Below are 114393 nucleotides of genomic sequence, written 5' to 3'. Positions count from 1 at the left end.
AAGTCCGGCGAGCGCAGGTGGTTGTCGCGCTGCTCGACGCCCGTGTGGATGCTCGCCGCTTCGATGGAGACGGAGACGGAGGACGCCGCCGGGTTCGCGTCGTCCAGGGTGAGGGTGCCGCTGAACTTCGTGAAGTTGCCGCGCACCTTCGCCACCACCATGTGGCGGACGCTGAAGTGGATGCCCGTGTGCGTGGTGTCGATGTTCCAGAGGGTGGTGGCCATGGTCGTCGTCCTTGTCGTGAGCGCCGCGTTGGCGGCGGTGTGTTTCAACGAGGCGTAAGGTAGCGGCCCCCCACGTTCCGGATTAGACGGGACGGACAGGAAGCACTGTTCCACCGCTGGGACAGTGCCCTTCGCCTGGGGCACGGCCATGGACCTCAACGAACTCCTCGTCTTCGCTCGCGTGGTCCAGGCTGGCAGCTTCACGTCGGCGGCGAAGGCGCTGCGGATGCCCAAGTCCACCGTCAGCCGGAAGGTGTCCGAGCTGGAGGAGCGCGTGGGCGCCCAGTTGCTCCAGCGCACCACGCGCACGCTGCACCTGACGGAGGTGGGCCGCGCGTACTACGCGCACTGCGAGCGCATCGTCGCGGAGGCGGAGGCGGCGGAGCTGGCGGTGACCCGCATGCAGGCGGGCCCGCAGGGGCTCCTGCGCGTGACGACGCCCCTGTCCGTCCATTTCCTCGCGCCCATGGTGGCGCGCTTCATGGAGCTGTACCCGGACGTGCAGGTGGAGATGCTCTGCACGGACCGCGCGGTGGACCTGATGGAGGAGGGCTTCGACCTGGCGGTGCGGGCCGGGCGGCTGCCGGACTCGTCGCTGATGGCGCGGCGGCTGGGGGACATCGAGTGGCTCGTCGTGGCCTCACCGGACTACCTCCAGGCCAAGGGCGCGCCGCGAACGCCTTCGGACCTGGCGAAGCACGAGTGCCTCTTCTTCGGCTCGGCGATGCAGGGGAACGTCTGGACGCTGCATGCGGGCGGACGGTCGGTCGAGGTGAAGGTCTCCGGGCGGCTGGTGATCAACGAGCCGGACATGCTGCGCGCGGTGACGGTGCTGGGCACCGGGGTGGCGCTCATCCCCGGCCAGCAGTGTGTCGAGGACCTGGAGTCCGGCCGGCTCCAGCGCGTGTTGCCGGAGTGGAGCTCCGCGGGCGCGCCAGTGCACGCCGTCTATCCGCCCACGCGCCACCACGTGCCCAAGGTGATGGCCTTCGTGGAGGTGCTGCGCGAGCACTGGCCCCAGTTGCAGGGAGCGCTCAAGCGCGCGAAACGCTGAGACAGTCGCGGCGTTTCGTTCCGCGGATGGAACGATGTGTCCCGAGGTTCACGTCTGGCCAGGTGGCCTTCCGGAGCGCATGTTGTGTCTCGAAAGGAAGCACACACCATGATGAACCTTCGGCCCTCTGAAGCGCGCGGACATGCCAACCACGGCTGGCTGGACTCGCATCACACCTTCTCGTTCGCGAGCTACTTCGACCCCGACAACATGGGCTTCCGCGCCCTGCGCGTCATCAACGAGGACCGCGTGCAGTCCGGCGAGGGCTTCGACACGCACCCGCACCGCGACATGGAGATCATCACCTACCCGCTCAGCGGTGCCATTGCGCACCGGGACAGCACGGGAGGCCAGGGGCTCCTGCGCGCCGGTGAGGTCCAGCGCATGACGGCCGGCACGGGCGTCATGCACAGCGAGATGAACGGCTCCAACGAGGACGTCCACTTCCTGCAGATCTGGATCATCCCGGACAGGAAGGGCCTGAAGCCCGAGTATGAGCAGAAGTTCTTCCCGGAGAAGGACCGGCAGGGACGCTGGCGCGTGGTGGCCAGCCCCGACGCGCGCGACGGCAGCCTCACCGTGCACCAGGACGTGCTCCTCCACAGCACGCTGCTGGGCCCGGGCGAGAAGGCGGAGTACACGCTGTCCAAGGGGCGTCACGCCTGGGTGCAGATTGCCCGCGGCACGGGCACGCTCAACGGCGTGACCGTGAAGGCCGGTGACGGCGTGGCCGTCTCCGACGAGTCGAGCCTCGTGCTCACCGCCTCCGAGCCGCTGGAGGCCCTGCTGTTCGACCTGGCCTGATGCGCCGGTCACGAAGAAGGCCCCCGGATCCCTCAAGTGGACCCGGGGGCCTTGTCGTTTCCAGGGTTCTCTACGGCGTGAACGACGTCGGGTTGGGCACGGGAGGGATTACGACGGCCTGGCCGTACACCAGCGTGTTGCCCGTCACGGTGCCGGTGGCGTTGAGCCTCGTCGCATCCAGCAGCGTGCCCCGGAGTCCTTCCGCGTTGAACGTGCACGGGGAGGAAGAATCACAGTCATAGGCCACGAGCTTCGCGGCGTTGCTGGAGTACACGGCGACGTCCCTGGCCGTGGTGGTGCCGGAGTGCATGAAGAAGTGGCCGTCGCGAGGCTGGTAGCTGCTGACGCTCTCGACGCGTGGGCCCGGCGTGACGGACTGCCACAGGCGGAAGTTGCGCTTGCACTCGGCGGCGACGGTGGTGCGGATGAGCATGTTGCGCACCTTGGTGTCGACGCAGCCGTCCTCGTTGCCGCGGAAGTAGCTGTCCTCCAGGACGACGTCGCTCGCGGAGCTCTCCCCGTCGATGCCGTCGCCTTGCGTGTAGCCCGTCTGCATGCCGGTGACGTTCATCACCGTGGCCCGGCGCAGGGTGACGCGGTTCGTGGTGTCGTAGAGGGCGATGCCCACGGGGTAGTCACTCCCCTGCCCTCCAATCTGGTCCGGCTCCATGTCGATGTAGACGTCCTCGACGAGCGACTGGTTGGTGCCGGACGCGAGGAAGATGCCGCCGCGCGTGAACTGGAGGATCATCGCGTCGCGGATGGTCAGGTCTGTGAACGCCGTGGTGCTGGAGCGCTCCACGTCCACGCACGTGGCCACGTTCTCCGCGCGGAACCGGCTGAGCGTCACGTGTGCCACGGGCGACACGGCCTTGAAGCTGAAGCACGTGCCCACGTGGCGGAACTCCAGGTTGTGGAACACGAGGTTGCTCGCCTTCACGGTGAAGGCCACGGGCCCCGTCTTGGCGCGAGTGGAGGCCTCGAAGGTGGACTGGAAGACGGGCCGCCCCTCCACGCCCTTGATGGTCACGGGAGAGCCCACCGCGCCGCCATGGGACACGGTGGTGCCGGTGCCGTAGGTGCCGCCATGGATGCACACCAGGCCGCCAGGGCCCACGGCCTGGATGAACGCGTTGAGGTTCGCCAGGGTGCCCGCGCTCTGCGCCGTCAGGCCGTCCTTCGCACCCGCGCCGGTGACGGTGATGTGGCGGACGGAGGAGCCGGAGCACTCGTCCGCGGTGGGCGTGGCGTACAGGCTGTTCGAGTACGTGGAAGTCGTCTCGGACGTGGAGCCCTTGATGCGCACGACGAACTCGTACTTCGTGCCGTTGGAGAGGCCGGTGACCGCCAGGGTCGTCGTCTGGGCCCCCGCGCTCCGGTAGCTCCATGCGTTGGAGCCCACGCGGAAGCGGACCTGGTAGCCCTGGGTGCCCGCGGGGCCCGCGGTCCACTTGAGGGTCACCTGCCCGTCGCCGGGTACGGCTTCGAGCAACGTCGGGGCAGCCAGGGCCGCCTGGGAGACCGCGCCGGTCTCATCCAGGTCCGGGGCCAGTTCCTCCTGGGGACCACAGGACAGCGACAACACGAGGGCGCCGGTGAAACACAGCACACGATGACGAGGGAGGCGGAATTTCATGAACTCCCTGTTTATCAGGGAGTCCACCGGATGCGGTAGGAGCAGGCATGACCGTCGAAGTCGAACGGCTCCACGCTGAGGTTCCGAGCACCGGCCTTGGTGAGACCGGCCTCGATGATGCCGCGCAGGTAGCCCGGGTTGCCGTTGCACTCGCTGACCCGGAGCACGTGGTGCGCGGGCCCCTGGGTGACGAGCTCCGTCTTCAGGTAGTTGTTCACCGTCGCGAAGCTCTCCTGGATGCGGATGACGACGCGCTCCGGCCCGAAGATGGGCCACATCGCGACGAGCGCCCTGCCCAGCAGCGTCTGCTCGACGCCCTGGATGAGCCCCACGCCCAGCCGCCGGAAGCCCTCGTCCGTATCGACGTCGGGATGGAGGTGCTGCGCGGTGATGCGCAGCGCTTCCGCGAAGACGAGCCGCGGCGTGCTGCGGGGAATGGGAGCGCCCAGGTCCAGGCCGGCCTGTTTCAGCTTGTCCTTCAGCTGTGGAGTGAGCCGGCTGCCGATGGAGCGAAACAGCCCTTCAATCGTGTGGCGATAGACGACCTGCTCGGCCATGGATCCGTCCGGGGGTTCGGATGTGCTTGCGCAATGCCATCACGAATCCACGAAGGCTCACCAGCCCCCTGGGTAACTCCAATCAAATCCGTCTGTCTTTCCCGGACACCGGAACTGCGCGGGTCTTCGGGGTTTGCCCGGCTCAGCCGCCCCAGCGGACGCGGTAGGAGCAGGCGTGGCCGTCGAAGTCGAAGGGCTCCACGCGCAGGTTCTTCGCGCCGGCCCTGGCGAGTCCCGCTTCGATGAGGCCCCGCAGGTAGCCCGGGTTTCCGTTGCACTCGTTGACGCGGATGATGTGGTGGCCGGGCCCCTGGGTGAGCAACTCCGACTTCATGTAGTTGTTCACGGTGGAGAAGCTCTCCTGGATGCGCACCACGACGCGCTCGGGGCCGAAGATGGGCCACATGGACACGAGCGACTTGCCGAGCACGGTCTGCTCCATGCCCTGGATGATGCAGACGCCCAGGCGCCGGTAGCCTTCATTGGCGTCCAGCTCCGGGTACAGGTGCGCCACGGTGACCCGCAGGGCTTCCGCGAAGAGGGTCCGGGAGGTGTTGCGCGGAGACTGCGCGTCCAGATCCAGCCCCACGGCCACCAGCTTCGAGCGGAGCTCCGGAGTGAGCCGATCACCAATGGCGCGGAACACGCCCTCTACGGTGTGGCGATAGACGATCTCTTCTTCCACGAATCACCCCGGCAACGGCACGGCGGTCCCATTCCGCCGTGTCGCATGAAGTGTACCCCATCCTCCCCGTGAACCCGAAGACCCCTGCACTAATACCCGGGTCTGAGACGCGCCCATGTTTCACGGCTGGCTGTGATGACTTCTTGATCCTGTATTGCGTGACCTCGATGACTCAGCGGGTCCGGGGGACCTCCGAGATCCCCTTCGAGGAGACGTGGAACACGGCGAAGGACTCGGGCCCCTGGCGCACACTGGCGAGGCAGGCCACGTCCGACACCTGGCCGGACGGATGCCGGATGGCGGAACGATACGCCCGGTGCATGTGGCCACAGAGGACCCACCTGGGCCGGAGCGCCTGCACGAGCATGCGGGCGTATTCGTTCCCCACGGTGTCATGGCTCACGCTGCGCCGCTGGTGCTCGAACGCCTCCGCGTCCTCGGCCGGGCTCAGCCCGGAAGGCCAGTCGTGCAGCAGGAGGACGTCGACATTCCGCAGGGCCATCGCGCGGTCCACGTCCTCCTCGTTGAAATACGCGAAGGCCTTGTGCGCCGAGGCACGGGAGTCCGAAACGGACGGGCGAGCGGCCTGGAAGGCATCCTCTCGATGGATGCCAGACAGTCCGGCGACGCGAAGGCCTCGCAGTTCAACCTGACCGACACGTCCCAGGTAATGACAACCGGGGGTGAGCTCGAAGCCATGAGGGGCATTGGCATCCAGGAAGCCGTACGGTTCATGGTTTCCGCCAATGAAATACACCGGCCAGGGGAAGCGCATCTGGCGGCGGTGGTAGACGGGAAAGTCGCCCAGCTGTTTGTATTTTGCGGGCGCCGCCATGGTGGCCAGGTCCGCGTCGTCACGGTGGGGCTCGAAGTCCCCCACCTGGAGCACGAACGCCAGGAGCTTGCCCGTGCGTGAGGACCAGCCCTCAAGAAGCCGCACCATGGCGTGCATGTGGCCGTGCACGTCGCCCACGGCCGCGAAATACCACCCGTCTTCACTTGCACCCATTGCCGCCTCCTGGCGCGCCGTCGACGGCTTGATGCGGAAGCTCCTGACAGCGGGCTACATGGTGGCGAAGCTCCTCACTCCACTACGGCGCTCCTGCTCCTCCTATACGTCCGCGACTCAGCCCAGGCCAGACGCGAGCGGTACAGCCGCGCGAGGAAGTCGTACAGTACGAGTTCGTAAGCCCGCACGTCGTCGGGCAGCATGCGGTTGACGTGCAGGTGCATCCGAATCGTGGCCAGCGCGTCCGCAGGGATGGTGAGTCGCCGTCGCACTCGGCGGGTTAGAACTCACGGCTCGGAGTGAACCACTCGCTGCGCTACTGGAGCACCATGCCTCCGGCGCCACACGGGCCCTCGGTGCCGGGCGCGCGTCCAGAAGCGCCTCCAGCGTCCGGCGCTTGGTGAGTAAGCGCGCGCTCAGCTGCGTCTCCAATACCTTGCCCGCCTTGAACTCAGACGCGAAGCCATCTCGTGCCTGCTCCTCCACCCGGGTCTCCGCAGCCAGCGGCAGCAGCGGATCCTCGTAGGCGATGTTGCGGCGGATGTCCCCGCGGAATAGCGACGGGTTCTGCAGCACCACGCCCATCTGCCGGCGCACCTCCTTCAGGTCCCTCTCCGCGAGCGGCACCCCGTCGAAGCGGATGGATCCGGACGAGGGCAGGTACAGCCCCAGCAGCAGGTGCGCCAGGCTGGACTTGCCGGCACCGGAGGCGCCGACGATGGCCACGAACTGGCCCTGCTCGATGGTGACAGACACGTCCTGCACCACCAGCGGCGAGTACGCCCCATAGCGGAACGACACGTCCTCCGCCTGGATCCGCTTCTGGAGCGAGTGGGGGCGGTGGCGCGTCCCGGGCGGCTGCTCGGGGGGCGCCTGCAGCACGTCATCCACGCGGGTCAGGTAGCTGCGCACCAGCTGGAGCTGGAAGGCCGCGTCACCAGGTTGGAGATGGGCAGCAGGAAGCCCGCCGCCAGGGCGCTGAGTGCCAGCTTCTCCCACATCGTGAGCTGGCCTTGTAGCTGCGTAGGGGCGCACCCGTCATGGCTCGACGGGCCTCATATTCGGCGGAGGCTGCTGGACCTGCCGGCCAGGCTCGCCCAGTAACCCACGGCCACGTTCCACTACGGCATCGCCGTCTCCGGGCCGCCTTTCTCGCTGGGCGGGGGGGCAGGACCGGGCGAATCTTCCGGGCTGCGAGTTCCCGGACTCGCGAGCCAGCACATCGAATCAGCCAGCGTGATGGAGACCTTGACAGCGCTCCGCAGTAGATTGGTGAGCGCCGATGTAACCATCCTCTGATAGGCAGGCCTTTATCAACCAACTTAAACTTCTATACCGGCGTACTAGTCCTACAGCTGTAGTTCGGAAGACTCCGCAGTCCCCCTGCTGTTGAGGAAACAAGAGGGGGAGGATCGAGACTTCCCATGCAGCAGCCATCGGACACAGAAGCGCAGGCACCGGAAGTCCGGTTGGTTGGCCGCCTCGTGACGGAACTGGAGTCAGTCGGCGCCTGGCTGCAGCCGCACTTCCGCAGGCGCGAGGCGCATACCACTGCGGTTGAGTACGTGAAAGCCCTGCTAGGGCGGGCACAGCGCAAGAATATGTGGGGCCTTTCGGAGGATGCAGGGCATCGAGCGCCCTATGCCTTCCAGCACCTGCTGCTGCGTGCGAAGTGGGACGCGGATGCGGTGCGCGACGACGTGCTGGAGTACGCACGCCGGGCGCTGGGCGAAGGCGGCATTCTCGCGGTGGACGAGACGGGCTTCCTGAAAAGGGAGAGAAGTCCGTGGGCGTCGCGCGCCAGTACACGGGCACGGCGGGCAAGGTGGAGAACGCACAGGTGGGCGTCTTCCTCTCGTACGTGACGCCTCGGGGGCATGCGCTGGTGGACCGGGAGCTGTACCTACCGGAGTTGTGGACGGAGGACGCGGCCCGCCGCGAAGCAGGAGGGATTCCGGACGAGGTGGGCTTCGAATCCAAACCGGCCCTGGCGCAAGGCATGCTGCAACGGGCGCTGGGGGCGGGACTGAAGCCCGCGTGGGTGGTGGGGGACGAAGTCTATGGACGCGACAGCACGCTACGCCGCTTCCTCGAAGACTTGCACCAGCCCTACGTGCTGGCGGTGGCCTCCAACACGCACGTCTGGCGCGGCTTCTACCAGGTGAAGCCGGGCGACATGGTGCACGAAGTCCCGCCGGACGCGTGGGTGCGTCTGTCCGCGGGCGCGGGCACCAAGGGCCCACGCCTCTACGATTGGGCACGGATGCGACTCAACCGGCACCTGGGGCTGTCGCGATGGCTGCTGTTTCGCAGAGGCCTCGCGGACGGCAAGGTGGCCTTCTACATCGCCCATGCCCGACGCAATGCCTCGCTGGCGTCGCTGGTGCAGGCGGCGGGCAGTCGGTGGGCCGTGGAGGAGGACTTCGAGTCCGCCAAGGGTGAAGTGGGCCTGGCCGACTACGAAGTGCGTACCTGGACGGCCTGGCACCGGCACATGACGTTGTGCCTGGTGGCCCACGTCTTCCTTGCTTCAGCTCGTGCCATGGCCAATCTGCCATCCGAGGAGAAGCTGCCCCCAAAAGCCCTCGGCCTGCCGGTGCGAAGAAATCCCATGCGCGCATTCCTCGCCCGGCGCGGCCTTCACTGATGGCCCTCGTCCGCTACTCCATCCAGGAAGTGCGCGGACTCCTGCTTTCACTCCTGCGGCGGACTGTGGCCCCTGTCGCGCACGTCCTGGCCTGGAGTCGCTGGCGACGCCACCACCAAGCCGTGGCCATGCAGTGTCACTACCGAGCCCGAGGGGCGCGACTCAAACTGCAGCTGTAGGACTAGGGGCTGTCTCTGATTAGCGCAGACAGAGAACCATGAAGGTGACATACAGGACAGCGGGGTAGCTGGTCGCCGTATTGTCGTAACGAGTGGCAACAGCCCGGAAGCGTTTGAGGTCGTCGAAGACGCACTCCACTCGGTAGCGCATCCGATTGAGGTTGCGGTCGAGAGGCTGCGGACACGTGCGGCTGGGGCTCGGATGGATGACGGGTCTCATTCCAAGATTCAAGACCTTGGCTCGGATGCGGTCGGCGTCATAGCCCGTATCCACAATGAAGGCGTCGCCTTCGGCGTGCACTAGCAAGCTCCTCGGCCATCCTGGATTCATGCTGCTAGCCGGACGTTTGGTGCAGCGCTTCCGAGACTTCCGCTCCGACATAGAGGGCGAAGGCCTCGGAGACGGGCCGGCCGCGCGCCACACCCACGCTCACCACTGTCTCAAGCGGAAGTCCGTCCACGTACCTATTAGGGGACGAGGCCCAAAAGCCGCCATCCTCCAGGCTATGCACCGGCGGCAACAGGTCCGGCAATCTTCCCTCGGTCGAAATGAGCAGTTGTCCTACAGTTACGCCCGGCTGGCGGGTACTCCCGTCTGCTCCACTCATTCAGACAGCGTGAAAAATCTCTCACCTCACCTCACCTCACCAAGCCATGACATCAAAAAACGAACGGAAAACGGAAGCTCTAGTTCGAGACGCGCTGCGAGAGCTTGGATATGGCGAGCCCGACAACGGGATCTCAGTTGAAGAACAGAAGTCCGAAATTGCCAAGGTCAAGTCCTTGCTGTCCAAGGCAAGCAAGAACGCCAAGGGAAACGCGGGATACCCGGAGTTTTTGGTTTCCAGCCAGAAGGACGCAGCCTTTTTGATCGTTTTTGAGTGCAAACCGGACGTAAAGAAGCATGAGAGCCCGGCAAGGAACAAGCCTATCGAGTACGCAGTAGACGGCGTACTGCACTACGCACAGCATCTGGCTAAACACTACACTGTCGTCGCTGTTGCCGTAAGTGGTTCAACAGCAAGCTCCATGAGAGTCTCTACCTTCCTTGTGCCAGCAGGGAGCAGTGAGTACAAGGATCTAACGAACGAGTCTGGGGAGCCAGTAAGGGACATCATCCCCTTTGACGACTACTACAGACTCGCGTCCTTTGACCCTGACGTGGCCAAGAAGAGGCATTCTGATCTTCTGGCTTTCTCAAAGGAACTTCATGAACTCATTTGGACGAAGGCGAAGATCTCGGAGGAAGACAAGCCGCTTCTAGTGAGCGGTTCTCTCATCGCATTCATGAACAACTCGTTCATGAAGACATTCAGCAGTTTGGCAGCAGAAGACATTCAAGAGGCGTGGCTTGGTGCCATCAAAAAGGAACTGAGCAATGCGGACATACCCCAGGCCAAAAAGGACACCATGCTGCAACCGTACTCCACGATTGCGGTTCATCCGAATCTTGGCAAGCCGGACAGCAAGACAGCCAAAGAGTATCCGGATGGCGTGTTCAAGGAAATTCTTTCGCGCATATGCGAGAACGTTTGGCCCTACATAAACGTCTACCACGACTTTGACGTTGTGGGCCAATTCTACGGCGAGTTTCTCAAGTACACTGCCGGAGACAAGAAGGCGCTAGGCATTGTGCTTACTCCGCGACATGTTGCGGAACTATTCTCACTCATCGCAAACGTCTCGCCTGAATCCAAGGTTCTAGATATTTGCGCGGGCACGGGAGGCTTCTTGATCTCGGCCATGCAGCATATGCTAAAGAAGGCAGTGACCGACGAACAGCGCCAAGACATCAAGAGGAATCGCTTAATCGGGATTGAAAACAATCCCAAAATGTTCGCACTGGCTGCGTCGAACATGATTCTACGGGGCGACGGCAAGGCAAACTTGCACCAAGCAAGCTGCTTTGATGACGCGATCATCAAAGCGGTCAGGAAGATGAAACCTAACACGGGCATGCTGAACCCGCCCTACTCGCAATCGAAGAGCGACGCAGAACTGCACGAGCTTTACTTCGTAAAGCAAATGTTGGATTGCTTGGAACCAGGTGGCACTGGAATTGCAATCGTTCCAATGTCCTGCGCAATCTCACCACATCCCGTTCGCGAAGAACTTATGAAACACCACACCTTGGATGCCGTTATGTCCATGCCGCAGGAGCTTTTCTATCCGGTGGGGATAGTGACTTGCATCATGGTATGGATTGCTGGCAGGCCGCACGCAAAGTCCGCCAAGAAAACTTGGTTTGGATATTGGCGTGAGGATGGGTTTGTGAAAACTAAGCACAAGGGTCGCATTGACCTTTACGGCAAGTGGCCTGCCATCCGCGATCACTGGGTGGAGCAATACCGGAATCGCGAGGTGCATCCGGGAGAGAGCGTAATGCAACCCGTGACGACTGCCGATGAGTGGTGCGTGGAAGCCTATATGGAAACCGACTATAGCACCCTTACCCAGGAGCACTTTGAACATGTAGTGAAGAGCTATGCAATGTTCCGTCTTTTCGGTCGCGAAAACGAACAGGAGCAGGAGGCTGCGGATGCCGAAGATTAGTGAAATATTCGTCCTCCAGTACGGCCACAGCCTAGAACTGAACCGCCTTGAGCAATCCGACGGGCCTGATTCCGTCAACTTTGTCGGTCGAGCAGCAAGGAACAACGGCGTCACTGCCAAAGTCAAGCGAATCGCAGCCGAGAAGCCTGCACCTGCTGGGACCATCACTGTTGCACTTGGAGGGCAGGGCGGTGCCGGAGTGGCCTTTTTGCAGCCCTTTCCGTACTACTGCGGTCGCGATGTGATGATCCTCAAGGCACGAAAGCCAATGAGCGACCAAGAGAAGCTTTGGTGGGCAACGTGCATCACGGCAAACCGATTTCGGTTTGGATTCGGACGACAGGCGAACCGGACGCTCAAGGATTTGATGCTCCCTGACGCAATGAAGGTTCCTGCTTGGGTAAATTCTGCGAACCTTGATCGCTACCAAGGCGCCAAGCTACCTGCCCACACAAAGCCGGTCCTACTGACTGCTCCGAAATCCTGGAAGCCCTTAGCTCTCCAAGACCTCTTTACGATCAAAAAGGGCCAGCGGCTAACGAAGGCAGACATGCTTCCCGGCAATACGCCTTACGTCGGAGCTTCCGATACCGGGAACGGGATAACGGCCAGAATTGGACAGGATCCAATACACGAAGCCAGGACAATCAGCGTAAGTTACAACGGTTCGGTAGCCGAGGCATTTTTTCAGCCCGAAGCTTACTGGGCAACCGATGATGTCAACGTACTATACCCGAAGGGATTTCAGCTCTCTGCTGCCACAGGTCTATTTTTGTGCACACTGATTCGCCTTGAGAAGTACCGCTTCAACTACGGGCGCAAATGGCACCTTGAACGCATGCGGGAGTCAATCATCCGTCTACCTATGACAACACACCAGAAGCCCGATTGGGACTACATGGAGCAGTTTGTAAAGGCACTTCCTTACAGCTCTCAAATTTAACTATTCACGCCGGCTTGGGGCTTCCATCCCACCTAATTCACGGTTCGGATGAATAGGTCGGTATTCGCGGTTAAACTTGCATGAACCGGCTAGAGCTGAATGAGCGCCAGAGGAGCGAGATGGAAGCGTGCTTCCGAACAACGGAGGACCGCCGATTGCGCGAAAGATGCCAAGCGGTGCTGATGACCGCCCGGAACCGGCCTCAGCAGCAGATTGCCGAGAGCCCGGGTACCGGTGAGCGTCAAAGTGGTTGTCGCGCGAGAAGGTTCAGCCGATGCGCTTCATCTCCAGCACTACCGAGGTGAAGTTTGGAGCTGGGCCGAGACGGACAGGGCCCATCGGCGTCCAGTTGCGCGTGCCGCGGCTCCAGCGCTCTGGGTGGCAGTCGCGAGCGCGGTGGTACACCTCGCGACGTCGGACAAGCAGCGCGCCCTCACGACCGAAGTGCCTGTCATCGGGCGTGACGAAGCGGATGGCGGAGTGGCGGTGCAAGTCCACCAAGCGCGTCACCCACAAGCACGCACACCGGCGGACGCGAAGGGCCGCTGCGGAAAGCACGGGGTATTGGCGTCCTGTGCCCACGGACTTCTTGCCCTTATTCAGGAAGCGTCCACCGCAGAATGCCACCTTCGCCCAACGCCCTACGTGCGTATGCCAACACATCGGCACGCGCGCATCCGCGTCCCACTCCGAAAGCAGCAACAGGTGGTGGACGGCATAGTGCGCTCGATGCCCCGCATCATCCGAAAGGCCCACATACTCTTGCGCTGCGCTCGTTCCAGCAGCGCCTTCACGTATTCCTCTGCCATTGCATGCACCTCGCGTCTGCAGAAGCGCGGCTGCAGCCAAGCGCATCCAGTTCCGTTGAGAGACGACCGACCAGCCTTGCTTCCGGCGCCTGCTTTTCTGTGGCCGATGGCTACAGCATGAAAGCCTGGGTCCTCCCCTCTCCTGTTTCTTCAATAAGAGGGCGACTGCGGCTTTTTCCAGACTACAGCTGCAGGAGTTGGCGCTGAGCCTGTTCACAAGTCCGGCAAACGAAGCCGCCAGAAAAGGACCTGATCGCCCACCTTGTAAAAGCACTTCAAAGGACCGTCTTCAGAAGCAATGAACGCAACGGCGCCAGGGTACTGATCCGCGAAAGCGGCGGCGGCATGGTGGCGAGCACCATGGGCTTGAAGGTCGTACTCTCTGCGTATCACTCCCGCCGGATCAGTTGCTTCGTATACCTTTAGTCTTTGCGACGAGGAGACGTGGTAGCCGGCCCCAATAACTTGAAGGTCGCGCGCCAGCAGAAGGGCATTGTCGATAGCCGTCATCTGCCCCACGTCCTCGACAAGAGCATCGAGTTCACGTTTCGCATTATCGAATGAGGTCCGAGCTCTATCACGCTCACGTCGCCTCTCAAGCGTCTCGGGAGAGGCAAAAGCAGCCGTCCACCATTTCCCTCCAGCAACAAAATACTCACGCACCGCCTGCGCCAGAATTTCGGGATTTCTCATGACGAGCTTCACCGAAGCACTCTGCGCTTCCGAAGGCGCCTCCCGTTGAACGGCGACAATGCCCCCATGCCTTGTCTGACTCATCTTGCGGACGAGCCCAAGGACCACACGTTCGGCTTGAACCGCCAACCATGACGGCCGGGCAGCCGCGCGCAGCGATACGCTCGAAGCATGAAGCGCATCGCGGATCACGCTCCCCTTGTCCCCGAACAAGTCAGCCGGGGGCTCAGTTATGCGGCCTTGTGCATACCGCACGAGTTCCCTGGCCGCCCAGGACAGAACAAGTGATCCGGGCCGGTCGGCAGTGATGACAAGTACGCGTCCACCATCGGTGGTCGGGTTTCGGCTAGCGATTCCAGTGATCTCCAGCTCTTCCGCACCAGGTGACACCACCAGAGCACTCCGCCCGCCTCCTGCCGCGACGGCCAGCTTCGCAATCGAACTGGCCGTGAACGGCTGGGGGTTACTTAGGGCAATGACACGCCAAGCATACGGTGGACCCCAATCTTCGCCCGTATCGGCTCCGAGCGAGCTGTCGAGCACCTTCCTGAGGCCATCAGGTCCCTTCGGAGCGACCACAATCTGGGGGCGAACGGCTTCGCCCTCTTCAGTCGCGAGACTCGCGAAGAAGAGTTCGTCGCAAAGCTCCAGGATTCCTTCCACGATTTCGCGTGCATCCTCGGACGACGGCTCCTTCATGAAGTTCGTCAGGAGCCATGGACGTAGGAGTTCGCTCGGGTATCTCGGCTGGCTTGGCATGCATCCCCCTCGGCGCGAGCCCTTCAAGGCTCAACACTAGAAACGACAAGAGCCCCCGAGTCTTTCGACTCGGAGGCTCTTGTTCGGAGTGCCCAGGGCGGGATTCGAACCCGCACACCTTTCGGCGCCACCCCCTCAAGATGGTGTGTCTACCAGTTCCACCACCTGGGCGTTTCGGCGGGGTCCATGTACCGGACCCCGTGGATTCACGCAACAACCAATTCAACCGTCGCGTGAATCCGATGCTTCCTGACGACTACTGCGCGGGCGTCGTCGGCGCGGGAGCCGGCTGGCCCTCCGCCGGCGGCGTCGCGGAACGCTCCTGCTCCACCGCTCCCGGGGCCGCCGGAGGAGGCGTCGTGGCGCCCGGGGTCGCCGGGGCCGTCTTCGCCGGCGGCGCGGCCACGGAACCGCCCGCGGCCACCGACCCGCGCAGGCCCACGAAGGACAGGCCCAGCGAGGTCAGGAAGAACAAGCCGGCGCAGATGCCCGTCAGCTTGCTCAGGAAGGTCACCGCGCCGCGGCCACCGAAGGCGCTCGTCGCGGCGCCGCCACCGAGGGCGGAACCCATGCCGGCGTCCTTCCCCGGCTGCAGCAAGATGACGAAGATCATGAACACGCAGAGCAGGACGTGCACGATCGTGAAGAAGGTCAGCATGGGTGTTCCCAACGCTCCGTGAAAAGAGGGCGCAACCTACACAAAGTGCTCAAGGGGTGACAACTTCTAACGGGCCCGGCCGCTTCAGCCAGCCGCCTTGACGATGGCCACGAAGTCCGCCGCCTTGAGGCTCGCTCCCCCGACAAGCGCCCCGTCCACGTCCGGCTGACCCAGCAATTCCGCGGCGTTGTCCGGCTTCACGCTCCCGCCGTACTGGATGCGCACCCGCTCGGCCGTCCCCTCGTCGTACATCCGGGTCAGCAGCCCCCGGATCGCCGCGTGGACCTCCTGCGCCTGCGCCGTCGTCGCCGTACGGCCCGTCCCAATGGCCCACACCGGCTCGTACGCCAGCACGAACGTCGCCACGTCCGCCCCGGAGAAGCCCTCCAGCGCACCACGCACCTGGCGCTCCACCACCGTCAGCGTCTGGTTCGACTCGCGCTCGGCCAGCGTCTCACCCACGCAGACGATGGGCGTCATCCCGGCGGCCTTCACCGCCTTGGCGCGCTTGTTCACCGTGGCGTCCGTCTCCCCGAAAAACTGTCGGCGCTCCGAGTGCCCCACGATGACGTAGGCGCACCCCAGTTCCGCCAGCATCGGCGCGCTCACTTCGCCCGTGAAGGCGCCCGAGGACTCCCAGTGGCAGTTCTGCGCCGCCAGTTGGAGGGGCGCCCCCTCCAGCGCGACGTGCAAGGGCTGCAACGCCACGAACGGAGGCGCGATGGCCACCTCCACCTTGTCGCCCAGCGCCGCCACCGCGCCGCGAAGCTCCCGCACCAGCGCGAGCGCTTCCGGCACCGTCTTGTTCATCTTCCAGTTGCCAGCGACGATCTTCCGACGAGCCATCGTGGTGTCTCCCCCGGTGCGTACCGCGTGGGTGCCCTACTTCGTCTCCAGCGCCTTGATGCCCGGCAGCGGCTGGCCTTCCAGGAACTCCAGCGACGCGCCACCGCCCGTGGACACGTGGCTCATCTTGTCCGCGTAGCCCATCTGCTCCACCGCCGCCGCGCTGTCGCCGCCGCCAATCACCGTCACGGCGTCCTTGTTGATGGACATGGCCGCGGCCACCGACCGCGTGCCCTCGGCGAACTTCGCCACCTCGAAGCGGCCCATGGGCCCGTTCCACACCACCGTCTTCGCGTCGCGGATGCGCTGCGTGTACATCGCGCGCGTCTTCGGACCGATGTCCAGGCCCATCATGTCCGCGGGGACGACCTGATCCGGCGTCTCCTTCACCGGACCGTTGCCATCCGGATCCGCGCACACGATGTGGTCGATGGGGAGCACCAGCGGCGTCTTCAGGCGCTTCGCCGTGTCCAGCAGCTTCGCCGCCAGCGCCAGCTTGTCGCCCTCCTCCACCCGGCTCTTGCCCACTTCGATGCCCTGCGCCTTCAGGAAGGTGTACGCCATGGCGCCACCCACGAGCAGCGCGTCCACCTTGGGCAGCAGGCTCTCGATGACCTTGATCTTGTCGCTCACCTTGGAGCCGCCCAGGATGGCCACGAAGGGCTTCGCCGGATTGCGCAGGACCTTGTCGCCCAGGTACTCGATCTCCTTGCGCATCAGGAAGCCGGCGGCCTTCTCCTTCACGAAGGGCACCATGCCGGCCGTGGACGCGTGCGCACGGTGCGCCGTGCCGAACGCGTCGTTGACGTAGACGTCCGCCAGCGCCGCCAGCTCGCGCGAGAAGGCCTCGTCGTTCGCCTCCTCCTCCTTGTGGAAGCGCAGGTTCTCCAAGAGGAGCACCTGCCCCGCCTTCAGGTCGTTCACCTGCTTCTTCACGTTGTCGCCCACGCAGTCGTCCGCGTGGATGACCTCGTGCTTGCCGCCCAGCAGCTCCGCCAGCTTCTCCGCGACGAGCACCGTGGACAGCTTGGGGTCCGGCCCCTTGGGCCGACCGAGGTGGGACGCCAGGATGACCTTGCCGCCCATCTCCAGCGCGCGCCGGATGGTGGGAAGCGCTTCACGGATGCGGGTGTCGTCGGTGATGCGACGCCCCTCCAGCGGGACGTTGAAGTCCACGCGGATGAAGACGCGCTTGCCGGTCAACTGCAGGTCATCGATGTAGCGGATCATCTTGGGTGTCCCTTGTGCCTGTCTCGGTCAGCCTGGGGTGCCGGATGCGGTGCGGCTTTAAGCCACGCCCTTGGACACGAGGAACTTCGCCGTGTCGACCATGCGGTTGGAGAAGCCCCACTCGTTGTCGTACCAGGCCATGACCTTGAGCAGGTTGTCGCCCATCACGTAGCAGTTGGTGGCGTCGAAGATGGCCGAGTGCGGGTTGCCGTTGTAGTCCACGGACACCGTCTGCGCGTCGCTGAACTCGAGCACGCCCTTGAGCGCGCCGTTGGCGGCGGCCTTCATCGCGGCGATGACCTCCTCCGCGGTGACCTTCTTGGAGGTGTTCACCGTCAGGTCCACCAGGGACACGTTCGGGGTGGGGACGCGGACGGACAGGCCGTGCATCTTGCCCTTGAGCGCCGGAAGCACCTCACCGATGGCCTTCGCGGCGCCGGTGCTGGTGGGGATCATGGACAGCGCGGCGGCGCGGGCGCGGCGCATGTCGTCGTGGGTGAGGTCCAGGATGCGCTGGTCGTTGGTGTAGCTGTGCACCGTCGTCATCAGGCCCTTCTCGATGCCGAAGTTGTCCACCAGCACCTTGGCGATGGGCGCCAGGCAGTTGGTGGTGCACGAGGCGTTGGACACGATGTGGTGCTTGGCCGGGTCGTACTCGTGGTGGTTGATGCCGTACGCGATGGTCATGTCCGGGCCCTTGGCCGGCGCGGAGATGATGACCTTCTTGGCGCCCGCGGCCAGGTGCTTGGCGGCGGCGTCGCGCGCGGTGAAGCGGCCGGTGCACTCCATCACCACGTCCACGTTCATGTTCTTCCAGGGCAGCGCGGAGGGGTCCTTCTCCGCGGTGACGGCGATCTCCTTGCCGTTCACGACGATGCCCTTGTCCGTGTGGCTCACTTCGCCCGGCCACGTGCGGTGCACGGAGTCGTACTTGAACAGGTGGGCCAGCGCCGCCGGCTTGTCGAGGTCGTTGATGGCGACGATCTCGAGGTCTTCCTTGCGGCTGAGCGCGGCGCGCAGGATGCAGCGACCGATACGACCGAAGCCGTTGATGGCGAGCTTGATGGCCATGGTGTTTTCCGTCTCCTAAGAAGGGGTGGGCCTTCGCGGCCCACCGTCATGAGTCTCGTAAAGAAGGCGGGCGACCGTAGGCAGGCGCCCCCGCCGAGTCAACGCTTCGCGTGGGCCGCTTTCGAGCGCGCACGCCGGAGCTGAACAATCACCCCGACCAACACCCAGAGCCCGGAGGCCGTTCCCGACCCGGCCCCGCATCCGCAGCCGCTGTCCCCCTTGGGGGAATAGTCACTCGGGAGCGCCGGAACGACCGTCGGTTCCGGCGGCGGCGGAGGTGGAGGCGGCTGCACCACCGGATGCGGATCCACCTCGCGCACCGCCACGCAGGACGACAGTGGCCGGGGGCTCACCGCGGGCGTCACGTCCGCCGTGGGCAGTGCCGGTGCCTGGGCCAGGAGTCCCGAGCGCACCAGGAACTCGCCCACCAGCCGCGACCGTTCGCGATTGGACGCAAGGCCCTCGAACGGGAAGCCCAGCACCAGCACCTGGCCCGCGGGCGCGGTGCCGGACAGGACCGCCGCGCCCAGACCCGCGTTCACGTAGCGGAGCACGTCCGTCCCCGGCGTCGTGGGCAGCAGGACGTCCGTCACCCCCACGGGGTAGGCCTCGAGCGTCCCGTCGTCCAGCGGCGTGGCCGGCAGGTCGCGGAGGATGCCGCCCGTGAAGCCCTCCACCCGGCCCAGGACCGAGCCGACGCCGAAGGACGCCCGGAGGATGTCCGCGAGGAACGCCTTGTCCTCCGCGCTGCCCTGCGACAGCGCGAACACCGTGCGGCTGCCCGACAGCAGGAGGTTTCCGCCGCCGGTGACGAACGCGCGCAGGGTGTCCTGCTCCGTGCGCGTCAGGCCCGCGCCCCCCACCCCGCCGCGCCCGGTGGACCAGTCCACCAGCCGGTAGCCCGTGGGCGACACCAGCCCCGCCGCCACCGCGTTGCCCGTTGCGCTGTCGAAGGCCACCGCCGCCTGCGCGAACGCCGCGCCGTGCTGGCGCAGGTAGCTGCCGTCGTTCATCGCCTCCAGGTAGACGCGCAGCGGCGCCTCCAGGTCGTACGGCGTCTCCAGCTCCTCGCCGCACGCGACCGTCGCGTCCAGCCGCTCGTACGCGTTCACCAGCAGCACCGGCGGCGTGTCTCCCACGCGCACGCCCACCGTGGCGGACGGGAAGGACTCACCGCCCGCGTTCACCGCGGCGACGCGGAAGTAGCGCAGCGTACCGGCCGCCAGGCTGACGGTGGCCGACGTGCCCTGGACTTCCGTGCCCTCGTCCCAGCCGAAGCCGTCCGCGCTCTGGTAGAGCCGGTAGCCCGTGGGCGCGTCGCGGCCCTCCTCCAGGGCGACCTGCGGGGGCGCCGTCCACTTCACCTCCACCGCGCCCGTCGTCGCGTTGCGCGCGGCCACCGCACCCGGCGTCTCCGGCGGCAGGTGCACCGCCGCGCCGTCCCGGGTCGCGAAGTACTTGATCAACCCCTGCACGATGGCGCGCGCGGCCACGTGGCGGAAGCGGGCCTCCTTGAGGTTCCCCGCGTCCGTCGTGTTGTCGTGATACGCCATCTCCAGGAGCACGGCGGGCGTCTCCGGGTTGTGCGTGGGGTTCACCTCGCCCAGGTTCCCCGAGCGCAGGCCGCGCACGCGCCAGGCCGGATCCACCTCGCGCTTGAGGTCCGTGTCAATCTGCGCCAGGAGCGCCCGGCCCAGCACGTCGCTGCCCGCCACGCCCGTGAAGTTGAGCGTGCCGTCCACCGGGTGCGGCCCGTAGACGTAGGCCTCCGTGCCCCGCACCGTGCCGGTCGTGCCCGCGTTGGTGTGCCACGCGACGTAGACGGCGTCCTCGCCCTCCTCGTGCAGCCACGCGGCGAAGCGCGGCCGGGACGTCACGTCCGCGTTGCGCTCGTTGGACAGGGCGTTGCCCCCCGACGGCGCGTACACGCTGAAGGGCGCCCCGCTGTACTGCACGTGGTAGCGCCCGCTCTCCTCGAAGCGCGGACGCAAGAGCGGTCCCTGCGCCGCGTCACCCAGCAGGCCGCGTCCACCGCCCAGCCGCACCGCGTCCACGGACAGCGTCGCGCCCGTGCCCTGCGCCGAATCGTTCTCCAGCACCACCGCACCCGACTCCGGATGCTTGCCCGCCTTGAAGTAGAAGCGTCCCAGCAGCACCCACGTGCCGCCGTGGCGCTGCTGGTTCACGCGGAAGTGGCTCTCGCCGCCCGTGTGCTTCACCACGTAGTGCGCGTCCGTCGCACGCGTGGGGTCGGAGCCGTAGGAGACGTAGACGTTGTAGGCCGCGTCCGCGGGCACGTCCGGGGTCCACGTCGCCCTCGCGCTGGAGGTGGCCGCCGTGTCCAGCGTGCGCGTGGTGCCCAGGGTGAAGGGCTCCACGTTGTTGCCCATGGGCACGGGCGGCGGGGCCCAGCCCTTCTGCGCGGAGGCGTGGAAGCGCGCGCTGTCCCCGCCCTCCACGTAGCCCGTGCCGCCGTTGTCCACCGTGGCAAGCAGCGGGTTCAGGTCCGACTCGCGCACCGTCACCACCGTGGCGCCCGCCGCCATCAACTGGGGCTGCAACTCCTGCGACACCACCTCCGCGGAGATGAAGTCCTCCACCACGCCCCAGGTGTTGGGCCGCTGCGTCGCCCAGCGCTTCAGCTTGTCGTCGCGATAGAAGCCGTGGCCCGGGCTCAGGTAGATGACCTTGCCGGACAGCGCACCGTCACCCCGTCGCGTCTGCGGCACGCCCGCTGACTTCACGTTGGACTTCCCGGCGCGGACCTCACGGCGCACCACCGCGGGCGCGTCCGGCGACAGGCGGCGCTGCTCGTGGGCCCGGGGGGCCGGAGCTGGCAGGTATTGAACACCCGGAGGCTCCAGCCCCAGGTCGTCTCCCTCGAAGGCTTCAGGGGTGTCCTGCGCTTGAGCGAGGACGGAGGTGAACAGCAGGGTCAGCGCCAGCGTGCGCGACCAGGACGGAAGGAACGTTCGCATCACGCGGCCGACCTTACCCGTTCACTCCCCCGCTTCAATCGGACCTGTGGGTGCTAGCCTGCCCACCCCTTCACCTTCCGATGACCGTTCCTGCACCCTCCCGTCCCCAGTTTCCCTCCCGCCGCAGCAACGGGCTGTTCGCCTCGTTCGGACATGCGTGGGCGGGCCTCATCCACACCGTGGCCTGGCAGCGCAACATGCGCATCCACCTCATCTCCGGCGTGCTGGTGGGGCTGGTGGGCAGCGGCATCCCGCTGGGGCTCGCGGAGAAGGTGACGCTCATCTTCTGCGTGCTGCTCATCTTCTTCGCCGAAATCCTCAACAGCGCGCTGGAGCAGCTGGTGGACCTGGCCGTGCAGCAGTTCGATGAGAAGGCCCGGCTCACCAAGGACGCAGCGGCCGCGGGCGTGCTCGTGCTCGCGGGCGGCACCGTCGTCATCTTCGCCGCCATCCTGATCAACTACTGGGAGACGGTGCGCACCAGCACCGACGCCATCTTCCGGCAGGTCGCGCTGGGCCTGCCGCTGGCCGGCTGCGCCACGGTGCTGGTGCTGCCCCAGCCCCGGCCCGCCGCCGTGGACGTGCTCGCGTTCCTGCTGGCCATGGGGCTGCTCGCGCTGACGGCGCCCACCTCCGCGAGCCTCGTCTTCACCGCGCTCACCGCCGCGCTGCTCGTCATCGCCGCCGCGGCCGCCCGCGAGCGCAGGCGACATCCGCAGCCCTGAAGGGCCGGAGCTCGACGCCACTTTGTAGGGTTTGCCCCCGCCACCTCGCGGGTGGGGCGCCCGGAGCCAGTCCGGAGCCCGCACACCCGCGGAGGGTTGATGCCGTGGATTCTAAAGGGCTACGCGCGCTGCTGAAAGCCCGCCCCGGCGTCCGAGGCCGGGGTCGTCTGGGCGACGGCGGCGGCCGCCTTGTCGCCTTCCTTCAGGTCGGTCGTCACGAGCTCCAGCAACTCCGTGGCGATGCCGATGACCTGGTGCGGCGTGTAACCGCTTGCGCGCAGCTGGTTGAAAAACGTGCGCGCGAGGATGCGGGTGCCCTTCTGGTCGGTGCTCACGGGAATTGCCTCCGGATTCGGCGCCGCGTGCTGGGCGCCACGTCTGCTTGGGAGTCCGGTCTTCAACCTCCGTGCCAGTCGTTCTCTTCCAAACGGATTCTTCAGCGTTCCTCAGGGGTTAAAGCCCGGAACTTGACGGCACGGAACGTGGAAGGTGCGAAGGGGCTTACGCACCCGGATGTCCTACCCGCCCGGAGGCCGGCGCCGGGTGCATCAGCGGGTACGCACCCACCCCAGGCCCCGCCAAAGGCGGTCCCGTCTTTTCAAGTGCTTGCATTCCCTCCGGGGGGTGGAGCACATACGCGCCCCCATCGAGGAGTCAGAACACAATGGCGTACCGGGTGAACAACATCGGGCTGTGGCTGGACGAGCCGGAGGAGCTGCTCGGCCAGCGCGCCGCGGAGAAGCTGGGCGTCACCCGGAGTGACCTCGCCTCCGTGCGGGTGGTGCGCTCGGTGCTGGATGCGCGCAAGAAGGGCAGCCCGCGTTACATCTACACGCTGGAGGTGGAGCTGGCCCCGGGCCGCAAGGCGCCCCGGCTGCCCCCGGACGTGAGCGAGGCCCCGCCCGCGCCGGAGCTGCCGCCGCGCGTGAAGGAGCCGGAGAAGCTGCCGCTCATCATCGGCACCGGACCCGCGGGGTTGTTCTGCGCGCTGGGCCTGCTGGAGCGCGGCGTGCGCAGCATCCTGCTGGAGCGCGGCAAGGAGGTCGTCACGCGCCGCAAGGACGTGGCGAAGCTCATGCGCGACGGGTCGCTGGACCGCGAGAGCAACATGAACTTCGGCGAGGGCGGCGCCGGCGCGTACACGGACGGCAAGCTGTCCACGCGCATCAACCACCCCATGGTGCGCAAGGTGATTGAAGCCTTCGCGAAGTATGGCGCGCCGGATCACATCCTCATCGAGGGCAAGCCGCACATCGGCTCGGACCTGCTGCCGGGCGCCGTGGCGAAGCTGCGCGAGGAGCTCATCGCGGGCGGCTGCCAGGTGTACTTCGAGCAGCGCGTGGAGGACCTGCTCTACCGCGACGGCCGCATCGCGGGCGTGAAGATGGCGGACGGACGCACGCTGGAGAGCGACCGCGTCATCCTGGCGCCGGGCAACTCCGCGCGTGAGCTGTACGAGCGCTTCGCCGCCGACGGCCGCGTGAGCGTCGAGGCCAAGCCCTTCGCGCTGGGCTTCCGCGCGGAGCACCCGCAGGCGCTCATCAACGGCATCCAGTACGGCTCCGCGGCGAAGCACTCGAAGCTGCCGCCCGCGGACTACAAGCTGGCGGAGAACCTGGACGTGGACGGCGAGGTGCGCGGCGTCTACTCGTTCTGCATGTGCCCCGGCGGCATCGTGGTGCCCACGCCCACGGAAGAGGGGCTGCAGTGCACCAACGGCATGAGCAACTCGCGGCGCAACGCGAAGTACGCCAACGCGGGCATCGTCGTGTCGGTGTCCGTCGCGGACTTCGCGCGCGAGGGCTTCCACGGGCCGCTGGCGGGCCTGGAGTTCCAGCGGCACTGGGAGTCGGAGGCGTACAAGCTGGGCGGTGGCCGCTTCTATGCGCCCGCGCAGACCATCCCGGACTACCTGGCCGGCCGCGTGAAGAAGGACCCGGGCGACACCAGCTACCGCCCGGGCCTGGCGCACACGGACCTGAACAAGCTCTTCCCGGAGCGGCTGACCCAGTCCATCAAGGCGGCGCTGCGCACCTTCGACCGGAAGATGAAGGGCTTCATCAGCGACGAGGGGAAGCTCATCGGCATCGAGAGCCGGACGTCCTCGCCGGTGCGCATCACCCGGGGTGACGACCTGCAGTCCGTGTCCATGCGCGGCCTGTACCCGGTGGGCGAGGGCTGCGGCTACGCGGGGGGGATCGTGTCCTCCGCCATTGATGGACTGCGCGCCGCTGAGCAGATTGCCACCGAGCTGGCTTGAGGTCCCCTCCCCTTCCGGGCGAGGGTGACCTGGGAGGGATGGACCCATGGCGTATCGCGTGCGCACCCCGGATGGTGAGCTGATGTTCCCCTCGCTGGGCGACATCGAGCGCGCCTACGTGCAGGGGCTGGTGGACCCGGACGACGAGGTGCGCGAGGACGGCGCGGAGAAGTGGCGCAAGGCGTCCTCGCTGCCGGTGCTCGCCCGGGCGAAGCCCCAGGCCGGGGGCACGACCAGGCGTGCCCAGACGCTCACGGTGGTGGGCGCGGTGGCGGTGGGCCTGCTCGCGCTGGTGCTGCTGTTCACCGGCACGAGCTGGAACGTCCGGATCATGGGCATCGCGCTGGCCCTGGTGGTCAGCGGACTGCTCACGCGGGTGACCTTCAAGGCCTACAAGCGGCCACCGCCGGTCATGTAGCGACGCTCCCTCCCCTGCCCTCCAGGGCAGCGGCACGGCCCTCGCCGCCAGCAGGCCCCACACGGCCCATGTTTGGTGGGAGGCACCCCGCGACGGGTGCCGTCCATCGCGCTGGAGGAGGACCGCACCTTGCTCAGCACCTACCTGTCCCGAGAAGCCGCTCGCAAGCTTCGCCATGGCGCGCCCTGGCTGCGCCGCGAGGACATCGTCTCCATCGAGGGTGAGCCGCAGCCGGGCACGCCCATGCAGCTCAAGGACGAGGACGGGCAGCTGTTGGGCCTGGGGGACGTGGACCTCCAGGCCTCCTACGCCGTGCGCCGCCTGGGCCTGCCGGACGAGTCCGTCGAAGGGCTCATCCCCCGCCACGTGCGCCACGCCTTCGAGCGGCGCGGCCGGCTGGTGGACGACCCGCGCTTCTGCCGCATCGTCAACGACGACGGGGACGGGCTGCCGGGCCTCATCGTGGACCGGTATGATCAGCACTTCGTCGTCCAGACGCTGACCCGCTCCATGGACGCGCGGCAGGAGGAGATCACCCGCACGCTGGGAGAGGTGACCGGGGCGGCCTCCGTGCTGCTGCGCAACGACACGCTCCGGCGCAAGGCCCTGGGCCTGCCCGCGCAGCGCCCGCACGTGATGTACGGCACGCCGCCGCGCTGGTGCCGCCTGCTGGAGATGGGCGCGCGCTTCACCGTGGACCTCACCTACGGCAAGGGCACGGGCTACGGGTACGACCACCGCGAGCTGCGCCGCTTCCTGGGGCGCACCGGCAACGGGGACCGCGTGCTGGACGTGGCGTGCAACGTGGGCGGCCTCTTCGTCCACGCGGGGCGCCACGGGGCGAAGCAGATATTGGCCTTCGACGGCAACGCGGACGCGGCGGACCTGGCGCGCGAGAACGCGGAGGCCAACGGTCTGCTCGGCCGGGTGACGGTGGAACAGGGCGAGCCGCTGGCCGTGCTCCGGGCCCTCAAGGACACCTTCGACCTGGTGCTGCTGGACACGGTGGGCGTGGCCTCCGAGGAGGACTTCATCGAACAGGTGCGCCTGGGCCTGAGGCGCACCCGCCATGGGGGGCGGCTCCTGGTGGTCGGTTATCACCCACCGCTGGGGCTGGGTTCGTTCACGGAGTGCGTGGCCACGGCCTGCGAGCAGGAGGCGCGCATCGCATTCCGGCTGGTACGGATGGGATTGCCTCCGGACCACCCGGCGCCGGTCGGCTCCCCGGGGGCCGAGTACCTGGAGGCGGTGGCGCTGGAGGTGAGCTGAGCGCGTGTTGTTTCGCCCTCGACGGGCCTCCTCGGTGTTAGTGTCCGCGCCGCGATGACAACCGAAAACGAGTCCCAGGCCGCGACCACTTCCACCCCGGAGGCTTCCGTCGAGACCGTCCGCAAGGTGTACGCGGCGGACCTGCGCGAGAAGGACCGCGTCAACACCGTCTTCCGCGTCACCAAGAAGGAGAAGGTGAACGCGCGCAGCGGCAAGGTGTTCCTGTCGCTGTCCCTGGCCGACAAGAGCGGCACGGTGGACGCGCGCGTGTTCGACAAGGTGGACGCGCTCGAACCCGTCTTCCAGAACGGTGACTACGTCCTCGTGCAGGGCAGCGTCATCGTCTTCCACGGCCGCACCCAGGTCGTCGTGGAGGCCGTGGAGCGGCTGGATCCGGAACCGCTCGACCCCAAGGAGTTCGAGCCGCCCCCCGCCCCGCCCGCCGAGGCGAAGGCCAACGAGTCCAAGTCCGGCGACGGCAAGCCCGCGGCCGAGGCGAAGTCCAACGAGTCCAAGGCTGGCGAAGCGAAGTCCGGCGACGCGAAGTCCGGCGACGGCAAGCCCGAGCGCAACGAGGGCGGCGGTGGACCGCGCGCGGTGGGGCAGATCCGCGAGCTCATCACCGAGCGCGTCAACGACCCGTTCGTGAAGCAGCTGTTGCTCGCCTTCCTGGACGACGCGCAGGTGTCCACGGCGCTGCCGGTGGCCCCCGCGGCCAAGGGCGTGCACCACGCGTGGCGCGGCGGTCTGGCCGAGCACGTCCTGTCGGTGATGCGCCTGACGCTGCGCGTGTCGGACCACTACCCCATGGCGGACCGTGACCTGCTGCTGGCCGGCGCGTTCCTGCACGACGTGATGAAGGGCGGCGACGGCGCGTCCGACAAGGGCTTCGACACCTCCGACGAGGGCCGGCTGGTGGGCCACGCGGTGCTGGCGGCGCAGAAGATCCGCGAGAAGACCCTGGGCATCCCGGGCTTCCCGCCGCTCCTGGAGCAGCACCTGACGCACCTGGCGATCTCCCAGCAGGGCGCGTCCGGCGCTCCCGGCGCGAAGGTGCCGGTGACGCTGGAGGCGCAGATCGTCGACACGCTCAGCTCGCTCGACGCGCGCATCTCCGCGTGGGTGGAGGCCATGCAGCGCGATCCGAACGAGCGCTGGACGGATCACCTGCGCGCGTACGACCGCTCGCTCTGGAAGGGCTTCGTGCCCACCGGCCGCGGCCGGGCCCCGGTGGAGGGCGGCCGTCGCAAGCACCGCGAGGAGAAGCGCAAGGCGCGCGCCGACAAGGGCCCGCCCGCGCAGTCCGGCGAGGGCTCTTCCGCCCCCGCCACCCAGGAGGCCCGTCCGGAGCGTCCGCCGCGGCCCCCGCGCGAGCCCCGCGCCGAGCGTCCGCCGCGCGAGGACCGTCCGCCCCGCGAGGACCGCGGCCCCCGCGAGGAGCGCCCGCCGCGTCCGCCGCGCGAGGACCGTCCGCCGCGCGACCCCAAGAGCCTGCCCGGCGAGCTGACCTTCAAGCCGTTCAGCGCGCTGGCGCCGTCCGCGCCCGCGAAGTCCGGTGGTGAGGGTGGTGGCTCCTCGGAGGGCTGAAGTCCATGGCGAAGCGGCTGGGAGAGCGGTTGATTGAGGCCGGCCTCGTGACCCCCGGGGCCGTGGAGCAGGGTCTGGAGCACCAGAAGATCACCGGCCACAAGCTGGGGGACTGTCTGGTGGAGCTGGGCCTGCTCCAGGAGGCCGCGCTGCTGCGGCTCCTGGCCAACGAGTTCCAGACCCGCTTCGTCACCGCGGACAAGCTGGCCAAGGCGCGCATCGACACGAAGGTGCTGGACAAGCTGCCGGTGCGGCTGGCGGAAGCGCAGAACGTGCTCCCGCTGGCCATCGATCCGGAGCGCAAGCTGCTGTCGGTGGTGGCCGCCGAGCCGCAGAACAAGTCACTGCTCGACGAGATTGCCCTCGTCACCGGCATGTCGGAGGTCTACGCGTACATCGGCCTGCGCAGCGCCATCTCCGCGGCCATCCGCAAGCACTACTACGGCGACCCCACGGCGTTCACCACGCTGCTGGAGGGCCCCAGCGCTGGCAACGGCCCCCGCCGTCCGGACATGCCCTCCCACACGCACGTGGGCACGGAGCCGGGGCGCAGCGCCACCTCCGTGGGCAGGAGCCCCACCAGCCGGAGCATGCGGCTGGAGACGGACGCGCGGATGCGGCTGCGCGCCGGCAGCGGCACCAACGTGGCGCGCGTCTCCACGCAGCGGCGCGAACCCGGCGGCCCGCGCGGGCTCATCAGCGACACGGACTACGTGGAGACGCTGAGCCTGATGGTGGGCCTGCTGGAACAGGACCGGCCCCGGCATCGGGGACACTCCGCGCAGCTGGCGCGGCAGGCGGGCATCGTCGGCCAGCGCATGGGCATGCCCCACAAGGAGCTGGCGGCGCTGTCCATCGCCGCGTACCTGCACGACCTGGGCAAGCCGCCGGAGCGGCACTACTCGCTGGCGAGCAACGCGGCCAACGCCGAATGGAAGGCCCAGGCGAAGGCGTGCTGCCGCGCGCCCACGAAGCTCTTCGAAACGGTGCACCTGCCCGCGCAGGTGAACACCATCCTCGCGCAGCTGTACGAGGCCTGGGACGGCTCCGGCACGCCCCAGGGCGCCAAGGGCGAGGACATCACCCTGGGCGCGCGCATCCTGGCGGCGGTGGACAGCTTCCTGGAGCTGACCAAGAACCCGGGCAACGCGCACGGCCGCGTCTTCACGAAGCAGCAGGCGCTGGAGCACCTCAAGCAGCACGCGGGCGTGCTCTACGACCCGGTGGTGGCGGACATCGTCGGTCAGCTCCAGAGCGGGGCGCTGCTGGTGCACCGGCTGGCCAGCGAGGGCCGGCAGGTGCTCATCGCGGAGCCGGACGAGGCCACGCGCGGCGAGCTGCTGGAGGCGGTGCTCAAGCAGGAGCTGGTGGCGCACGCGCTGTCCACGCTGGACGGCGCGCTGGACGGCCTGGCGCGGCAGGACTGCGACGTGCTGGTGGTGAGTCTGCGGCTGGGCCAGCAGGAGGTGATGGACCTGCTGGAGGCCGTGCGCGCCACGCCGGAGAGCGCGGGCCTGCCCATCGCCGTCGTCGGCGAGCCGGATGCCCAGGCGCGCGAGCGGCTGCTCATGGCGGGCGCGACGGCGGTGCTGTCCCCCAGCGACAAGGCGGAGGTGGCCCGCTCGGTGCTGTCCCTCTTCCAGGACCGCGTGCAGCACAACGGCCCGGGCCGGGTGGTGCGCGGCAGCTTCGACGAGCTGCCCCCGAAGGAGCTGTTGCGCACGCTGGGTGGCGGCAAGAAGAGCGGGAAGCTCCAGCTGCGGCACCACACGCTGGAGGGCTCGCTGTACCTGGAGCGCGGGCGCGTGGTGCACGCGGCGTTCGGCGGCCACGCGGGAGAGCCCGCGCTGCAGGCCCTGCTGAAGATGAAGCAGGCGGACTTCGTCTACGACCCGGACGCGCTGCTCCTGGACATGCCGCAGCTGGACCAGGACCTGGAGGCCCTGGCCAACGCGCTCACGCCAGGGTGAGGTTGAAGAGGCGGGCCGCGTTCGCGGTGGTGACGCGGGCCACCTCTTCCAGCGACACGCCCTTCAGCTCCGCCACCTTCTTCGCCGTCTCCAGCACGTGCGCGGGCTCGTTCTTGCGGCCGCGGTGGGGCACGGGCGCGAGGAAGGGGCTGTCCGTCTCCACCATCAGGCGCTCCAGCGGCGCGAAGCGCACCGCTTCCTGGAGGGCCTCCGTCTTCTTGTACGTCACCACGCCCGACAGCGAGATGTAGAAGCCCCGGTCCAGGTACCTGCGGGCCGCGGCCGTGTCGCCGGTGAAGCAGTGGATGACGCCGTTCGTGACCTCCTCCGCCGCCAGGGCCGCCTCGCAGTCGTCATGCGCGTCGCGCACGTGCACCACCAGCGGCTTGGCCAGGCGCTTCGCGAGCGCGCACTGCCGCCGGAAGACGGTGGCCTGCACCTCGCGCGGCGAGTGGTCGTAGTAGTAGTCCAGCCCGGCCTCGCCCACGGCGCGCAGCTCAGGGCGCGCGCAGGTGCGCTCCAGCATCTCGAAGTCGGCTTCGGTGGCGCGGGCGGCCTCGTGCGGGTGGATGCCCAGCGTGGGCGACAGGAAGTCCGGGTGCCGGGCGGCGACCTCCAGCGCGTGGCCCCAGTCTCCGGGGCCGTGGAACTGCCCCACCAGCACCGCGTGCACCAGCCCCGCCGCGCGGGCGCGCTCCAGCACCGGCGCCACGTCCGCGTAGTCCTTCGGCTCCAGGTGGCAGTGCGCATCAACCAGTTTCATGGGCTCTCCCGAAACAGCTCTTCCAATTCCGTGCGTGCCTCTTCCGAGGCGAAGGTGGGCACGGCGGCGCGCAGGCGCTCCACCCCCTCCGCCACGCCCAGCCGCCAGACGCCGTCCGCCGCGTCCAGCCGGTCGTCCTCCGGCGCGCTCCGGTCCTCCAGCACGGCGAGCAGCCAGGGCAGCGCCCGGGCATCCCCCAACCGCCCCAGCCCGCGCGCGGCGGCGCCCCGGCACGGGTCCTTCGCGTCCGCGAGGATGTCCTTCAGCCGCTCCAGCGCGCCGGGGACCTTCAGCTCGCCGCACAGCTCCACCGCGAGCGCCCGGTCCGCGCTCCACTTCTTGCGCGTGCGCTGCATCAGCCAGTCCGCGCCCTCCGGGTCTCCCAGCTTCAGCAGCACGCCCGCGGCCTGCGTCTTGTCGAACGCGGGGAGCAGCCACTTGCCGAAGAGGCGCTTCACCGCCGGCAGCGCGCGCGCGTCCTCCAGCTCCGCCAGCGCCCCCAGCGCCCGGAAGCGCAGCGTGTCCACGTCCAGCGCGGCCACGAGGATGTCCAGGCCCGCCGGGTGCTTGAGGGAGGCGATGCCTCGCGCGGCCTCGAAGCGGACCTCGGGGGTCGGGTCCTCCAGCATCCCGGCCAGGGCCCCGCGCGCGTGCGGCAGCGCCAGGTCCGCCAGCCGCCCGGTGGCCTCCAGGCGCACGCGGGTGTCCTCGTCGCGCAGCCGGGGCAGGAGCATGTCCGGCAGCTGCTCCGGCGGCAGGATGACGGACGCGAGGCTCACGCCCGAGCGGCGCACCTCCGGCTGCGCGTCCCCGAGCAGGCGCACCAGCACGTCCGCGAACTCCTCGGCGTGCGCGGACTCCTCGGAGGCCAGCTGGAACAGCAGGTCCGCCGCCTCCGCCCGGCTCGCCGGACGCTTCTCACGCTCCAGGGTCAACAGGGCGCGGTCCCGCTCGGCTCGCCAGTCCGCCACGTCTCGTCACCTCGCTCGCCGGGTGGCGGCAGTGCCACCCGGCGTGTCCTTGATGCCACCGCCAGACATTGAGTCTGGCGCTACTTCACGTCGGCGCCGGGCGGCACGTCGCCCGGCTCCAGCAGGGACAGGTCCTTGCCACCCGAGCCCGCCGTCAGGAGCATGCCGCGCGACTCGATGCCCTTGAGCTTGCGCGGCTTGAGGTTCGCCACCACCACCACGCGCCGGCCCGCCAGCGCCTCCGGAGCCGGGTACGCCTCCGCGATGCCGGACACGATGGTGCGCGGCGTGCCCTCGCCCAGGTCCACGTCCAGCTTGAGCAGCTTGTCCGCGTTCTTCACCTTCTCCGCGGCCACGATGCGCCCCGCCTTCAGCACCACCTTGGCGAAGTCCGCGTACTCGATGTCGGCCGCGGGCGCGCCTTCCGCCGCCCCCGCGCCAGGGGAGGCCTGCGTCGTGGGTGCCGCTTCGGGAGTCTTCGCTTCCACGGGCTTCTTCTCCGTCTTCTTGTCCTTGCCACCGGCCTTCGCGGGCTCGGCGGCCGGCGTCCCCGCGGGGACCTTGATGATGGCGTTGACGCGCTCCTCCTCCAGCCGGGGCAGCAGCGGCTCCGGCGTGCCCAGCGGACGGGTGCGGTCCAGCAGCGGGTACTTCGCGGTGGCCAGCGCCTGGAACGTCAGCGGCTCCGCCCCCAGCTGCGCGAACAGCTTCTCCGACACGCGCGGCGTCACCGGCGCCAGCAGCGCGCCCACCAGGTAGGCCACGTCCGCCGCGTCCGACAGGTCCGCGCGCGCGGCCTCCACGTCCTTCTTCACCAGCGCCCACGGCGCGGCCGTCTGCAGGAACGCGTTCGCGGTGGAGGCGATCTCCGTGATGACCTTGATGGCGTTGCGGTACTCCAGCTTCTCGAACGCCTCGCGCACCTCCGGCACGCGCGCCAGCGCGTCCTCCACCAGCTTGCGCCCCGCCCCTTCCGCGCGGCCCGGCGCGAGCTTCTTCTCCAGCGGCCCGGCCAGGAGCGACAGCGCGCGGTTGGCCAGGTTGCCCACGTTGTTGACGAGCTCGCCGTTCACCCGCAGGCGGAAGTCCTTGAGGTTGAGGTCCAGGTCCTCCACGCCCGCGCCCAGGTTGGCCGCGTAGAAGTAGCGCAGGTAGCTGGGGTCCAGGAGGTCCAGGTAGTCACGCGCGGCCACCATGGTGCCGCGGCTCTTGCTCATCTTCTCCCCGTTCACCGTCAGGTGCCCGTGGACCTTGATCTCGCTGGGGATGTGGAACCCCGCGACGTTCAGCACCGCGGGCCAGAACAGCGCGTGGAAGTAGACGATGTCCTTGCCGATGAAGTGGACGATGCGCGTGGGCGCGTCCTTGCCCCAGTACGCGAGCGCGTCCGGGAAGCGGCCGGACTCCTTGGCCCACTTCTCTGTCGTGGCGATGTACCCGATGGGCGCGTCCAGCCAGACGTAGAAGAACTTGTCCGTCTCACCCGGAATGGCGAAGCCGAAGTACGGGCCGTCACGGCTGATGTCCCAGTCCGCCAGGCCCTTCTCGAAGAAGCCCTGGAGCTGGGCGGCGAGGCCGGGGTGGATGAAGCCGGGGCGCTTGAGCACTTCCTGGAGGAAGTCCGCGTGGCGCGACAGCTTGAAGAACAGGTGCACGGAGTTGCGGCGCACCGGCGGAGTGCCGCACAGCGCGCACTTCGGCTCGATGAGGTCCGTGGGGTTGTACGTCTTGCCGCACTTCTCACACGCGTCGCCGTACTGATCCGCCGACTTGCAGTTGGGACAGGTGCCGCGGATGAAGCGGTCCGGCAGGAAGCGCTTGTCCTTCTCGCAGTAGGTCTGCTCGATGTCGCGGCGGTCGATGTCGCCCGCGTCCTTCAAGCGCCCGTAGATGAGCTCCGCGTAGTGGCGGTTCTCCGGCGAGTTGGTGGAGTGGAAGTAGTCGAAGCGGACGTCCAGGTCGCGGAAGTCGCGCTGGTGCTCGTCGTGGAAGCGCGCGACGAACTGCTCCGGCGGGATGCCCTGCTTCGCGGCGTTGATTTCAATGGGCGTGCCGTGGGTGTCGTCCGCGCAGAAGTAGACGACGTCCTGGCCGCACGAGCGCAGGAAGCGGACGTAGATGTCCGTCTGGATGTACTCGACGGCGTGGCCGAGGTGGACGGCGCCGTTCGCGTACGGAAGGGCGCTGGTGACGAGGATTCTCTCCGCCATGGGACTCTCCTGAGGGCGGCGGACCATAACCGCTCGGGGGAACGAGGTCATCGCGAACATGCACCCAGGCAGGTGCATGGCACGAAGGTGGATGTTATCGACCAGACGCCATGTGCACCGTGCTCATCCTCCGGAATGTCCATCCCGAGTGGCCGCTGGTCCTCGCCGCCAACCGGGATGAGCTGTACGCGCGCCCGGCCCACGGGCCGAAGGTCCTCTCCGAGTCCCCACGCGTGGTGGGCGGCCAGGACGTGGAGCGCGGCGGCACGTGGATGGGGGTCACCCACGAGGGAGTCGTCGTGGCCCTGACGAACCAGCGCGGCGCCCGGAGCCTGGGCCTGGCCCCCCGCTCCCGGGGCGAGGTGGTGCTCCGGGCCCTGCAGGCGGGCTCGGTGGAGGCCATCGAGCGCTACCTCGGCACCCTGCCCGCCCCGGAGTTCCTGCCCTTCAACCTGCTCTACGGGGACGCCCGAACCCTGCGGGTGGCCTACGCGCGGCCCGGCCACGCCCACCTGCTGCACGAGGACGTCCCGCCCGGCGTCCACGTGCTCCCCAACGACAGCCTGGACAACCTGGCGCTGCCCAAGGTGCGGCGGGCGCACGCGCTGGCCGAAGGCGCGGCGAAGCGCCCGTGGCCGGAGCTGGTGACGGGGCTCCAGGCCGCCCTGGCGGACCATGCCCTGCCGCCCCGGGAGGCCGCGACGGGGGTGCTCGCGGAGAACGACCTGCCCGCGGACTTCCTCCAGCAGCTCCAGGCCCTGTGCATCCACACGGAGGGCTACGGGACGCGCTCGTCCGCCATCGTCGCGCTCGGGCCCGGCCGCGTGGGGCACTACCTGGCCACGGACATCGCCCCCTGTCAGGGCGGCTGGCGGGACGTCACCGGCCTGCTCACGGCGCCCTGAAGAGGCCTGATCCGTCAGTCCAGCCGCGCCCGCATCACCGCGTCGTGGCCCGCGTCGTAGGTGGCCTCGAAGGCGGGGCCCCTCCCGGTGAAGGCCTCTGGCGGGGGCATGGCCACGTCCACGCGGACCTCCCGCACGTCGCAGCCCAGGTCGGAGCGGTAAAAGGCCGGCTCGCCCGTGACGTTGATGGCGATGAGCCTTGCGCCCGGGAACAGCTGACACGCGTCATGGACGGGCGTGGCGGACACGCGGTCCGCGCCCGGATCGATGCGCTCCAGCGATGCGTCCTCGAACAGGAGCGGGTTGGCGGCGCTCGCGGCGACGGCCTCCGACAGCGGGCCGCGCGTCACGGTCACCAGCCGGATGCCGCCGTCCAGGGGCGCCTGGTGGAAGGTGACGAAGGGCACGGGCAGGTCCTCCACCCGCGCGCCCCCGTAGAAGCGCTCCAGCACGTGGGTGAAGCGCTCGTGGCTCAAGCTCGGCACGGACGCCGCGCCGCTCGCCGCGCCCAGCGCTCCCGCCGCCACGGCCGGCCCCAGCGCGCCGCCCGAGAGCAGCACCGCCAGCAGGCCCACGGCCGCGCCCACCGCGCCGCGCGCCGCGGTCGTCTTGCGCGTCTCGTCTTCATAGGCCGCGAAGAAGGCCCGGTAGCGCTGGCGCAGGTTGTCCCCGGGCGCGGACGCATAGAGGCCGCCCACCACCGCGCCCATGCTGTTGCCCACCACGCAGTCGATGGGGACGCCCCGGGCCACCAGCGCATCCAGCGCGCCCAGGTGCGCGAGCCCCTTGGTGCCGCCCACCGACAACACCACGCAGGTGCGTGAAGCCCGCGTGCTCCGGTGGCACGACAGCGCCCCTGAAGCCACCAGCACCAGCAACACCCACCCCAGCCGCCGCCCCATGCGTCCTCCCGTGCGCGAAGTCGGAGGCACCCTACCCCGTTCCCGTGCGGCCGGTCCCCTCGGCCCGCCCGGCCGCCTGGCTCCCGAGGCACGCCCACAAAACACGACCGCCCCCGGGACAGGAGCCCCGGAGGCGGAAGGTGACCTTCACGAGGCCCGGCGTGGACTCACGCCGGACCCGCGCGAGGGACTAGTACGTGGCCTTGAGGGACACGCCGCTGTACGAGGAGTAGCCGCGCAGCATGATGTACATCTTGCCCGACGCGGTCTTCGCCGCCGCGCTGCACGACTCGTTGTTGCCGGACAGGTACGGACGGCAGTCGTAGGACGAGGTCGTCGGGGCGGAACCGAACTTGATGTACATGTCCGCGTCGCCCGTGCCGCCGCTCATGACGTAGCTGGACGCCTTCGCGGCCGGCAGGTCGATGCAGTACATCGTGTTGGAGCTGGTCGCGCCGGACAGGCCCGTCTTCGCGACGCCGTTGGTCAGCGCGATGCAGGTGGTCGGCTGGGTCGTGCCACCCACGCCCACCGCTTCCCAGGCGGCCGTCACGGCAGCTTGCGTGGCGGCGTCATAGCCCAGCGCCGCGGCGGCCTGGACGGTCCAGGTCTTCGCCTGCGCGAACGTGGTGCTCGCCGTGAAGAGGTTGGTGTTGGCGTAGTACCAGATGCGGGCGGCCTTCTCGACGCCGATGGCCGGCACGTTGATGGTGCTGCGGCCGCGCGGGTGCACGCCACCCTTGGAGAGCAGCGCGAACGCCAGGTTCGGCACGCCGGAGCTGTAGTGCACGTCCGTGCTGGACGTGACGTTGGCCGCCCAGTCCTTGGACACGCCGTCCTTCGCCGGGTCGTCCATGTAGCGCAGGGCGTCGTTCGCCGTGCCCGGCGTCCAGACGTCCTCGCCCACCATCCAGATGGCCGCCGCGGTGCTCCAGCTGTTGACGCGGCTCTCGCAGATGGCGCCGAAGGTGTCGGACATCGCCTCGTTGAGGCCGCCGGACTGACCGGAGTACGTGAGGTTGGACTCGTTCTCCGTCACCGCGTGGGTCAGCTCGTGGACGGTGACGTCCGCGTCCTTGCCCAGCTCGATGGAGTTCACGCCGTCGCCGTCGCCGTACACCATCTGGGTGCCGTCCCAGTAGGCGTTCACGTAGTTGGTGCTGTAGTGCACCGTGCTGATGAGCGCCGTGCCCGCGTTGTTCAGCGAGTCGCGGTTGAACAGCACCTTGTAACAGTCGTAGGTGTAGCCCAGCATGTTGTAGTTGGTGTCGACGTGCGAGTCACCGGTGGCCGCGCCGCCCTCGCTGCGCTTGAGCGTGCCCGGGGTGCTGGTGCCGTTGTTCGCGCTGTAGACCTTGCGGTTGAGCGCCGTGTGGATCTCCGGCACGCGCAGCAGCGTGGCGCCGGTGTTCGCGTCCACATAGACGCGGTCGCGCAGCGGCATGAGCGAGCTCTCGCCCGTGACCTTCACCTCGTAGGCCAGGTGCAGGCGCCCGTCCTGCTCGGACTTCACGTACACCAGGCGCGCGCCGTCCGCGGCCAGGCGCGTGCCCTGCGTGTCGCGCAGCGCCGCCGTCTTGGCCGCCTCCGCGGCGACCACCGGACGCGCGGACAGGGAGCCACCGGAGCGGGCGGAGCCGTTCGCGCCATAGATGGCGCCGGAGCGGTCCACGTGCACCACCAGTTCCTCGCCCACCACCGGCAGACCGTTCAGCGTCTGCGCGTAGCGGATGTGCGACGTGCCCTGCTCGTCCACGGAGATGCGGCGGACCTGGAGGTCCGAGGCGCTCAGGCGGAACAGCGAGGCGATGGAGGGCAGCGACCCGGCGATGGCCGTGTGCACGTCCGCGGCGGCGAAGCCCGTCAGGGGACGATCCGCCTGGCCCAGGCGGCCCTGGATGGTGTGCGGCGTCCCATCCTCGTTGCTGCCGACAATCTGGGCGCCCGGAATCACGCTCAGGGCGTTCTGCACTTCGGCGACTTCATCCGGCTTCTGCTGACCGTCCTGCGTGTTGGAGTCCATCTCACCGACGCCGCAAGCGACGAGGGGGAAGGCCAGCAGGGCTGAAACGAAACGGGTGCGAACCAAGGTACTGCCTCCTGCCCGGCGCAAAGGGGGTGGTCGCCGGGGCAGCGCTCCTTTCAGCATTCTTCAGGCCAACTCATTAAGCCCGCGAAATACCTTGTAGTAATGGAACCCGCAGAAAAGCGGCTGGCACATCAGCGCCCAGTTCATCTTCTGTAATGTGGAAGCTGTCGTTACACGTCTGGCACAAGCACCCGTTCTGACTGGGGATTCCGTCGCTCGCGGGCCCCTGTCCTGAACGGTGACAGTTTACGCCGGGTGTGTCCTCTATTCAGGCAATCCCAGGTTGGCGGCTTTTTCTTGGTGAGCAAAACAAGACCGCGAATTCGCGCGGCGTGCGTCAGCGCCACACGCCGAGCAGCACCCGCGCGCGGCCGTCCATGGGGAGCTCGGCTTCCTCCACCGTGGTGAAGCCGGCGTCGCGGGCCACGTCGGCCAGGTGCCGCATCCACGGTTTGTAGGGCATCCCATTGTCGGAGCAGCAAGGGACGACGGCGAAGCCCAGCCCGTGGCGCGCGGCGTACTCGATGATGATCCGCGTGGCGCCGTCCGGGTGCATGCCCACGACGAGCTCCGCCTCGCACGGCTCCTCCAGCGTGAAGGGCCGCTGGGCGTAGCGCACGGGCAGGTGCTTGTGGCGCAGGTCGAAGGTGGTGACGGTGCGCCCGCGCTGGGTGAGGGACTCGTTCAGCTTCCCCATCCCGCCAGCGACGTCATAGACGCGTTGGGCCTGGGGAAAGCGCGTGACGAGCAGGTCCGCGAAGAGGTCGAAGCGTCGCTTGTCCGCCATGGCGGCTCCTTCAGCCCGGGCCTCTTCAGGCGCGGGTGCACACCGTCCACAACAGCCGTTCGATGACGAGCTTCCCGCTGGCGGAGGACTTCAGGGCCAGGTCCGCGTCCGCGCACGCCACCAGGGCGTTGAGCAGCTCGCGGCGCTCGTAGCGCGCGGCGGCCTGCATGCCGAACGCGAGCGCCCATGCGTTGGGCAGCTTGCGCTTGGTGCCCTTCAGCTCCAGCTCCAGCTTCGGGAGGATGCGCGCCTCCACGTCACGGCCGGTGCGCGGGGGCTGGCCTCCGGCGTACTTCTCCAGCCAGGCGTGGTTCTCCAGCAGCGAGCGGACGATGGACGCCACCGCGCCCAGCAACTGCAGCGCGTGCGTGCCCTGCCCCATCGCGTCCTCGGCGTAGGAGAGCGCGTCTCGCAGCTCGCGCTTCTGGAGCGCCTCCGTCAGCTCGAAGAACTCCTCCTCGCGCGCGTGGTGCACCAGCAGCGCCACGTGCTGGGCCTCGATGGTGGGCCCCTCCGAGTACACGGCCAGCTTCTCCAGCTCCGACTGGAGCAGCCGGATGTTGCCGCCGATGCGCTCCTTCAGTCCCTCCAGCGCGCCCGGCCCCAGCTTCTTCTTGAAGGGGACGAGGAACTCCTTGGCGATCTCGCTGAGGTCCAGGTCCTTGTGGCGCGCGGCCACCTTGCGCTCGAAGAGGCGGCCCTTGTCCTGCGCGAACTTGAGCAGCGGGCTGCGCGAGTCCACGTCCGTGGCCGCCAGCACCAGCGCGTGTCCCGGCGGCACGCCCTTCTGGAGCAGCTCCAGCAGCGCGGACGCGTCCCCTTCCGGCGCGCTGATGCGCTCGTCCCGGCAGAAGGCCGCCGCCTCCTGGAGGAAGGCCAGGTCGGCCTCCGCCAGGTCCACGTTCAGCTCGTCCTTCCACTGCTCCACCGTGGGTGCGCCGGGCGTGCGGGGGTCCAGCTGATCCACGCCCCAGCCCGCGCGGCCCGCCAGCGCCAGCAGCCGCCGGGCGCCCTCCTTGCGCTTGCCCGCCTTCCACGCGTCGCGCGCCTTGGCCAGCGCGTCGCCCTTGCCCTTCTTGGGCGCGAGGAACTCCGGGTCGCGCACCAGCACCACCTTGCGCCCGGGGAACAGCGGCATCGTGGCCAGCTCCTGCGCCACCTCGCGCGGGGAGGCCGCGTCCAGCACCACGAGGTTGAGCCCCATGGCCGCGTCCGGCACCAGCGTCTTCACCAGCTCGTCGGCGCCCTTGCGGACCAGGAACTCCTCGCCCCACAGGAGGTACAGCGGCCACACCTTGCCGCCCTTCACCTCCGCCAGCACCTCGTCCATGTCCGCGCTCATCGGCCCTCCACGCACAGTTCGATGAGCAGCCGCTCCAGTTGAAGCCGGGGCGCGCCGTTGCGCGAGCCGATGGCCGTGCGCGCGGACTCCAGCAGCGTGTGCCGCCGGTGCAGCTGCGCCTCCGACGTGCGCTTCGCCGCGGCTTCCGCCAGGGCCTTCAGGTCCCGGTTCGCCATCGCGTCCCCGGCCCCCGCCTTCGCGAGCGACACGTCCCGCGTCCACAGGATGAGCAGCTCCAGCGCCGTGTCCGCGTCCTCGCGCGAGCCGCCGTGGGCCTCCGCGAAGCGCAGCAGGGCCGGGATGTCGTCGCCGTTCAGGGCTTCGAAGGCGGTGAGGACGTCCTTGCGCTCCTTCAGCGCGTCCACGTCCAGCGCGAGCGCGCGGCCCAGGCTGCCCCCGGACATCACCGCGGCCAGGGCGGCGGTGTCCGCGTCCAGCTTGCGCTCCTGTTGCACGTGCCGTGCGACCAGGTCCACCGGCAGCGGACCGAAGTACACCTTGCTGCACCGGCTGCGGATGGTGGGCAGCAGCCGGTCCATGGCGCTCGCCACCAGGATGAGGGTGGTCTCCGCGGGCGGCTCCTCCAGCGTCTTGAGGAACGCGTTCTGCGCCTGGACGTTCATCTGCTCCGCGCTGACCAGGATGGCCACCTTGCGCTTGGATTCAAGGCCGCGCAGCGCCAGGCGCTCCTGGAGCTGCCGGATCTGCTCCACGCGAAGTTCACGGCTGGGCGTGCCGGTGAAGTCGGAGCGGCCGGCGAGTCCGCGCGACACGCGCTCGTCGTCCGGCATCACCCAGGTGACGTCCGGGTGCAGGCCCTTGGTGATGCGCACGCAGCTGGTGCACTTGCCGCAGCCCACCTCCGGGGCCTCCGGGCACGTGAGGGCCTGGGCCAGCCCCACCGCGGCCAGCTCCTTGCCCACCCCCTCCGGCCCGGCGAACAGGTAGGCGTGATGCACCGAGCCAGACCGCAGGGCGGACTGGAGCGCATCCATCGCGCGGGGCTGTCCCTGCACCGAGGCAAGCGTCATGGGGGGCGTGTATCTCCGCTCGGAGGGCACCCGTCAACCGCCACCTTGACCCGTGCGCGCGCGGCCGGTCTGATTCGTCGGACGTGTTGAACTTCCTCGAAGGCCACCTCCCCCTGCTGGCGGGCTCCGTCCTGACGGTGCTCCTGCTGAGCATCCAGCGCACCACGCGGGACCCGGACCTGCGCGACGACCTGCGCGGCGCGGTCCGGATGCTGCTCGCCTTCCTGGTGCTGCGGCTGGCGGCGCGCTTCCTGCCGGAGGCCACCACGCCGCCGGGCCTGCTCAAGTTCGTGAACGTGGGCTGGATGCTCACGTTCGCCTACGGCGTCATCCGGGCCGGGGTGGCGTTCGCGCTGAAGCTGGTGCGGCTGCGCTCGCCGGTGACGACGCCCAAAATCCTCCGCGACGTCATCGACTTCACGCTGTACGCGCTCGCCACCGTCCCCATCCTCCAGAGCCAGCTCAACCTGGACCTGGCGGGGCTGGTGGCCACGTCCGCGGTGCTGACGGTGGTCATCGGTCTGGCGCTCCAGGAGACGCTGGGCAACCTCTTCGCGGGCCTGTCGCTGCAATTGGACCGGCCCTTCGAGGTGGGCGACTTCATCCGCATTGGCGAGCACACCGGACGGGTGGTGCACATCGGGTGGCGCTCCATCCGCATCGCCAACTTCCGGCGCGAGGTCATCACCCTGCCCAACAGCATGGTGGGCAAGGAGCACGTGAAGAACTTCACCCAGCACCGCGAGCCCGTGGGCATCGAGATGCAGATTGGCGTGTCGCTGGACGCGCCGCCCAACCAGGTGAAGCAGGCGCTGCTGGACGTGGCGCGGGAGATTCCCCAGGTGCTGGTGCAGCCGCCGCCGCTCGCGCGCACGGTGGCCTTCACCGACTCCAACGCGCAGTACATGATCCGCGTCTTCCTCAACGACTTCGCGCTGTCGGACTCCGTGCGCGAGGAGCTGCACACGCGGCTGTGGTACCGGCTGCGCCGCGAAGGCCTGGAGCTGCCCCACGCCCAGCGCACCGTCACCCTGCGCCGCGACTCGGCCCACCGCCGCCGGGAGCTGGCCGACGAGACGGTGCGCGACCTGCTGCGCCAGGTGGACCTCTTCGCGCCGCTGGGCGCGGAGGAGCTGGAGCGCCTGCGGTGCGAGGTGGTGGTGCGCCGCTTCGGCCGCAACGAGCGCATCATCCAGGAGGGCGACGAGGGCGGGACCTTCTACGTCGTGGCCTCCGGCGAGGTCAGCGTGCGCGCCGGCACGCTCCAGTCGGAAATCACCCGGCTGGGGCCGGGCCACTACATCGGGGAGATGTCGCTGCTCACCGGCGAGCGCCGCGCCGCCACCGTCGTGGCGCTGGAGGACTCCGTGCTGCTGGAGCTGGACCGGCCCACCTTCGCGCGCCTGTTCTCCGACTATCCGGGACTTGCCCGGCAACTCTCCGCGCTCCTCGCCCAGCGCCGCACCCAGCTGCGCGCCGTGGCCCAGGCCGCGGGCGGCGGACCGGACCACTCGCCCGAGGCGGGCCGCATCCTTGGAAGGCTGCGGGCCCTCTTCGGCCTGACGCACGAGTAGCGGTTTTCCCCGAGTCAGCGCCGGGGCCGCCGCGACCCTCTGTCCTGAAGTCCGAGGCGGCCTGGGAGGCATGCATCCAGCCACCCCGCCAGGGGCTTTGACGCTCGGAGCCTGAAAGGTCTAAAGGTTCACATATGCAAGTCATTCGTGGCTTTCCCGCGCGATTAGGCGCCCTGCTCCTCCCAGGCGCGCTGCTGATGGCCCTGCCCCAGAGCGCGGCGGCCACGGAACAGGCAAAGCCAGACGCCGCGCTCCCGGTCCTGGACCGGCTGTCCCAGCACCGCATCTTCTTTGGCCACCAGTCGGTGGGCGGCAACATCCTGGACGGCGTGCGCGGCCTGGGGCGTTCGCCGCTGCCCACCATCGTGGAGGTGAAGGACGCGAGCGCGACGATTCCCCAGGGCACGCTGGCGCACGCGTTCGTGGGCCAGAACGAGCAGCCGGAGACGAAGCTCGCGCACTTCGAGCGGCTCTTGGACGGCGGCATCGCGAAGCAGGTGGACGTGGCGCTGATGAAGTTCTGCTACATCGACTTCACCTCCAGCACCGACGCGAAGGCCCTCTTCGAGAAGTACCGCACCACGCTCGCGGGGCTGAAGTCGCGCCACCCGGGCGTCACCTTCGTGCACGTCACCGCGCCGCTGACCACGGTGCAGCGCGGGGCGAAGGCATGGTTCAACGAGCTGCGCGGGCGCCCCGTCTTCGGCGTCGGGGAGAACGTGTCGCGCGAGGCCTTCAACGCGCTGATGCGGCAGACCTATGGCGGCAAGGAGCCGCTGTTCGACCTGGCGGCGCTGGAGTCGACCCAGGAGGACGGCACCCGCGAGACGTACGAGGTCAACGGCCGCGCGTATCCCGCGATGGCGCCGGCGTACTCGGATGACGGCGGCCACCTGAACGCGCAGGGCCAGGCGCGCGTGGCCTCCGCGCTCCTCGCCTTCCTGGCCGCCATGCCGGAGGCGCCCGCTTCCGCGAAGGCCGGTCCCTGAGCCATGCGCGTCCCGCTGATGATGATGCTCGGCCTGGGGCCGACGGTCGCGCGTTTGAAGTTGCGGCGCTGTGAGGCCGTGGGTGCCACCCCCACCGTCTGGGGCCGTGTCTGGATTCACGGCGGGGGGGAGATCCAGATCGGCGACCGCGTGCTGTTCGACGCGCGGATGGCGCCCATCGAGCTGCACGCGCAGCGGGGGGGACGCATCGTGATTGAAGACGACGTGACCATCGAGGGAGGCAGCTCCATCGAAGCGCAGTCGCTGGTGACGCTGGGCGCGCGCAGCCGCCTGGGCATGTGGTGCAAGCTGATGGACAACATGTATCACCCGGTCCGCGGCAACCGGCACGAGCGGCCGCGGTCGGTGCCGCTGGTGGTGGAGGAAGGCGTCACGGTGGGCAGCCGCTCCATCCTGCTGCCGGGCGCGCACCTGCAGAAGGGCGCGAACGTGGCCTCCGGCACGGTCATCTCCCGCCGCATTCCGCCGGGCGTGACGGTGGGCGGCTCTCCGGCCCGCGTGCTGCGCCGCGAGGTGGCGCGATGAAGCCCGCCCTTCCCTCCCGCGAGGAGGCGCTCCAGTTGGCGCGCGCGGGCGTACAGATGGTGCGCACGGAGGTGTTCCCCCGCGCCGAGCGCATGATGGCCGTCGCTCGGGCGCGCTGGCTGTTCCGCGCCTTCCGCACCGGCCGGGACGTGGCGGCGTATGGCCCGGTGGCCGCGCGCAACGACGGCCACGCGGAGTTCGGCGACAAGCTGACGTTCCTGGGCGGCATGCTGCCCACGTCGGTGGTCTGCTACGAGCACGCGCGGCTGCTGGTGGGCGACGAGACCCAGTTCAACTACGGCGCGTCCGTGGAGGCCTGGGAGTCGGTGCAGATTGGCGCCCGGTGCATGTTCGCGTCCTTCGTGCGCGTGAGCGACCGGGACGGCCAGCGCATCGCCCCCATCATCATCGAGGACGACGTCTGGGTGGCGCACGGCGCCATCCTCCTGCCGGGCGTGCGCATCGGCGCGCGGTCGGTGGTGTCCGCGGGCAGCATCGTTTCACAGGACGTGCCCCCGGACTCGCTCGCCATGGGCAACCCGGCGCGCAGCATGAGCCTGGACCTGGTGTCCCGCGACGCCACGGGCACCTGACACGCTCGCGCTTCTTTTCGCCCGGCGCTCAGCAAAAAGCGCCGGGCGCGTTTTTTCCGCATCGCCCCTTCCACACCCCGCTTCGAAAGACAGGACCTTTCCATGAGCACGCGTGACACGCTTCGCACCTTCATCGTCGACACCTTCTTCGTGGACGACTTCGCGGACGACGACTCGTTCCTGCGCAAGGGCCTCATCGACTCCACGGGCATGATGGAGCTGGTGGCGTTCATCGAGACGGAGTTCGGCATCAAGCTCGACGACAAGGAGCTGGTGCCGGAGAACCTGGACTCGCTGTCGCGCGTGGTGGCGTTCGTGGACCGTAAGCAGTCGCTGGCGAAGGCGAGCTGAGACGCCCATGTGCGGCATCGCGGGGTTCACCTTCCCGGCGGGTGACGCCGCGGGTCCGGCGCTTCACGCGGACCGGCTGCGCCGCATGACCGCCAGCATCAAGCACCGGGGCCCGGACGCGCAGCGGGCCCTGCTGCTGGACGGCGCCGCGCTGGGGCACGCGCGCCTGTCCATCGTCGACCTGGCCTCCGGCCACCAGCCGATGCGCGACGAGGCCACCGGCCTCACCGTCGTGTTCAACGGCGAGATCTTCAACCACGTGGAGCTGCGCGAGCAGCTGTCGGGGGCGTATGCCTTCCGCACGCGCTCCGACACGGAGGTCATCCTCGCGGCGTTCCTCACGTGGGGCATCGACTGCGTGCGCCGCTTCGAGGGCCAGTGGGCGTTCGCGCTGTGGGATCCGCGCGACCGCACGCTGTGGATGTCGCGCGACCGCGTGGGCATCTGCCCGCTGTTCTACGCGCACCTGCCGGGAGGCCACCTGGCGTTCGCGTCGGAGGCCAAGGCGCTCTTCGCCGGGGGGCTGGTGACGCCCGCGCTGGACGCGCGGGGGCTCAAGCAGACGTTCCAGCTCTGGGCGCCGGTGGCGCCGCGCACGTCCTTCGAGGGCGTGTCGCTCTTGCCGCCCGCGCACGTGGCGAAGTGGCGCGACGGGGTGATGACGCTCCAGCGCTACTGGGACCTGGACTTCGGGGTGACGCCGGACGCGGCGGACGCGCCCCGGCTGCTGGAGGAGCTGGGCGCGGTGCTGGACCGGGCGGTGCGGCTGCGGCTGCGCGCGGACGTGCCGGTGGCGGCGTATCTGTCGGGCGGACTGGACTCCAGCCTCCTGTGCGCGCTGGCGCAGGAGCAACTGGGCGGGACGCTGCGGACGTTCTCCGTGGGCTTCGCGCACGCGCGGTTCGACGAGCGCACGCACCAGGCGACGGTGGCGGAGCAACTGCGCACCGAGCACCGCGTGGTGGAGATGCGCGACGGGGACATTGGCGCGCTGGTGCCGGGCGTCATCTTCCACGCGGAGCAGGCGATGATGCGCTCCGCGCCCGCGCCGTTCCTGCGGCTCTCCGGGTGGGTGCGCGACCAGGGCATCAAGGTGGTGCTGACGGGTGAAGGGTCGGACGAGATGTTCCTCGGCTACGACCTCTTCAAGGAGACGCAGGTGCGCCAGTTCTGGGCGCGTCAGCCGGCGTCGAAGTACCGGCCGCTGCTCCTGCGCCGGCTGTACCCGACGCTGTCGGTGAGCCAGCAGAGCGTGGAGCTGCTGCGCGAGTTCTTCGGCACGGGGCTGGAGACGCCGGACGCGCTGGGGTTCTCGCACCTGGTGCGGTGGGGCAACAGCGGCCGCATCCTGCGCTTCCTCGCGCCGGAGTTCGCCGCGAAGGTGGCGGACGAGGACCCGGTGGCGTCGGTGCTCGCGACGGTGCCGGACGCGGTGGCGAAGTGGAGGCCGCTGGCGCGCGCGCAGTACCTGGAGGCGCGCACGCTGCTGTCCGGCTACCTGTTGTCCGCGCAGGGCGACCGCATGCTCCTGGGCAATGCCGTCGAGGGGCGTTTCCCGTTCCTGGACACGGGCGTGATGGAGTTCGCCGCGAGGGTGCCGGAGCGGCTGCGCCTGCGCGGGCTGGATGAGAAGCACCTGCTGAAGCACTTCTCCAAGGGCCGCGTGCCGGCGTCCATCCTGGAGCGCAGCAAGTTCCCCTATCGCGCGCCCATCGCCGGAGCGCTGGTGGGACCGGATGCACCGGCCTGGGCGCGCGAGTTGTTGGCGCCGGAGGCGGTCTCCGCGACGGGCGTCTTCGACGCGCGCAAGGTGGAGCGGCTGGTCGCGAAGCTGCGAGCGCCGAACTCCGCGGAGAGCGAAGCGGACACCATGGCCCTGTTCGCCGTGGCGTCCACGCAGTTGTTGGCGCACCACTTCCTGAAGCCGAAGCCCGTACCACAGGCGGACGTGGACGCGGTCCAACTGGAGGCCGCGTGAGCGCGGACACCGCGCCTTCGTGGGTTCGCGCTCACGCGGCTGCGACGCCGGAGGCTCCTGCGGTGGACTCTCCCTGGGCACGGCTCACCTATGCCCAGCTTGAAGCGCGGATGCGGGCACTCGCGGGACAGCTTCGGGCTTCAGGTGTGGAGCCCGGGGATCGCGTTCTCATCGCCCTGCCCCTGGGTTGTGCGGCCGCCGTCGCGGGGCTCGCGGTGCAGGCTCTTGGAGCCTGTGCCGTGGAGCTGGACCGCGAGACGGGTGCGGACTCACTGGCCAGCATCCTCGCGCAGACGGGCGCCCGCCATGCGGTCATCTTCGGTCAGGACGCGCGTCGCTGGACGGGCCGCTCTCAGCTCACCCACTTCTTCGTCGTGCATGGCTCCCGTCCTCCGGAGCGCATGCTCGGGCTGCTGAAGCCGGCTTCGTGCTCGTGGCTCCAGGAGGACGGCTCCGTGGATCCGGACGCTGCTTCCGAGCCGCTGGCCGCCCTGCCCTCCCTGCCTCCGGAGGCTCCCGCGTCCATCGTCTACACATCCGGCAGCACGGGCACGCCCCGTGGCGTCGTGCAGACGTTCGCCAACATCGCGGCGAACACGCGCTCCATCGTGGAGTACCTGGGCCTCACGCCGCGCGACCGCGCCATGCTCATCCTTCCCCTGCACTACTGCTACGGGAAGAGCGTGCTCCAGACGCACCTGCTCGCGGGCGGATCCGTGTTCCTGGATCCGCGCTTCATGTACCCGCAGGTCGTGCTGGAGGCCATGGCCACCGAGACGTGCACCGGCTTCGCGGGCGTGCCCCTCACCTTCGAGCTGCTGCGCCGCCAGGCCGCCCCGGACTCCCTCGCGAAGCTGAAGCTGCGCTACCTCACCCAGGCCGGCGGCGGCATGTCTCCGGACACCGTGCGCTGGACGCGCGAGGCCTTCCACCCCGCGGAGCTGTTCGTCATGTATGGCCAGACAGAGGCCACCGCGCGGCTCTCCTACCTGCCGCCCTCGCGCGCCAATGACAAAGCCGGCTCCATCGGCCAGGGCATCCCCGGCGTCACGCTGGCCGTGGTCGCGGACGACGGCACTCCGCTGCCTGACGGTGAAGTGGGCCAGCTCGTGGCGAAGGGCGCCAACGTCACCCCCGGCTACCTCAACGCTCCCGACGACACCTCCGCCATCCTCCACGACGGCTGGCTTTGGACCGGCGACCTCGCGTGGCGCGACGCGGACGGCTTCTTCTTCCTCGTCGGCCGAGCGAAGGAGATCCTCAAGGTGGGCGGCCACCGCGTGAGCCCCGCGGAGATGGAGCACGTGCTCGCGCGGCACCCGGCCGTGCTGGAGGTCGCCGTGGTGGGCGTGCCGGACGACCTGGGCGGCGAGGCCGCGTGCGCCGCCGTGGTCCTCCAGCCCGGCGCCACCGCGCAGGAGGACGACCTGCGCCGCTTCTGCCGCGAAGCGCTGCCGGCCCACAAGGTGCCGCGCCACGTCCTGTTCACCGAAGCGCTCCCCCGCGGGCCCACCGGCAAGGTGCTCAAGGCCGACCTGCGCACGCGCGTGCTGTCTTCACTCTCTTCCCCTGAATCGAGGTCGCCGTGACGATGAAGTTCTCCAAGCAGGTGCTGGAACTGGACTGGGAGGCCAAGGCCGCGTCGCTGTCCGACGGGCTCAAGGAGGCCGTCCTCAAGAAGCTGCGCAAGCGCGGCCTGGTGGTCGCCGTCTCCGGCGGCATCGACTCCGCGTGCGTCGCCGCGCTGGCGGTGCGGGCGCTGGGTCCGGACCGCGTCTTCGGCCTGCTCTTGCCGGAGCGCGACTCCAGCGGCCTGTCCTCCAAGCTGGGCCGCGAGCTCTGCGAGAAGCTGGGCATCCAGTACACGCTGCACGACATCGCGCCCGTGCTGGAGGCCGCCGGGTGCTATTCGCAGCGCGACGCGGCCGTGCGCTCCGTGTTCCCCGCGTTCCAGCCGGACATGAAGTGGAAGATCGTCATGCACGGCGACCGGCTCAACACGGACGCCCTCAACGTCTTCTACGTGGTGGTGCAGGTGGACGGACAGGAGCAGCGCTTCCGCCTCACGCCCCAGGCCTACGTGCAGATCGTCGCCGCCACCAACTTCAAGCAGCGCGTGCGCAAGATGATGGAGTACTTCCACGCGGACCGGCTGAACTTCGCCGCGTCCGGCACGCCCAACCGCCTGGAGTATGACCAGGGCTTCTTCGTGAAGCTGGGCGACGGCTCCGCGGACGTGAAGCCCATCGCCAGCCTCTACAAGACGCAGACGTACAAGCTCGCGCGGCACCTGGGCGTCATCGACGGCATCCTCAACCGCGAGCCCACCACGGACACGTTCAGCCTGGAGCAGTCGCAGGAGGACTTCTACTTCTCCGTGCACTACTCGCAGCTGGACCTCATCCTCTGGGCGAAGAACCACGGCATCACACCCGAGGAGGTCTCCCCGGAGATGGGCCTCACGCCGCAGCAGATCCAGCGCGTCTACGACGACATCGACCAGAAGCGCCGCACTACGGCATACCTCCACGCGCAGCCGCTGCTGCTCGAAGAGGTCAGCGAGCTGAGGCCCTTCAAGATCTCCTGAAGTGGCCTCACCCGCCTCCGGATCCGGAGGCCGCGTCGATGGCGTCCGCGGCCTCCACCCGGAGGCGCTCCTCCGGGGTGAACGAGTCGAACAAGAGCCGCTGCACCGCGGCCTGACGCCGGGCCGGATCCGGCTCGCCGCGGGCCAGCGCCTCGCGCTTCGCGCGGAAGTCCGCCAGCCGCTGCTTCCACTGCGCGCGCTCCGCGTCCAGCGCCTCCAGCCGCTCGGTGGCTTCCGGCCCCACGGTGGACAGCCGGTGCTGGTGCAGGTCCTCCGCCGTCGCCCCCGCCGCCAGCAGCTCCTGCTCCACCGCCCGCTGCCGCAGCGGACGCACGGCCTCTTCACGGCTGGCGCGCACGTCCGGAGGAAGCCGCTCCTCCAGCTCGGCCATGCGCCGCTCGCGCTCCTCCTTCGTCAGCGACGCGTCCTGCTGCAGCTTCAGCCGCTCCACGGCGACGGCATCCACCGCCTCCTCCTTCCCGAAGAGACCGTCGGCCGCGCCCGGGCCCAGGTGCTCGCGGCGCAGCTTGCGCAGGGCCTCCAGGCGCTCGGCGGTGTCCGTGGGAACGGAGCCCTTCGACGCCAGCCCCCGGGCGGCCTCCAGATAGGACAGGTAGTCGTCCAGCACCTGCACCGCTTCATCCATGGCGGCCGGGGGCAGCTTCTTCGCCCGCAGCGCCGTGAGGATGCGCTCGCGGATGAGCGACGCGGGCTCCTCGCCGGTGGCGGACAGGTAGTAGTCGAAGAAGCGGCGCAGGTCCGCGCTCGGCACCAGGTGCCCGGACGCGTCCACGAGCACGGCGCCGTCCTCCTCCGTGTCCCGGAGCGAGCCCGGCATCGGCGGCAGCGGCGCATCGGGGGCCGGAGTCGCCGTCACGGCGGCACCGGGAACGACGGGGGTCGCCGCGCGCGGCACGGCGCCTCGCGCGACGGGGACTGCGGACGGCGGTCCAGCGGGTCCGGGCGCGTCCTCCGCCCGGACCTTCCACCACGAGAAGACGCCGGCACCCAGGAGGGCGCACAGCGCGACCACGAGAATGACGGCGCGGCTCTTCATGGCGGGGCGCTCCAACGGGATTACAGGCCCGCGGTCTTCAGGCGGTTCGCCTGGGTGCGGAACACGGACACCGGGTTGGTGAAGAACGCGGTGAGGCCCAGCACCTGGTTCACCTCGTCCAGGTGGTTCATGTCGTAGTCGTCGCGGATGACCGTGCCGAAGCGCGAGCTGCAGCGGCCCACGAGGCCGTCGTTGGACCCGCTGTAGAAGAAGGACGACAGCTTCATCGCGTAGTCAGACGCATCCAGGATGTTGGTGAAGGGATCCGTGCCGGACCAGGAGTAGTAGCGCTGGCCCTGGGCGCCCGTCGCCGCGCCGCTGCCGCAGGACGTGGTGGGGACACCCGCGGGGAACTTCGCGGTGAACGCGGAGGTGCCCGTCTTGGAGAGCGCCGCCAGCGCGCCAATGGCGTCCTGCGGCTGCGTGTGGCCGGACAGCAGGCCCAGCACGGTGCCCAGGCTGTTGGCGAAGTACGCCAGCACGCCCTCCGTGAACGAGCCGCCCTTCAGGTTGTTGCGCAGGTAGTCCGCCAGGTCCGCACCCTTGTGCGGCGAGCCCACCGTCGTCACGGACGCCACCAGGTCCGGCCGCACCGCCGCCACGTAGCGCACGTCCAGGCCGCCGTGGCTGTGGCCAATCAGGTTCACCTTCGTCGCGCCCGAGCGCGCGAGCACGTCCTGCACCTGCGCCAGCAGCGCCTCGCCGCGCGCCTCCGTCGAATTGAACTGCGGAACGTGCGTGATGTAGACCTTCGCGCCGCCCGACTTCAGCGACGACTCGATGCCGTAGAAGTAGTCGAGCACCCCGAACAACGAATCAAAACCCGCCATGCCGTGCGCCAGCACGATGGGGTACTTCGTCTGCGTGTACGTATCCGCGCGGGCAGGCTGCGCCCAGATGGCAAGAACCGCGACAGTCAGAACGAGGGTCCGGACGGCGTTTCGCATACAGGCTCCTGATGGGGGAGTGCGGATCATCGAAGGGATTGACCCGCGAATCAGCCCATATGGCGAGCCCCTGATAAAAAGCAAGCCAACCTCAGGATTCACTGAAAAGCATGTCAGCTCCGGGTCACGTCAGACTTTAACGCCCTGCGTTGAAATGACAGCATGCGGGCCCTTTCCAGAGGAGAACGCCCTTGGACACCGCCGCCTATCAGGCCTTCACCACGGAGTTGACGCGCAGGGCGGACGCGGACGGCCGTGTCCGGGGGCTCGTGGCGCTGGGCTCGATGGCCGCGCGCGACTACCCGCCGGATGACTTCAGCGACCATGACTTCTTCGTCGTCGCATGGCCGGGACACGCTGAAACATTGAGACAGGAGCGCGGCTGGCTGCCTCGCGCGGAGGACGTGGCGCTGGTGTTCCGCGAGACGGCGCACGGCCTCAAGGTCGTGTACCGGGACGGGCACCTGCTGGAGTTCGCGGTGTTCGATTTGGAGGAGCTGTCGTTCGCGCGCGTCAACCGCTACCGCGTGGTGCTGGACAAGGGCGGCGTGACGGAGCGCATGGACGAGCGCGCACGCGACACCACCCTGGAGCTCCAGCGCACGGCGCCGGACGACGCGTGGTTGTTCGGGCAATGGCTCACGCAGGTGCTGGTGGGCATGGGCCGTCACGCGCGCGGCGAGGGGCTCAGTGGCCGCGCGCGGCTGGACGAAGCGGTGCGCCTGTTCTGCCTGCTGCTCGCGCGCCACGTCCCCGCCCCGCGGGCGTCGCTGCTGGACGGGTTGGATCCGGTGCGGCGCGTGGAGCGCGTGTATCCGGAGACTGGCGGCGAGCTATCGCGAGCCCAGCAAGGCGACTCACCATCCCTGGCGCGCACGCTCCTGTGGCTCGCCGAGCGCGAGCTGTCCCACGTGCCCGCCTTCCCGCGCGACGGAGTGGCCGCCGTGCGGGCGCGGCTCGAAGCGCTGCACCGGTAGGCGTGCGGTGCTTCAGGCGGCGCGGGCGGGAGCCGGTTCCCGCGCGTTGTGCGCGATGACGAGCACCCGCTCCGGATGCGGCTGCGCGCGGGCCCACCCCAGCAGCGCGGTGAAGGGGTCCGGCGCGGGCGCGGCCGTGGCCAGGGGGATGCGCGGCTGATGTTCGAAGAACAGGTCCTCCGCCCCCAGGTTCTGGGCCTCCCACGTGCGCCATCCGGGCAGCGGATTGTCGAGCGCGGGCTGAAGGCCCGTGACGGTGAAGCCGCCGGCCGTGAAGACGCGCATCAGGCCCACCAACGTCGCGCCCGTGCCGAAGCCGCACACCACGTGCCGCACCGACGGGAAGCGCTCCCGCACCTGCGCGCGCAGGCCCGCCGCCCAGGACTCCACGCACGACACCAGCGCGCGGTTGGTGAGCTGCCGAGGCCAGCACCAGCCGTCGCGCTCCAGCGACATGGCCTGGTGGAACATGTCCGCCATCGAGCCCGCCTGGCACACCTGCCCCTTGAAGCCGTGGGCACGCAGGTATGTCTCGCCCGCCGCGTCCGTCACGGCCACCGTGGGCAGGCCGCGCTCGCGGCCCAGGACGTCCAGCGCCAGCGCGCTCGAGGCTCCGGACAGCTCCACCAGCCCGCGCGAGCCTGGCGGCATCGCGGCCAGGTAGCGCGCGAAGGTGAGGTACTTGAGGCTGCCTGACGGCTGCGCCCCACCCCACAGCACCACCGGTCCGCCCGCACGCGGACGGGACAGGGAAAACACTCCAAGCATGGTCGCCCCCTGGCGCGAACGTCCTTCCGCGCCCGACACGCCGGGAGTCTTCCGGTGGGTTGGCCCGGATGCCATCACCCCCGGGATCGGGCAGGTGTCCCCCGGTGGACGGCGCAAGGCACTGCAAGGACGTGGCGGGCGGTTATGCTCCGCGCCATGTCTCAAGCCCCGCGCGTCCGCATCCTCCTGTCGGAGACCTACAACCCCTGGTTCAACCTCGCGACCGAGGACTGGATCTTCCGCGAGCTGGACCCGAGCACCCAGACGCTCTTCCTCTGGCGCAACGACAACACCGTCGTCATCGGGCGCAACCAGAACCCGTGGTCCGAGTGCAACCTCACGCGCATGGAGGAGGACAAGGTCTTCCTCGCGCGGCGCACCAGCGGCGGCGGCGCGGTGTTCCATGACCTGGGCAACACCTGCTTCACGTTCCTGTCCGCGAAGGAGGGCTACAACAAGACGGCGAACGTCACCATCCTGCTGGACGCGCTGTCGCGGCTGGGCGTGACGGCGCAGGCGTCCGGGCGCAACGACCTGGTGATTCCGCTGGAGGACGGCCCCCGGAAGATTTCCGGCAGCGCATACCGCGAGACGAAGGACCGCGCCTTCCACCACGGCACGTTCCTCATCCACGCCAACCTGTCGCGGCTGGCCAACTACCTCACGCCGCACCCGAAGAAGCTGGAGTCCAAGGGCAGCGCGTCGGTGCGCTCGCGGGTGATGAACATCCGCGACCTCCAGCCGGACGTCTCCCATGAGTCGCTGGTGAAGGCGATGATTGGCGCCTTCTGCGACTTCCACGGCGGCACCGCGGAGCCGGAGCTGCTGGAGCCCTCGTTCCTGGAGAGCCAGCCCTCGCTCAAGCGTACCTTCGATCACTACGCGTCGTGGGACTGGCGCTTCGGCAACGCGCCCCGCTTCAGCCACCAGATGGTGGAGTACCTGTCGTGGGGCTTCTTCGAGGTCCACCTCGACGCGGAGAACGGACACGTCACCCGCGCGCAGGTCTTCTCGGATGCGCTCTACCCGGACCTCGTGCAGGACCTGCAGACGGCGCTCACCGGCAAGCCCCACAGCCGCGACGGGATGCAGCAGGCCGTGGCCGAGGTCCGCGCCCGTCACCCCTCGCAGGAGCGCGAGCTGGGAGAGCTGGAGACGTGGCTGATGGGCCAGGTCGAGGTCTGACCCGGCCCATCCGCCGTCACTTCATTCAGCGGTGGCCACCACCGTGGCCGCCGCCCCAGCCGCCATTGCCGCCGCCGCTGTTCCCGCCACCCCGGCTGGAGCCGTGGGACGAGCCGCCGCCGCGACCGGAGCCGCCGCCCCAGCCGCCACCACCGCCGCTGCCGCTGCCGCCCCGGCTGGAGCCGCCGCTGGTCTGATGGACGCCGCCGGAGCTGCCGCCACCCCAACCGCCGCTGCTGGACGAGGACCGCCCGCCGCCACCCGACGACGGACGCCCGCCGCCGGAACCGCCGCCCCAGCCTCCGCTGGACTCATGGGAGCCACCGCTGGACCCGCCGCGCCCGCCCGGAGGCGAACCCCGGGTGCCGCCCCAGCCGCCGCTGTTGCCACCGTTGCCGTTGTTCGACGAGTGGACCCCGCCGCCGCCCTGCGGACGGTAGGGACCGGGACGGCTGGAGTTGCCCCGGCCGCCGTAGGACGATCCGTTGTAGCGCCCGGGCGACGCGTCATGCATGCGCGGGCCGTACCGGTACGGGCCCGGACGCGAGGAGTAGTGGTAGCCCGGGCGGTAGCGGCTGTGCCCGTAGCCGTAGTAGCGCCACGACACGCCCGGGTAGCGGTACCACGAGCGCAGGAAGTAGTTCGGGCGGCCGTAGGAGAACGAGATGTGCGCGTGGCGGTACACCGGGATGGTGACGCGCACCGAGCCGTTCCAGCCCCAGCCGCCGCCCACGAACACCCACGACGGGCCGCGGCGCACCCAGTGCGGCGACACGAACACTAGGCCCGGACGCGGCGGCTCCATCCACGTGCCGGAGACCCACTCGTAGCCGTTGGAGGTCCAGTACCAGTAGCCCGGTGCCCACGTGTAGCCCACGGCCGGCGCGGGGGGCGGCGTCTCCACGCGCAGGGCCGGGGGCGCCCGCGTCGCCGTCACGTCCTCGCTGGCGACCTCGATGGGGATCTCCACCTCGGTGGAGCCCTCCTGCGCCCAGCCGCCGGACACCCAGCGCCAGACGTCACCGTCCTGGGCCCAGTAGCCGTTGATGTACTGGTAGCCGGGCATGCGCTCCACCCAGCCGCCGGACTTGAACTGCCAGTTGTCGCCGTCCCAGTACCAGTGCCCGGACGTCCACACCGCGCCGGCATAGGGCCGGGGGGTCGGTGACTCGGCGGGCAGGTCGGGAGGCGGAGAGGGCGCGATGGGCCCGGAGTCATCCGCGTTGGAATCCTGGACGTAGGCGTCATCGCCCCAGTCATCCGCGGCCACCGGCGAGGTCTGCGCGAACGCCCCCTGGGTCGCCAGGCCGACAATCAAACCCATCCACCATCGAGAACCCATGACTCCGTCTCCGATCTCCAGACCCCCGAGGGGACGTGGGCCACCCCCACTTTATTCACCCTGGAGGCCGCAGGCCCGCAATCCTGTCGACACTGCTACAGTCCAGCGGGACGCGAATGCTGCGCCGACTCCTCCCCACATTGCTCGCCCTCGGCTGTGGACTGCTGGCCCTTGGATGGGGGCTGGTGAGCCTCCAGCGCATCTTCACGCAGGAGCGTGAGGACGCCCGGGCCCAGGTGCGCTCGCGGCGGGTCGCGCTGGAGCAGTTGGCGGCGGAGTCGCTGCGCACCGCGCTCGCGCAGCGGATGAAGACGCACCTGCCCAAGCTCAACTCGGCCGTGGGGGACCCGCTGCTGCCCGCGGAGGGCTACTACCTGCTCTTCCGCGGCCACCAGTTCCTGCCGCGCGTGGACTGGCCCCGCGAGGGCACGGACGCCCCCGCCCAGGCCACCTACACGCTCTTGTCGCACGCGCTGGAGGACGGCCCGGTGCCGGCGCCCTTCCAGGAGCGGCTGGCGCGGCTGCGCGCGGCGGAGGCCGCCCTGGTCTCCGGCAACGAGGCGCGCACGGAGGCCGCGGTGGAGGCGCTCCTGCGCTATCACGCGGCGCACCCGCTGCCGCCGGATCAGGAGCTGCCCTTCACGCTGATCATGGTGGAGTACCTGCAGCGCGGCGGGGACACGCCGCCCCTCATCCGGGCGCTGGTGCGCGAGGGCCTTCCGGAGGAGCTGGGCGGCATGGCGCGGGACGCGGGCCTCCAGCGCAACCTGCTGCGCGCCCGGCCCCAGCTCACGCAGCCGGACTTCGACTTCCTCCAGGCGCGCATCGTGGCGCTCAGCCAGGCGCTGGTGGAGCCCCACGACGCCTTCGTGGCCCGCGTGCAGGAGGCCGGCGCGGGCGCGCTGGTGCTGCCGGAGCCGCTGGACGGCCCCACGCTGCTGGCCGAGCAGTGGTACGTGGAGCCCGCGGCCGAGCAGGTGCACGGCCTGGCCGTGGACATGGCCGGGCTGCTCGCGGAGCTGACCCAGGAGCTGCAGGGGCGCAACCTCATCCCGAAGGACGGTCAGGTGCGGCTGGGCCCCGGCGGCGTGGCGCGGCCCCTGAAGCACCCGGGCCTGGAGGTGGCCACACCCGGTTGGGCCGCGGCGGAGGCGGACATCGAGGCCCGCTACGGCCTGAAGACGCTGCTCGTCGCGGCGTGCGGCGCGCTCGCGTCGGCCATCGCGGCGCTGGCGGTGGTGGCCCAACAGCGCAAGTACCGCTTCGTGGAGCTCAAGAGCGACTTCGTCTCCACCGTGTCGCACGAGCTGCGCACGCCGCTCGCGTCCATCCGCCTCTTGGGGGAGACGCTGGAGCGGCGGCTGGGCCAGATTCCGGAGGCCGGGGACTACCCCACCCGCATCGTGCGAGCGGCGGAGGGCCTGCACTTCCTGGTGGAGAACATCCTGTCCTTCAACCGCATCGACAAGGGGCGCTGGGCGCTGCGGCCCGCGCACGTGCGGCTGGAGGAGGCGGTGGGCACGCTGCGCGAGGACCTGCAGGACGCCGTCACCGTGCCGGTGGAGATCCGCTCACAGGTGGACGACGTGGAGCTGGACGCGGACGCGTCGCTCGTCCGCATGCTCTTCGCCAACCTGGGCCGCAACGCCTGCCTCTACAACCAGCGAAGCCCCGTGGTGTTGACCATCCGCGCCTATCCCCAGCCGGGCTTTGGCGCCACGGTGCTCTTCAGCGACAACGGGGTGGGCATCCCCCCGGAGGAATGGGAGCGCGTGTTCCAGGACTTCTACCGGCTGACAACTCCAGGGCCGGAGGTGCATGGAAGTGGCCTGGGGCTGGCGCTGTGCCGCAGAATCATGGGCCTGCACCAGGGCAGCATCCAGGTGGCCTCCTCCGGCCCTGAAGGCACGACCTTCGCCCTGACCTTTCCCGAGACGCGCCGATGACGACGCAGACGCCGCCCCCCTCCACCCGCCCCACCATCCTCATCGTCGAGGACGACGCGAACCTGCGCATGGGCCTGCGCGACAACCTGCGCGACGAGGGCTACGACGTGACGGACGCCCCGTCCGCGAAGGACGCCGCGCCGCACCTGCAATCGCGGGTGTTCGACCTGCTCATCCTGGACGTGATGCTGCCGGGAGAGGACGGCTACAGCTTCTGCCGCCGCCTGCGCGCCGAAGGGGTGAAGAGCATGGTGCTGATGCTCACCGCGCGCTCGCTGGAGGACGACCTGGTGCGCGGCTTCGAGGCCGGCGCGCAGGACTACCTCACCAAGCCCTACCGCCTGCGGGAGCTGCTCGCGCGCGTGCAGGCGCTGGTGCGCCGGGCGGGCACGGCGCCGCCGCGGGTGATGACCTTTGGCACCTTCACGCTGGACCTGGGCCGCCGCGCGGTGCTGCGGGCGGACGGCAGCGAGGTGGACCTGACGCGCACGGAGTTCGACCTGCTGGCGTTCCTCCTGCGCCACCGCGACCGGGCGCTGCCGCGCGGCGAAATCCTGGACGCGGTGTGGGGCCGCGACGTCGTGGTGGATCCGCGCACGGTGGACAACTTCGTGTCGAACCTGAAGAAGAAGCTCGGGTGGACGAGCACGTCGGGCTTCACCATCCACACGCTGCGCGGCGTGGGCTACCGCATGGAGGTCCTGAGCGGCGGCCCGTCATGACGAAATCATGACCGACACATGGAGTGCTGTCTGCCTTTCGGCTGACGGGACTTCGTACCTTGCATCTTGTGGGGACGGGACGCCTGGAGCGTCCGACCCAACCAGGAGGCGGGTCAGATGTTTGAGTCGGTCATCGAACGGCGGGGAGTGCGCTCGGGACGGTTCGGCACGGGCGCGTGGGTGTCCATGACGGTGCACGCGGGACTCCTGGGTCTGGTGTTCTTCATCTCGGGCCGCGTGCCCGACAGCATCGAGCCGCCTGATCCGACCATCGTCTTCCGCCAGCCCGCCATCCGGAAGGGCGTGAAGCAGACCGCGCAGCCGAAGCCGGCCACGCCCGCTCCGGCACCGAAGCCCAAGCCGCGCACGGACCGCATCCCGTTGCACCCGAAGCCGCTGCCCACGGACCTGCCGGAGGCGAAGCCGGATCCGGAGCCGACGACGATCGCGGATGCGGCGGCCACCACGGACGCGACGGGCACGGGCGAGTCCGGACCGGTGGGCGACCCGGACGGAAATCCGGACAGCGACAGCCCCATCGGCGCGGTGGGCGTGCCGGTGATCAACACCGCGCCCACGGGCACGGAGGTGCTGCCCTTCCAGGGCGGGATGACGCCGCCCCGGATGCTGAGCGGCGCCCATCTGGACTACACGCTGGAAGCGCGGCGCGCGGGGGTGGAGGGGACCATCGTCGCGAAGTGCGTCATCACCACGGAAGGCCGGGTGCGCGACTGCCGCATCCTCAAGGGCCTGCCGTTCATGGATGACGCGGTGCTGGACGCGCTCCATTCGCGTGAGTACCAGCCGCTGACCTTTCAGGGCCGCCCGGTGAACGTGTCGTACACGTTCAACATCAAGCTGAAGATGCCGTAGTCGCGAGGCCGGGTGTCCGCCAGTGGAAGCGCACGGACGCCCGGCCCCTTCGGGAAGGGAAAAGAATCGCGGCGGGAGTGCGGGCCCGTTAGGAAAGTCCCGTCGCGCCAGGCCATGTGCGCGATACCGGCACCGGAAGGAGCGGGCCTCCCCCGGCCCGCTTCCGGTGCCGGTCCCTTTTCAAGCGCGATGGCGGACACCTGGTACGACGCGGTGGTGGTGGGTGCGGGCTTCGGAGGCCTGGGCACGGCATTGGAGCTGTGCCGGCGGGGCGCTCGGGTGGCGCTGTGCGAAGGGCTCAACTACCCGGGGGGTTGCGCGAGCACCTTCCGCCGGGGCGGCTACGGCTTCGAGTCCGGCGCCACGCTGTTCTCCGGCTTCGGTGAGCACCAGCTCTTCACCCGGTGGATCCGCGAGCACACGCTGGACGTGACGGTGGACTGGCTGGATCCCCTGGTGGAGCTGCGGACCCCGGGGATGCGGCTGCCGGTGCACCGCGACCGTGAGCGGCTCATCGCCGAGTTCTGCGCGCTGCCTGGAGCGCCCGTGCAGGGCGTGCGGCGCTTCTTCGCGTTGCAGGCCCAGGTGGCCAGTGCGCTGTGGCCGCTGTTCGATGACCCGGACCTGTTGCCGCCGCTGAGCCTGAAGACGCTGCTGCGGCACGCGGGGCGCGTGGGGTCCTACGCGCCGCTGATGCGGTGGCTGGGCCGGCCCCTGGGCGCGGTGCTCGCGCATCACGGGCTGGAGGGTTTCACGCCGCTGCGCACGTACCTGGATGCGCTCTGTCAGATCACCGTGCAGTGCTCCGCCGCGGAGGCGGAAACCCCGTTCGCGTTCGCGGCGATGGACTACTACTGGCGCGGCACGGGCCATGTCCGGGGCGGCATCGGCAAGTTGGCGACGGCGCTGACGAAGGCCATCACGGACCGGGGCGGCGACGTGCTCCTGGCGAATCGGGTGCGCGCGGTGACGCCCGTGGACGGAGGCTGGAAGGTGACGGCGCGCCGGGGTGAGCTGCTCGCCCGGCACGTGGTGGCCAACGTGTTGCCTCACGGACTGCGCACGCTGCTGGATGCGCGCGTGGGACAACTGCCCAGGCTGGATGCGCTGGCGGAGCGCGTGGACGGCGGCTGGGGCGCGGCGATGCTTTACCTGGTGGTGCGTCCGCCAGAGGACGACTCCGGCGCCGCGCATCACTTCGACATGGTGCGCGATGAGCAGGCGCCGTTCATCGAGGGAAACCACCTCTTCGCCTCCGTGAGTGGAGCAGCGGATGAAGGGCGTGCACGGCCGGGCCAGCGCACGGTGACGGTGTCCACGCACGTGCCCTTGAAGAAGCTCGCGGGCATGACGCCGGAGGAACAGGCTGCGTACTTCACCGGGCTCCATGCGCGGATGCGCGAGAACCTGGACGCGCTGCTTCCGGAGTGGACGGCCAACGTCGTGCACGCCATGACGGGCTCGCCCCGCACGTTCCAGCGCTTCACGTTGCGCGAGGCGGGCGCGGTGGGCGGCGTGCCCCGGCGCGCGGGGCTGGACAACTACCGCATCCTGGGACCTTTCCAGGCTCAGCGCGGGCTGTGGCTCGTGGGGGACTCCGTGTTCCCGGGCCAGAGCACCCTGGCCACCGCGGTGGGCGGCGTGCGCACCGCCGCGAGCATCACCGCGACGCGCTGAATCATCGCGTTACAACTCAACCCGTTATCCACCGTTCCACTGGGAATCGTGGAAGGCGTATCGTCGGTGTCCCCCTCAAGGAGGACACATGCGGTCATTCATTCTCGGTGGCGTGCTGGCGCTGGCGGTCGGCTGTGGCGGTCCCATGGAGCAGGAGGAGGCGGCGGACCTGGCCTCGCAGGAGTCGGCGCTCCCGGACTGTATGAACACTGACAACATGATCACGTACTTCAACGACGCATCCCACTCGATCATCGTCGGTCAGCGTGGGTGCTACTGCGGCAGCTGGGTAAACTGGGGCCAGGTGTCCACGAGCTACTGGGAGAACACCTCCTGCTAGGCCACCCCCGACACCAGGGGCGCGGTTGAAGTCCGCGTCTCCGCGAGGATGCGCGCCGACTCCACGGCGGCGTCCTCCGGCCTGACGCTGGTGTCGGAGATACCGGCGATGAGCCGGGTGCGGTCGTGGTCCACCGCTCCTGGCTTCGCCCAGGTGTCCGCGTCCGGCGAGGTCAGGTACGCGGAGAACGCGTGGTGCCCGGAGCCGGGGCGCTCGCCAATCACATGCACCAGGGCGCGCGAGCCCGTGTCCCCTTCCGCGCCGAACAGCAGGTGGCCCACCTGGTAGCCCGCGCGCACGCGGCCGTGCTTCACCACCAGCACCTCCGGCGCCACCCTCCAGCCCGTCGCCTCCAGCTCCGCGCGCAGCCGCGTCAGGAACGGCGCCAGGTGGCCCTCGTCCATCAGCGAGCGCGGATCCAGGCCGTCCGAGATGACGATCTGCGCGTCCCACCGTCCGCCGTGCCGGTCACGCAGCGCGCGCACCGTGGCCTCCGACGCCGCGTCCAGTGACTCGCCCGAAGGCGGGTGCAGGATGTAGTCGCGACGGTCCAGGGAGCGCGTCTTGAGCCGCACCGCGCCCGGGATGGACTCCACCGTCGCATCGGACAGCTCCGACCACAGCCCCACCTTGCCGTCGTCGTAGAGGCCGCGCACCTCCCGCTCCAGCGCGGGCTCCAGCGTCCAGGGCTCCTCGCCGTGCCCCACCGCCAGCGGCACGCTCCGGGCTCGCACCTGGGCCATCTGAGCCTGGGCCTCCGCGCGCAGCACCGCCTCCGGACGCGTGTCGCCCTTGGCGCGGCGGTAGTGCACGTAGACGTGCGCCGGGTCTCCGAAGTGCTTCGTGGGCCGGCCGTCAGCGTCGATGACGCCCAGGCGCTGGAAGAACGCCCACATCCGGTCATCCACCTTCAGGCCATACCGCTCGCGCAGCCGCACGTGGTCCTGGAAGGACGTCGTGAGGTAGCTGAGCATCGGATCATTCCGCGTGGGCAGCGCCATCAGGTACGCAGGCCCGGCTTCCGCGAGCTGCTCCTGGCACCAGCCCAGGTCATCCAGCGTCACGTCCATGTGCAGCGTGGAGCACACGTCCAGGCCCAGCGTGAGCCCGTGCAGCTTACCCATCACGATGTCTTCCAGGCAGCAGCGCACCAGTTGCTCGCGCGTGCGGAACACCTCCGGCCCGATGAAGCCCGCCACGTCGTTGACGTGCACCCACGGCGCCGCCTCGCGCCCCGCGCCCGCCTGCGCGATGGCCACGCGGCGCTTCAGGGCTCGCGCGAAGCCGTACTTGCGCGACTCGTGGATGAGCATGTCCGTGCCGAAGTGATGCCCGTTCGTCGCGTCCGCGCCCTGCCCCGTCTCGAAGTACAGGCCCCACTTGCCGGTGCGCGCCGCCGCGTGCGCCACCATCTTCTCCAGCGTCACGTCGAAGGTGCGGTTGGCCGCCTCGTTCCCGCCGAGGCTCTGGAACCAGATGCCCGTGGTGCCCGGCCTCAGGGCCTCCACCTGCGCCTGCACGTCGATGTGCGCGAGCACGCAGTGGGGCATCACGTCCTCCAGCCCGAACGTCACCAGCACGTCGTGCAGCGCGGACTCCACCGCGGCCACCGACGCGACGTCCGACGACACCGGGTTGGTGCCCAGCACCACGTCGCCCACCGCGAAGGACCACCCGTTGAAGACCTGCCAGCGGATGTCGTCCGGATGATCCGTGGGCGAGTTGGGCTGCAACCGCGCGCCCAGGTAGCCCTTCGCGCCCACGCGGCTGCCCGGCAGCGGATGGAAGATGCGCCCCCCCACGGACTTCAACTCCACGTCGGTCATCAGCTTCACGACGCACGCGATGACGTCGCTGGGGAGCCCGTCGATGATGGCGTGGACCTCCGCCACGGGAGCGGTGAGCAGGAAGTCCTTGAGCCGGCCCAGCGTCCAGTCCGCCACGCGCCTCCAGCGCGCGGAGTCCCACGCCTCCAGGTTGAAGATGTGCAGCCGGTCCTCGAACGGAGGATGCGCGTGCACGTCGTCCAGCTGCGTGCGTGACAGCAGCGTCCGCGCGTTGCGCCGCGAGTCTTCATCCGCCGCCGCGACACCGATGGCCGCGTCGCCTTCCTTGAACGCGTTCGCCGCGCCCAGGACCTGCTGATACAGGCGCGCGTCGAAGCCGCCCGTCAGGCGTTGCACGTAGTCGAAGACATCTTCGTGGGGGAGGACGTCGGGGAGACAGACGCTCATGGGCCGATAGGTTTAACCGGCGGCGCCGTCGCGCCACCATCCCCCGAGGGCGCTGTCACCTGTGTAACGCCCGTACGCTTGCTCATCACGATGCTTGGAGTTGCAATCGTTAGCAGGCGAAGACTCACCCGCCGTCACGGCCCGGCACGCAGCCCGCTGGAGGCTTCCAGGTGAGCAAAGCGTCCACCCGCGCGTCCTGCACCCGCGACACACCCTCCGGTGCATCGAGCGTGTTGACGCCGGGCTCGCGCGTGAAGTCGAGCTCCCGGACGGGGACAGGCACCGCCGGGCATCCCTCCTGGAACGTCGCTTCCGCCTCGTTCATGAGCACGTTGGCGTGGTCCTCGCCGGGAGCCCACGAATAGGGAAACGTGAACCGGCCCGACACCAGCTCCGCGCCTCCGGGAGGAAACCAGTTCCAGCTCAGGACCGTCTGCGCCGTGGAGCCTCCGAAGACACCACCCGCGACTCCACCCAGGACGCTGTCATCGGTCGCGGGCCACTCGACGCGGAGGCCCTTCGGCACCGGGATGCGCACGGCCTCCACCTGGACTCCGTCCTTCACTTCAGGCTCCAGCAGCAGCATCCACGCCAGCTCGCGGATCCGCTCCTGTGACACGCGCCCCACCCTCACGCCGGACCGGCGCGCGGCGTCGGTGCCCGCCACATCCACCTTGCCGTCCTGCTTCAACGCGAGGTTGGAGCAACTGCCCGACCGGTACACGGTCCCCGTCGCCAGGTGGTACGCGTCCAACTGATCACAGAACTCGTAGTGTCCCCGGCGGCCGCGGATCACCAGCCAGCCGTCCGTCGGCACGCGGATGCGTCCCAGCGGCAGCACCGACTGGACGTTCCGCGCCTTCGGGTGGGTCGCGAGGCATCCCCGCCACGCCTTGTAGCGAAGGCGCGACGGCTGCTTCCGGGCTTCCTTCATGCAGTCCGGCGGAGGCGGAGGATCCTCATCGAACGTACCGGGGCGACGATTCTCCAGCCGGAAGGCCTTCTCCGCCCGCGCGCGCCAGGCCTCGGTCTCCGCGCCGCACGCACCGGCCTTCACGGGGCACAACAGGGGCGACAGCCGATGCTTCGGTGAAGCCTCACGCGCCAGCACATCGCGAAGGTCCGGAGAAATCACGACGGTCTGCGCCCCGGCCCGGCCCAGCTCCAGTTGTGACGCGAAGAACGCCTTGCCTCCATCGCGCCACCACGTCTTCAACGCGAGCGCGGGCACGACGTGCTCCTCGTCCCAGCTCAGCGGCGCCCGGCCCTCCTCCTGACGAGCGATGCCAAAGCAGCGGTGGCTCAGCAGGAGCATGAGGCCCGTGCGCGCCTCCTCCACTTCGCCGTCCTCCGGGAGCGCGTCCATCCGCGCGTCGAACGCGGCCAGTTCCTCCTTCGCGGAGGTCCAATCGGCGGTGTCCGGCTTGCACGGGACGATGGAAGGCGCGGCCGACAGCAGCCAACCCAGACCGAGTGACACGGCGAAAGACACGGACATGCCCGCCATGGCACCCGCTCACGGCCTCGCACGTCAAGTCGCGCGGTGGCGAACGACTCGCCAAGGAGGACCGACTCGAAACGGAGCAGCGTCAGCGCCTCCGTCGCGCTGGACCGCAGGCCACCTCCGCGTGCGGGCTACTCGCCGAGGAGGGCCGACCAGAAGCGCACCAGCTTCAGCGCTTCCATCGCGCTGGACTGCCGGTCCATCTCCGCGTGGGTGATCAATGGCGTGGGCCTCAGGTGCACGTGCGTGTGCGGTTCCAGCGCACGGGCCAGGAGCGTGGACTCGATGGCCGGGATGACAGAGTCGTCCGTCCCATGCAGCAGGTACACCGGCGCCTTGGGCGCGGGAGAGCGCTCCGGCGACAGCGACGGGTCTCCGGCGAAGCCCTTCACGAAGGGCAGCAACCGGGGCCCCAGCGCGGACACGTCGCGCGTGTTCACCTGATGCAGCAGCGTGGCCGAGGGCTCGGGCAAGGTGGCCTCCATCGCGCGCGCCTCCGCGAACGCGGCCTCCGCCTGCTTGCTGTCCACGAGCGTCAGGTGCGACGCGTGCATGAACTTCAGGACGCCCTTGCGCAGCGCCTCCACCTGCTCCGGCGGCACCAGCCGGTCCGCGACGTTCAGCAGGATGACCACCACGCCGTAGTCATGCGGCCTGCGGTGCACGCCGTCCGCCTGCACACCCGTGCACAGGAAGGACAGCACGCGCGACAGCTCCCCATGCCCTCCGAAGGACAGCACCGCGGCCACCCTGTCGCGCAGCGCGGGGCGGCCCGCCGCGACGACGGACAGACCGCCGGAGAAGCTGATGCCGAAGAGGTCCAGCTTCCCTTCGGGTGCCAGCGCTCCCGGGCCCAGCGCCCACAGGGCCGTGTCCTCGATGACGTCCGGCAGGCGCGGCGTGATTTCGTAGCGCAGCAGGTCCGGCGGCTCCGGCGTGAGCACCGGCTGTCCGCCCATGGCCAGGTCCTCCGCCAGCTTCACCAGCCGGGGCTCGTCGATGCCCGCCGCGTGCACGCCGGACGTGAGGACGATGAGCCGGCCCTTGCGTTGATCCGGCTGGTAGAGCCGCCCGCGCACCGGCCCGTGGCGAGTGGGCACGCGCAGGTCCGTGACGGTGAAGGCCCCGGTGCCGTGGCGGGCCAGGGAGTCCGTCACCCCGCCGTGCAGGCCCGCCGCGCGCAGCACGAAGGACAGCCCTCGCAGCTCGGGCGGCACCAGGACGACGGCCGCGAGCAGCAGGGCCGCCAGCATGGCCCCCAGCGTCCAGCGCGTCCGGCGCTTCATTGCATCAGGGTTTCGACGAAGGTGCACAACTGGTCGCGCTCGAAGGGCTTCTCCAGCAGCTCCCGCGCGCGGCGGCCCACGAACTCACGGGCCTGCGGGTTCACCCCGCCCGTCATCAGGCCGGTGCGCGGCGCCAGCTCCGGCGCCAGCCGCTCCAGCTCCACCAGGAAGTCCATGCCGCTCATGCCCGGCATCATCAGGTCGCAGAGGATGGCGTCGAACTTCTCGCCGTGCGACAGGCGCTTCAAGGCTTCACGCGCGTCCTGGATGACGTGCACCTCGTAGAGGTTGCGCAACAGCCGGCTCACCGCGCTGCCCACCGCCGGCTCGTCGTCGATGAGCAGCAACCTGCGCAGGTTGCGCGTCGCGCGCACCGCCTGCGTGGGCCCCTCCGCCGAAGGCACGACGGCCTGCGGGGGCCGCAGGGCTTCGGGCGGCAGGCTGAGCGCCGGCAGCTCCACGCGGAAGAGGCTGCCCTGGCCCTGCTCGCTGGCGACCTCGATGTGGCCACCCATCGCGTGCACCAGCGTGAGGCAGATGGACAGGCCCAGGCCCGTGCCGCCCTTGGGCGAGCGCGTGGTGAAGAACGGATCGAAGATGCGCTGGCGCACCTCCGTGGGCATCCCGGTCCCGTTGTCCTCCACCTCGATGAGCACGTGGCCTTCGCGTCCCGGGCGCAGCCGCAGCCGCACCTGGTTCTCCTCCGCGGGCCGCTCGCCAAAGGATTGGAGCGCGTTCATCAGCAGGTGCGTGACGACCTGGGCCAGCCGGCCCTCGTTGCCGTGCACCGCCGCCACCGGCTCCAGCTCGCACGTCAGGCGCGCGCGGTGCTGGAGCTCGTCGCGCATCAGCTTGACCGCGCCCTCCACCGCGCGCCGCACGTCCACCGGCCCGTGCTGCTCCTCCTCCGTGCGCGAGAACGTCCGCAGGTCGCGCACGATGGAGCGCACGCGCCCCGCGCCTTCCAGCGCCTCGGCCACCACCTGCCGCAGCTCCTCCAGCTGCTCGGCCGGCACCGGCAGCACGGGCTGGGCCACGCGCTCCCAGAGGTAGGCCAGGTTGGAGGTCACGTAGGAGAGCGGGTTGTTGATCTCATGCGCGACGCCCGCGGCCAGCGTGCCCACGGACGTCATCCGCTCCGCCAGCCGCCGCTGCGCCTCCAGGCGGGTGCGCTCGGTGACGTCGCGCACGAGCCCCACGAGGAAGCGCTCGCCGTTGGGCAGCGCGTACGCGGCCCGCTGCGTGAGCACCTCGCGCGAGCGGCCCTTGGAGTCCGTGAAGGCGCCCTCGTCCTCCACCGTCTGCCCGGTGGTGAAGGCGCGCTCGTCCTGTCGCCATGACGCCTCCGCCTCATGCGGCGGCACCTGCGGCGAGGTGATGGTGCCGCGCAGCGCCTCCGCGGGCTGATCCAGCAGGCGGCAGTAGGCGCCGTTCATCGCCACCAGGCGGTGCTCGCGGTCCTTGATGAACAGCGGCTCCGGCACCGCGTCCAGCGCGCCCTGGAACATGTCGCGGGCCCGCCGCAGCGCCTGCGCGTCCCCGTCCGAGGACCGGCGCTTGAGCGCCACCAGCCTCGCGCCCCACCGCGTGCCGGGCGGAGCGACGCACTCGTCAGCGCCCGCGCTGATCAGCGCCTCCGCCTCCTCGCCGTCGCGAGCCGTCAGCACCACCAGCCACGTGCGCGTCTGCAACCGCCGCGCGTGCGCCCACTGGCAGCGCGCCTTCACGGCCTCCAGCGGACCGCCGTGGTCCCACAGGACGAGGAGCCCCTCGGGCAGCGGCTCTGGAGGGACCTCGACGCGGATCACGCGGCACGCACGCCCTTCGGCCGTGGCGCACAAGTCGCGCTCCACGTCCTGGGCCACCGTGGCTGGGACCGCCACCAGCATTGCGTGCACCGCGTCGCTCCTCGCGCCCCACGGGATCATTCCGCCCGTGTTGCCCGTCCGCATTGCAGCCCTGACGACACCAACCCGTCAACGCGGGGTCTCGCGGACTGCCCGTAGCCCATTTCCGGGTCCAGTGGGACTCAGATTTGCACGGAACTTCGCGCCACCGCGCGGGGTCCTACCTTGCAGGAAGGTAGGAGCGCACACCGCGCGCAATGCTGGGGCACCGTCTTCGCCGGGCACGCACCGCTCATTCCGTAGTGGCACAAAGCAAAGTCGTAGCGGACGGGGTCTTCCGGATCCAACGCCCGTAACGACGCCGTCACCTCCTCCGCCGTGCGCCAGGTGAGGTCCGTGCGCTTCGTGAGCCCCAGGTGCAGCGCCATCCGTCCGATGTGCGTGTCCAGTGGGACCAGCAGTGCTGAAGCCGGCACCTGCTTCCAGATGCCGAAGTCCACCGCGTCCGGTCCGCGCACCATCCAGCGCAGGTAGAGGTTGAGGCGCTTCGCCGCGCCCGGCCCCAGCGGCGAGGGCAGCAGGTGGTGCAGCCCGCGCTCCGGTCCCAGCGCCTTGCGGAGCGCGTCCATGGGCACGTCCCGCAGCGAGGCGGTGAAGGCCGCGAGCGCCCCGTGGAGCGTGCCGCTCGCCTTCCAACCCTGGACGAACAGGGCCTCCAGGCTGCCGTGCTCGCGCAGCGCGCGGCCCATCCCCAGGAGCAGCACCGCGAGGTCGGTGCCCACGTTGAAGCGGTAGACGAAGCCCGTGAGGAGCGCCTTCGCGCCCGGCACGTCCAGCGCGCGCACGAAGGCCGCGGGTGACGGGCCCATCTGCTTCAGCAGCGCGTCCACCTTCGGGCGGAAGAGGTCCGCGCGCCCGTACGCCAGCGCCGCCGCGAGCAGCGCGCTGACCTCCACGTCGCGAGGATCCGTGTAGCGGTGGGGGAACTCCACCGGGTCGAACCCGATGCGCGCCTTCGCATCGGTGGTGGCCAGGAAGGCATCCAGGCGGGGGCGCAGGCGCTCGGCGGCCTGGATGCTCAACCCTGTGTGCGCGACACGGCGCTTCTTCATCTCGCGGACTCCCACGTCGTCGGTAGGAACCTGTCCTAACGCGTGAGTTCGCGCACCGCGTGGCCGAGTTCCGGGAGGATGAGCGCGTCCAGCGCCAGCTTCACGGCCTGCGGCGAGCCTGGCAGCGCGAAGAGGATCATCCCCTGGTACGTGCCGGCCGTGGCGCGCGACATCATCGCGGGGCTGCCGATGCGCTGGTACGACAGCATCCGGAACAGCTCGCCGAAGCCGGGCAGCTCCTTCTCGAAGAGCGCACGCAGCGTCTCCACCGTGCAGTCGCGCCGGCCGATGCCGGTGCCTCCGGTGAAGAGCACCGCGCGGGCCCCCGCCGCCTGCGCCTGCGCGAGCGCGCCCCGGATGGCCTCCGGATCATCCTTCACCACCGTGTGCCCGGCGACGGTGTGCCCCGCGGCGGCCAGGCCGTCGCGCAGGTCCTTCCCGCTGCCGTCGTGCGCCTCGTCCCGGCTGTCCGAGCACGTCACCACGAAAGCGCTGACATGCACCGGCGCGCGCGACTTGTGCTCCGCCGCCACCGCCGAGCCCTCGTGCGAGTGCCCGTGCCCGTGGTCATGCGAGTGGTCGTGCGAGTGCCCGTGGTCATGGTCATGCGAGTGGCCGTGACCGTGGTCGTGGGAATGCCCGTGGTGGTGATGGCCGTGGCCATGACCGTGGTCATGGTCGTGATCGTGTCCGTCGTGTCCCATGGTGGACGCTCCTGAAAGCGGAAGGTGGCGGTGCGAAGGTCAGGCGTCGGGCAGGTCGACGACGAGGGTGCCGTCCTCGACCGTGAGCTGCACCGTCGGCTGGTCATCACAGACGCCGGGAGAGGTGGCGTTGGCGCCCGTGTCCATGTCGAAGCCGACCTCGTGGCACGGGCACACGACCATGTTGTCCTCGATGCGCCCGCCCGACAGCAGGCACCCGGCGTGGTTGCACCAGTCATCGAGGCCCTTGTAGCGGCCGTGGATCTTCGCGATGCAGACGTTGCGCTTGCCCACTTCGTAGCCCCGCATCTCCCTCTCGGCGAAGTCCGCGGGTCCCAGCTTGATCTTCGTCATTGCGTTCCTTTTCCCACAACGCGTCCGGGCCTGCACCCCCGTTCCCCCGGCATTAATTTCCCGACCGTGACTCCCGACGTGACACCCTCCACCGCCGTGCTCACCGACAAGGCGACCGTCGCCCAGGTCCTCCGGGACATGTCCCTCCTGCTCCAGCTCCAGGGGCAGAGCGGCTTCCGCGTCCGCGCCTACGACATCGCCGCGGACCGCATCGCGAACCTGCCGCAGGAGCTGGGCGCCGTCGTCACCCAGGGCCGCCTGCAGGAGCTCCAGGGCATCGGACCGGGGCTCGCCGACAAGCTCACCGAGCTGGTGACGACCGGCCGCATGACGGCCTTCGAGGAGCTGAAGGCCCAGTTCCCCGCCGGCCTGCTGGAGCTGATGAAGCTGCCGGACGTGGGCCCGAAGAAGGTGGCGGCCCTGTGGAGCGAGCTGCAGGTTGGCAGCGTCGAGGACCTGGAGCGCGCCTGCAAGGACGGCCGCGTGCGGGAGCTCAAGGGCTTTGGCCCGAAGAGCGAGGCGAAGCTCCTGGACGGCATCGCGGTGTACCGGCGCGCACGCGGAGAGCGGAAGCTCCTGGGGGACGCGCTGCCCATCGCGGAAGGACTGCTGGAGCGGATCCGCCAGGCCCCCGGCGTGGTGCGCGCGAGCCTGGGTGGCAGCGTGCGCCGGCGCGCGGAGACGGTGTCCGACGTGGACCTCATCGCCTCCGCGCCGGACGCGGGGCCGGTGCTGGACGCGCTCGCGAACGCGCCGGGCGTGGCCACGGTGCTGGGCAAGGGCGACAGCAAGTGCTCCGTGCGCATGGTGCAGGGCGACCTCCAGGTGGACCTGCGCGTGCTGCCGGACGAGGACTTCGCCACCGCGCTGCACCACTTCACCGGCTCCAAGGCGCACCACATCCGGCTGCGCAACCTGGGCCACGAGAAGGGCCTCAAGATTTCCGAGTGGGGCGTGCACCGCGAGGACGGCACCAAGGTCCCCGTCCCCGACGAGGCGACGCTGTACCGGCTGCTGGACATGCAGGAGGTGCCGCCGGAGCTGCGCGAGGACAACGGCGAGGTGGAGGCCGCGAGGGCCGGCAAGCTGCCGAAGGACCTGGTGACGCTGGAGGACGTGCAGGGCGCGGTGCACGCGCACAGCACCTGGTCCGACGGCCGCAACTCGCTGGAGGAGATGGCGCGCGCGGCGCAGGCGCTGGGACTCAAGTACCTCACCATCACCGAGCACAGCGAGGCGGCCATCCACGCGGGCGGCCTGAAGGTGGATGACCTCAAGCGGCAGTGGGAGGAGATCGACCGCGTGAACGCGGCGGTGCCCGGCGTGCGGCTGCTCAAGGGCATCGAGGTGGACATCCTGGAGTCAGGGGCGCTGGACTACGCGGACAGCGTGCTGGAGCAACTGGAGGTCGTCATCGCGTCCATCCATGTCCGCCACTCCATGGACGAGGACCAGATGACGCGCCGGGTGCTGGCGGCGCTGGACAACCCGCACCTGCACATCCTGGGACACCCCACCGGGCGCCTCATCCAGAGCCGCGAGCCGTACGCGCTGCGCATGGAGGAGGTGCTGGAGCGCGCCCGCGAGCGCGGCGTCGCGGTGGAGATCAACGGCAAGCCGGCGCGCCTGGACCTCAAGGCCGAGTACGTCCGTCAGGCCGTGGGACTCGGGGTGAAGCTGGTGGTGAGCTGCGACGCGCACCGGCAGGAGGACCTGAAGAACCTGGCCTACGCGGTGGCCACCGCGCGCCGGGGCTGGGCGAGGAAACAGGACATCCTCAACACCCGGTCCGCCGAGAGCTTCCTCGCCGCCCTGCGGGAGCGCTGATAGGCTCGCGGGCGCGAAGATGTTCCGCCCGCTCGTCCTCATCCCTGCCCTCCTCGGTCTCCTCCTGGCCCTGCCCACGCGGGCCGGCGCGGAGGCCCGTCCGTCCCGCGCCGACCTCCAGCGCGTGCTGGAGCTGCACGCCCGCTCGTCGGTGCGCGTGCGCGGCCCGCAGCAGGCGGGGCCCGGCATCATCGTGGGCGCGGACGGCCAGGTGCTCACCGCCGCGTCGCTCGTGGGCCCCCAGTCCGCCCAGGTGGAGCACGCGGGCAATGCGCTGACGGCGCGCGTGGTCCTCTCCAGCACCACGCTCCAGGTCGCGGTGGTGGCGGGCCCCCAGGGCGCGTGGCCCGCGGCGCCGGTGCGGCTGGTGCCGGAGGGGCTCGCGGGCCGCTGGGTGGTGGGCGTCATGCCCGCGCGAAAGAAGGGCCAGCGGGACACGCCCAGGGCCACGCTGGCGAAGGCCGCGCCCGCGCCGTTCTTCGACGTGGACCTCACGCTCGCGCCGGGCAGCCCGCTGTATGACGGGGACGGACGGCTCGTCGGCGTCGTCGTCGAGCGCCGGGGCCGTGGCGCGCGCGCCCTGCCCCTGTCCGCGGTGAAGGCGGAGCTCGCCTCGGCGGACGCGCCATGAGCCGTCCTTCGGGGCCGCCCTTCCGGTTGAGCGCGGTGCAGGAGGCGGTGGGCCTCTGGGCGCTGGGCTTCCTGGGCATCGTCGTGGCCTTCCTCATCGCCGGGGGCACGAGCGTGCCCAAGCTGGTGGCCACGGTGGGCTTCCTCTACCTGCCGCTCATCCCCATGCGCTGGCGCGACGAGGACTACCGCGACTACGGCCTCAGCTTGCGCGCGTGGAAGGAGGATGTGCGGCTGTTCCTGATCCTGTCCGCCATCGTGGGCCCGCTGTTCTTCGCGGGCTTCGCCGGCTTCGTGCAGGTGGTGCCGCACCTGCCGCCCGGACTCGCGCAGCACCTGACGCCCATCATCGGCGAGGGCCACTTCCAGCCGCGCCTGCCCCCGCGCTTCGGCGAGTGGGTGATTGATCAGCTCTTCGTCGTCGCCCTGCCAGAGGAGTTCTTCTACCGGGGCTATCTCCAGGCCCGCCTGCGCGACGCATGGCCGCAGGGGCGCGTGGTGCTGGGCGCGCGGCTGGGACGCGCTTTCTGGGTGACGGCCGTGCTCTTCGCGCTGGGCCACCTGGCCATCTTCCAGACGTGGCGGCTGGCGGTGTTCTTCCCCGCCCTCCTCTTCGGCTGGATGCGCGAGCGCACCGGCACCCTCGTCGGCTGCTCCCTCTTCCACGCCGCCTGCAACCTCTACGTGCGCTTCTTGGAAGTGTCGTTCTTCGGCGGCCCGTAGCGGGCCCTCAGGCGGGCAGGTGCTGGACCTGGAGGTCCGCGCCCACCACCAGCGTGGTGCCCTGCGGCAGCTCCACCCAGCCCTGCGTGCGCGTGACGTGGCTGGCCACCACCACCGTGCGGCGGCGGCGGTGCGCGCCCACCTCCGGATGCGTCTCCGGCGTGTCCGGCGTCACGCCGCAGTGCGCGCACTCCGCGCTGCCCTCCAGGCGCGTGTAGTACAGCGGGGCCTCGCCGCACCGGGTGGCGAGCAGCACCGCGCCATTGGTGGCCACCAGGTTCAACGGCGGCGTGCGCACCTGCCCGGCCCGGACGAGCGCGGCCTCCACCTCGCGCACCGTGGCGCGCAGCACGCGGCCAGCGACAGCGGGCTCCAGGCGCGGATCATCCGTGCGCCCCAGCTCGCGCAGGTGCGTGAGGAACAGGGCGAAGAGGATCTCACTGTCGGTGGGGCCCCGCACCTGCCGCAGGAGGTGTTCCGGCACGCGCGACAGCAGCGGGGCGCGCAGGGGCTCGAAGTCCGGCAGCGGCCCCTGGTGGGCGAACAACCAGTGGCGGGCCCGGAAGGGCTGGGTGTTCTCCTCGGGCGACAGGCCGAGCGGCAGGCGCCCCGCGTGGAAGAGCACCGCTTCCGATTCGTGGGGCGGCCCCAGGTCATCCAGGGTGAGCTCCCGGTCCGGCGCCAGGCGGCGCAGGAGCACCTCCTCCTGGGCATAGGAACCCACGCCCAGGGCGTTGGCCCGGGCGTCCGGGCGGAGGACGACCTGACGGGTCAGCCGGTGCAGCTCACACCGGAGGAGGTTGGGATCCGACGACAGCGCGGCGAGGATGGCGGACATGGCGATTCCCCCCTTCACCTCAAGGGATAAGGTCCAGGGACCCTGCGTTCAGCGCCGCCCACCCGCTCCCCTGCTCTGGCGCTAAGCCCTTGAAATGGCTGGCGTTTGATCAGTCATTGAATTGACACCTCACAGCGTGGCGCCTAACCTCCGGGCGCTTCCCGAATGCCCTTCCCCCAGAGGGACCGGGGTGCAGGTCTTCACCGGAGACGGAATGGCGGACGACATCGCAATCGGCATCGACCTGGGCACGTCCTATTCGTGCGTGTCCGTCGTCCACGAGGGTCAGCCCACGGTCATCCCCAACGAGTGGGGCGAGACGACCCATGCCTCGTGCGTGTCCTTCCTGGAGGAAGGGTCCGTGCTGGTGGGCAACGCGGCGAAGAAGAACATCATCACCAGCCCCGAGAACACGGTGTACTCGGCCAAGCGGCTCATCGGCCGGTACTACTTCTCCGACGAGGTGAAGAAGGCGCAGGCGGTGATGCCGTACCGCATCGTCGAGGGCGACAACAACTCGGTGCGCATCGGTGTGCGGGACCGCAGCTATTCGCTGCCGGAGATCTCCGCGCTGGTGCTCAAGGAGATGAAGGCCGTCGCGGAGACGTACCTGGGCCGTGAGGTGCACAAGGCGGTCATCACCGTCCCGGCGTACTTCAACGACAACCAGCGCCAGGCGACGAAGGACGCGGGCCGCATCGCGGGGCTGGAGGTGCTTCGCATCCTCAACGAGCCCACGGCGGCGGCGCTCGCGTACGGCTTCGGCCGGGACGTGAACCAGCGCGTCGTCGTCTACGACCTGGGCGGCGGCACGTTCGACGTGTCCATCCTGGAGATCGGCAAGGACGTCTTTGAAGTGCTCGCGACGGCGGGCGACACGTACCTGGGCGGCGACGACTTCGACGACCGCATCATGACGTGGATGGCGGAGGACTTCCTCAACCGCACGCGGCTGGACCTGCGGCAGAACAAGTACTGCCTGCAGATGCTGAAGGACGCGGCGGAGAAGGCGAAGATCGACGTGGGCCAGACCGGCACCGCGGAGATCCTCTGCCAGGGCATCTGCCAGGACGCCAACGGCAACGTGATGGACCTGCGCAACACGCTCAACCAGGACCAGTTCAACCGGATGGTGATGGACCTGGTGCAGCGCACGTTCAAGGTCTGCGACGAGGCCCTGCAGAGCGCGCGGCTGACGGCGGCGGACATCGACGCGGTCATCCTGGTGGGCGGGCCCACGCGGCTGCCCATCATCCGCAACTCGGTGAAGCACTACTTCCAGAAGGATCCGCTGGAGGGCATCAACCCGGATCAGGTCGTGGCCATGGGCGCGGCGCTGCAGTCGCACGCGCTCTTGGACAGCAAGACGGAGACGTTCCTGGTGGACGTCACGCCGCTGACGCTGCGGATCGGCACCGTGGGTGGGTACACGGAGAAGATCATCGACAAGAACACGCCGGTGCCCATCGACCGCTCGAAGACCTTCACCACCAGCCGCGACGGGCAGGAGAAGGTGAAGATCCGCGTGTACCAGGGTGAGTCCAACCGCGCCGAGGAGTGCGAGATGCTGGGCGAGTTCGAGTTCTCGGGCTTCCGCATCGGGTATCGCGGCGAGGTGAAGATCGAAGTGACGTTCGAGATCAACACGGACGGTCTGGTGAACGTGTCCGCGTGCGACGTGGAGACGGGCCAGAAGACGTCCACGGCCATCACGCTGTCGTCCGGCATGACGGAGACGGACATCCAGCAGTCGATCCAGGCGAACCGCAACACGCGGCTCGCGGGCCACAACGCCAGCGACCTTCCCGCCGTGGCCAACTAGGCACCGCCGATGTCCGAGCCTTCCGATCCGAACGCTGGCGCACCGCCAGGGCCGCCCGCCGCGCCCCAGGCCCCGGCGCGTCCGGCGACGCCCGCCCTGCCCCGGGTAACGGCCTCCGTGCCCCCGTCCGTCGCGCCCACGGCGCCCCGGCCTCCCGCAGCGGCCACGCCGCCCCCGGGAACGGCTCCGGCCGCCAGGGCCACGCCGCCCCCCGTGACGCCCCCGCTGGCTCCGGCCACGGCAAGGCCCGCGTCCGGTCAGGTGCCGTCGGTGGCTCCGGCAGCAAGGCCCGCGTCGGGTCAGGTGCCGTCGGTGGCTCCGGCTGCGCAAGCTCCTTCGGCGGGAGGCGTTCCGGCAGCGGCACGGCCTGCTTCGGGCCAGGTTCCGACAGTGACGGCTCCGGCGGCGCGGCCTGCTTCGGGCCAGGTGGCTCCGGCGGGTGGAGCTCCGCCCGTGGCGCCGGCTCAAGCGCCTACGACTGGCGGCGTTCCGTCCGTAGCTCCGGCGACGGCACAGCCCGCGTCGTCCAGCGGTGTCCCTCCCGTCGCGCCCGCGAGTGGAGCGCCCCCGCGTCCAACGCCCGCGAGCCTCGCGCCCGTGGGAGCCGCGCCTCGTGGACCCCCTCCGGGCATCGCACCGGTGGGTACTCCCGCTGCATCACGGCCTACGGTGTCTGGGGTTCCGTCCATCGGCGTTGCATCCGCGCCGCCCGCGACGACCGCGCAGACCCGTCCCACCGTCGCCGCGATTCCGGCCGTCGGCGCGGTGACTCCGCCCCAGGCGCCCGCGAGTGCTCGCCCTCCGGGCACGACGGCTCCAGCGGTCGGATCAGTTGCTCCGCCTCAAGCGCCGGCTGTGACCGCTGAAGGCGCTCGGCCCACCGCCACGGGAGTTCCGGCCGTCGGCGCGGTGGTGCCGGCAATACCCGCTGCAGCGCGCCCCACTGTCTCCGCGACTCCGGCCGTCGGCGCGGTGGCTCCGCCGCAGGCACCGGCAACACCCGCCGCTGCGCGCCCCACCGCCACGGGAGTTCCGGCTGTCGGCACGGTGACTCCGGCAACGCCTCCCGGTGCTCGGCCCACGGTCGCTGGGATTCCTGCGGTGGGTGCGGTGACTCCGGCCGTACCCGCCGCGGCTCGCCCCACCACCGCGACTCCAGCAGTCCCCGCCAGCGCTCGGCCGACCACCGCGACACCTGCCGTGGCCCCCGCGTCGATGCCTCGCATCGCGCCGGTCGTTCCTCCCAACGCGAGCGCTTCGCCCGCCATGCCGCCGGCGATGCCTCCCGCGGTGCCCGGCGTCGCGGCCATGCCGACGCCGCCCGTGGCCCGTGCGCCCTCGGCCGTGCCGACCATGCAGCCGCTGAGCCCCGGGATTCCGCCCGTGGCTCCCGCGGCCCGTCCGCCCTCGGTTCCCACCATCGCTCCCGCGGGCGCCCGGCCTCCCGGCGCGACTCCCGCTCCGGTGCCTCCCGCCGCGCGCCCCATCCCCACCGTGGGTCCGGTGACGCCGCCGCCCGTCGCGCCCCGGATCAGCCCTCCCACCGTCGCCCCCGCCGGGACGCCGCCGCCGGTGCTCGCCGCCGGGCAGGTCGTCCCGCCCGTGGCTCCCGCGGCCCCCGCGCCGCCGCGTCCCGGCAACCGGCCCACCACGTCACTGCCCGCCCTGGCTCCCGCAGGCTCCGCCCGTCCGCTGACGCCGCCGCCGGTGGCTCCGCCCCGCCCTCCCGCCGCCGCCAGCGTGCCCCCGCCGCCTCCGTCCTCCGAGGGCCCCGCCCTCAGCCCGGAACAGCTCGTGGACCTGGAGTCCCGCTGCGCGAAGCTCGACCAGATGGACTACTTCGAGCTGCTCAGCCTGGAGCGCACCGCCGCCCCCAGCGACATCAAGAAGGCGTTCTACCGGGAGAGCCGCGTCTACCACCCGGACCGCTTCTTCCATCTCGAGTCCAAGGCCCTCAAGGACCAGGTGAACGAGCTCTACAAGCGCGTCACCGAGGCCTATTACGTCCTGCGCGACGACACCAAGCGCAAGAAGTACCTCACGGACATCGCCGGCCCGGACCGCGCGCAGAAGCTGCGCTTCACCGACGCCTCCGAGTCCGAGACCAAGGCCGCCGCGAAGAAGGAACAGGAAGAGCAGATCGGCACCCACCCCAAGGGCCGTCAGTTCTACGCGCAGGCCCAGAAGGACCTGGAGTCCGGCAACCCGTCCGCCGCGGAGCGCAACCTCAAGATGGCGCTCACCTACGAGCCCTCCAACGCCCGCTACAAGGAAGCCCTCGCGGAAGCCCAGAAGCAGACCGCGGACAAGTCCAAGGGCGACTCCTCGTTCAAGATCCGCTAGCGGCCCCCAGGAGCCCCCGACATGGTCATCGACCTCATCCTCCTGGGCATGGTGCTGTTCTTCGGCACCCTCGGCGCCCTCTCCGGCGCCGCCCGGCAGGTGGCCAACTCCGTGGGGCTCGCGGCGGGCTACTTCGTCTCGCGCAAGCTCGCGCCCCTTGCCGGTCCCAAGCTCGCGGTCGCGCTGGGCTCGCCGTTGCTCGTGGGCACGCTCTTCGGCACGGTGCTCCTCTTCGTCGTGACGTGGCTCACCGTGCGCTACGCCCTGGGCGCGCTGCTGCTGCGCTTCCTCTCCGGCAAGGATCCGGAGGAGCGCGGCATGGACCGCACGCTGGGCTTCATCCTCGGCGGCGGGAAGATGGCGGCCCTCTTCTGGGTGTGCCTGAGCGCGCTGACCTTCATGGAGCAGCACGTCGTCGTCGCCGGCAAGCGCGTGGGCGTGGCCCCGAAGGACTCCATGGCCTTCGACCTGTCCCGCCGCTTCAACCTCTTCGAGCTGACCCAGTTCGCCCCGCTGGAGGACCTGGTCCGCGTGGCCCAGGCCACCCACGACCCCGCCAAGGCGAAGAAGCTCCAGGACGACCCGGCCTTCAAGGCCCTGCGCAAGGACCCGCGCTTCCAGGTCGCCCTCACGCACCAGGACCTGCAGGCCGCGCTGGAGCGCGGCGACACGCGGGCCCTCTTGCGCAACGACGTGGTGCTCCAGCTCATCCAGGATCCACAGGCGGCGGCACGGCTGGGCGCCGCCGCCCGGGCCTCCGAGAAGCCAGCGCCCGCCGCTAAGCGTTGAGCTCCACGTCGTCCAGCGCCGCGAGCCGCGCCTTCACGAACGCCGCGTCCACCGTCACCTGGCGGTGCTTGCGCTCCGGCGCCTCGAACATGATGTCCGACATCACGTGCTCCAGGATGGAGCGCAGGCCGCGAGCCCCCAGCCCGCGCGCGATGGAGTAGCGCACCACCTCCCGCAGGCCGCTCTCCGGGAACTCCAGCTCGATCTCATCCAGCGACAGGAGCTCCTTGAACTCGCGGGTGATGGCATCCGGCGGCTCGGTGAGCACGCGCAGGAGGTCGGGCTCGCCCAGCCGCTCCAGCTGCACCATCACCGGCATGCGGCCCAGGAACTCCGCCATCATCCCGAAGTCCACCAGTTGCTTCGTGGAGATGCGCTTCTCCTTGCGCTTCGCCGTGAGCGCGTCCGAGCCGAAGCCCATGGCCCGGCCGCCCTCGTCGCCGTAGTCGTGCAGGTCGCTGAACGTGCCCGCGCAGATGAAGAGGATGTCGCGCGTGTCCACCTGCACGAAGTCGCTCTTGTTCCACGCCTGCGTCACGTTCATGGGCACGTGCACCTCGCGCCCTTCCAGGAGCTTCAGGAGCGACTGCTGCACGCCCTCACCGCCGATGTCGCGGCTGCCCGCGCCGTTGCGCGCGCCCTGCGTGCGGCGGGCGATCTTGTCGACCTCGTCGATGAAGATGATGCCCCGCTGGGTGTCCTCCACGGAGTGGTTCGCCTTGAAGAGCAGGTCGGACACCATCACCTCCACGTCCTTCCCGTAGTAGCCCGCCTCCGTGTACTCGGTGGCGTCCACGGTGGTGAACGGGACGTGGAGGATCTCCGCCAGGTTGCGCGCGATGTGCGTCTTGCCGCTGCCCGTGGGGCCAATGAGCAGGATGTTGGACTTCTTGATGAGGGACTGCCGCCGCATCCGGCGCGCCTGGATGCGCTTGAGGTGGTTGTGCGCGGCGATGGCCACCGCCCGCTTCGCTGCTTCCTGTCCGATGACGTAGCGATCCAGCCGTTCGAAGATCTCCCGCGGGGTCAGTGGCGCTGCCTCTTCCCTGCGTGCGGACGACTCCATGTACCCTCCCCTTCTCTCCACTCGGCCTCCCTGCGCTGCCCAGGAGGAAGGGTAGGAATTGGATGCTGACCGGCCCACCAGGGCCAGCACCGCGAATGGGGCCCTTGCCCGCCTGCCTGCTCCTCGAACAGGCGGCTATTGAATGCCCGGGACGTTTCCGATAGTCCGGCCCCCCTCCCGTGTTCATGGGAGTTTCCACCCCCCGCCGCGCGCTCCACCGGAGGCACGAAACAACGATGGCCGCTCCCTCCCCTCAGCACCGCTGGACCCTGGCCGATGCTCACGAGCTGTACGGCATCCGCAACTGGGGCTCGCCCTACTTCGGCATCAACGACAAGGGCCACGTGTGCGTCCACCCGGACGGGCCCGCCGCTCCGAGCATGGACCTCAAGGAGCTGGTGGACGAGGTCCGCCGCCGGGGCATCGGCCTGCCGCTGCTCCTGCGCTTCACGGACGTGCTGCGCCACCGCGTGGTGCACCTGAACAACGCGTTCAAGAAGGCCATCGCGGATCAGGGCTACAAGGGCCTGTACCGGGGCGTGTACCCCATCAAGGTGAACCAGCACCGCTACGTGGTGGAGACCATCATCGAGGCGGGCAAGGAGCACACCTACGGCCTGGAGGCCGGCAGCAAGCCGGAGCTGCTCGCGGTGATGGCGCTCCTGGACAGCGAGGACGCGCTCGTCATCTGCAACGGCTACAAGGACGAGGAGTACATCGAGACGGCCCTCTTCTATTCGCGCCTGGGCCGCAACGTCATCCTGGTGGTGGAGAAGCCCAGCGAGCTGCCCCTCATCGCGGAGGTGGCGCGCCGCACCGGCATCACCCCGCGGCTGGGCATGCGCGTGAAGCTGTCCACGCGCGGCGCCGGCAAGTGGGAGGCGTCCGGCGGTGACCGGTCCAAGTTCGGCCTGTCCTCGTCGGAGCTGATGAACTGCATCAGCTTCATGAAGGACGCGGGCCTGCTCGCCTCCTTCGAGCTGCTTCACTTCCACCTGGGCAGCCAGATCTCCAACATCCGCAACGTGAAGAACGCGCTGCGCGAGGTGGGCTGCTTCTACGTGGAGGTGGCCCGCCAGGGCGCGCCCTTGAAGTACCTGGACGTGGGCGGCGGCCTGGGCGTGGACTACGACGGCTCCCAGACGAACTTCGCCTCCTCCATGAACTACACGACGGAGGAGTACGCCAACGACGTCGTCTTCGGCGTGATGGAGGCCTGCGACCGCGCGGGCGTGCCGCACCCCACGCTCGTCTCCGAGTCCGGCCGCGCCGTCGTCGCGCACCACGCGGTGCTGGTGGTGGACGTGCTGGGCACCAGCGAGTTCGACCCGTCCCAGACGCCCGACAAGGTGGACGACAAGGCGCCCTCCGTGGTGCGCAACCTCTATTCGACGTTCCGCGAGGTCACGAACAAGAACGTCATCGAGGCCTTCCACGACGCGCAGGACGCCAAGGAGGAGAGCCTCCAGTTGTTCTCCCTGGGCCACCTGTCGCTGGAGCAGCGCGTGGCGGCGGAGAACCTCTACTGGGCCATCTGCCACAAGATTTTGCGCGTGGCGCGCGAGGCCGGGGAGATTCCGGAGGAGCTGGAGTCGCTGGAGAAGCAGCTGTCGGACACGTACTTCTGCAACTTCTCCGTGTTCCAGTCGCTGCCGGACTCGTGGGCCATTGATCAGCTCTTCCCGATGATGCCCATCCACCGCCTGGCGGAGAAGCCGACCCGGCGCGCGACGCTGGCGGACATCACCTGCGACTCGGACGGGAAGATCGAGCACTTCATCGACAAGCGCGAGGTGAAGGACGCGCTGGAGCTGCACGCGCTCAACAGCGACGACTACTACCTGGGCATCTTCCTCGTCGGCGCGTACCAGGAGATTCTGGGCGACCTGCACAACCTCTTCGGGGACACGCACACGGTGCAGGTGTCGCTGGCGCCGGGTGGCGGCTACCTGATTGATCACGTCGTCGCCGGGGACACGGTGACGGAAGTGCTCAACTACGTGAGCTACAACAAGGACGACCTCGTCGCGAAGCTGCGCAAGTTCACGGAGCTGGCGCTGCGCCAGGGGCGCATCACCCTGGACGAGTCGCGCAACCTGCTGCGCGTCTACGAGGACGGCCTGTCCGGCTACACGTACCTGGAGCGCGAGGTGGACGCGACGTTCACCTCCGCCAGCCAGCTGCGCCTGCTGCCCGGGCCGGAGAACGGGGCGCGCAACCCCGTCTCCCCCTCGGGGACCTGAGAAGGCCTCAAGCCTCCGTCGGGACCGGTGCCTGTTCGCCGGTCTCGACGGATGCGTCGCTGAACGCGGCGTCCGTCGCGCGCAGCCGCAGCGTCTGGAGCGTCTCCAGCTGCCCGTCCGCGCGGTCCGCGAGGAAGCCGAAGTCGAACCGCGCCAGGCGCGGATCCTTCGCGGCCACGCGCTCCAGGCTCCGCCACAGGGACACGCGCCCGTGGGAGCCCACGCACAGCCCCTCCAGCTCCACCAGCCGGCTCAGCGGCGAGTAGCGCAGGAGCGAGCCGTTGAGCTTCAGGCGCGACAGCTTCTCGGTGATCCAGGCGCCGCCGACCTTGATGGGATCCACCCGCACCTCCAGGGCGGCCATCACCGTCAGCAGCGTGGCGCGGTCCTGCTCTATCAGCGGGATGAGCGTGGCCAGGTACTGCCCCACCGGGTTGCTGCGGTTCTCGCGCTCCGTCCGCTTCGCGAGGTCCACGCCCACGGTGGAGCCCAGGAGATGGTCGTTGAGGTAGATGCCCAGTCGCTTCACGTTCATGCCGAGTGCCCCTCCCCCGAGGCATCGAAGACTTCAGGAGGGTGGGCACGGCGGCCGCTTGCCGCACGATGGCAGCGGGGCTCGGAAGGCAGGCGGCCCGCCGAGCCCCGGCACGGCCGCTTCAGTCCGGATAGCCGAACGACGCCGTGACCTTCACGTCCGGGTGGAGGCTGCGCGCCACGGGACACTCGTGGGCGATCTTCTCCAGCGTGGCGCGCTGGTCCTTCGTGAGGCCGGACGGCATCAGGATGGACAGCACCAGCTCGCCAATCTTGCGCGGCGGCGGGGTCATCCGCTTCTCCACCGTCGCGCGGACCTCGCCCAGGGTGATGCCCTCCTTGCCGGCCATCAGGTGCATGGTCGTCACGACACAGGACGCCAGCGCCGTGGCCACCAGGTCCGTGGGGGAGAAGCTGCCGCCGGTGCCGCCGTTGTCCTTCGGCGCCTCCGTGGGCAGCGTCGCGCCGGACGGGCCGTGCGTCACCTGCGTCTTCAGCTGGGGAGCACTCACCAGGGACATCACCACACCGGTCGCGGGCTGCTGACTCATCACCGTCTCCTTGGCTGGGAAAAGGACTGCGCGCTAGCGGACGAAGCTGTCGTGGGCCTTGGCGTCCTCTTCGGAGGAGGGCTCGGCGTCCTCGACGCTCCAGTCCAGCGTCTTCATCAGGGACTTGCTGCGCTTCTTGACATCCGCGTCCAGGAACTTCACCGCGTCGCCCATCTTGTCCATCAGGCGCATGGGCTTGCGCTTGTTCTTGGGCTCGCTGAACAGCGCGTGCGTGAGCCACGGGAACACCGCCGTCACGTCGCAGTGCACGTACATGGAGCCCGTCTCCACCGCCTCCACGGACACCTTGCCCCAGGTGTGGCCCTCACCGGCCGGGCAGCTGGACAGCGCGCCGTTGTCCACCGGGTCCACGCAGAACTGCACGTCGATGTCGAAGCCCGACGTGGGGACGTTGAGGATTTGATCCAGCAGCGGCTCGCCCTGGAGCGTGTAGTTCTTGGGCACGCCGCCGCCCAGAATCCAGATGGCCAGCTTCCCGCTGCCGTGGTGGCGGCAGTAGTGCTGCATGGCGGCCATGGAATAGACGTCGTCGTTGATGTCGAGCTCGAACTTGAACTCGTCACCCAGGAGGCGCTTCAGCTTCACGACGTTGAGGAAGATGGAGCCGTCCTGCACCGCGCCCACCCAGATGGGGACGCCGTGCTTGTAGCAGGTGGACAGGAGCGACGGCTGCTTCACGCCGAGCTGCTTCTCGATGCCGTGGATGGCCTTGCCCAGGAGGTAGTGGAACTCCGGCGTGGTCATCTTCTTCTGGAACTCCGGCTGGCGGAGGATGGCGGAGAAGAGGCGGTCGGTGTCGAGCAGCGCCTCCTCCCAGAAGCCCAGGTCGTAGATGCGGATGATGCGCGCCAGGCGGTACTGGAGGTCGCCCGCGTTGGGGTTCACCTCGCGGATGCCGTGGCCGATGATGCGGTGGGCGTCGTGGTAGAGGTTGGCGCCCGTGGTGGTGATGGCGGAGATGATGCCCTTCTCCACCAGCGGGATGAGGCAGGACTGGTGCAGGCCCGCGGGCGTCATGGCGCCGGACAGCGTGAGGAAGATGGACGCGTCCTGCTGCACGGACTGCTGCATCAGCTCGAACGCGGTGCGTTCCTGCCGGCCCACGTAGGCGCTGAACGCGTGCGCGAGCAGCTCCGCCGGCTTCTCCTTGCCGGTGATGGGGCGCGGATCCGCCTTGCGCGCGTTCGCGTAGGCGGCGCGAAGGGAGGACTTCTTCGGGGTCGGGGTCTTGGCCATGGCGCGGCGATCTAACACCGCCCGCCTGCCAAGGGGAGGCCCGCCTTCAGCCCCGCCCCTCCCCAAGGGGCCAGCACCGGACAGGAAGAAACCCCGCCCCGTGCGGATTCACACAGGGCCCGCTCTTCCGGCCCCTTCCCATGGGGACATGGCGTAAGAGTGCCCGCCTCGCCGCCCTCCGGAGGGTCCCACCGCCGTGATCGACCTGCATTCGCACACCACCGCCAGTGACGGCCAGTACCCGCCCTCGGAGCTGGTGGCGCGCGCCGCCGCCGCCGGGGTCACCGTCCTGGCGGTGACGGACCACGACACGGTGGCGGGGCTCCACGAGGCGACCCAGGCGGCGAACGCCCACGGCCTGGAGCTGGTCCCCGGCATCGAACTGTCCGCCTTCGTGTACGGCAAGGAGGCCCACATCCTGGGCCACTTCCTGCGCCCGGAGGACCCGGACCTGGCGCGCTTCGCGGACCGGCTGCGGGACGAGCGCACCCGGCGCATGGAGGCCATGGTGGACCGCCTGCGCAAGCTGGGCTTCCCGGTGCGCATGGAGCAGGTGCGCAAGGTGGCCGGGGACGCGCAGCTGGGGCGGCCCCACCTGGCGCGGGTGCTGGTGGACCAGGGCTGGTGCCTGGACATGAAGGCCGCGTTCGACCGCTTCCTTGGCACGGGCCGCGCGGCCTGGGTGGAGCGCTTCAAGCTGGACGGCGCGGAGGCCATCCGGCTCATCCGCAACGCGGGCGGCACCGCGACGCTGGCCCACCCCGGCTCCTCCAAGATGGAGCGCCCGGAGATCCAAGCGCTGGCGAAGGCGGGGCTCTCCGGCCTGGAGGTGCTCAGCGCGGACCACAACCCCGCCGTGCGGCAGAAGTACCTGGCGCTCGCGGCGGAGTTCGACCTGGTGCCCACCTTCGGCAGCGACTTCCACGGCGAGGCAGTGGCGCCCGACCACCGCCTGGGCGTCGCGGCCATGCCCCTGGAGCTGTTCCAGAAGCTGCGCGCCCGCGCGCCGTCGTCGCGGCCCGTCTGACCAGAGCCCGGCTCAGGACCGCGGCTGGGCCTTGAAGCGGCTCGTGACGGCGGTGAGCCCTTCCGCCACGGACTGGAGGTCCTGGGCGATGCGCGTGGTGCGGCCGGTGGCGTCCACGCCCTGCTTCACCAGGTCCGCCACGTTGCGAGCGCCCTGCACGGCCTGCTCGCTGGACTGACGCTGCTGGCGGGTGGCGATGGTGATCTGCCGCGCCGCCTCGCTGGTACCGCGCGCCAGCTCCACGATGCGCAGGAAGACGGCGGAGGCCTGCTCGGCCACCTCCACGCCCCGGTCGCTCGTCGCCATGCCCACGCGGGCCTTGGACGCGGCCTCCTCGCCGGAGTCCTGCACCTTCTCCACGATGCGGGCGATGTCGCGCGCGGACGCGGACACGTTCTCCGCCAGCTTGCGCATCTCCGCGGCCACCAGGGAGAAGCCCCGGCCCACGTCGCCCGCCTTGGTGCCCTCCAGCGCCGCGTTGAGCGCCAAAAGGTCGCTGCGCTCCGCCACCTGGTTGATGACCTGGGCGATCTTCGACACCTGCTGCAGGTCCTTGTTCAGCCCCACGATGGCGTCCGCCACGCCCTTGGACTCCGTGCGGATGTCGTTGATGCCGCCCACCACCTGGGCCACCACCGCCATGGCCTCCGCGACGGCGTCGTGGGTGCGCCGCGCGCTGGACTCCACCACCTCCGTGGAGGAGGAGATCTGCTCGGCGGTGCGGGACAGCTCCTCGAACGTGGCGGCGATCTGCTGCGCGTACGCCGCCTGCTGGCTGATGACGTGCTCCTGATCCGCGGAGGCGCCCATCAGGCCGCGCGACGCGCTGGAGAGCTGCTCGGTGCGCGTGACGAGCTCCATGACGGTGGCGCGCAGCGTGCCCAGCATCTCGTTGAAGGAGGTGGCCATCTGCCGCACCTCACCGGCGGCGGACACGTCCAGCTCGCCCCGGAACACGTCGCCCCGGGCCACCTCGCGCGCCACCTGCGTGACGCGCGACACGGGGTCCGCGATGGCGCGGCTGATGATGACCGCCAGCCCCAGGCCCAGCACCGCGGCGCCGAGGTAGCCCATCAGCGAATAGCCCTCGGTCGCCGCCAGCGCCGCCTTCACCTCCTGGGTGCCGAAGCCCGCGCGGTACAGGCGGCCATCGCTCTCGCAGCGCACCACCACCTCATCCGGCAACCGGGCCACCGAGCACTCCCCCGCCCGGGGCATGGGCGGCTGGGTCAGCCCTTCCGGCACCCGGCCCCGCACCGCCAGCACCGTGCCGTCCGCGCGGCTCAGCTCCTGGAAGTTCAGCGTGAAGCCGCCGGAGTCCACCTGGGAGAAGAGCTCCTCGCGCCGCACGCGCGAGTCCGGCGAGGCGTCCGGCAGCGCGAGCGAGGGGTGCCGCACCACCAGCGTGCCCAGCGTCACGGCCCGCCCGGCCAGGACCTCCATGCCCGCGGCCTGCTGGCGGGCGGGGAAGTACACCCCGCTGAAGAACACCACCGCGAGGCACGGGAGCAGCACCGCGATCGCCACCTGCATCCGCAAGGTCAGCCGGCCCCACATGTCTGCGACTCCCCAGGCGATGATCGGAAGAAGGCTCCGGAACAGCCCGCTGACGCTAGGCGTCCGCTCCCCACAGCGTCAAACCGGCCCTGAGGAGGCCAGGGATGAGAGCGGCTGATGGGCCTGGTATTTCGGCCGTCTTCTCAAGGGGTTGGCGGCCCCTGGGCGGGGGTGTTTCCCTTTGACACGACGCCAAAGGTGTCGTTAGGGTCCGCGCCCGATGACTACACCCCTCGCCCCGTACCTGCCGATGGCGGTGGTGCTCCTGCTGGCCGGTGTCATGGGGATGATCATCCCCCAGGTCACCACCCGGCTGGGCCCCAAGCGCCCGAGCAGCACCAAGTCGGCTCCCTTCGAAGCAGGCTCCGAGTCGAGCGGTCCCGCTCGCCAGCGCTTCGCCGTGAAGTTCTACGTCATCGCGCTGCTCTTCATCGTGTTCGACGTGGAAGCGGTGTTCCTGTACCCCTGGGCGGTGAACTTCCAGGCGCTCGGCTGGTTCGGCTACGTGGAGATGCTGGTTTTCGCGTCGACCCTGGTCGTGGGCCTTATCTATGTCTGGAAGAAGGGCGCTCTCGACTGGGAGAGCTGAGACAACTCCATGGCTGACACCGACATCGCGCCGATCATGACCACCCGCCGGGAGGAGGCCACGGGCTTCTTCCAGAAGCTGGTGTCCAAGGGCCTGGGCTGGGCCCGCAAGTACTCTCTCTTCACCTACCCGTACGCCACCGCCTGCTGCGGCATGGAGTACATGTCCGTGGCCGCGAGCCGCCACGACATCTCCCGCTTCGGCGCGGAGTTCCCCCGCTTCTCGCCGCGCCAGGCGGACCTGCTGATGGTGGTGGGCACCATCAACCTGAAGCAGGCCCCCATCCTCAAGCGCGTCTACGAGCAGATGACCGAGCCCAAGTGGGTCGTGGCCTTCGGCGTGTGCGCGTCCTCGGGCGGCTTCTACGACAACTACGCGGTGCTCCAGGGCATCGACCGCATCATCCCGGTGGACGTCTACATCCCGGGCTGCCCGCCGCGCCCGGAGCAGGTGCTGGACGGCCTGATGCTGCTGCAGGACAAGATCGGCAACCAGGTGCACCGGCTGCGTGATCCCGGCCAGCCCAACGAGACGGCGGCGCACCACGCCCGCATGCTCGAAGCCGGCAAGTAGTCCCAGCATTCCAGCTTCACCCCACGGGCCCCGCGCCGCCTCTCACGAAGAGGCCGGTGACGGGGCCCGAGGCGTTCCTGGGGCCTACCAGCGGTGGTACGCGGGGTGGCCTTCCTTCACCGCGACGAAGGTGCCGCGGCAGGTGGCCGTCACCTTGCCGTTCTCCCCGGTGAGGGTGCCCTCCACGACGACGCGGTCGCCCTCGATGGACACGGGCTTCGCGGACAGGTGCACGGGGCCCATGGGCGTGGGGCGCTTGAGCACGATGGCGTAGTCGGCGGTGACGGTGCACGGCGGGGTGGACGCGCCCTGCGCCTTCATCAGGTGGTACGCCGCCGTCCAGTTGCAGTGGCAGTCCAGCAGCGCGCCGATGATGCCGCCGTTGAGCACGCCGGGGAACGCCTGGTGGTGCTCCTCGGGCGTCCAGTCCGCGACGACGAGGTCACCCTCCACGCGGCTGCGGATGCGCAGCCCTTTCGGGTTGGCCGGGCCACATCCGAAGCAGGCGTTGTGGGGGGCGTACGTTTCCTGGAGGCCGGGGGTTGTTTCGGTCGTCGACATGGCCGGCCACTCTACGTGAGGCCGCCTCCGGTGCGCGCTCCCCAGCGTCGTCCAGCCAGTCCGCCAACGCCCGCGCGTCCGCCCCTGCACATTCCCCCGTACAGGTGCGCCGCACGCTGCCGTCCGCCTGCGGCCGGTCCACCACCCAGCGCTGGCCGTCGAAGGCGCCGGTGTCCTTCTCACGCAGCACCGCCGCGTCCGCGGCGTCGCCCATCTCCACCACGCCGTCCGGGCGCAGGCGGTACGCGTCGAAGGTGCGCGGCGCGCCCGGCCAGTGGCCCGGGTCGAAGACCTCCGGGCTCACGTGCGTGTAGCCCGTCTCCGCGTACAGCGGCGCCAGCGGACGTCCCTCGCCACGCAGCAGCGGCCCCAGCGACGCGCCGTCCACCTCCGGCAGCGCGGACAGGCCGGACAGCTCCAGCAGCGTGGGGCCCACGTCCACCAGCCGCGCCAGCGCGTCCACCTGGGCGGGGCCCGCGCCACGCCCACCCGGCGGCTTCACCGCGAGCAGGATGCGGTTCTCCTCCTCGCCCAGCCGCGCACCGTGCACGGACGTCGCGCCCGCCAGGTCCGGCCGGTCCGCGTGGAAGCTCTCGCCGTGGTCGGACATCAGCACGATGGTCGCGTCGTCGTAGCGGCCGGAGGCCCGCAGCGCGTCCAGCAGCGTGCCCACCTGCGCGTCCGCCTGCGCGAGCAGCTCGTCGTAGAGCCCCTCCGCGCCCTCGCGGTTCCACGCGCCCTTCGCGCCCGGGGACACCGGGGCGAAGTGCATGCGCAGCCGGCGCTCCAGCGGCTCGGACGCGGACACATAGCGGCGGTAGAACGGGTAGACGGGGTCGCCCGGGAAGTGCGCCGCCGTGGCGTGGAAGGCGAAGAGCAGCGGCCCCTCCCCTGCCTCCTTCAGGAGGCCGTCCGACAGCCGCCGCGCATAGCCCATGGGGTCGTGGATGCCGGCCAGCGCGCGGTTGTCGATGAACTCGGGCACCCACGCGGCGCCCGCCGGGTTGTCCGCGAAGAGGCCCAGCGCCCGGTAGCGCAGCTTCTCCAGCGCGAAGTTGAGCGCGCCGCGCGGAGGCTGCCAGCGCGTGGCGAAGCCGGAGGCCGGCCCCTCGAAGTGGAAGCGCGAGCAGTCCGTGGCGAACACCGTCCGCCATCCCGCGTCCGCGAAGCGCTGCGCGAAGGTGGGCGCCAGCACGAGCCGCGCGTCGGACGTCAGCGGGTAGCGCACGCCCGTGCGGTACGGCCACCGCGCCGTGAGCAGCGAGCGCCACGCGGGCTCCGTCTGCGCCACCGGCGTGTACGCGCGAGTGAAGAGCGTGGCGTCCTGGAGGAAGCGCTCGACCTGTGGCGCCACGCCGTGCCCCGTCGCGCCCAGCCGGTCCGGCCGGAACGCGTCGATGCCGATGAGCACCACCAGCGGCTGCCGGACGGAAGCCTCCGGGCGCCGCACCGTCAGCGCCACCGCGAGCACCACGACGACGCCCACCACCACCGCTCCGGAAACGCGCTCCGCTCGCTGGGCTCCGGGGCCATCCATCCGGCGCAAGGCCAGGGCCCCACGCACCGCCAGCACGGCCAGATGGACCGCCACCCACGCTCCGGCCGCCGCGCGCGCCTGCCACGGCTCGCCATGGTCCACCAGCCACGCCAGCACCGGCCGCACCGTGGGCAGATCATCGAAGAGCGCGGGCCGCGCCAGCGCCCGGTCCCAGGCCCAGAACAGCAGCAGCCCCGCCCAGTGCGGCACCATCAACGCCAGCGACACCCACCCGCCCCGCCGCGTCCAGGCCCGGGCCAGCACCGCCGCCGCGAGCCCTAGCAGCGCGCCCGCCACCATGTAGACGGTGGCCACGCGCAGGATGACGCCGGGCAGCAGCGGCCGGACCGCCGCCGCCAGCGCCGCGTAGGGGCCATCCAGCGGGATGTCCACGCCCACCACGCCCGCCTTGAGCAGCCAGGCCGTCTCGGCGGCGAAGAGCAGCAACCCCAGCAGGGCGCCCAGGGCCAGACGCCCCGAAGTGGCACGGAGGAAGGAGGCGAGGGACCGCACGGACATGCCTCCAGCGTCTATCCCGGCCGGGCATGGAGGCGCCAACTCTGTGTTCCACCGGGCTTTCGGAGAGAGCGCGACGTGCACCGGACACACTGTCCATGCAAGATGGCACCCGGACTGTTCCTGCCCGAAGCATCCCTCGGCCCGAAGGGGCCTCCCCATGTCCTCCAGTGCCCCGCCCAGCGACACCCTGCAGGAGTCCGTGCGCCGCGCGCTCGACGTGGAGCGCCAGTCCAATGGACGCCACCTGGCGTGGGTCCGGCTGGGCGCGGTGGGCGTGCTCTTCACCATGGCCGTGTACCTGGGCCGGGTGCGCGGGCTGCACGACTGGGACGTCTACCTGGCGCCCTTCGCGCTGTACCTCGTGTGCACCACCGTGGTGGCGGTGGCGGTGACGGCCTCCACGCGCATTGCCCGCTGGGCGTCGCTGTCCGTCGCGTTCGTGGACGTGCCCGCCGTCTACTGGCTCCAGCACCTGGCGCTGCCGGTGTCTCCCTCTCCGGGCGGCGTCGCCGGCTTCACGCTGGGCATCTTCGCGGCGCTGGTCCTCCTGTCCGCGCTGAGCCTGCGCCGGCCCGTCACCCAGCTCGTCACGCTCATCGCCATCCTCGCGGAGGTGATGCTCCAGCGGGAGGCCGCCATCGGCGGGGGCGCCCAGGTGGCCGGCGCGGTGATGCTGGCCATGACGGCCGCGGGTGCGTCCCGGCTCCTCCAGCGCATCCGCCTGCTCTCCGCCGCCGTCACCCAGGAGGAGCTCCAGCGCGCCCGCCTGGGCCGCTACTTCTCCCCCGCCGTCGCCGAGCGCCTCCAGGACCGCGACTCCCCCGCCGCGGAGCTGCGCGAGGTGTCCGTGCTCTTCGCCGACGTGCGCGACTTCACCTCGCTGAGCGAACGGCTGCCTCCCGAGGAGGTGGTCACCATCCTCAACGAGTACTACGGCCGCATGGTGGAGGTGGTGTTCCGCCACGGCGGGACGCTCGACAAGTTCATCGGGGACGCACTGATGGTGTACTTCGGCGCCCCGCTGCCGGACGCCCACCACGCCCGGAGCGCCACCCGGTGCGCGCTGGACATGGTGGCCGAGCTGGAGGCCGTCAACGCCGAGCGCGCCGCCCGGGGCGAGGCAGGCCTGCGCATGGGCGTGGGCGTCCACTCCGGGCCGGTGGTGCTGGGCAACATCGGCTCGCCGTTCCGGCGCCTGGAGTACACGGCCATTGGCGACACGGTGAACCTGGCCAACCGCATCGAGCGGCTGACCAAGGGCTTCGGCGTGCCGGTGCTCGTCTCCCAGGCGACCCGGGAGCAGGCGGGGGACGCCTTCCGCTGGGCCCCCGCGCCCACCGCGCTCGTCCCGGGCAAGAGCCAGCCCGTGGTGACCTTCATCCCCCTGCCCTCCGAGGGCTCTCCGGCGCTGGGTCCGGACGTGGCCGCCTGAGGTTGCAACCCGTTGTGCCCAGGCAGGCAGGGGGTGGATCGTGACGCCGGGCTACTGGACCGCCTAAGTGGCCTACATGGTTGAGGGTTTACGTTGACGCCTCACGCGAACGGTCCTTATAAAGCCGCGGTTTCCTCTGTCGTAGATCGAGGCCCCCCTTGAGCATTTTCGCGTTGGACCGGGTCGCCGCCCAGTTTCCCGAGGCGGTCGCGGAGCGCTATGTCGACCGCGCTGGCGGAGCCTGGGCCGTCATCCATGCGGAGTGGCTGCCGAAGGTCGCCACCTTCCTGAAGATGGACCCCGAGCTGGACTTCAAGCTGTTCGGCTCCGCGGACGCCGTGGACCGCCTGCACCTGGCGGAGAGTGATCCGCGCTTCGAGGTCGTCTACTTCCTCTATTCGCTCAAGCGGAAGGAGCACGTGCGCCTGAAGGTGCGCGTGACGGAGACGCGTCCGGAGCTGCCCTCCCTCACGCCGCTGTACCGCGGCGCGAACTGGTGGGAGCGGCTGGTGTTCGACTTCTACGGCATCCGCTTCGTGGACCACCCGGACCTGCGTCGCATCCTCCTGTACGACGAGTTCCAGGGCCACCCCTTGCGCAAGGACTACGCGCTGCGCGACCGCCAGCCGCTGATCCCCGAGCGCCCCATCAAGGACATCTTCCGCGGCCCCGGCACCAGCGGCGTCGCCTGATCGAGACCTCCCCATGGCCGACAGCCACAACACCGACGCGCAGAAGCCCTACAACCCCGACACCGACGGGTTCGCCCACGAGGAGTCGGAGCTGGAGTCCCACCTCCAGTCGAAGCACATGGTCATCAACATGGGCCCCTCCCACCCGGCCACGCACGGCACCGTGCGGCTGAAGGTGGAGCTCGAGGGCGAGACCATCGTCAAGATCGACCCGGAGATCGGCTTCCTCCACCGCGGCTTCCAGAAGAGCTGCGAGAACGTCACCTGGACGCAGTGCCTGCCGTACACGGACCGGCTCAACTACCTGTCCGCGATGATGAACAACTTCGGGTTCCTCAACGCCGTGGAGAAGCTCATCGGCCTGGAGATCCCGGAGCGCGCCCAGTACATCCGCGTCATCGGCAGCGAGCTGCACCGGCTGACGGACCACCTGACGTGCGTGGGCGCCACCGGCCTGGAGATGGGCGGCTTCGCGCCGTTCCTCTACGGCATGGAGGCCCGCGAGCTCATCCAGGACCGCGTCACGGAGCTGACCGGCGCGCGCCTCACCACCAGCTTCGGCCGCGTGGGTGGCATCAACCGCGACCTGCCGGAGGGCTGGTCGGAGAAGGTCCTCAAGACGCTGGACCGCACCGAAGAGCTGCTCGTGGAGATGGACGGGCTGCTCACGCGCAACCGCATCTTCGTGGACCGCACCAAGGGCACCGGCATCATCACCGCCGAGGACGCCATCGACTACGGGTGGACGGGCCCCGCGCTGCGCGCCTGCGGCGTGGACCACGACCTGCGCAAGGTGTCCCCGTACTGGGTCTACGACCGCTTCGACTTCGAGGTGGTGGTGGGCCAGCACGGCGACAACTACGACCGCTACCTCGTGCGCCTGGAGGAGATGCGGCAGTCCATCAAGATCCTCCGTCAGGCCCTGGCCACCATCCCGGCCGGCCCCATCATCGTGGACGACTGGCGCATCGCGCTGCCGCCCAAGCCGGAGGTGTACGGCACCATCGAAGGCGTGATGGCGCACTTCAAGCTGGTGATGGAGGGCATCCAGGTGCCCCCCGGTGAAGTCTACGACGCCACCGAGGCCTCCAACGGAGAGCTCGGCTGGTACCTGGTGAGCGACGGCCGCGGCCGTCCGTACAAGGTCCACGTGCGCGCCCCGGGCTTCCCGGTGCTGTCGGCGCTGCCGCACATCATCCAGGGCAAGATGCTCGCGGACCTCGTTCCCACCTTTGACACCATCAACATGATCGGCGGCGAGGTCGAGCAGTGAGCGACAACGACACGAAGAAGCCTACCGGTGACGCGCAGACGCCCCCCAAGGGCGCGCCCACCGACACGCCCGCGGCCAAGGTTGGCCCGGAGCCGTCCAACCCGCCCGCCGGCGCGAAGCTGGACTCCCCGCCCGTGGCGCACAGCAGCCCCACGCCTCCGCCCAAGCCGGCGGCGCCCGCCGGCGGCCCTCCGCCCAAGCCGCAGCCCAAGAACCCGGGCTTCGTGACGGCGGTCATCGACGGCCGGGAAGTCGTGGTGAAGCCGGGGACCAACATGATCGAGGCGGCCAAGACGGTCGGCTCGGAGATCCCCTACTACTGCTACCACCCGCGCCTCTCCATCGCGGCCAACTGCCGCATCTGCCTCATCGAGGCGTCCAACGCGCCCAAGCTCGTCCCCGCCTGCCAGACGCCCATGGCCGAGGGTCAGGTCATCAAGACCACGACCCCCAAGGTCAAGGAGCAGCAGCGCGCGGTGATGGAGTTCCTGCTCTTGAACCACCCGGTCGACTGCTCCATCTGCGACCAGGCCGGTGAGTGCAAGCTGCAGGACTACTACATGAAGTACAACTACAAGCCCTCGCGCCTGGAGGGCACGAAGGCCCTCAAGCACAAGCGCAAGGTGCTGGGGCCCCGCGTGGTGCTGGACCAGGAGCGCTGCATCATCTGCACGCGCTGCGTCCGCTTCATGAACGAGATCCCGAAGGAGCCGCAGCTGGGCGTCTTCGGCCGCGGCAGCCACGAGCGCATCGACGTGTTCCCGGGCAACGAGCTGGACAGCAACTACTCGCTCAACACCGTGGACGTGTGCCCGGTGGGCGCGCTGCTCTCCCGCGACTTCCGCTTCAAGGCGCGCGCCTGGTTCCTGTCCGCCACGCCGTCCGTCTGCACGGGCTGCTCGCGCGGCTGCAACATCTACGGCGACTGGATGGCGCAGGACACCTACCGCTACCGTCCCCGTGAGAACGAGGCCATCAACAAGAGCTGGATGTGCGACCAGGGCCGCCTGTCGTACAAGGACCTGAACGTGGGCCGCGTGCTCACCGTTCGCGTGGGCCGCGGTCTGCAGGCCCCCGGTACGGTGCAGCCGGCCGTCGGCCGCAAGGACGCGGTGGCGGGCGCTGCCAGGGCGCTCAAGCCGCTCGTGGGCTCCAAGGGGCTCGCGGTGCTGGCCTCGCCGGTGGCGTCCAACGAGGACCTGCTCGCGGGCCTGACGTTCGCGAAGACGGTGCTGGGCGTGACGTCCGTGTTCGTGGGCGGCCGGCCGCAGGGCAAGGCCGATCACTACCTCATGACGGCGGACAAGAACCCCAACCGCCAGGGCCTGACGCTCATCGCCAAGGGCCTGGGGCTGACGCTCAAGGGCTTCGAGGAGCTCACCCCCGCCATCAACGCGGGCCAGGTGAAGGCGCTCTACGCGGTGGGCACCGAGGTCCCCGTGGACGCGGCCACCTTCGCGGAAGCCGCCGCGAAGCTGGAGGTGTTCGTCGCCCAGGCGCAGAACGAGTCCCCGGTGACGGCGCAGGCCACGGTGCTGCTGCCCGCCGCCGCGCACATCGAGGACGAGGGCACGTTCACGCAAGCGGACGGCATCACCCAGCGCTTCCGCAAGGCGTACCCCCCCAAGGGGGACGCGGTGCCGCACTGGAAGTGGGCCACGGAGCTGACGCGCGAGCTGGGCGGCGAGGCCGCTTCCGCTTCCGCGCGCGACGTGTGGCGGGCGTACTCGGCCAAGGTGTCCGAGTTCGCCGAGTTCAACTGGGACAAGGCATCTCCGCCGGACCGGGAGAAGCCGGGCATCAATCCGCTGCCGTCGGGAGCCGACGGCCGTCCGCCGGGCTACCGTGAGTTCGGCGCGCCGCGCGTGAGGGGCATCTGACCATGAGCCGCATCCTGACCATGCTGTTCGCCATGGCCTTCATCGTCTTCGCCATCGCTGGCGGAGTGGCCTCGGCGTATCTGGTGGGCTACCTGGCGGAGGAGTACCTCTTCGAGGGTGCCAGCCGCCTGACGAACATCATCTTCCTGATGCTCGTCTTCGTGATGATCACCGCGACGCTGCTGACGCTGGCGGAGCGCAAGTGGTCCGCGTTCATGCAGGACCGCGTGGGCCCCAACCGCGCGCGCCTGGCCATCCCGGGCCTGTCCAACCGCTCCCTGGGCGGCATCCCGCACATCATCACCGACGTGCTGAAGATGCTGACCAAGGAGGACTTCGTCCCCGGCACGGCGAACAAGTTCCTGTTCAACCTGGGCCCCATCCTCGCCTTCGCGCCGGTGTTCGCGCTGTTCGCGGTGGTGCCGGCCGGCCCCACGGTGAACGTGTTCGGCAAGACGGTGGACATGGTCGTCGCCACGCCGGACTTCGGCATGCTGTACCTGCTGGCCATCGCGTCGCTGGCCGTCTACGGCACGTCGCTGGCGGGCTGGTCCTCCAACAACAAGTTCGCGCTCCTGGGCGGCGTGCGCGCCTCCGCGCAGATGATCTCCTACGAAGTGGCGCTGGGCCTGTCGCTGGTCGGCCTGTTCCTGGCCTTCTCCTCCGTGCAGCTGCCCACGCTGGTGGGTGACGTGGGCAACGCGCTCGTGTCCGGCACCGGCCAGGCGAAGTACCTCTGGCGCACCGACGGCGGCTTCGACCTGGGCCTGCCGGCGTGGGGCATCTTCATCCAGCCCCTGGGCTTCATCGCCTTCTTCGTGGCGTCCTTCGCGGAGACCAAGCGCGCCCCCTTCGACGCTCCGGAAGGCGAGTCCGAGATCATCGGCTACTTCGTGGAGTACTCCGGCATGAAGTTCGGCATGTTCATGATCTCCGAGTTCGTGGAGGTCGTGGTGCTGGCCGGCGTGACGGCGTCGCTCTTCTTCGGCGGTCACCACCTGCCCTTCGGCGGCGAGTGGCTGGCGGCGCAGCCCTTCTTCCAGGAGCACGGCTGGGTGTACGGCACGCTGCTCGGCACGGTGTTCTGGATCAAGGTCATCCTGCTCATCTGGGTGCAGCTGGTCATCCGCTGGACCTTCCCGCGCTTCCGCTACGACCAGATCCAGAACCTGGGCTGGAAGATCCTCCTGCCCGTGGGCCTGGCCAACGTGTTCATCAGCGGCGCGCTGGTGCTGTGGGATCCGTCCCTCCGCGCGCTGGGCGTGGTGGGCCTCCTGGAGATCGGCTTCGTGATTGCCCTGACCATGACGACGGGCGCGAAGGCGGCGGACGCGCACGACGCGGCCCACGGCCATGGGCACGACGCGCACGGCCACGGACACGACGCGCATGGCCTGCCGGCGCACGCGGCGGACCCCCACTCCCATTCTCCGGCGGGCGCGCACTAGCGCGGTCCGGAAGCGAGACAAGACACCATGGCGTTCAATGCTTCCCAGGATCCGCGCACGGACCTCCGCGAGCGGATGTACATCCCGGAGCTGCTGCGCGGTCTGGCCATCACGACCAAGCACTTCTTCCGCAACATGTTCGGCACGCGCGACACCAACCCCCAGGTGGTGGACCGCACGGGCACGAGCCTGATGACCACGGTGGAGTACCCGGAAGAGAAGCCGATCTACCCGGAGGGCTACCGCGGTCTGCACCGGCTGGTTCCGCGCGAGGACGGCAAGCCGCGCTGCGTGGCCTGCTACATGTGCGCGACCATCTGCCCCGCGCAGTGCATCTACATCGAGGCGGGTGAGTACGAGCGCGAGGGCACCGACTCCGAGTCGGCGGTCATCGAGAAGTACCCCACCCAGTTCGTCATCGACGAGCTGCGCTGCATCGTGTGTGGCCTGTGCGTGGAGGCGTGCCCGAAGGACGCCATCCGCATGGACACGTACATGCACACGCCGTCCGAGTACAACCGGCAGAACTTCGTCTACGACATCCCGAAGCTGCTCAAGGGCCCGGCCGTGTCGCACCCGTCCGACCCCTGGAACAAGCGTGAGAGCTCCACGGAGCCGCACCACGTCCACAAGGAAGCGCACACGCGCATCGGCGAGGGACACGAGGGCCACGGCGACCACGGCCACCCGAAGCAGCTGGGCGCGGGCCACGCCGCCCACGGCAAGCCGGCCGCCGGCCACGCGGTGGTGACGCAGCAGGGTCCCATCCAGGTGACGAAGTTCATCAAGTAGTCCCGTCTTTTCTCGCGCCACGGCGCAGCCCGGCCCGCCCTCTTCCCGCTGTCTGGGAAGGGCGGGCCGAAGCCTTTTCTGGGGGCAGGTGGTGATGCTGCAGCTCTTCAATGCGCATGGTGCCGGCCGGGCACGGGGAGGCCCGCCGTGAAGCGCTACCGGATGTCGGTGTGCAAGGGCTCCAGCTGCCGCGAAGGCGGCTCGGACGCGGTGCACGTGGCGGCGCGCGAGGCGCTGGCGGAGAAGGGGCTGCAGGCCCGCTGCGAGCTGTACCGGGGCGGCTGCTACGGCTTCTGCCACATGGGGCCCAACGTGGTGGTGCGCGAGGACACGGGCCGCAAGCGCGACCCGCTGTCCCCGGAGGACTACCAGCTCATGGGGTGGCCCGGAGAGGTGTACTACTCCGGGATGACGGCGGAGAAGATGCGCCGCGTGGTAGCCGAGCACATCCAGGACGACGCGCCGGTGCGAGAGCTGTTCGGCCAGCCGGACTCCGGCGACGACGACTAGCGGCTGTCCGTGCTGCGCCGGCCCCAGCGGATGACGCCGTCCCAGTCCGCGGGCGGCGGCGTCTGGATGAGGCGCTGGCAGCGCTGGACGTAGACGCGCGCCACCGGGTCGCCGTGCTCCACGGTGCAGCGGCGGAACAGTTCCTGGGCCACCAGGAAGTCGCGCCCGTAGTAGGCGATGAGGGCCTTCTCGTAGAGGGCCATGCCCGCCTGCTTCTCCGGGGAGAACTCGCCCCGGCGGCCCAGGAGTTCGTGCAGGCGCACGGGCTGGGACTGGTCGCGCAGGAGCACGCGGTCCACCTCGCGGAAGACGTACGCGTCGCTGGCGAGCTGCGCGGTGGTCTGCCCCACCAGCACCTGGGTGCCGTACTGCTTGTTCGCCGCCTCCAGCCGGCCGGCCATGCTCACCGCGTCGCCCATGACGGTGTAGTGGGACTTGAGCTCGCTGCCCATGTCGCCCACCAGCAGGTCGCCCGTGTCGATGCCGGCGCGCACCGACAGCCGGTGGCCGAACTGCTTCTCCCAGAGCGGCTGCTTCTGCGCGAGCGCTGCCTGGAGCTTCAGCGCGGCCTCGCAGGCCAGGTGCGCGTGGCGGTCCGTGCGCACGGGCGCGCCCCAGAAGGCCATCACCGAGTCGCCGATGTACTTGTCCACCTGCCCCACCGTGGCGCGCACCACGGCGGTCATCTCCGTGAGGAAGGTGTTGAGCAGCGGCACCAGTTGCTCCGGGGGCAGTGCTTCGGACAGGCGGGTGAAGCCCTCGATGTCGCAGAGGTACACCGTCATCTGCCGGCGCTCCGGCTTCATCAGGCTCACGTCGCGCGCCACCAGCCGCGCCACCTCCGGGCTCACGTAGCGGCCCAGCGCGCTGTGCACGAACTCACGCACGTCCTGCTCGGTGCGGAAGGCGTAGAGCGTCGTCACCAGGAACGCGAGCCCGCCGGACCACAGCGGGCCGGCCACGGCGATCCACAGCTTGTCGTGGACGAAGACGTACCCCGCCGCGCCCACGTATCCCGCCCCCGCCGCCACCGCCACGCAGACGAAGAGGAAGGCGCCGCCCACGGAGCGAAGCAGCCAACTGCAGGACAGCGCCAGGAACGCGCCAATGAAGGCCAGCCCCATGGTGGCGAGCATGTCCACCTTCGGCGGCGCGCGCGTGATGCCGTCCGACGCGAGGATGTTGGCGAGCGCCTGGCCCAGCACCGCGCCGTTGGCGATACCCGGGCCGATGGGCGTCACCCGCCGCTCGGGCGCGTAGCTGCTGGTGTTGGTGAGGATGACGGCGCGGCCGTCCAGGTCATGGTCGAAGCGTGCGGGCCGGGCCTCCTGCGTGTCGAAGAGGTTGAGCAGCACGTTCCACGCGCGGATGGAGCGGGCGAGCGGGCCGCGTGCGCCCCGGGTGGCGGATGGGGCCTCCCAGCGCAGGAGGCTGTAGCCGGCCGCGTCCATGGGCACGGAGTACTTGTCCCCGATGTACAGGCGCCCGTCCGCGTACCGCAGCTTCTGCGTGCCCGCGAGCCGCATGGCGGCGGCCAGGGGCAGCGAGGGCAGGACGTAGCGCTCACCGCCGCGAGGGCTGTACGCGACCAGGTGGGGCACGCCGCGCACCACGCCGTCGGGATCCGCGGGCAGCGTGGTGGCGCCGTAGCCGCTGGCCGGGCTGAGCAGCGGCGTCACCGGGTGCTGGAGCTGGCGCACCTCCAGGAGCTTCTCGGGGTCCAACCCCTGCACCTGCACGGAGGCCAGGGCGAGGAACAAATCCGACGGCGCCACGCGGAAGGCGTCGTCCGCGGCGCGGCGCTCCTGGATGGACGCGGCGGCGGTGCCCAGCTGTTCGCCCAGGCTGCGGCCCTCGCCCTCGTCCGCGACGCCGGCCCAGACCTCCAGGCCCTTGCCCGCGGGGATGAGGAACGCGGGCCGCTGGAGCGCGAGCACGGACTGGGCGCGGGCGCGGGCCTCGGTGACGCCGGGGTAGCTGCCCAGGCGAACGCGATATGGCCACAGGCGGCCGGTGGGGGGCAGCGTGCGGGTGCCCTCGGCGCCCCAGCGGAAGGCGAGCACGGAGTGGCCGGGGTTCTGGTCCAGCAGGGCCCGGAGCGCGTCGTCGTCCTGGGACAGGGCGCCCCGGCCGGAGCGCGTGGGCGTGACGCAGGCGCGGGGGCTGAGCTCCGGATAGGCGAAGTCCAGCATCACCACGGAGGCGCCCTCCTCCATCAGCCGGTGGACCATGCCGCCCATGACCTGGCGCGGCCACGGGTACGCGGCGATGTCCGCGCGGGGCCCCTGCTGGGCCTCGGCGAGCGTGTCGTCGTCGATGGAGACGAGCACCACGCGGTCGGAGCGCTCGGAGACCTCGCCGAGCTGGCGGATGCGCCAGTCGTAGAAGACGCGCTCGCCGCCGTCGAGCCAGGCGGAGATGCCGTCGATGAAGCCGGAGGGCGACAGCAGGGGAGCGGGCGCGTCCTCCGGCCGAGCGGGGCCCGTGTCGCGCTGGGAGACGAGCAGCCCCAGCAGGCAGCCGAACAGGGCCGCCATGACGAGCGAGAAGCCGAGCCGGTGGAGGAAGCGGCGGCCAGAGGAGTGGATGCGGAGGCGTTGCACGAGCGGCGTGCAGGATACCCCGCCGGGGCCCCGCGCCTATGGGTCAACACGCGCGGTATGGTTGGCTGCTGTCAGCTGTCCATCCGTGCCCCGCGCAAGAGAGTGCCCATGAAACGCCTTTTGCTGTCCGCCCTCGCCACCGTGTCCGTGTTGTCGCCGCTCGCCTGCGACCTGGAGAAGACGACCAACCAGCTCACGGCGGACCACGTGATGGTGGGCACCCTGCTCGCGACGCCGCAGGTGGACGTGTCCGCGTCCGCGCTGGCGGGTTACGACGCGGGGACCTACGGCGGGCCGGACGGAGGGGACGTGGTGAGCTTCCCCGGGCAGACGGCGGCGTTCGTGTTCTTCGGGACGAAGAAGGGGGAGAACGCGCAGCCGGAGGGGCTGAGCGGCGCCACGGTGACGCTGCGCGCGGGCAGCGCGGCGGGCGTCCCGCTCAACGGCCAGGGCGGCGGCAGCTACGGTGTAACGAGCGACTCCACGGATGACCTCCAGTACGCGTCGGGCGCGACGTACTCGTTCTTCGCGGAGCAGGGCGGGACGAAGTACGAGGCGCGGGTGGAGGACTCGCCCACGAAGGAGGCCATCCCGGCGTTCCACCCGGCGGAGGGCTTCGTGCGGATCAACGCCAACACGGCGTTCGCGTTCGACCGGCCGGCGCCTCCGCCCAACCAGGACCGCACGCTGGGCTTCGTGACGGTGGTGCCGCTGGGCGCGAACGGGGAGAAGGGCCAGTCCACCTATTCGAACGTGCCGACGACGCCGGTGGAGTTCCTCCAGCTGGCGGCGACGCCCGCGACGTTCCGCGAGGCGCGCGTGACGATTCCCGCCACGGCGTTCCCGACCCCCAAGCAGACCTACATGGTCATCTTCCAGGCCGTGCGCATGGGCGGCCCGGAGTCCGACAACCTCTTCCTCGGCAGCGTCGTCCTGGCGGGCACCGCGGAAGTGGGCATCGTGCGGACGAACTAAGCGCGTCTACCCGGCCTCGATGTCGAGGCCGATGCGCTCCTCCAACTTGAGGCGCAGGAGGTGGCCCGCGAAGCGTTCCGACTCTTCGCGGGAAAGGATGCTGCGGAAGTCCGGACCGTCCGCGATCTCCACCTCCATCACGGCGCCTCGCTGGAGGAGGCGGAAGAAGTCCTCCCCTCCTCCGGGCCTGGGCACGCGCAGGGGGATGAAGCCCTTGAGCGGTAGGACGTCCGCGCTTGCGTCGATGGCGCGCAGCAGGCCCGGCGCGTCCGGGCGGATGGCATCGGAGGCGACGGACTCCTCCGCGTAGAGCGGCGCGGGCGGGAGGGACAGCTCCTCGGTGGAGTCGTCGAAGAGGAAGCCGTAGCGGGAGGGCACCCGCTGCGTGAGCAGGTAGCAGAGCAGCACGGCTTCATCCGGCTGGATGCGCGCGACGTGGAGGATGGATCGCTCCGCGCCCACTCTGCGCAGAAGCAGCGTGAGGTGTGGACGGCTGCGCTGGAGGTAGCGCTGGACGCGGTCCAGGAGCGTGGCGCGGACCTCCGTGAACGCGGCCTGGTAGCGGGCTTCGCTCTCCGATTCGCGCTGGGAGACGGCGTCCCGCGCCTTGGCGAGCTTGGCTTCCGCGTCGCGAAGGAAGTCACTGGCGGCGCCCTGTGGCTGAAGGCCCGGAGCCGTTGAACCGGAGTCCATGCCCGCGGCGCGCACGGCGCCCAGGAGGAACGAGCCCTGCTGCGTGAGCCGGGCCTGTTCCTCGCGGAACTGGATGACGGAGGCTGCGTGTTCGCGCTTCAGCTCCGCCCAGGCGTCGTAGGCGGACTCCAGTGTTTCAAGTGCGCGCAGCTGTCCCAGCGCGCCCTCGGGTCCGGAGGCCCACGGCGTGTCTGTGTTTCGCACGGGAAGCACCGTGGACGCATCCACGGCGGGAACATCCACGGGAGTGTCGTGACGCATCGACCGGGCATCATGCTTCGGTGCGTCGGACGGCGGGGAATGTTTCGGGGGTCCCTTCTTCGTCACTGCGGCCACCCGGGATAGTGGAAGACGTTGCCGAAGTTCCCGACCGCCCAAATGTCCTCAGGGCTGGTGCCCTCAATATCGTAGAGGCTCATACCTACCGAAAACTGAGTCCAGGCCCGTCCATTATACCGGAAGATGTATCCGTTGGCCGAAACCACATAGACAGAGTTGGATCCGAAAGCCAGGACTCCTGTCAAAATGTCATTGGTAACCGGACCATACCCAATAGACCACGTGGCGCCATTCCAAGCCAGGAAGGTCCCATTGGCCCCCACAGCATAAGCGAGCTTATTATTAACCACATCAACGGCCCACAACGCACCAGCATCAGGAACGCTGGCTTCTGGAACCCATCCTCCTGATCCGCCACTCCTACGGAGAATGTTGCTCCGACCACTGGCGTCCCCAACGGCGAAGAGCAGCGTTTGCGAAACACCATCCACACCAAAAAGGGGCTGGCCCGAGTAGGACTGTACTGGAACCGTCGCGATGCCGCCGTCCCACTCGAAGGAACCACCAACTGTGCCATTGCTCAACGAGCCGACGCCGACAATGAGGACACCTCCATCATTTCCGACGAATCCTTTCAAACTTGTCGTTGTTCCCGATGCGGAGGGAGGTTTGTACGGGTCACACCATGAACTTGACGGCGATTGTATCGTCAGGATGTCGTTATCACCCCCGATATAAGCAACACCAGTTTGGGGATGTGCCCACACGCCGTACAAAGCACGCTGCGTTGTTCCACCCGTGCACTTTCCTGGCAGCACAGTAAAGCTGCTCGAACCTGACGGCTTTATGGCTCGGGTCGAATCGTCCCCAACAACCCAGACACCACCATCTCCAAACAAAGACACTCCACGCAGTGCGGGCCCGCCATTATTCACGCTCTCACTGACCCAGGTGGGCCCGTCACCTCGACAAGCTCCATTCTCATCAACCAAGTTGTTACAGTTATTATCCTGTTCATCACAGAGTTCGAGGGCATTGGGATGGATGAATGGATTTCCGTCATCACAGTCTCCTCTTTGATTCACGAAGCCCGGTGCGGGAACAGGACAGGACAGCACTCCGCCATCCGATGCACCGAAGAAATCCTGATCATCGTCCGGATACCACGTGGGCACCGTGGCAGGCGGCAGGCACTGCGTCCCACCGTCTCTTCCACAGAACACCCTACCATTTACGCACTGATACGTAGGATCAGTGCAGGCCTGCCCAATGCCGAACCCCTCATCCGTGCCATTGATACAGTTATCATCCAGCTCATTGCAGACTTCCACCGCCCCCGGGTGGATGCGAGCATCATCGTCATCGCAGTCGTCATGAGGCGCGGTGAGGGGTAACCGGTTCGGAGGCAACGTGCTCGAACACACAGGAACCTGGCCCCGCGAAGTATCACCGTGCCCGTCCTGGTCGTCGTCCGCCCAGGCGGCCTGCTCGGTCTGCGCGACACACGTCACCGCCCCACCCTGTCCGCAGACCTTGACGCCCATGCAGCCCAGTTCCGTGGCACATGTATCGCCCAGTCCCAGTCCCTCGTCCTTCGCCCCGTTACAGTTGTCGTCGGCTTCGTTGCAAAGCTCCGCCGCTCCAGGGTTCACCTCGGCGAGTTCATCACTGCAATCCGAGCCCCCCGTTGCCACGCTGACGTAGCCATCCCGGTCCGCGTCCGTCGCCGCAACCACGAACGCCACCTCGGAAACGCCACCCTCGCGCAGCGTGGACTGACGGCTCTGCGCCGTCACGGCCTTCCCCTCACAGCCCTGCTCGAACGCCGACACAGACACCGTCACGCCGAGTCCCCAGTCCTTCGGTGGAGAGAACCCCTGCGTCAGCGTCTTCCCTGCCCTCGCCGTGCCCCGGTACGGCACCGTCGCCGTGAGCGTCGCGTCCCGCCCGGCCTCCTTCGCCTCGAACTTCAGACACCCGGGCTCGAATCCCTGCGCGTCCACCCGGATGCGCAACATGCCGCAGTCCTCGTCCCCTGCCGCGCAGAACCCCTTCTCCCTCCAGAGGTCCTCCAGCGACGGCACGGTGCACCGCACCAGGGCCAGGCCCAACAATGACACCCACAGCACGCGCAAACGGGACATGGCCGGAAAGCCTACGCCATTCCCCTCTCCTGCCGCGCAAACACGAAGGCCCCTCCCCGCTCGCGCGGGAAGAGGCCCTCCGTGGACTTCACACACTGCCTGGAATCAGGTCGTCCGCTGACCCGGCGGCACCGTGGAGCCCGCGCCCTGCTGCTGGGTGTCCCCGCCGCGCGCGTTGTTGATGGCCGTGGCCAGCTTGTCCTGGCCTCCCTGGATGCGCTGGCGCAGGTCGCCGCGCAGCTCCGTGCCCGGCTTGTCCGCGAGCAGCATGCCCACGCCCACGCCCACCAGGACGCCGGCCGCGAAGATGCCCAGCGCCGGCAGCGCCGACTCCGCCGTCGTGCGGCGCGTCTCCAGGCCGAGGAGGTCCAGCACGTCGTCCCTGTCCAGCTTCTTCAAGTCCTTCAGGCTCAGCATGTCCGACTCCGGTGAAATGACTTCGGGGGAAAGACGCGGGGTTTGCGCTCGAATCCTAGACGCTGCCCGAGGGCGGCGTGCCACGACCCGTCTGGTAGCCCTGGAAGGCGGACTCCGCCATGCCCAGCAGCTCATCCTTCACGAAGGGCAGCGCGGCCAGCCGCACGCCCAGCTTGAGGATGCGCCCGGTCAGCGGCGTGAAGAGGCCACCGCCCAGCACGTAGCCCACGCCCACGGCGATGGCCAGCGTGCCATAGGGGTTGCGCTCCACGCGCCCCTTCAGGTCCAGCGTCTGCCCCAGGTCCGCCACCGCGCTGCGCGCGTTGTCGATGAACTGCTGCGCGTCGGAGCCCAGCTGATCCACGCGCTGGCCGAAGCCCGCGTCCTCGCCGTGCGCCGCCGTGCCGTTGCCCGTCGTTCCCGAATAGTTGCTCATGTCCGTGCTCCCTTTCCAGGAAACGGGTTAGCGAGAGGCGATGCGGCCCACGATGAAGCCCACGGCGATGGCGCCCAACAGGCACGTGCCGGGGTTGGCCTTGATGAACCCGACGACCTGACGGTTCAGGTCCACCAGGTTCTGCCGCGCCTCGTCCATGTTCGGCAGCTGCTCCTGAAGGTGCCGCGCCCGGTCTGCCATCTGCTGCGGATTGATTTCCATGGGAAGCCCTCTGCTGTGCGTTCGTTTCCGATTGCGTCTTGAAGTCTTTGCACTCAGCCCCGCCGGCGCTCGTCCGAGCGCCGCGAGCCCACCAGGTAACCGACGAGGAAGGCGCCGCCCACGCAGGCGTACGGATGCTTGCGCACCCACTGACGCCAGTCGGTGACCTCCGCCACCTCCACCCGGAGCGCGCTCACCGACGTGGCCAGGTCGGCCCGGGTGCGCTCGATTTCCTCGCGAAGCGCCGCGCTGGTGCGCGGCAGGTGTCCATTGCTAGCGGCCATCCCGCGGCTCCTTGAAAGCCATTCCCGTCGTGTCCTTCAGCGTGTTCACCCCGGGCGCCGCCGCCACCTGCGGGCGGGCCGTGGTGAGCGCCGCCATGCTGCGCGACAGCTCGCTCACGCTGTCATCCATCATCTGGCGCGTCTTCATGCGCTTCACCGCGCGAAGGATGCCCAGGCCGCCTCCCACCAGGTTCAGCGCGCCCACGATGGCCAGCGCGCCCGCCCACCCCGTCCACGGAGCGAGCACGGCCGCCAGCGCCCCGCAGACGAAGGCGTAACCCACGAGGAGGAAGGGCACGAACACGGCGATGCTCGCCACGTCCAGGCCCATGGCCTTCGCGTCCTCCGCCAGCTCCACGCGCGCCAGCTGGAGGTGCTGCGTCACCAACCGACTGAAGCCGTCCGCCATGCGCCCGACGAGCGCGGCCACGCCGCGATCCGTCTGTTCACTGCCCACGTGCATGCGCTCTCCGGCCGACGCTCACGTCCCTGTGCGCGTGGGCGCCAAACTAGGCACCCCACCTCCCCGCGACAACCGCGCCGCGAGGAAATTGTCCGGCGTTCGCCAGCGTCGGCCACTCAACGCGAGATACCGGACGCTGGTGAGCCTAGCCCAAGCCACACCCCTAGCCGATCAGCTGCACCGGAGGTGCGACGGGAGGCTGCACGGAGATGGGGGCCTCGAAGCGCATCACCAGCGGCAGGTGGTCAGACGCCACCCGGCTCAAGGGCGAGCGGTGCGGCGTCACCGACACGGGCCGCACGCCTGAGTCCACGTAGATGCGATCCAACCGGAACAGCGGCAGCCGCGTGGGGTACGTGCGCGCGGCGGCGCCCAATTCGAACGCGGCGTCGTGGATGGCCTCGCGCACGAGCGAGGACACCGGCCCGTTGCCCCAGGAGTTGAAATCCCCACACACCACCATGGGGTCCTTGCGGGCCGCGTCGCGGAGCAGGTCGGCGGACAGCAGCAGGGCCTCCTGCCGCCGCCGTTCACTCACGGACAGGCCCAGGTGCAGACAGAAGACGTGCAACTGCTGGCCCCCGCCCAGGTCCAGGTCGCATCTCAGCGCGCCCCGGGGCTCACGGCCCTGCACGCTCAGGTCGTAGTTCTTCGACTTGAGCACCGGCAGCCGGCTGAGGATGGCGTTGCCGTAGCGGCGGCCGTTGCGGACCACGTTGGGTCCGAACGCCATGTGCAGCCCGAGCATCTGCGCCAGGTGCTCGGGCTGGTCCTCCCGGGGCGTCTTGCCCCGGAAGTCCCCCACCTCCTGCAGGGCGATGATGTCCGCGTTCACCTCGCGGAGCACCGCGCCCACGCGCTCCAGGTCGAAGGCTCCGTCCACCCCGATGCCGGAGTGGATGTTGTACGAGACCAGGGTCAGCTCCACGCGCGGTCCACCCTCCTCTTACGGGTTTCAGGCCGGGATGATGCGACGGGCCGCCAGCCGCGCCGCCTCCAGCGGCAGCGTCGCCAGCCGCTGCACGGCGGACGCGATGTCGCCCACGCCGCTCTGGATGGCCTTCACCTGCCGGCGCGCCTCGTCCAGCAGGTCCGGCAGCCGGCCCTGCGGCGGACGCTCCTGGGTGGGCGGCAGGGCCCCGATGGGCGCCGTCGTCCCGATGACGGGCGAAGCGGCCGCCTTGCGCTGCTTCTTCGCGGCGCCGCTCACCTTGGACACCGGGCCGTGGGAGAACTTGGCGTCCGCCTCCGGACGGGCCAGCTCCTCCAGCTGGAGCTCCATCTTGCGCGCCATGAGGATTTCCTCGGTCTGCGCGTGGCTCTTGCCGTAGTGGACGCCCTCGTCGTCGTTCACCGTCACCCGCGACGACTGGGCGAGGTGCTCCTTGTCGCGCTGACGAAGGCTGCGCTTCTGCGGCGGCAGCGTCTTGGGAACCTGGAAGTGGTCGAAGCTGTAGGAGCGAGGCATGCGCGCCCTCCCTTTCGAAGTCGATGCGATGCGTTGATGTGGGAAAGCTAGGGAGCCCCTCGCCGTCCGTAACGCCTTGACGCGCGAGCAACTGGCACGGCTGCCTGCTGCTCGTCCGGCCAGGAACACTGTTTTGCCTCCCAGGGCACCCAAGTACCGACAATGGTTCAAATCCGGCGCCTGCTCGCGGGACGGCCGGGCGGACGTCGACCAGAGGGCATCCAGACGAGCCCTTCCGGGCAGAGAAGCAGACAGCCAACACGCCCGACGCCGGTCCGGGAAGGTTCCGCGCGTGCGTGGTGTAAAGAACGGCCCATGCCCGCCCGGAACCCCTCTGCCTCCCGCGTCTTCGTCCTCGCCCTGCTCGCCACCGGGACTCCGGCGCTCGCCGGCAACACGCCCACCGGTCCCTCCGCCGCGTCAGGCACGCGCGCCCCGGGCGCGCCCACGCCGGGCGTCGTCGTCCAGGGAGAGCTGGCGCCGCTGAAGGTCAAGCCGGTGGACGGGCCGCGCCTGTCGCTCCAGCCCGCCAACCCGAAGCCGGGCGACCCGGTGCTGGTGACGGTGAGCGGCGCGTCCGCGCTCCCCTCGGGGACGGTCGCGGGCCGGCCCCTGCGCTTCTTCGCGTGGAGCGACGGCTACGCGGCCCTCACCAGCCTCCCGGTGGAGCAGGTGGAGGGCAGCGTGCCGGTGGACGTCACGGCCTCCGGGCGCGGCCTGCCGGTGCTGCTGTCCGGCGTGCTCCACGTGGGCGCGCCGGGCTTCCGCGAGCGCGAGCTGAAGGTGGCCAACAAGTACGTGTCGCCGCCCAAGGCGGTGAAGGCGCGCATGGAGGCGGACCGCAAGGCGTTCGCCGCGGCGTTCGCGCAGCCCTTCGTCGCGCCGCTGTTCGGCCAGAACTTCGCCTGGCCGCGCGAGGCCACGGTGACGGCGCCCTTCGGCGACCGCCGCTCGTTCAACGGCAAGCTGCAGACGCAGCACTTCGGCGTGGACCTGGATGGCGCCACGGGCTCGCCGGTGGTCGCCGCCAACGACGGCACGGTGGTGATGGTGCGCGACAACTACGCGTCCGGGAACACCGTGCTGCTGCACCATGGCGCGGGGCTCTACACCGCGTACTTCCACCTGTCCCGCATCGACGTGAAGGACGGCGCCACCGTGAAGCAGGGCGAAGCGCTGGGCCTGGTGGGCAACACCGGCCGCGTCACCGGCCCGCACCTGCACTGGGGCGTGAAGGCGGATGACCGGTGGGTGGATGGCCAGACGCTGCTCAAGCTGGACTTCACCGGCGCCCCGGAAGCCCCGGGCGTGGCCACCAACGCGCCCGGCCTGGGCAACCCGTAGGCGAGGCCCTCAGCCGCGCTTGGGGGCCCGGGCCTTCGGCGCGGCCTTCTTCTGCGGGGGCACGTCCGGCGGCGCGTCACCCGCCGGAAGCTCGGGCTTCACCGGCTCGGGCTTCACCGGCTCGGCCTTCGGCGGCGCGGCCTTGAGGGACGCGCCGTCCAGCAGCACGCCGTGGAGGAAGGAGTCGGCGATCTGCGCCTTGGCGCGCTCGAGCATCGCCGCGTCGCGCGCGTCCGCGAGCCCCACGACGAACGCGGTGAGCCCCATTTCAATGGAGCCGAAGAGCAGCGCGGACGCGAGCAGCGGATCCACGTCCGGGCGCAGCTCCCCTGCTTCCTTCGCGTGGGTGAACATCTGCGCGCTCAGGCGGATGACGTCCACGAAGGCCGTCTGCCGGTTGATGCGGGCGCCGGCCGGGGAGCGGGCAATCTCCAGGATGAGCACCTTCACCGCGCGGGGGTCCACGCGGTAGGCCTCGAAGGCCACGTCCGCGATGCGGCGGACCTTCTCCACCAGCGGCCCCTCGCTCTCGGCGACGGCGCGCGCGCGGGCGATGAAGCCGCTCCAGCCCGTCTCGAAGACGGTCTCCAGCAGCTCATCCTTGTTCTTGAAGTAGTGGTAGACCAGCCCGTACGCGACGCCCGCCTCCTTGGCGACGTCCGCGATGCGGCAGCCGTGGTAGCCCTTGCGGGCGAACACGTCGATGGCGGCCCGCAGGATGGTGCGGCGGCGCTCGCTCTCCCGCGTCCCGTTCTCCGGCGCCGTCTTCTGCTGGCCCACGCGTCCTCCCACGGCTGGTTGATTCAAGAATCAGCCAGCCACGCTACGGACGCGGGGCCCCGGGGTCAATCCTTACGTGGGGCCCTCCGCCACGCCGAGGGGGAGGCGGGCGGAAGGGGCACGCACGGGGAAGGTCCTTCCCCCGGGAAGGGGCTCAGGCCGCCGAGCCGTTGAACATCACGCGGGCCACGCCGAGCAGGCGGTCCACGTCGCGCGCGTTGAGGCCACGCGCACGGGCGAAGTCAGACAGCGGACGCAGCAGGTCCTCCGTCTGGGCAGGGGTCTGCTCGGTGCCCGTGAAGAGCTCACCGAGGCTGACGCTGAGGGCGTTGGACAGCGCCGCCAGGGTTTCAACGTGGGGCACACGCTCACCGCGCTCGATCATCGACAGGAAGGACACGCTGATCTGCGCACGCTCCGCGAGCTCCTCCTGCGTCCATCGCTCCGGGCGCTGCGTGCGAAGCTCGCGAATGCGCTGGCCAATTCTTTTTCCGAGATCCGACACGAAAGACTTCTCCTCTGGGGGATGTTTCTGAGGTGAGTGCAACGCTCGCGTACGGCGGGTGATTCCTACCCTCCCGACCCAAAGGACCCGAAACCGGCCACACTCAGATTAACGCCGGCGAATTCCGGCGACTGATTGCGCCGCAGGATCACCACCCCCTCGATGCGCCAGCAGTCACAGGCGGGTCCGTAGGACACACCGAAGGTCTGCTGTGCAAGGGGCTGACTTTCCTGGGAAATCGAGTCCTTATAAAGCGGTTGCACCAACGCTTCGTATCGCAATCCGAGCCCGAATCCGAGTTTGATTCGCGTACCGGCAGTGAGAGCCTGTGCCCGTTCGGTCGGAGAGGGATCGAGCTGGTCGTTGTGGGACGGCAGGCGACGAGGTGCGTCTCCCACCAGCATGTCCACGCCCCGCCGTACGAAATCGGGTCCCTGTGCCAGGGGATCCAACCCGCGATCAATTGACAATTGTTTCACCGCGAGCAGGTCGTCGTAGCGCGCGTACAGCGCATTGCCCCTGCCATTGTCGATGGTGAAGTCCGCGGAGAGCTGGGTGATGTCGCGCGTCGTCGGATCCATGCGGACGACGGCGCCCGCGGTGAGGACGCCGGCGCTGGCGGACAGGCGCGCGAAGGTGTCGCGCAGCACGCTGCCCTCCACCAGGTCCCGGCCCGCCACGGGCGCGACGCGGGACAGGTCGAAGCCCTGGCCGATGCGCAGGCGCAGCGGTTCGCGGGTCGTGGGGCCCTTGCGGACGCGCAGCGTCTGGTCCACGGCGACCACGGCGTGGAGGAAGCCGCGCACGCGGCCGTCGGACTTCAGCGGCACGGCGGAGTCCCACTCGTCGTAGATGAGCGGCAGCGTGCCGGAGCCGTTGGACTTCAGGACAGTGCGCCCCGCGCCCCAGCCGCCGGGCACGTAGCGCAGGCTCACCGACGGGGACAGCGTGTGGCGGTAGAGCGTGTCGCCGTCCTTGAAGGTGCGCGCCAGCTGCGAGTCCAGCACCAGGTCCGCCAGCGGGTAGCCGCGTGCGTTGGTGCGGCCGGAGACCTCGCCCACGGACACGGCCTGGCGCAGCCCCACGGAGGGCGTCAGCCGGCCCCAGGTGCCCAGCCCGTAGGACGTGGACAGGCGCGGGGCCAGCATCACGCGGTCGCGGCCCTCGCGCTCCATGGGGTCGAGGCGGCCGTTGCCCTCCAGGATGTCCTGCGGCAGCGCGAAGTAGTTGTACTCCAGCGGGTAGCCCTCCGGGCGGAACAGGCGCAGCGGCGCGAATTGCCCGTCGAAGCCGTCGTCCGCGAAGCCGCGGCTGCGCAGCGGCGCCAGCCGGCTGTATTCCACGTGGAGCCCGCCCATCACGCGCCCCCCGAAGAGGGGCCGCTCGGGCAGGGCCAGGGTGAGACCCGGCAGCCGCTGGAACGTCGTCGGGCCGTGGGGCTCGGTGGCGACGTTGTCCGCCGTGGCCTCGGCGGGGATGGTGTTCGTCTGGAAGAACCGGAAGGGGTAGCGCAGGTCCTGGCGCAGCGACACGTCCAGCCCCAGGTAGCGCTCGTCCTTGCGCTGGTACACGACGGCGGTGCTGCGCAGGTAGTTGGTGTTCTGCACCAGCAGGTCGGCGGTGAGGTCGCGCGTGTAGAAGCCGTCCGACACGAAGTACGCGTCCACACGGTCGTGCCAGCCGTCGCCCAGGTCCTGCGTGTGCTGCCAGGACGCCTCGCCGCGCACGCCCCGCTTCTCGTCGACGATCTCCGAGGTGTAATCCCGCACGCCCGGAGCGACCTCCCGGTAGACGCGCATGAAGTCCAGGGTGATGGGGTTCAGCCGGGGCCGCAGGTCGTAGAGGAAGCCCAGCGTGGCCCGGCCGCGCGTGCGGTCGCTGGGGACGTAGCGGAACTCGGTCAGCAGCCGCGGGCCTTTCACGCCGTTGGGGCGCGGCTCGCGGATGGTCGTCTTCTCCCGGTCGGAGAAGAAGGTGTTCGTCACGTCGCCGCTGCCCGTGATGATGCCCGGCGTGAACGTCAGGTCGTAGCTCTCCCCCAGCGTGACGAAGACGGGCACGTCCAGCGCGAAGCCGTTGAGGCCGGAGTTGGAGGGCCGGGGGATGAGCAGGCCGGAGCGGCGCTCGGCCAGGGGCAGGTACAGCCACGGCAGCGCGAACACCGGCACCGAGCGCACGTACACCACGGGCCAGGTGAGGATGGCGCGCTCGCCCATCTTCACGTTGGCCTCCTTGGCCTCCACGCGCCAGCCAGGCTCACCCGGGCCGCACTGGCACGGGGTGAAGGCCAGGCCGTCCACGGAGAAGGCCGTCTCCCCCGTGCGGCGGATGCGCGTGCCGCTCATGAGGACGGGGGTCTCCCCCAGCTTGCGTAATTCGTCCGGTGTCTTGGCGGCCTGGAGCGCTTCGGGCGTGACGCCCTTCTTCTGCATGAAGAGGCCGCCCTTCACGTTGGCCTCGTTGGAGCGCAGGTCCACGCGCACGTCGTCCGCGATGGCGGCCATCAGGCCGCTGACGAACATGACGTTGCCGGTGGCGGTGGCCACCTGCGTGGCCTCGCTGTACGTCACCTCGTCCGCGCGCAGCACGTTGGGGCCGCTGCGCAGCTCGCAGTGGCCCCGGGCGGTGAGGGTGTCGTTTTCGTAGACGACGTAGTCGGCCGCCAGCTCCACGACCTCGCCGGTGGGAAGTTCCACCTGCGTGGCCAGCG

General features: G+C 69.6%; 99 protein-coding genes, 1 tRNA gene and 1 pseudogene (2 of these 101 only partly in view). 46 read left to right on the top strand and 55 right to left on the bottom strand.

The annotated features are described in order from the left end of the window. Positions 1-224, bottom strand: partial view of a YceI family protein gene (locus tag JYK02_RS30175; protein WP_207056167.1) — the beginning only. 322 nt of this gene lie to the left of the window's left edge; 224 of the gene's 546 nt are visible here — the first part of the coding sequence; its start codon is at positions 222-224; its stop codon lies beyond the left edge, outside the window. Positions 225-372: 148 nt separating this feature from the next. Here JYK02_RS30175 and JYK02_RS30170 point away from each other — a divergent pair, with 148 nt between their 5' ends. Together JYK02_RS30170 and JYK02_RS30165 are read left to right on the top strand one after the other, a co-directional pair. Further along, the gene (locus JYK02_RS30170; protein ID WP_207056166.1) at positions 373-1278 is read left to right on the top strand and encodes a LysR family transcriptional regulator; all 906 of its coding nucleotides are present in this window, start codon (positions 373-375) and stop codon (positions 1276-1278) included. Between the two features lie 108 nt (positions 1279-1386). Continuing rightward, positions 1387-2082, top strand: a complete 696-nt coding sequence (locus JYK02_RS30165; protein WP_207056165.1) for a pirin family protein — start codon at positions 1387-1389, stop codon at positions 2080-2082. 70 nt (positions 2083-2152) lie between these two features. On the opposite strand, the gene JYK02_RS30160 is transcribed toward JYK02_RS30165, so the two are convergent. The 5 genes from JYK02_RS30160 to JYK02_RS40035 all read right to left on the bottom strand — a co-directional run bounded on the left by JYK02_RS30160 (position 2153) and on the right by JYK02_RS40035 (position 6881). Then, positions 2153-3718 (bottom strand): fibronectin type III domain-containing protein, encoded by a 1566-nt coding sequence (locus tag JYK02_RS30160; RefSeq protein WP_207056164.1) that lies wholly within the window; start codon positions 3716-3718, stop codon positions 2153-2155. A 14-nt stretch (positions 3719-3732) separates the two neighbouring features. Then, positions 3733-4275: a DUF2378 family protein gene (locus tag JYK02_RS30155; RefSeq protein ID WP_207056163.1), complete on the bottom strand. Its 543-nt coding sequence runs from the start codon at positions 4273-4275 to the stop codon at positions 3733-3735. A gap of 142 nt (positions 4276-4417) precedes the next feature. Next, the gene (locus JYK02_RS30150) at positions 4418-4960 is read right to left on the bottom strand and encodes a DUF2378 family protein (RefSeq protein ID WP_207056161.1); all 543 of its coding nucleotides are present in this window, start codon (positions 4958-4960) and stop codon (positions 4418-4420) included. Between the two features lie 172 nt (positions 4961-5132). Beyond that, a complete protein-coding gene (locus tag JYK02_RS30145; RefSeq protein ID WP_207056159.1) occupies positions 5133-5969 on the bottom strand; it encodes a metallophosphoesterase in 837 nt (278 codons plus the stop codon). Positions 5970-6086: 117 nt separating this feature from the next. Next, positions 6087-6881, bottom strand: coding sequence for an ATP-binding cassette domain-containing protein (locus JYK02_RS40035; RefSeq protein WP_347402617.1), 795 nt, complete (start codon positions 6879-6881; stop codon positions 6087-6089). A gap of 512 nt (positions 6882-7393) precedes the next feature. Between JYK02_RS40035 and JYK02_RS30135 the strand changes: the two are divergent. Further along, positions 7394-8616: pseudogene (locus tag JYK02_RS30135) on the top strand (IS701 family transposase). Between the two features lie 198 nt (positions 8617-8814). Here JYK02_RS30135 and JYK02_RS40560 read toward each other — a convergent pair. Continuing rightward, positions 8815-9096 (bottom strand): transposase, encoded by a 282-nt coding sequence (locus tag JYK02_RS40560; protein WP_207056157.1) that lies wholly within the window; start codon positions 9094-9096, stop codon positions 8815-8817. A gap of 353 nt (positions 9097-9449) precedes the next feature. Between JYK02_RS40560 and JYK02_RS30125 the strand changes: the two genes are divergently transcribed. Together JYK02_RS30125 and JYK02_RS30120 are read left to right on the top strand one after the other, a co-directional pair. Further along, the gene (locus tag JYK02_RS30125; RefSeq protein WP_207056156.1) at positions 9450-11348 is read left to right on the top strand and encodes an HsdM family class I SAM-dependent methyltransferase; all 1899 of its coding nucleotides are present in this window, start codon (positions 9450-9452) and stop codon (positions 11346-11348) included. Then, positions 11335-12291: a restriction endonuclease subunit S gene (locus JYK02_RS30120; RefSeq protein ID WP_207056154.1), complete on the top strand. Its 957-nt coding sequence runs from the start codon at positions 11335-11337 to the stop codon at positions 12289-12291. The genes JYK02_RS30125 and JYK02_RS30120 overlap by 14 nt, the downstream gene beginning before the upstream one ends. Positions 12292-13313: 1022 nt before the next feature. Here JYK02_RS30120 and JYK02_RS30115 read toward each other — a convergent pair. The 7 genes from JYK02_RS30115 to JYK02_RS30085 form a co-directional block, all read right to left on the bottom strand. Next, a complete protein-coding gene (locus tag JYK02_RS30115; protein ID WP_207056152.1) occupies positions 13314-14492 on the bottom strand; it encodes a putative sensor domain DACNV-containing protein in 1179 nt (392 codons plus the stop codon). A gap of 149 nt (positions 14493-14641) precedes the next feature. Beyond that, positions 14642-14723: transfer RNA gene (locus JYK02_RS30110), tRNA-Leu, on the bottom strand. An 85-nt stretch (positions 14724-14808) separates the two neighbouring features. Beyond that, on the bottom strand, positions 14809-15210 hold the full coding sequence (secG, locus tag JYK02_RS30105; protein WP_207056150.1) for a preprotein translocase subunit SecG: 402 nt from the start codon (positions 15208-15210) through the stop codon (positions 14809-14811). Positions 15211-15294: 84 nt separating this feature from the next. After that, positions 15295-16056 carry a triose-phosphate isomerase gene (tpiA, locus tag JYK02_RS30100; protein WP_206792573.1) on the bottom strand — a complete coding sequence of 254 codons (762 nt, stop codon included), beginning with the start codon at positions 16054-16056 and terminating at the stop codon, positions 15295-15297. 36 nt (positions 16057-16092) lie between these two features. After that, positions 16093-17286 (bottom strand): phosphoglycerate kinase, encoded by a 1194-nt coding sequence (locus tag JYK02_RS30095; RefSeq protein ID WP_207056148.1) that lies wholly within the window; start codon positions 17284-17286, stop codon positions 16093-16095. 57 nt (positions 17287-17343) lie between these two features. After that, entirely contained in the window at positions 17344-18357 is a 1014-nt protein-coding gene (gap, locus tag JYK02_RS30090; protein WP_121723997.1) for a type I glyceraldehyde-3-phosphate dehydrogenase, read from the bottom strand. A 98-nt stretch (positions 18358-18455) separates the two neighbouring features. After that, on the bottom strand, positions 18456-21335 hold the full coding sequence (locus tag JYK02_RS30085; RefSeq protein ID WP_207056146.1) for an N-acetylmuramoyl-L-alanine amidase: 2880 nt from the start codon (positions 21333-21335) through the stop codon (positions 18456-18458). Between the two features lie 80 nt (positions 21336-21415). Here JYK02_RS30085 and JYK02_RS30080 point away from each other — a divergent pair, with 80 nt between their 5' ends. Beyond that, on the top strand, positions 21416-22060 hold the full coding sequence (locus JYK02_RS30080; RefSeq protein ID WP_207056144.1) for a diacylglycerol kinase: 645 nt from the start codon (positions 21416-21418) through the stop codon (positions 22058-22060). Positions 22061-22179: 119 nt separating this feature from the next. Here JYK02_RS30080 and JYK02_RS30075 read toward each other — a convergent pair whose 3' ends face one another. Further along, positions 22180-22395 carry a hypothetical protein gene (locus JYK02_RS30075; protein ID WP_207056142.1) on the bottom strand — a complete coding sequence of 72 codons (216 nt, stop codon included), beginning with the start codon at positions 22393-22395 and terminating at the stop codon, positions 22180-22182. 329 nt (positions 22396-22724) lie between these two features. Here JYK02_RS30075 and JYK02_RS30070 point away from each other — a divergent pair, with 329 nt between their 5' ends. The 5 genes from JYK02_RS30070 (at position 22725) to JYK02_RS30050 (ending at position 29564) form a co-directional block, all read left to right on the top strand. Next, positions 22725-24320 (top strand): NAD(P)/FAD-dependent oxidoreductase, encoded by a 1596-nt coding sequence (locus tag JYK02_RS30070; protein WP_207056141.1) that lies wholly within the window; start codon positions 22725-22727, stop codon positions 24318-24320. A 46-nt stretch (positions 24321-24366) separates the two neighbouring features. Beyond that, a complete protein-coding gene (locus JYK02_RS30065; protein ID WP_207056138.1) occupies positions 24367-24738 on the top strand; it encodes a hypothetical protein in 372 nt (123 codons plus the stop codon). A gap of 129 nt (positions 24739-24867) precedes the next feature. Continuing rightward, positions 24868-26007: a class I SAM-dependent rRNA methyltransferase gene (locus JYK02_RS30060; RefSeq protein WP_207056351.1), complete on the top strand. Its 1140-nt coding sequence runs from the start codon at positions 24868-24870 to the stop codon at positions 26005-26007. Positions 26008-26061: 54 nt separating this feature from the next. Further along, the gene (locus tag JYK02_RS30055; RefSeq protein WP_207056137.1) at positions 26062-27594 is read left to right on the top strand and encodes an OB-fold nucleic acid binding domain-containing protein; all 1533 of its coding nucleotides are present in this window, start codon (positions 26062-26064) and stop codon (positions 27592-27594) included. 5 nt (positions 27595-27599) lie between these two features. Beyond that, positions 27600-29564 carry an HD domain-containing phosphohydrolase gene (locus JYK02_RS30050; protein WP_207056135.1) on the top strand — a complete coding sequence of 655 codons (1965 nt, stop codon included), beginning with the start codon at positions 27600-27602 and terminating at the stop codon, positions 29562-29564. Here JYK02_RS30050 and JYK02_RS30045 read toward each other — a convergent pair. The 3 genes from JYK02_RS30045 to metG all read right to left on the bottom strand — a co-directional run bounded on the left by JYK02_RS30045 (position 29551) and on the right by metG (position 33508). Beyond that, complete coding sequence (locus JYK02_RS30045; RefSeq protein WP_207056133.1) at positions 29551-30327, bottom strand: TatD family hydrolase; 777 nt, start codon at positions 30325-30327, stop codon at positions 29551-29553. The two genes, JYK02_RS30050 and JYK02_RS30045, sit on opposite strands and share 14 nt — an antisense overlap. Further along, positions 30324-31298, bottom strand: coding sequence for a HEAT repeat domain-containing protein (locus JYK02_RS30040; RefSeq protein WP_207056131.1), 975 nt, complete (start codon positions 31296-31298; stop codon positions 30324-30326). Before JYK02_RS30040 ends, JYK02_RS30045 begins: the two co-directional genes overlap by 4 nt. A gap of 80 nt (positions 31299-31378) precedes the next feature. Next, positions 31379-33508 carry a methionine--tRNA ligase gene (metG, locus tag JYK02_RS30035; RefSeq protein ID WP_207056129.1) on the bottom strand — a complete coding sequence of 710 codons (2130 nt, stop codon included), beginning with the start codon at positions 33506-33508 and terminating at the stop codon, positions 31379-31381. 110 nt (positions 33509-33618) lie between these two features. On the opposite strand from metG, the gene JYK02_RS30030 reads away from it, so the two are divergent. Beyond that, on the top strand, positions 33619-34413 hold the full coding sequence (locus tag JYK02_RS30030) for an NRDE family protein (protein ID WP_207056127.1): 795 nt from the start codon (positions 33619-33621) through the stop codon (positions 34411-34413). A 14-nt stretch (positions 34414-34427) separates the two neighbouring features. Here JYK02_RS30030 and JYK02_RS30025 read toward each other — a convergent pair whose 3' ends face one another. The 5 genes from JYK02_RS30025 to holB all read right to left on the bottom strand — a co-directional run bounded on the left by JYK02_RS30025 (position 34428) and on the right by holB (position 40564). Then, complete coding sequence (locus JYK02_RS30025) at positions 34428-35315, bottom strand: patatin-like phospholipase family protein (RefSeq protein ID WP_207056125.1); 888 nt, start codon at positions 35313-35315, stop codon at positions 34428-34430. 190 nt (positions 35316-35505) lie between these two features. Next, positions 35506-37404 carry a M4 family metallopeptidase gene (locus tag JYK02_RS30020; RefSeq protein WP_207056124.1) on the bottom strand — a complete coding sequence of 633 codons (1899 nt, stop codon included), beginning with the start codon at positions 37402-37404 and terminating at the stop codon, positions 35506-35508. Between the two features lie 337 nt (positions 37405-37741). Then, the gene (locus JYK02_RS30015) at positions 37742-38191 is read right to left on the bottom strand and encodes a hypothetical protein (protein ID WP_207056122.1); all 450 of its coding nucleotides are present in this window, start codon (positions 38189-38191) and stop codon (positions 37742-37744) included. Positions 38192-38216: 25 nt separating this feature from the next. Then, entirely contained in the window at positions 38217-39533 is a 1317-nt protein-coding gene (holA, locus tag JYK02_RS30010; protein WP_207056120.1) for a DNA polymerase III subunit delta, read from the bottom strand. Beyond that, positions 39530-40564 carry a DNA polymerase III subunit delta' gene (gene holB, locus JYK02_RS30005; RefSeq protein WP_207056119.1) on the bottom strand — a complete coding sequence of 345 codons (1035 nt, stop codon included), beginning with the start codon at positions 40562-40564 and terminating at the stop codon, positions 39530-39532. Before holB ends, holA begins: the two co-directional genes overlap by 4 nt. 83 nt (positions 40565-40647) lie before the next feature. Here holB and JYK02_RS30000 point away from each other — a divergent pair, with 83 nt between their 5' ends. From JYK02_RS30000 to nadE, 8 genes are all read left to right on the top strand, one after another. Then, positions 40648-42138: a cyclic nucleotide-binding domain-containing protein gene (locus JYK02_RS30000; RefSeq protein WP_207056118.1), complete on the top strand. Its 1491-nt coding sequence runs from the start codon at positions 40648-40650 to the stop codon at positions 42136-42138. Positions 42139-42335: 197 nt separating this feature from the next. Then, positions 42336-43127, top strand: a complete 792-nt coding sequence (locus JYK02_RS29995; protein WP_242589333.1) for a hypothetical protein — start codon at positions 42336-42338, stop codon at positions 43125-43127. A 3-nt stretch (positions 43128-43130) separates the two neighbouring features. Next, the gene (locus tag JYK02_RS29990) at positions 43131-43673 is read left to right on the top strand and encodes an acyltransferase (protein ID WP_207056116.1); all 543 of its coding nucleotides are present in this window, start codon (positions 43131-43133) and stop codon (positions 43671-43673) included. Then, positions 43670-44266, top strand: coding sequence for an acyltransferase (locus JYK02_RS29985; protein WP_207056115.1), 597 nt, complete (start codon positions 43670-43672; stop codon positions 44264-44266). Before JYK02_RS29990 ends, JYK02_RS29985 begins: the two co-directional genes overlap by 4 nt. Positions 44267-44368: 102 nt before the next feature. Then, positions 44369-44617 (top strand): acyl carrier protein, encoded by a 249-nt coding sequence (locus JYK02_RS29980; RefSeq protein WP_207056114.1) that lies wholly within the window; start codon positions 44369-44371, stop codon positions 44615-44617. A gap of 7 nt (positions 44618-44624) precedes the next feature. Further along, a complete protein-coding gene (gene asnB / locus JYK02_RS29975; protein ID WP_207056112.1) occupies positions 44625-46595 on the top strand; it encodes an asparagine synthase (glutamine-hydrolyzing) in 1971 nt (656 codons plus the stop codon). After that, positions 46592-48184 (top strand): AMP-binding protein, encoded by a 1593-nt coding sequence (locus tag JYK02_RS29970; RefSeq protein WP_207056111.1) that lies wholly within the window; start codon positions 46592-46594, stop codon positions 48182-48184. The genes asnB and JYK02_RS29970 overlap by 4 nt, the downstream gene beginning before the upstream one ends. Before the next feature lie 2 nt (positions 48185-48186). Further along, on the top strand, positions 48187-49182 hold the full coding sequence (gene nadE, locus JYK02_RS29965; RefSeq protein WP_207056349.1) for an NAD(+) synthase: 996 nt from the start codon (positions 48187-48189) through the stop codon (positions 49180-49182). A gap of 7 nt (positions 49183-49189) precedes the next feature. Here nadE and JYK02_RS29960 read toward each other — a convergent pair whose 3' ends face one another. Then, positions 49190-50239 carry a lipase secretion chaperone gene (locus JYK02_RS29960; protein WP_207056110.1) on the bottom strand — a complete coding sequence of 350 codons (1050 nt, stop codon included), beginning with the start codon at positions 50237-50239 and terminating at the stop codon, positions 49190-49192. A 20-nt stretch (positions 50240-50259) separates the two neighbouring features. Further along, a complete protein-coding gene (locus JYK02_RS29955) occupies positions 50260-51186 on the bottom strand; it encodes a lipase family alpha/beta hydrolase (RefSeq protein ID WP_207056109.1) in 927 nt (308 codons plus the stop codon). A 191-nt stretch (positions 51187-51377) separates the two neighbouring features. Between JYK02_RS29955 and JYK02_RS29950 the strand changes: the two genes are divergently transcribed. Continuing rightward, positions 51378-52163 (top strand): hypothetical protein, encoded by a 786-nt coding sequence (locus tag JYK02_RS29950; protein WP_207056108.1) that lies wholly within the window; start codon positions 51378-51380, stop codon positions 52161-52163. 12 nt (positions 52164-52175) lie between these two features. Here the strand turns inward: JYK02_RS29950 and JYK02_RS29945 are convergent, their stop codons facing one another. Further along, positions 52176-52931: a pyridoxal-phosphate dependent enzyme gene (locus JYK02_RS29945; RefSeq protein WP_207056107.1), complete on the bottom strand. Its 756-nt coding sequence runs from the start codon at positions 52929-52931 to the stop codon at positions 52176-52178. Between the two features lie 156 nt (positions 52932-53087). Between JYK02_RS29945 and JYK02_RS29940 the strand changes: the two genes are divergently transcribed. Beyond that, positions 53088-54116: a lipoate--protein ligase gene (locus tag JYK02_RS29940; protein ID WP_207056106.1), complete on the top strand. Its 1029-nt coding sequence runs from the start codon at positions 53088-53090 to the stop codon at positions 54114-54116. Between the two features lie 25 nt (positions 54117-54141). Here JYK02_RS29940 and JYK02_RS40555 read toward each other — a convergent pair whose 3' ends face one another. Further along, positions 54142-55458 carry a hypothetical protein gene (locus JYK02_RS40555; protein ID WP_277991455.1) on the bottom strand — a complete coding sequence of 439 codons (1317 nt, stop codon included), beginning with the start codon at positions 55456-55458 and terminating at the stop codon, positions 54142-54144. Positions 55459-55574: 116 nt separating this feature from the next. Here JYK02_RS40555 and JYK02_RS29930 point away from each other — a divergent pair, with 116 nt between their 5' ends. The 5 genes from JYK02_RS29930 (at position 55575) to JYK02_RS29910 (ending at position 61016) form a co-directional block, all read left to right on the top strand. After that, a complete protein-coding gene (locus JYK02_RS29930) occupies positions 55575-57404 on the top strand; it encodes a sensor histidine kinase (protein WP_207056105.1) in 1830 nt (609 codons plus the stop codon). Continuing rightward, positions 57401-58126, top strand: coding sequence for a response regulator transcription factor (locus tag JYK02_RS29925; RefSeq protein WP_207056104.1), 726 nt, complete (start codon positions 57401-57403; stop codon positions 58124-58126). Before JYK02_RS29930 ends, JYK02_RS29925 begins: the two co-directional genes overlap by 4 nt. 117 nt (positions 58127-58243) lie before the next feature. Further along, positions 58244-58999, top strand: coding sequence for an energy transducer TonB (locus JYK02_RS29920; RefSeq protein WP_207056103.1), 756 nt, complete (start codon positions 58244-58246; stop codon positions 58997-58999). Between the two features lie 189 nt (positions 59000-59188). After that, a complete protein-coding gene (locus JYK02_RS29915) occupies positions 59189-60676 on the top strand; it encodes a phytoene desaturase family protein (protein ID WP_207056102.1) in 1488 nt (495 codons plus the stop codon). An 88-nt stretch (positions 60677-60764) separates the two neighbouring features. Then, positions 60765-61016, top strand: coding sequence for a hypothetical protein (locus tag JYK02_RS29910; RefSeq protein ID WP_207056101.1), 252 nt, complete (start codon positions 60765-60767; stop codon positions 61014-61016). On the opposite strand, the gene eutB is transcribed toward JYK02_RS29910, so the two are convergent. The 7 genes from eutB to JYK02_RS29875 all read right to left on the bottom strand — a co-directional run bounded on the left by eutB (position 61013) and on the right by JYK02_RS29875 (position 70057). Continuing rightward, a complete protein-coding gene (eutB, locus tag JYK02_RS29905; protein ID WP_207056100.1) occupies positions 61013-63250 on the bottom strand; it encodes an ethanolamine ammonia-lyase subunit EutB in 2238 nt (745 codons plus the stop codon). The two genes, JYK02_RS29910 and eutB, sit on opposite strands and share 4 nt — an antisense overlap. Positions 63251-63374: 124 nt before the next feature. Continuing rightward, positions 63375-64757 carry a hypothetical protein gene (locus tag JYK02_RS29900; protein ID WP_207056099.1) on the bottom strand — a complete coding sequence of 461 codons (1383 nt, stop codon included), beginning with the start codon at positions 64755-64757 and terminating at the stop codon, positions 63375-63377. A 128-nt stretch (positions 64758-64885) separates the two neighbouring features. Further along, positions 64886-66040 carry a hypothetical protein gene (locus JYK02_RS29895; RefSeq protein ID WP_207056098.1) on the bottom strand — a complete coding sequence of 385 codons (1155 nt, stop codon included), beginning with the start codon at positions 66038-66040 and terminating at the stop codon, positions 64886-64888. Continuing rightward, on the bottom strand, positions 66037-67992 hold the full coding sequence (locus JYK02_RS29890) for an ATP-binding protein (RefSeq protein WP_207056097.1): 1956 nt from the start codon (positions 67990-67992) through the stop codon (positions 66037-66039). The genes JYK02_RS29895 and JYK02_RS29890 overlap by 4 nt, the downstream gene beginning before the upstream one ends. A 77-nt stretch (positions 67993-68069) precedes the next feature. After that, the gene (locus JYK02_RS29885) at positions 68070-68999 is read right to left on the bottom strand and encodes a TIGR02757 family protein (protein WP_207056096.1); all 930 of its coding nucleotides are present in this window, start codon (positions 68997-68999) and stop codon (positions 68070-68072) included. Between the two features lie 35 nt (positions 69000-69034). Continuing rightward, positions 69035-69502 (bottom strand): molybdenum cofactor synthesis domain-containing protein, encoded by a 468-nt coding sequence (locus JYK02_RS29880; protein WP_207056347.1) that lies wholly within the window; start codon positions 69500-69502, stop codon positions 69035-69037. 240 nt (positions 69503-69742) lie between these two features. After that, positions 69743-70057 carry a Rieske (2Fe-2S) protein gene (locus JYK02_RS29875; protein WP_207056095.1) on the bottom strand — a complete coding sequence of 105 codons (315 nt, stop codon included), beginning with the start codon at positions 70055-70057 and terminating at the stop codon, positions 69743-69745. Between the two features lie 66 nt (positions 70058-70123). Here JYK02_RS29875 and polX point away from each other — a divergent pair, with 66 nt between their 5' ends. From polX to mrtX, 3 genes are read left to right on the top strand one after another with little or no spacing between them, the layout of a single operon-like run. Continuing rightward, complete coding sequence (gene polX / locus JYK02_RS29870; RefSeq protein ID WP_347402615.1) at positions 70124-71884, top strand: DNA polymerase/3'-5' exonuclease PolX; 1761 nt, start codon at positions 70124-70126, stop codon at positions 71882-71884. Positions 71885-71903: 19 nt separating this feature from the next. Continuing rightward, positions 71904-72515, top strand: a complete 612-nt coding sequence (locus tag JYK02_RS29865; protein ID WP_207056094.1) for an MXAN_2756 family trypsin-like serine endoprotease — start codon at positions 71904-71906, stop codon at positions 72513-72515. After that, positions 72512-73237 carry a myxosortase MrtX gene (gene mrtX / locus JYK02_RS29860; protein ID WP_207056093.1) on the top strand — a complete coding sequence of 242 codons (726 nt, stop codon included), beginning with the start codon at positions 72512-72514 and terminating at the stop codon, positions 73235-73237. The genes JYK02_RS29865 and mrtX overlap by 4 nt, the downstream gene beginning before the upstream one ends. Before the next feature lie 7 nt (positions 73238-73244). Here the strand turns inward: mrtX and JYK02_RS29855 are convergent, their stop codons facing one another. After that, positions 73245-74075, bottom strand: coding sequence for a class II glutamine amidotransferase (locus tag JYK02_RS29855; protein ID WP_207056092.1), 831 nt, complete (start codon positions 74073-74075; stop codon positions 73245-73247). 214 nt (positions 74076-74289) lie between these two features. On the opposite strand from JYK02_RS29855, the gene dnaK reads away from it, so the two are divergent. From dnaK to JYK02_RS29840, 3 genes are all read left to right on the top strand, one after another. Further along, positions 74290-75897: a molecular chaperone DnaK gene (dnaK, locus tag JYK02_RS29850; protein WP_207056090.1), complete on the top strand. Its 1608-nt coding sequence runs from the start codon at positions 74290-74292 to the stop codon at positions 75895-75897. Between the two features lie 1215 nt (positions 75898-77112). Continuing rightward, positions 77113-78240, top strand: a complete 1128-nt coding sequence (locus JYK02_RS40015) for a J domain-containing protein (RefSeq protein ID WP_242589332.1) — start codon at positions 77113-77115, stop codon at positions 78238-78240. 21 nt (positions 78241-78261) lie between these two features. Further along, positions 78262-79029 carry a CvpA family protein gene (locus JYK02_RS29840; RefSeq protein WP_207056088.1) on the top strand — a complete coding sequence of 256 codons (768 nt, stop codon included), beginning with the start codon at positions 78262-78264 and terminating at the stop codon, positions 79027-79029. Here JYK02_RS29840 and clpX read toward each other — a convergent pair. Then, positions 79019-80095, bottom strand: a complete 1077-nt coding sequence (gene clpX, locus JYK02_RS29835) for an ATP-dependent Clp protease ATP-binding subunit ClpX (protein ID WP_207056086.1) — start codon at positions 80093-80095, stop codon at positions 79019-79021. The genes JYK02_RS29840 and clpX overlap by 11 nt on opposite strands. A gap of 236 nt (positions 80096-80331) precedes the next feature. Here clpX and speA point away from each other — a divergent pair, with 236 nt between their 5' ends. Next, positions 80332-82338 carry a biosynthetic arginine decarboxylase gene (speA, locus tag JYK02_RS29830; protein WP_207056084.1) on the top strand — a complete coding sequence of 669 codons (2007 nt, stop codon included), beginning with the start codon at positions 80332-80334 and terminating at the stop codon, positions 82336-82338. Positions 82339-82345: 7 nt separating this feature from the next. Here speA and JYK02_RS29825 read toward each other — a convergent pair whose 3' ends face one another. The 3 genes from JYK02_RS29825 to JYK02_RS29815 form a co-directional block, all read right to left on the bottom strand. Next, complete coding sequence (locus JYK02_RS29825; RefSeq protein WP_207056082.1) at positions 82346-82873, bottom strand: hypothetical protein; 528 nt, start codon at positions 82871-82873, stop codon at positions 82346-82348. A 121-nt stretch (positions 82874-82994) separates the two neighbouring features. Next, positions 82995-83423 carry an OsmC family protein gene (locus tag JYK02_RS29820; protein ID WP_207056080.1) on the bottom strand — a complete coding sequence of 143 codons (429 nt, stop codon included), beginning with the start codon at positions 83421-83423 and terminating at the stop codon, positions 82995-82997. A gap of 33 nt (positions 83424-83456) precedes the next feature. Then, a complete protein-coding gene (locus JYK02_RS29815) occupies positions 83457-84680 on the bottom strand; it encodes a deoxyhypusine synthase family protein (RefSeq protein ID WP_207056078.1) in 1224 nt (407 codons plus the stop codon). A gap of 196 nt (positions 84681-84876) precedes the next feature. On the opposite strand from JYK02_RS29815, the gene JYK02_RS29810 reads away from it, so the two are divergent. Further along, positions 84877-85707, top strand: coding sequence for a PHP domain-containing protein (locus tag JYK02_RS29810; protein ID WP_207056076.1), 831 nt, complete (start codon positions 84877-84879; stop codon positions 85705-85707). A gap of 12 nt (positions 85708-85719) precedes the next feature. Here the strand turns inward: JYK02_RS29810 and JYK02_RS29805 are convergent, their stop codons facing one another. Further along, positions 85720-87264: a methyl-accepting chemotaxis protein gene (locus tag JYK02_RS29805; RefSeq protein WP_207056075.1), complete on the bottom strand. Its 1545-nt coding sequence runs from the start codon at positions 87262-87264 to the stop codon at positions 85720-85722. A gap of 220 nt (positions 87265-87484) precedes the next feature. Between JYK02_RS29805 and JYK02_RS29800 the strand changes: the two genes are divergently transcribed. Together JYK02_RS29800 and JYK02_RS29795 are read left to right on the top strand one after the other, a co-directional pair. Then, positions 87485-87853: an NADH-quinone oxidoreductase subunit A gene (locus JYK02_RS29800; protein WP_120559488.1), complete on the top strand. Its 369-nt coding sequence runs from the start codon at positions 87485-87487 to the stop codon at positions 87851-87853. A gap of 9 nt (positions 87854-87862) precedes the next feature. Continuing rightward, positions 87863-88426 carry an NADH-quinone oxidoreductase subunit B gene (locus JYK02_RS29795; RefSeq protein WP_120528387.1) on the top strand — a complete coding sequence of 188 codons (564 nt, stop codon included), beginning with the start codon at positions 87863-87865 and terminating at the stop codon, positions 88424-88426. A gap of 84 nt (positions 88427-88510) precedes the next feature. Here the strand turns inward: JYK02_RS29795 and JYK02_RS29790 are convergent, their stop codons facing one another. Together JYK02_RS29790 and JYK02_RS29785 are read right to left on the bottom strand one after the other, a co-directional pair. Continuing rightward, a complete protein-coding gene (locus tag JYK02_RS29790; RefSeq protein WP_199747283.1) occupies positions 88511-88879 on the bottom strand; it encodes a PaaI family thioesterase in 369 nt (122 codons plus the stop codon). After that, complete coding sequence (locus tag JYK02_RS29785; protein ID WP_207056074.1) at positions 88869-91043, bottom strand: sulfatase-like hydrolase/transferase; 2175 nt, start codon at positions 91041-91043, stop codon at positions 88869-88871. Before JYK02_RS29785 ends, JYK02_RS29790 begins: the two co-directional genes overlap by 11 nt. Positions 91044-91200: 157 nt before the next feature. Between JYK02_RS29785 and JYK02_RS29780 the strand changes: the two genes are divergently transcribed. From JYK02_RS29780 to JYK02_RS29750, 7 genes are all read left to right on the top strand, one after another. Then, on the top strand, positions 91201-92475 hold the full coding sequence (locus tag JYK02_RS29780; RefSeq protein ID WP_207056073.1) for an adenylate/guanylate cyclase domain-containing protein: 1275 nt from the start codon (positions 91201-91203) through the stop codon (positions 92473-92475). A 173-nt stretch (positions 92476-92648) separates the two neighbouring features. Continuing rightward, entirely contained in the window at positions 92649-93167 is a 519-nt protein-coding gene (locus tag JYK02_RS29775; RefSeq protein WP_207056341.1) for an NADH-quinone oxidoreductase subunit C, read from the top strand. Positions 93168-93180: 13 nt separating this feature from the next. After that, the gene (gene nuoD / locus JYK02_RS29770) at positions 93181-94440 is read left to right on the top strand and encodes an NADH dehydrogenase (quinone) subunit D (protein ID WP_207056072.1); all 1260 of its coding nucleotides are present in this window, start codon (positions 93181-93183) and stop codon (positions 94438-94440) included. Continuing rightward, positions 94437-96320 (top strand): 2Fe-2S iron-sulfur cluster-binding protein, encoded by a 1884-nt coding sequence (locus JYK02_RS29765; RefSeq protein WP_207056071.1) that lies wholly within the window; start codon positions 94437-94439, stop codon positions 96318-96320. Before nuoD ends, JYK02_RS29765 begins: the two co-directional genes overlap by 4 nt. Before the next feature lie 2 nt (positions 96321-96322). Continuing rightward, complete coding sequence (locus JYK02_RS29760) at positions 96323-97768, top strand: complex I subunit 1/NuoH family protein (protein ID WP_207056070.1); 1446 nt, start codon at positions 96323-96325, stop codon at positions 97766-97768. A 27-nt stretch (positions 97769-97795) separates the two neighbouring features. Beyond that, positions 97796-98560 (top strand): NuoI/complex I 23 kDa subunit family protein, encoded by a 765-nt coding sequence (locus tag JYK02_RS29755; protein ID WP_207056069.1) that lies wholly within the window; start codon positions 97796-97798, stop codon positions 98558-98560. Between the two features lie 147 nt (positions 98561-98707). Further along, complete coding sequence (locus JYK02_RS29750; RefSeq protein ID WP_207056067.1) at positions 98708-99070, top strand: (2Fe-2S) ferredoxin domain-containing protein; 363 nt, start codon at positions 98708-98710, stop codon at positions 99068-99070. On the opposite strand, the gene JYK02_RS29745 is transcribed toward JYK02_RS29750, so the two are convergent. Then, complete coding sequence (locus JYK02_RS29745) at positions 99067-101673, bottom strand: adenylate/guanylate cyclase domain-containing protein (protein WP_347402614.1); 2607 nt, start codon at positions 101671-101673, stop codon at positions 99067-99069. The genes JYK02_RS29750 and JYK02_RS29745 overlap by 4 nt on opposite strands. Positions 101674-101781: 108 nt before the next feature. Here JYK02_RS29745 and JYK02_RS29740 point away from each other — a divergent pair, with 108 nt between their 5' ends. After that, complete coding sequence (locus JYK02_RS29740) at positions 101782-102648, top strand: hypothetical protein (protein WP_207056066.1); 867 nt, start codon at positions 101782-101784, stop codon at positions 102646-102648. 6 nt (positions 102649-102654) lie between these two features. On the opposite strand, the gene JYK02_RS29735 is transcribed toward JYK02_RS29740, so the two are convergent. The 9 genes from JYK02_RS29735 to JYK02_RS29695 form a co-directional block, all read right to left on the bottom strand. After that, the gene (locus JYK02_RS29735; RefSeq protein WP_242589331.1) at positions 102655-103602 is read right to left on the bottom strand and encodes a hypothetical protein; all 948 of its coding nucleotides are present in this window, start codon (positions 103600-103602) and stop codon (positions 102655-102657) included. A gap of 62 nt (positions 103603-103664) precedes the next feature. Next, on the bottom strand, positions 103665-105764 hold the full coding sequence (locus tag JYK02_RS29730) for a putative metal-binding motif-containing protein (protein ID WP_207056064.1): 2100 nt from the start codon (positions 105762-105764) through the stop codon (positions 103665-103667). 105 nt (positions 105765-105869) lie between these two features. Then, complete coding sequence (locus JYK02_RS29725) at positions 105870-106181, bottom strand: YtxH domain-containing protein (protein WP_207056062.1); 312 nt, start codon at positions 106179-106181, stop codon at positions 105870-105872. Between the two features lie 55 nt (positions 106182-106236). After that, the gene (locus tag JYK02_RS29720) at positions 106237-106617 is read right to left on the bottom strand and encodes a hypothetical protein (RefSeq protein WP_207056060.1); all 381 of its coding nucleotides are present in this window, start codon (positions 106615-106617) and stop codon (positions 106237-106239) included. A gap of 27 nt (positions 106618-106644) precedes the next feature. Further along, positions 106645-106839 carry a hypothetical protein gene (locus tag JYK02_RS29715; protein ID WP_120527523.1) on the bottom strand — a complete coding sequence of 65 codons (195 nt, stop codon included), beginning with the start codon at positions 106837-106839 and terminating at the stop codon, positions 106645-106647. Positions 106840-106892: 53 nt separating this feature from the next. Further along, a complete protein-coding gene (locus JYK02_RS29710) occupies positions 106893-107123 on the bottom strand; it encodes a DUF3618 domain-containing protein (RefSeq protein ID WP_207056058.1) in 231 nt (76 codons plus the stop codon). Continuing rightward, a complete protein-coding gene (locus tag JYK02_RS29705; protein WP_207056056.1) occupies positions 107113-107586 on the bottom strand; it encodes a phage holin family protein in 474 nt (157 codons plus the stop codon). Before JYK02_RS29705 ends, JYK02_RS29710 begins: the two co-directional genes overlap by 11 nt. A 163-nt stretch (positions 107587-107749) precedes the next feature. Next, the gene (locus tag JYK02_RS29700) at positions 107750-108514 is read right to left on the bottom strand and encodes an endonuclease/exonuclease/phosphatase family protein (RefSeq protein WP_207056053.1); all 765 of its coding nucleotides are present in this window, start codon (positions 108512-108514) and stop codon (positions 107750-107752) included. Between the two features lie 27 nt (positions 108515-108541). Continuing rightward, on the bottom strand, positions 108542-109054 hold the full coding sequence (locus tag JYK02_RS29695) for a hypothetical protein (RefSeq protein ID WP_207056051.1): 513 nt from the start codon (positions 109052-109054) through the stop codon (positions 108542-108544). A 315-nt stretch (positions 109055-109369) separates the two neighbouring features. Between JYK02_RS29695 and JYK02_RS29690 the strand changes: the two genes are divergently transcribed. Beyond that, entirely contained in the window at positions 109370-110398 is a 1029-nt protein-coding gene (locus tag JYK02_RS29690) for a M23 family metallopeptidase (RefSeq protein ID WP_242589330.1), read from the top strand. A gap of 9 nt (positions 110399-110407) precedes the next feature. Here JYK02_RS29690 and JYK02_RS29685 read toward each other — a convergent pair whose 3' ends face one another. From JYK02_RS29685 to JYK02_RS29675, 3 genes are all read right to left on the bottom strand, one after another. Continuing rightward, positions 110408-111178, bottom strand: a complete 771-nt coding sequence (locus tag JYK02_RS29685; protein ID WP_207056049.1) for a TetR family transcriptional regulator — start codon at positions 111176-111178, stop codon at positions 110408-110410. Positions 111179-111332: 154 nt separating this feature from the next. Continuing rightward, positions 111333-111683 carry a helix-turn-helix domain-containing protein gene (locus JYK02_RS29680; protein ID WP_014398120.1) on the bottom strand — a complete coding sequence of 117 codons (351 nt, stop codon included), beginning with the start codon at positions 111681-111683 and terminating at the stop codon, positions 111333-111335. A 65-nt stretch (positions 111684-111748) separates the two neighbouring features. Next, positions 111749-114393 carry the 3' portion of an LPS-assembly protein LptD gene (locus tag JYK02_RS29675; RefSeq protein ID WP_207056047.1) on the bottom strand. It continues 52 nt past the right edge of the window, so the window shows 2645 of its 2697 coding nt (coding positions 53-2697); its start codon lies off the right edge, out of view; it ends in the stop codon at positions 111749-111751.

This window comes from Corallococcus macrosporus, assembly GCF_017302985.1.
GTDB classification, from domain to species: domain Bacteria; phylum Myxococcota; class Myxococcia; order Myxococcales; family Myxococcaceae; genus Corallococcus; species Corallococcus macrosporus_A.
The sequence above is the reverse complement of the archived record's forward strand: the minus strand, read 5'-3'. Positions and strand labels throughout refer to the sequence as shown.

Coding starts and splice junctions, on each gene's coding strand:
- JYK02_RS30170 (WP_207056166.1), top strand. CDS start 373: ATGGACCTCAACGAACTCCTCGTCTTCGCTCGCGTGGTCCAGGCTGGC.
- JYK02_RS30165 (WP_207056165.1), top strand. CDS start 1,387: ATGATGAACCTTCGGCCCTCTGAAGCGCGCGGACATGCCAACCACGGC.
- JYK02_RS30160 (WP_207056164.1), bottom strand. CDS start 3,718: ATGAAATTCCGCCTCCCTCGTCATCGTGTGCTGTGTTTCACCGGCGCC.
- JYK02_RS30155 (WP_207056163.1), bottom strand. CDS start 4,275: ATGGCCGAGCAGGTCGTCTATCGCCACACGATTGAAGGGCTGTTTCGC.
- JYK02_RS30145 (WP_207056159.1), bottom strand. CDS start 5,969: ATGGGTGCAAGTGAAGACGGGTGGTATTTCGCGGCCGTGGGCGACGTG.
- JYK02_RS30125 (WP_207056156.1), top strand. CDS start 9,450: ATGACATCAAAAAACGAACGGAAAACGGAAGCTCTAGTTCGAGACGCG.
- JYK02_RS30120 (WP_207056154.1), top strand. CDS start 11,335: ATGCCGAAGATTAGTGAAATATTCGTCCTCCAGTACGGCCACAGCCTA.
- JYK02_RS30115 (WP_207056152.1), bottom strand. CDS start 14,492: ATGAAGGAGCCGTCGTCCGAGGATGCACGCGAAATCGTGGAAGGAATC.
- secG (WP_207056150.1), bottom strand. CDS start 15,210: ATGCTGACCTTCTTCACGATCGTGCACGTCCTGCTCTGCGTGTTCATG.
- tpiA (WP_206792573.1), bottom strand. CDS start 16,056: ATGGCTCGTCGGAAGATCGTCGCTGGCAACTGGAAGATGAACAAGACG.
- JYK02_RS30095 (WP_207056148.1), bottom strand. CDS start 17,286: ATGATCCGCTACATCGATGACCTGCAGTTGACCGGCAAGCGCGTCTTC.
- gap (WP_121723997.1), bottom strand. CDS start 18,357: ATGGCCATCAAGCTCGCCATCAACGGCTTCGGTCGTATCGGTCGCTGC.
- JYK02_RS30085 (WP_207056146.1), bottom strand. CDS start 21,335: ATGCGAACGTTCCTTCCGTCCTGGTCGCGCACGCTGGCGCTGACCCTG.
- JYK02_RS30080 (WP_207056144.1), top strand. CDS start 21,416: ATGACCGTTCCTGCACCCTCCCGTCCCCAGTTTCCCTCCCGCCGCAGC.
- JYK02_RS30070 (WP_207056141.1), top strand. CDS start 22,725: ATGGCGTACCGGGTGAACAACATCGGGCTGTGGCTGGACGAGCCGGAG.
- JYK02_RS30065 (WP_207056138.1), top strand. CDS start 24,367: ATGGCGTATCGCGTGCGCACCCCGGATGGTGAGCTGATGTTCCCCTCG.
- JYK02_RS30055 (WP_207056137.1), top strand. CDS start 26,062: ATGACAACCGAAAACGAGTCCCAGGCCGCGACCACTTCCACCCCGGAG.
- JYK02_RS30050 (WP_207056135.1), top strand. CDS start 27,600: ATGGCGAAGCGGCTGGGAGAGCGGTTGATTGAGGCCGGCCTCGTGACC.
- JYK02_RS30045 (WP_207056133.1), bottom strand. CDS start 30,327: ATGAAACTGGTTGATGCGCACTGCCACCTGGAGCCGAAGGACTACGCG.
- metG (WP_207056129.1), bottom strand. CDS start 33,508: ATGGCGGAGAGAATCCTCGTCACCAGCGCCCTTCCGTACGCGAACGGC.
- JYK02_RS30030 (WP_207056127.1), top strand. CDS start 33,619: ATGTGCACCGTGCTCATCCTCCGGAATGTCCATCCCGAGTGGCCGCTG.
- JYK02_RS30025 (WP_207056125.1), bottom strand. CDS start 35,315: ATGGGGCGGCGGCTGGGGTGGGTGTTGCTGGTGCTGGTGGCTTCAGGG.
- JYK02_RS30015 (WP_207056122.1), bottom strand. CDS start 38,191: ATGGCGGACAAGCGACGCTTCGACCTCTTCGCGGACCTGCTCGTCACG.
- holA (WP_207056120.1), bottom strand. CDS start 39,533: ATGAGCGCGGACATGGACGAGGTGCTGGCGGAGGTGAAGGGCGGCAAG.
- holB (WP_207056119.1), bottom strand. CDS start 40,564: ATGACGCTTGCCTCGGTGCAGGGACAGCCCCGCGCGATGGATGCGCTC.
- JYK02_RS29995 (WP_242589333.1), top strand. CDS start 42,336: ATGGCCCTGCCCCAGAGCGCGGCGGCCACGGAACAGGCAAAGCCAGAC.
- JYK02_RS29990 (WP_207056116.1), top strand. CDS start 43,131: ATGCGCGTCCCGCTGATGATGATGCTCGGCCTGGGGCCGACGGTCGCG.
- JYK02_RS29985 (WP_207056115.1), top strand. CDS start 43,670: ATGAAGCCCGCCCTTCCCTCCCGCGAGGAGGCGCTCCAGTTGGCGCGC.
- JYK02_RS29980 (WP_207056114.1), top strand. CDS start 44,369: ATGAGCACGCGTGACACGCTTCGCACCTTCATCGTCGACACCTTCTTC.
- asnB (WP_207056112.1), top strand. CDS start 44,625: ATGTGCGGCATCGCGGGGTTCACCTTCCCGGCGGGTGACGCCGCGGGT.
- nadE (WP_207056349.1), top strand. CDS start 48,187: ATGAAGTTCTCCAAGCAGGTGCTGGAACTGGACTGGGAGGCCAAGGCC.
- JYK02_RS29960 (WP_207056110.1), bottom strand. CDS start 50,239: ATGAAGAGCCGCGCCGTCATTCTCGTGGTCGCGCTGTGCGCCCTCCTG.
- JYK02_RS29955 (WP_207056109.1), bottom strand. CDS start 51,186: ATGCGAAACGCCGTCCGGACCCTCGTTCTGACTGTCGCGGTTCTTGCC.
- JYK02_RS29945 (WP_207056107.1), bottom strand. CDS start 52,931: ATGCTTGGAGTGTTTTCCCTGTCCCGTCCGCGTGCGGGCGGACCGGTG.
- JYK02_RS29940 (WP_207056106.1), top strand. CDS start 53,088: ATGTCTCAAGCCCCGCGCGTCCGCATCCTCCTGTCGGAGACCTACAAC.
- JYK02_RS40555 (WP_277991455.1), bottom strand. CDS start 55,458: ATGGGTTCTCGATGGTGGATGGGTTTGATTGTCGGCCTGGCGACCCAG.
- JYK02_RS29930 (WP_207056105.1), top strand. CDS start 55,575: ATGCTGCGCCGACTCCTCCCCACATTGCTCGCCCTCGGCTGTGGACTG.
- JYK02_RS29925 (WP_207056104.1), top strand. CDS start 57,401: ATGACGACGCAGACGCCGCCCCCCTCCACCCGCCCCACCATCCTCATC.
- JYK02_RS29920 (WP_207056103.1), top strand. CDS start 58,244: ATGTTTGAGTCGGTCATCGAACGGCGGGGAGTGCGCTCGGGACGGTTC.
- JYK02_RS29915 (WP_207056102.1), top strand. CDS start 59,189: ATGGCGGACACCTGGTACGACGCGGTGGTGGTGGGTGCGGGCTTCGGA.
- JYK02_RS29910 (WP_207056101.1), top strand. CDS start 60,765: ATGCGGTCATTCATTCTCGGTGGCGTGCTGGCGCTGGCGGTCGGCTGT.
- eutB (WP_207056100.1), bottom strand. CDS start 63,250: ATGAGCGTCTGTCTCCCCGACGTCCTCCCCCACGAAGATGTCTTCGAC.
- JYK02_RS29900 (WP_207056099.1), bottom strand. CDS start 64,757: ATGGCGGGCATGTCCGTGTCTTTCGCCGTGTCACTCGGTCTGGGTTGG.
- JYK02_RS29895 (WP_207056098.1), bottom strand. CDS start 66,040: ATGAAGCGCCGGACGCGCTGGACGCTGGGGGCCATGCTGGCGGCCCTG.
- JYK02_RS29890 (WP_207056097.1), bottom strand. CDS start 67,992: ATGCGGACGGGCAACACGGGCGGAATGATCCCGTGGGGCGCGAGGAGC.
- JYK02_RS29885 (WP_207056096.1), bottom strand. CDS start 68,999: ATGAAGAAGCGCCGTGTCGCGCACACAGGGTTGAGCATCCAGGCCGCC.
- JYK02_RS29875 (WP_207056095.1), bottom strand. CDS start 70,057: ATGACGAAGATCAAGCTGGGACCCGCGGACTTCGCCGAGAGGGAGATG.
- JYK02_RS29865 (WP_207056094.1), top strand. CDS start 71,904: ATGTTCCGCCCGCTCGTCCTCATCCCTGCCCTCCTCGGTCTCCTCCTG.
- mrtX (WP_207056093.1), top strand. CDS start 72,512: ATGAGCCGTCCTTCGGGGCCGCCCTTCCGGTTGAGCGCGGTGCAGGAG.
- JYK02_RS29855 (WP_207056092.1), bottom strand. CDS start 74,075: ATGTCCGCCATCCTCGCCGCGCTGTCGTCGGATCCCAACCTCCTCCGG.
- dnaK (WP_207056090.1), top strand. CDS start 74,290: ATGGCGGACGACATCGCAATCGGCATCGACCTGGGCACGTCCTATTCG.
- JYK02_RS40015 (WP_242589332.1), top strand. CDS start 77,113: ATGCCTCGCATCGCGCCGGTCGTTCCTCCCAACGCGAGCGCTTCGCCC.
- JYK02_RS29840 (WP_207056088.1), top strand. CDS start 78,262: ATGGTCATCGACCTCATCCTCCTGGGCATGGTGCTGTTCTTCGGCACC.
- clpX (WP_207056086.1), bottom strand. CDS start 80,095: ATGGAGTCGTCCGCACGCAGGGAAGAGGCAGCGCCACTGACCCCGCGG.
- speA (WP_207056084.1), top strand. CDS start 80,332: ATGGCCGCTCCCTCCCCTCAGCACCGCTGGACCCTGGCCGATGCTCAC.
- JYK02_RS29825 (WP_207056082.1), bottom strand. CDS start 82,873: ATGAACGTGAAGCGACTGGGCATCTACCTCAACGACCATCTCCTGGGC.
- JYK02_RS29820 (WP_207056080.1), bottom strand. CDS start 83,423: ATGAGTCAGCAGCCCGCGACCGGTGTGGTGATGTCCCTGGTGAGTGCT.
- JYK02_RS29815 (WP_207056078.1), bottom strand. CDS start 84,680: ATGGCCAAGACCCCGACCCCGAAGAAGTCCTCCCTTCGCGCCGCCTAC.
- JYK02_RS29805 (WP_207056075.1), bottom strand. CDS start 87,264: ATGTGGGGCCGGCTGACCTTGCGGATGCAGGTGGCGATCGCGGTGCTG.
- JYK02_RS29800 (WP_120559488.1), top strand. CDS start 87,485: ATGACTACACCCCTCGCCCCGTACCTGCCGATGGCGGTGGTGCTCCTG.
- JYK02_RS29795 (WP_120528387.1), top strand. CDS start 87,863: ATGGCTGACACCGACATCGCGCCGATCATGACCACCCGCCGGGAGGAG.
- JYK02_RS29785 (WP_207056074.1), bottom strand. CDS start 91,043: ATGTCCGTGCGGTCCCTCGCCTCCTTCCTCCGTGCCACTTCGGGGCGT.
- JYK02_RS29780 (WP_207056073.1), top strand. CDS start 91,201: ATGTCCTCCAGTGCCCCGCCCAGCGACACCCTGCAGGAGTCCGTGCGC.
- nuoD (WP_207056072.1), top strand. CDS start 93,181: ATGGCCGACAGCCACAACACCGACGCGCAGAAGCCCTACAACCCCGAC.
- JYK02_RS29760 (WP_207056070.1), top strand. CDS start 96,323: ATGAGCCGCATCCTGACCATGCTGTTCGCCATGGCCTTCATCGTCTTC.
- JYK02_RS29755 (WP_207056069.1), top strand. CDS start 97,796: ATGGCGTTCAATGCTTCCCAGGATCCGCGCACGGACCTCCGCGAGCGG.
- JYK02_RS29740 (WP_207056066.1), top strand. CDS start 101,782: ATGAAACGCCTTTTGCTGTCCGCCCTCGCCACCGTGTCCGTGTTGTCG.
- JYK02_RS29735 (WP_242589331.1), bottom strand. CDS start 103,602: ATGCGTCACGACACTCCCGTGGATGTTCCCGCCGTGGATGCGTCCACG.
- JYK02_RS29730 (WP_207056064.1), bottom strand. CDS start 105,764: ATGTCCCGTTTGCGCGTGCTGTGGGTGTCATTGTTGGGCCTGGCCCTG.
- JYK02_RS29725 (WP_207056062.1), bottom strand. CDS start 106,181: ATGCTGAGCCTGAAGGACTTGAAGAAGCTGGACAGGGACGACGTGCTG.
- JYK02_RS29720 (WP_207056060.1), bottom strand. CDS start 106,617: ATGAGCAACTATTCGGGAACGACGGGCAACGGCACGGCGGCGCACGGC.
- JYK02_RS29715 (WP_120527523.1), bottom strand. CDS start 106,839: ATGGAAATCAATCCGCAGCAGATGGCAGACCGGGCGCGGCACCTTCAG.
- JYK02_RS29710 (WP_207056058.1), bottom strand. CDS start 107,123: ATGGCCGCTAGCAATGGACACCTGCCGCGCACCAGCGCGGCGCTTCGC.
- JYK02_RS29705 (WP_207056056.1), bottom strand. CDS start 107,586: ATGCACGTGGGCAGTGAACAGACGGATCGCGGCGTGGCCGCGCTCGTC.
- JYK02_RS29695 (WP_207056051.1), bottom strand. CDS start 109,054: ATGCCTCGCTCCTACAGCTTCGACCACTTCCAGGTTCCCAAGACGCTG.
- JYK02_RS29690 (WP_242589330.1), top strand. CDS start 109,370: ATGCCCGCCCGGAACCCCTCTGCCTCCCGCGTCTTCGTCCTCGCCCTG.